Raw genomic sequence first — 114,585 nt, 5'->3', positions numbered from 1 at the left:
TCCAGCGTCTCGCCGGATTGGGCGAGCCGCGGTGGCTCGCCTGGGCGCGCGAGGGCGGACAGTTGAACATCGCCATCGTGTACAAGCCCTGACGTGACGTCGTTCTCGACCGATCAGGACACCCCGCCCGCGTCGGACCGCGGCTGGGGTGCCCTGACACTGGTCGCGTCGTCGATCGCCACACTTGTCATCGTCGGGGCAGTGGCGTTCTACCTCCTCCCGGTCGGACTTGCGCTCTCCGGGACGACGCTCGTCTGCGCCCAGGTGGTGACGATGCTGCTCGGCGCCGCGCTCGTCGCGTGGTCGACTCTGTCCATCCGCCGGCACCGGCGTCGGCGCACCGCTCTCGCAGAGATCGCAGCGACGCTGGGCTGGAAGTATCGCGCAGACATCGGCGACCGCCCGTGGGGAGGCTCCATCGACGAGCAGGTGGATCGCGGCGACCGCACCGCACAAGACCACCTGGACGCGCGCCACGGCGCCATCCCCTTCGACAGCGTCGAACGCACCTTCGTGGTCGGCGATCGCGAGGGCGCGACGATGCATACGGTGCGCGCTGTCCGTATCCCGCTGCCGTCCGAGGCCCCGAGGATCACGCTCCGGTCGCGGCGCGGTGGCGGGGTGCTCAGCGTGCTTCCTCGACGTCCGACCGGCCGAGCGCGGATCCGACTCGAGGGGGACTTCAGCGACGTGTTCGACGTGTCAGTACCGACGGGGTACGAGACGGATGCGCTCTACGTGCTCACCCCCGATCTCATGGCCATCCTCGTCGACGAGAGCGCCGACCTCGACCTGGAGATCGTGGACAGCACCTTGCACGTGTACTTTCCCGCCATCGATCTGACTGAGGGAGCGGAACTACGGCGCTTCCTCACCGTGATCGCGGCACTCCATGACCGCTTCGGGCGACGCACTCTGCTGTACCGCGACGACGCCGCCGCGCCTCTCGACGCAGAGACCTATCGCCGTGACGGTGACACTCTCGCTGATCGTGCACGCCGCGTCGACACGCGCACCCGGTGGTGGCCGGTGATCGCAGCCGTGGCCACACCCCTCGTGCCGATGCTCATCGCCGTCGTCTGGCTCCGGATCGCCGGGTGACCTTCCGCGAGATCTCCGGGCCACCGAGGAGCCTCCGAATGGCGGTCTCCGGGGTCACCGAGAGGTCGAGCGTCCGCCCACGTCCGTACTGGCTGAAGACCCGGGGATCGATGTAGCTCGCCCGTGCCACCGCGGTCGTGTTGCCGAGCGCGGTCGCCGCCGCCTGCACCGCGAGGCGCTCGGCCTGACTCCGGTGGTTGCGGCTGTCGAGTTCGCCGATCCGGGCGAGTGCGTCGGCGGCGATGATGGTGCCGTGCAGTGTGCGGAAGTCCTTCGCCGTGAAGGAGTCCCCCGTCACCTCCCGGAGATAGGCGTTGACCTCTGCGGGCGTGAGACGCACGCGCCGCCGTCCTCGGCGATACGCGAGCAGGAACGCGCCCGACTTCCCTGCAGCGAAGTCGGTCAGGGCGTCGGCCAGAGATTCATCCGTGATCTCGATCGAGGCCGTGCGACCGCTCTTGGCGGGGAACGACAGGGCGAGCTCACTTCCCGCCACGCGCACGTCGCGTCGTCGAAGCGTGGTCAGCCCGCGGCTGCCGTGTCGAACCAGATAACGCTCGGACCCGATGCGAAGCGCCGCGTCGTCGAGAAGGCGGAAGGCGATCGCAAGGGCGCGCTCTTTCGTCTGTCCCTCCTGGGCGAGCGCCCGGGTGACCTGCGCTCTCGCGCGCGGCAGAGCGGCCGCCAGATCGAGAGCTCGCACGAACTTCTTGCGGTCTCGGCTCACGCGCCACAGCGGGTGGTAGAGATACTGCTTACGGCCGGCATCGTCCACGCCCACCGCCTGGATGTGCGCGAGGGGGTCGGCGGCGATCCACACATCCCGCCACGCGGGCGGGATCACGAGGTCGTGGATCCGCTCCCGGTCGGCTTCGGGCGCCGTGTCCCCGGCAGGATCGACGTACCGGAATCCCGATCCCGACCGTACACGCCGGAATCCCGGATCCTGCCCCGGGACAACCCTGATGAGTTTCGCCATCGTGCGCCCTTCCTCGACTGCCTGCGATCGAGGATCCCCCGCGACGTCCATCCGCGGAAGGGAGTGGCGCCGAACCGTGCGCCCGTGCTATCCGCTCTCCGCTTCGGTGCGCGGCGCCGCGAAGGCGCTGCGCATGTGGTCGCTGGTGAGGAAGTCGGCGATGCCGATCATGATCAAGCTGAAGACGATCTGCTCCGACACCATCCACAGCGGGTAGAGCCCCGGAATCGCCGCCATCACGAGCGTGATGACGGGGAAGATCTGTGCGAACAGACGCAGGCGCTGGTACGCCCACCGCCAGCCGCGCCGCGCGCGCCAGGCGAAGTAGAACAGGGTCGCCGTCATCGCGAGCACCACGAGCGTGCGCATCCAGACGGCGAACGAGACCGACTCGCCGCCGCTGGCCAGGACCAATGCGACGACGACGGCGCCGATACCGATGACGAGTTCGACGACGAGGAGCCAGATGATCCACGCGAACGCGCGTACCGTCTTGGGGTGCGTGCGGTCGGTCTCGCTGATCGCGACGCCGGCCTGTCGCCCACCGGCGATCCGGTCGAGTCGGAGGAAGAGGGACTCCAGAGCCATGATCGGAGCCTATTGCCTCGGGACCTGGTCCGCCTCGTCCGTTCGATGGATGCCGGAGACTCCGTTCGCGCTCGGGGAGACGACCCGCTCGAGGACGACGGCCAGCACGCCGACCGCGAGACTTCCCGCGATCATGACGCCGATGAATCCGGCATCGAGTCCGCCTCCGAGCATCACACCCGCCACGAACGGCCCGAGAATAGCTCCGCCTTGGAACGCGGCGGAGTTGATGGCGTTGTACCGACCACGCGTGCGATCAGAGGCGAGGTCGTTGTAGATCGCAGGGACAGTCGGCTGCAGCATCGTCTCGCCGAAAGCGAAGACACCCATGTAGGCGATCACGCCGATCGCCGCGGCGAGGGTCCCCGGCAGGAATCCGGTCGCCCCGAGCAGCACCCACGACAGCGCCCAGATGAGTGCCATCACCTGCATCACCCGCGTGCGGCGCTTGCCGGAGATGAGTCTGAGCACGGCGAACTGCAGCAGCACGATCACGGCCGTGTTCACGGCGAACGAGATGCCGACGACCTGCGTCGAGACCTCCGACACCTGCCGGGCGAACGCGGGGAAGCCTGCCTCCATCTGCCCGTATCCGATGAACACGGAGAGGAACGTGAGCAGCGTCAACCACAGCACGGCGGGTCGACGCAGGATCTCGCGATAGCCGCCGACGGGGACCGCATCTTCTGCCGCCTCGTGCTGAGTCCGCACACGTCGGAGCGGACCGAGCAGCAGGGCGAGCGGGATCAGACTGCTCGCGGCATCGACCAGGAAGATCGTCGTGAACGTCGCAGGGTCGCTGACGTCGACGAAGAAGCCTCCGATCACTCCGCCGACCCCGATGCCGAGGTTGACCAGAGCGAAGTTGACGCCGAAGTACTGCTGGCGCACCTCGCCCTCCACCACGGACGCGATCAGAGCGTTGAAGCCCGGCCAGGAGACGCCGAAGTTCACGCCGATGAGCATGACGGCGACCGCGGCGACGAGGGGATGCGTGGCGAATGCGAGAAGCGCACACCCGGCGATCATCGACAACAGCCCGACGATCAGCACCCGACGGGCACCGAACCGATCGATGAGCGTTCCGCCCGGGCCCGTCACCACGAGGCCGGTGATCGCGATGAGACTCATGAGTGCGCCGGAGACTCCGAGGTCGAACCCGCGGACCTCGTGGAAGTAGATGATCGTGAACGGGAGCGTCATGCCGCGTCCGAGCGTCTGGATCGCCACCGTCGACAGCAGCCACCGCCCCTCTGTTGGCAGGGTGTTCCAGAAGCTCCTCATACCGATCACCTCGACATTCTTCCGGATGCCGGGGACATCGCGATCCGCGAGCGGATTGTCGGCCGAGCGTGGTTTCTGCCATCATCGCCAACATGGCGCTGTCTCTCGACGAATTCCGTAGCTCCCTGCAGGACCCCGGTTCCCGACAGGGACTGGGCCTCGCTCTCACGGATGCGCAGGCGCAGCAGGTGGCCGCCGACCCGGAGGCGTCCAGGAGCTGGTACGAGTACTGGCTCGCCGTGACAGCGCAGGCCGCCCCGCAGCCGGCGCCGCATCAGGAGGGAGGAGCGTTCGCCGCTGCTCCCCCTGCGGCACAGACTCCGCCGCTCGGTGGCCATGACTTCGCGCACACGGCTGCCTTCGCGGCGGCTCCCCCGGCTTATGGCGGCACTCCCCCTGCGGCGACGTATGTCGCGCCCGGAGCCGAGTCGGAGAAGAAGAGTCGCGTCGGGTTGTGGGTGACACTCTCGGTCATCGGGGCGCTCGTGCTCATCGCCCTCATCGTCGTGGTCGTCGCTTTCACCACCGCCCGGCACTGGACGAAGGTCGACTCGCCGGAGAAGCCCGAGACCTTCCACAGCGAGGAGTACGAGACGGGGCTCTACCTCGTGGCGGACGACGGTGTGAGCCCGTGTGCCGTCGACCAGGACTGGACCGACTGCATCAACGCGATGGAGGCCCAGTACGCCGGTGCCTGCACCGGGGTCGAGCTGGTCCCCTCAGCAGCCACCCTCTGCGGTGAGCATCGGGCCGAGATCGACCGCATGCGCGCCGAGGACTCGGAGGGCTCGGTCGTGGCCTCGCTCGGCGACTTCGGCCACCTGACGCGCACCCCGCAGATCGCCACGCGCCAGGTCTCGAACGACGACTACGAGGCAGCCGTCACCCACGAGGCCGTGTGCTACCTCGGTTTCCTCGGCGAGTGCGAGTAACAGCGCGACGAGTCCCGCTCCGCACGGTCGCCGCTCACACTGCCGCGTCCGGCAGACCCACCTTCGCCTTCGCCCAGGAGCGCCCGCGGGTGTCCTTGAGGATGTCGTACTCGACGTCGACATGCGGCTCGATCGCACTGTACTTGTCGTTGGGTGCGCCGATGACGAGCTGGAAGCCGAGTCCACGCCATGCACCGATCGCGCGCTTCGTGAAGTGGGCGTCGGCCTTGATGAGCGCCTCATCCATGAAGACGGGGGCGTAGCGCGGCCGGGTGGCGCCCGCGTCGCCGAGCTGGTAGCGCAACGCGGCTCCGACGATGAACGCGACGAGCTCCTGCGACTCGCCTCCGGACTTCTCGCCGATGTGGTCGTAGAGCGCGACGTGCTCGCGGGTCTCCGCGGTGACACGCTCCGCACTGACACGCACGTGGTTGCGCACGTCGATGAGTTCCGCGTAGTCGGGGGCCGTACGCCGCATGCGCCCGATGAGACGGCTCATCTTGCGGTAGACGGCCTCACGCTCCCCATCGGTCTCCGCGGCGTCGATCAGTCCCCGCACCTCACGGAGCTCCCGGCGGAACCGCTTACGCGCCTCGCTCTGATTCTCGCGCGGGGTGATCTGGAGACGATGGTCGTCGTCGTAGAACGGCAGCTCCGCCATGATGCGGTTGATCGGGTCGATGCGATCCTTGATCTCGCGCAGCGACCGGCTGAGGGTCGAGTCGAGACTGGTGAGGTCGTTCCCGGAGAGCTTCAGCAGACTGTCGCGCCACTCGGTCTCCAGCTCATGGAGTCCGTTGGTCTGCAAGGCCTCAAGGATGCTCTCGAACTCGCGCACCGACTCGTCAGGGTCCGGGAGGATCGTGAGGTTGTCCCACCGCTCGAGGAAACCCGTCATCAATCGCCGCATGCTCTCGCGCTGCTGCTCGTGGGCTTCCGCGGCCTCGCGGCGGTCCTCGTGCAGTCTCTGGGCGGCGGTCCGGAGCGCGGTGTCCAGGTGCGCGAGCCGCTCCGACGCGGTCAGGGTGGCGCCCGTCTCCGCGTGCAGGAACCGACCGTCGAGGAACGACGCATGCGTCTCGCCGAGCGACACGTCGGAGGCCGCCGCCGAGTCGATCACCGTCTGACAGGCATCCACGTCGTCGGTGACCTGTCCCCAGTGCTCCTGCGTCTGAGCGAGTTCGTTGCTGAGACGCGCCTCTTCATCCCGGAGCGTGCTCGCGCGAGACCGCAGATCCTCCGCCTGACGCTTGAGCTGTGCGATCTCGGGGCTGGCGGTCGTGACCTCCGCTTCGACGGCGAGCCAACGCTCCCTTTCAGCCTCGACTGCTGCGACATCGATCTGCTCCCACGTGAGGTCCTCGATCTTCGCGAACGCGGTCGACCGCGCTTCGATGCGGTCGAGCGCGGACTCGGCCTCCTGGGCGGCGGATGCGTGACCCTCGTAGCGCGAGGTCAGCGTCTGCAGCTGCTCGTCGATCTCGCGGAGCCGACGGTCGTTGGTGAAGCCGAGCACGTTGGCACGTCCCTGACCGCCATGGGCTCCCCTGCTCCCCTGCGACACCTGGCCGTTGATCGTGAGAGCCTTCTGATGCGCATCCAGCTGAGACGACGAATCCACGCACACATATCCGAAACGGTCCTGGAGTCGCTGCTGGAGCCAACCTGCGAAGGGGCTCGGCAGGTAGTCGAGTCTGCCGGGAAGGGTCTTCGGGTCGGCGCTGCGCACCTCGAGGAGTCCGGTCGGGACGCCTTCGTAGGTCAACCGTTCCGGAGTGCGCACGGCGTTGATCGCCGAGCGGAACTGCTCCAGCTTCTCTGCATCGACCAAGAGCGTCCTGGCGAAACCGCCGAGGGCGAGATTGAACGCCTCGCGCCACGGTTCGAACTCGGTCCGCACCTCGATGAGCTCGCCGACGAAAGGCAGCTCCGACGGGTCGAGACCGGCCGCCTCTGCGAGCAGGACGCGTGACTCGTCGAGGTGCGCAGGGATGCTTCCGCGCACCCGGCCGGTGCGCTCGCGCTCCTCGCGCAGCCGCGTGATCTCGAGTTCGGCCGTCCTGCGCGCCGTCTCGGCATCGGCGAAGGCCGCGCGCGCTTCCCGCATCCCCGCCTGGGGGGACGAGCCCCGGGTGCCCGCGACGAAGGCCTCGAACTGAGCGGGGTTCTCGACCTCTGCGCCGAGCTCCCGAACGATGATGTCGAACTTCGCTCGTTCCCGCCGCACGTCGTCCAGGCGGCGCTCGGCGACCCGAAGCTCCCGTTGTGCTGTCTCGAGACGGTCCCCGCCGGACTGGCGGAGGACGTCGAGGAGACCCTCCCGTTCCACATCCGCGGCGTCGACGAGGGCACGCTTCTCCCTCACGGCGAGGCTGAGGGCCCGCGAGCGGTCGCCCAGCTCGACCTCGACCTCGCGCAGCAGATCCAGGCGGCGCTGCGCGTTCCAGAGCGCGGCGAGAGACGACGGATCGGTGAAGACTCCGACCTCGTCGATGACCCGCACCCGTTCGGCTGATGCCGCGATGCGCTCCTTGATTCCGCGGATGGGCTCGAGTGCGCTGACCTGCTGCTTCGCGGTCAGCATCCTGGTGCGCGTGCTCTCCAACTCGTCGAAGTGCGCCACGACGGCATCGGCGGTGGCCATCGTCTCGGGCTCTTCCAGCACGAGCTTCTTGTACAGATCGTCGACCGTCGTGATCTGCTGTCCCGCCTGGATCCTGGCCAGCAGACTGATGGCCTTCGCACCGGACCCGGCCGCCCCGATCCCGAGCACGGCCTGCAGTCGGGCCGAGAACTCACGATCGGTCGCGAGTGTCTCCAGGCCGGCCGCCCGCACCGACGCGTCGGACAGCCGCTGCGTCGCGGCCTTCTCCAGCCGTGCCAGATCGAACGCCCCGTTCACGGTCGCGCGGACACGGGTGGTGTCCTCCAGCACGCGCGCATCCGCCGGGATGTACCAGGCGCGCACCGCCGTGAACCGCGAGCCGTCGTGGTCGAGCCAGGTCGTGGCGATGGCGCTCCACGTGTCCTCGCCGTCGCCACGGAGCACACGCAGCTTGGTGCCGTCCTCTGTACGGGATTCGTCGATCTTCCCTCGCCCGTAGGAGAGGATGTTCCGCTGCTCCTCGCCGCGCGGTCGGCCGGTGACCCCGCCATTCGACGCGCCGTTGAACGGCGTGGTGTGCGGCATCATGAGCGCGATGTACGCGTCCATGAGCGTCGACTTGCCGGAGCCAGAGCCACCGCACAACAGCGTGGCGTTCGGTGAGAAGCGCACCCGATGCGGGCCGCCGTCGTATCCACCCCAGTTGATCAGCTGCAGCTCGTCCGCGATCCACTGTTGTCCCCGCGAACCGGCAGGGATGAGGCCGAAGAGAGTGTCGACCATCGTCATCGTTGCACCGCTTCCTGCGACCGCAGCCAGTCGCGGAGTTCCTTCAGGGTCTCTGCGCTCAGCACGACCTCGACGAGTGCCGTGATCCGGTAGCGCCCGCTGGTCTCCTCCTGCACGATGCCCTCGCGATCCAATCGATCCATCGCATTCCTGATCGCCTTCTGCTGACGCGCCGTGCCACCGTCGACGTCTGTGAAGTAGCTCAGCACGGTCTGCTCGAGATCCTCGATGTCGATGCGCACCGATGACTCGCCGGCGGCGGACTCGCGCTGGTAGACGGTGCGCAGATGAACGAGCACGAGTGTCTCGGCGCGCGTGTACGGCGAATCCTTGAGGAGCACCGGCATGTCGATCTCATCCGAGCGCAGCTGCTGCTTGTACGCGAAGCCTCGAGCGTGGTCGACGACCAGGCGGAGGTACAGATCGTTCAGGCGCGACTCGATCACCTGCTGATGATCGAGCAGAAGAGTCCACTCCTTGCGGTTGCGTTCCGCGGCGATGAAGCGCCGCTGAAGGATGTGGGCGAGCAGACGACGGATCTCCGGGTCGAGCGTGCCGCGGTCTCCCGCGAAGTGCTCCTCGATGTCGTCTTCCATGGGGACGGGCGCGATGAACGGGTCTTCGATGGTCGCCTCCGTCGCGGGGCTCTCTTCAGGCATGTGCGTCTTCCTTGGGGTTGCGCGCCGTGACGGCTCCGAACGCGAATCGTCGCGTCGATCCGTCGGGGCGCAGAGCTTCGACCACCGACACCGTGTCGCTCTCCGTCATGCCGTTGCGGTGGGCGATCTCGAGCAGCCCGACGAGGTCGACGGGGCGTCGGGTGTCGTCATCGCCCTCGGCGAATGCGGCCGCGAGATCGAACTCCGGTCCGAGCCCGGCGACATACTCTTCGAGCTCCGCGTACCTCGGTCCGCCCCACGCGCGGGAGTCGACGTCGGCGAACTCGACATCGCCCGCATCGGTCAGAGGGGCGGGGACCGCAGGCGGACGGATGCTGCTCACGGTCTGCCTGAGGTGCCCCAGGTCGGCGAGCGGGAGACTGCGCACCGGCGCGTCGCTCGCCCCCGCCCCGTCCCACACGTGCAGCGCGGCGATGACATCGCGCAGCAGGTCGTCGATCTGGCGGTCGCGCAGCGGATCGTGCGTCTTCACCTGGCCGGTGATGACGTGCGAGGCTCGACGTTGCGCGGCCAGGACCTCCTCGACCCCGAGTTCCACACGGCGTCCGATCGCGTCCAGCTCGGCGCGTTGCGAGCTGTCGAGCATCCGGGCGAACGGCTGCCGGAGCAGACCGTGCAGTTGGTCAGTGAGGGCGTCGATGCGCTCCGGATCGCCGATCAGCTTCAGCGCGCCGGCGAAGGCGCGTCCTTCCGGCGTCGAGTTCATGACATCCTGTGCGCGCTGCAGGTACTCGCGCAGCACCTCACCCGTCGGGCGCTCATCACGGCGCAGATGGGCGACGACGTCACGCTGCATGAGCTTGAGGGATTCGGCGACCCGGGTGAAGTCGGCGGGGAGCTCGCGTGCCAGATGCAGCACGTTCTCGGCTTCCTCGAAGAGCTCCTCGTCGTCGAGCGGGTCAGCCCTGCCCGATTCCTCGATCCGGTCGATCTCGGCGTCGAGCGCGGCGCGCTCCTCTCGGAGACGGGCGAGACGACGAACAGGGTCGGCCTCGGCACTGTCGGCCAGGTGCTCCACGGCCTCGAGGAGCGTGCGCACTCGGGAGTTGGAGACGCGCGTGCGCCCGCCGCCGGTGCGCCCCGCGATCTCCAGTGCCTCCACGGCATGCGCGGAAAGCCGATACACCTCGACGTCTTCGTCGATCTGCTGCACCAACCACCCGAGGCGGACCCAGTTCCTGGCGACGTCACGGCCGGTGCCCGCAGGGACCCGGCGATCGTCGTCATCATCGCCCGCATCTCTGAGCTCATCGAGGATCTCTGCGAGCTCAGCCTGGGCGTCGGCGATCGGGATGGAGGCCCTGTCCGCCGTGAACAGAAGAGACAACGAGGCCACGACGAACGGCGCGAAGCGTCCGTGCAGGAGGTCGAGGGTCGGAGTGCTGAATGCGGTGACAGCGCGGGAGAATGCCGCTTCCACTCGAGTGCCTGTCACACCTTCCAGAATAGTCGGCGCCCTCGTCGTCCCTCGACGCGACGCGTTGGTCTCGGAAACGAAGAAACCCCCGCCTGAGCGGGGGTTTTCATCTTGCTGGGGTACCTGGACTCGAACCAAGAATAACGGAACCAGAAACCGTCGTGTTGCCAATTACACCATACCCCAAGGGCGAAACCAGGGCCTCGCACCGAGAGTCAAGCCTACCCGAGCGGCGGCGGAACACCAAAACCGGTGAGCCGTGAACCGCCGCCCGGGCGCGTCGCGACTCAGTCGGCCAGGAATGCCGAGAGCGAGCGGAGCCGACGCAGCGACTCCTCCTTGCCCAGCAGCTCCATCGACTCGAACAACGGCGGCGACACCCGCCGGCCGGTGATGGCGACACGGGGCGGGCCGTAGGCGATGCGCGGCTTGAGCTCGAGCCTCTCGACGAGCTCTGCGGCGAGGGCCTCCTGGATCTTCTCCGGAGTGAAGTCGTCGAGGGGTTCGAGAGCCACGACGCACGCATCGAGCACTTCGGCAGCATTCGCCGGAAGGCCCTTGAGAGCGTCCTCCGCGTACGAGACCTCGTCGGTGAACAGGAAGCCCACCATGCCGGGCACCTCGCCGAGCAGCTGCACCCGCTCCTGAACGAGCGGCGCGACGCGGAACGCCGTCACCAGCTGATCGTGCGTCGGCTCGTCGAAGAGACCTGCCGCCGCGAGATACGGGATCGTCCGCTCGGCGAAGTCCTTCTCGCCCAGCATCCGGATGTGGTCGCCGTTGATCGACTCGGCCTTCTTCTGATCGAAGCGCGCCGGGTTCGGGTTGACGTTGACGATGTCGAACGCGGCCGTGAACTCGTCGAGGGAGAACACGTCGCGGTCGGGTCCGATCGACCAGCCGAGGAGCGCGAGATAGTTCAGCAGCCCCTCCGGGATGAAGCCGCGGTCGCGGTGCAGGAAGAGGTCGGCCTGAGGGTCGCGCTTGGAGAGCTTCTTGTTGCCAGTCTCGCCCAGCACCAGCGGCATGTGCGCGAAGCGCGGCACGAACGTCGTGACACCCGCCTCGATCAGGGCTGCGTACAGCGAGAGCTGACGCGCGGTCGACGGCATCAGGTCTTCTCCACGCAACACGTGCGTGATCCCCATGAGCGCGTCGTCGACCGGGTTGACGAACGTGTAGAGCGGTACGCCGTTCGGGCGCACGACCACGAAGTCGGGGAACGAGCCCGCCGGGAAGGTCACCTCGCCGCGGATGAGGTCCACGTAGGTCAGGTCCTCATCCGGCACCCGGAGACGCAGCGCGGGCTGACGGCCTTCGGCGCGGAACGCCTCCTTCTGCTCATCCGTGAGGTTGCGGTCGTAGTTGTCGTAGCCGAGCTGCTTGGCGCGGCCGGCGGCCTCGTTGCGCGCGTCGATCTCCTCGGCCGTGGAGTAGCTCTCGTAGAGGGCGCCCGTGGCGACGAGCTTGTCGATCACCTCACGGTAGATGTCATGGCGCTCGGACTGTCGGTACGGAGCGTGGGGTCCACCGACCTCGACGCCCTCATCCCAGTCGATCTTGAGCCAGGTGAGCGCGTCGACCAGCTGGCGGAAGCTCTCCTCGCTGTCGCGGGCGGCATCGGTGTCCTCGATGCGGAACACCATCTTCCCGCCGTTGTGGCGGGCGTATGCCCAGTTGTACAGGGCCGTGCGGACCATGCCGACGTGCGGCAGTCCGGTCGGCGAGGGGCAGAAGCGGACGCGGACGTCGGCACCACTGACAGTCGTGGTGAGGGGATGAGGGGTAGCCATAGCCCTTCGATTCTACGGGGACCGCACGTGCGCCCGCGGGCCGAACGCACGTGCTCAGCCTCCGGGGCAGTCGCAGTCCTTCATCGTGCGCTGGAGCGGGCGAGCGGGGACAGCGCCACGATCGCGATGACCAGGACGGACGCCGCCACACCGAGCCCCGCGTACTGGAAGTTCGCCAGCACCACGCCCGCCAGCACCGATCCCGCCGCCGCGCACAAGCTCATCAGAGAATCGCTGCGACCCTGCCTCCGTGTGCGGAGCTCGGGTGCTGAGGCCTCCGTGAGAAGCGCGGCACCGGCCACCGTCGCCGCGCTCCATCCCAGTCCGAGCAGGATGAGCGCGACCATCACGCCCCACGCCTCCGTGCCCGTGAACACCGCGAACGCCAGAGCGCCGGCGAGCAGCACTTGTCCGAGCAGCACCACCCTGAGCCTGCCCCAGCGGTCGGCCAGCACGCCGAAAACGGGCGAGAGAGCGTACATGCCGCCCACGTGCAGGGCGATCGTGATCCCCACGAGCGCCGAGACATCGGCCGGAGTCGCTGCCATGCCCCCGGCGCCGTGCGCCATATGCGACAGATGCACGGGCGTCATGGCCATGACCGAGGCCATCACCACGTGGGAACCGGCGACCGCGAAGATCGCATACCGGGCGACGCGCGGACGATCCACGGGCACCACCCCGTCCGTCCCGGCCGCGGACTTCGCGAGACGTTGCGCCGCGAGCAGCGGGTCCGGACGCAGAGCGACGACGTAGAGCACGAGCGCCGCGCACTGCGCGACGAACGAGAAGAGATACGAGCCCGTCTGCGGCGGCATGCCCACCGCCTGGCCGACGATCTCCCCCGGCCCGAGAAGCAGCGGACCCGCGACCCCGCCGATCGTGGTCGACCACACGACGATGGACAGGTCTCTGCCGCGGTGCTGTGGCGCGGCGAGGTCGGTCGCCGCGAACCGTGACTGCAGGTTCCCCGCGTTGCCGGCCCCGATCATCAGGATGCCGACGAGAAGTAGCGGGAAGATCCGAAGAGCCGCCGCGAGGATGACCACCGCGATGCCCACCAGGGCGAACAGGTTGCCGAGCGTGAGTGCACGACGACGCCCGAGTCGAGCGGCGAGACGGGCGAGCGGGATGGCGCACGCCGCCGCGCCCAGTGTCACGGAAGCGGTCGCCAGACCGGAGAGCGCGTCGCTCCCCGAGATGTCGGCCGCCAGAAGCGCACCGAGCGAGACAGTGGCTCCGAAGGCGATGCCGCCGAGCACCTGCCCGAAGGACAGCACCAGGACGGTACGCCGCTGGACCACCGCCTGCTGCGTCGCCGTGAGGGCGACGTCGGTCACGACGCGGAAACGGCGTCGCGCACGGTGTTGCGCAGAATTCCCAGACCAGAGATCTCCACCTCGACGACGTCTCCCGCCACGAAGGTGCCGACACCGGCCGGAGTACCCGTCATGATGACATCGCCGGGGAGCAGGGTGAACACCGCCGAGGCGTACTCGATGATCGCGGGCACCGAGTGGATCATGTCGGTGAGGGGCGCCTGCTGTCGCACCTCGCCATTCACCCGCGTCTCGATCGAGGCGTTCGCCGGGTCGAAGTCGGTCTCGATGACAGGGCCGAGCGGGCAGAAGGTGTCGAAGCCCTTGGCCCGGGACCACTGACCGTCCTTGCGCTGGAGGTCACGCGCGGTGACGTCGTTGCCGATCGTGTAACCGAGCACGTAGTCGAGTGCGTTCTCGGCTTTCACGTTCTTCGCGATCTTGCCGATCACCACCACGAGCTCTCCCTCGTACTCCGTGCGCTCCGAGAGCGACGGACGCACGATCGCGTCTCCCGGCCCGATCACCGCGGTGTTCGGCTTGAGGAACAGCAGCGGCTCCTCGGGGGCCTCTCCCCCCATCTCGGCCGCGTGATCGTGGTAGTTCTTGCCGACGCAGACGACCTTCGATCGTGGGATCACCGGAGCGAGCAGAGCCGCATCCGCGAGCGGCACCCGGGCGCCCGTGGTCTCGTACCCCGTGAACATCGGGTCACCGGCGAGCACCACGAGCTCACGCTCGTCGATGATCCCGTACATGATGGCTTCGTCGTGGCTGAACCGGGCGATCTTCATGGGATCAGCCTATCGAGCGCCTCACCTGTCCTGGAGCCTCGGCGCCCGCCGAGACCCACCGCTCGCGACGAGACCCACGGCCCCGGGCGGACGACAGCGTGGGTGTCGGCGGGGGACGTGGGTCTCGGCAGCAGGAAACTCAGGCGTCGAGGCGGAGGAGCCAGCCGTGCCTGTCCTCGCGGCGCCCGTACTGGATGTCGGTGAGCTCTTCGCGGAGGGACAGCGCGAGCTCGCCCAGCGGCTGCGGCTCGTCGAAGCCCTCGCCCACGAGCGCGCCGATCGGGGTCACGACCGCGGCCGTGCCACAGGCGAACACTTCGACGATGTCACCGGAGGCCACACCCTCGCGCCACTCATCGATCGAGATCGGACGCTTCTCGACCGTGTAGCCGCGGTCCTCGGCCAGCTGCAGCAGCGAGTCGCGCGTGATGCCCTCGAGGATGCTGTCGGACTCCGGCGTGACGACACGGCCGTCCTTGAACACGAACACGACGTTCATGCCGCCGAGCTCCTCCACGTCGCGATTCTCGTTGAGGAACACGACCTGGTCGCAGCCCTTCGCACTGGCCTCAGCCTGCGGCAGGAGGCTGGAGGCGTAGTTGCCCCCCGTCTTCGCCTTGCCGGTGCCACCGCGACCCGCGCGGGCGTAGTCCTCGGAGAGCCAGATGCGCACGGGCTTCACGCCCCCGGTGAAGTAGGCGCCCGCGGGGCTCGCGATCACGTAGTACGCGACCTTCTGCGCCGCGCGCACACCGAGGAAGGCCTCCTTGGCGAACATGAACGGACGCAGGTACAGGCTCTGGTCGGCACCGGAGGGCACCCACCGACCGTCGACGGCGATGAGCTCGCGCAGCGACTGGATGAAGTACTCGGTCGGCAGCTCCGGCAGCGCAAGGCGGCGGGCGCTCGCCTGCAGTCGCGCGGCATTGCGGTCGGGACGGAAGGTGTGGATCGAGCCGTCCGCGTGCCGGTAGGCCTTGATGCCCTCGAAGATCTCCTGTGCGTAGTGCAGCACGGACGCCGCGGGATCGAGCGGGATCGGACCGTAGGGCTGCACGCGCGGACGGTGCCAGCCGCCCTTGGCCGACCAGCAGATGTCGACCATGTGGTCCGTGAAGACGACCCCGAACCCGGGGTTCTCCAGCACCTCGGCGACGCGTGCCGGAGAGGCCGCGGTCAGGTTCTTCGTCACGGCGAACTCCAGGGGAGCCACGCTCGTCTCGGCGTCGATCGTCGTCATGTCACATCATCCAATCCTCGTGGGGCGGGCGCATCCTCGCGCCCTGTCAGCCTACGCCCGCTGTTCAGAGACGGGCAGTGATCGCGGAGCCGATCTCCGCAGTGGTACGGGCGCCGCTTCGATCAGCGATGTCCGCCTCGACCGCGGCGCTCACCCGCGTCGACTCGGCCGTCAGGCCGAGGTGGTCGAGCAGCAGCGCGATCGAGAGGATCGCGGCGGTCGGATCGGCCTTCTGCTGACCCGCGATGTCCGGCGCCGAGCCGTGCACGGGCTCGAACATCGACGGGAAGGAGCCATCGGGGTTGATGTTCCCCGATGCGGCGAGGCCGATGCCGCCCGTGACGGCGCCGGCGAGGTCGGTGAGGATGTCACCGAAGAGGTTGTCGGTCACGATCACGTCGAAGCGCGAAGGATCGGTGACCAGGAAGATGGTGGCGGCGTCGACGTGCAGATAGTCGACGGCGACGTCGGGGTGCTCGTAGGCGACCTCGTTCACGATGCGCTGCCAGATGGCGCCCGCGTGCACGAGGACGTTCGTCTTGTGCACCAGGGTGAGCTTCTTGCGGCGACGCTCCGCGAGCTCGAACGCGTAGCGGACGACGCGCTCGACGCCGAAGGCGGTGTTCACGGAGGTCTCGTTCGCCACCTCGTGGGGAGTCCCCTTGCGGATCGCTCCGCCGTTGCCGACGTAGGGACCCTCGGTGCCCTCACGGACGACGACGAAGTCGATCTCCCCCGGGTTCGCCAGCGGACCGGATGCGCCGGAGAAGAGCTTCGAGGGGCGGAGGTTCACATAGTGGTCGAGCGTGAACCGAAGCTTGAGCAGCAGTCCACGCTCGATGTTCGCATCCTTGAGACGCGGATCTCCCGGCGTGCCGCCGACGGCGCCGAGGAGGATCGCGTCGTGTGCGGCGATCGCGGCGAGGTCGTCGTCCGTGAGCGTGTCGCCGGTCTCGAGGTACCGACCGGCGCCGAGCGAGAAGCGGGTCTTGTCGAACGTCACGTCGCTGTCGGCGGTGACGGCGTCGAGCACCTTCTCCGCCTCGGCGATGACCTCGGGACCGATGCCGTCACCCGGGATGACGGCCAGCTTCACGACACGCGACATGAGACTCCTTGCGCACTGCACGGGGGTGGACCGACTCGTTCCCGCCCGAGAGCAGGTGAGCCGGTCCTCCCAGCGTACTGGTCAGTGCGTGGGTGCCTTGCGCAGTGTGACGGCCGCGATCACTCCGGCGACGACCACGAGGCCGGCGCCGATGAGCGAGGTGACGGTGACGCCGGAGCCGAACGCGTCCGACGCCGCCTGCCACAGCGCATCGCCGAGCTGCGTCGGCAGCGCCTGTGCAGCGGTGTACGCACCGGCCAGCGTCTCCCCCGCAGCATGCGCGACATCTGCGGGCAGCCCCGCGGGAAGCACGAGCGCTCCCCGGTAGAAAGCCGTGATGATGCCACCCAGCACGGCCGTTCCCAGCACTGCGCCGAGCTCGTACGCCGTCTCGGACACGGCACTGGCCGCTCCCGCCTTGGCTGCAGGGGCACTCGACAGGATCAGCTCGTTCGAGATCGTCTCAGCCGCGCCGATCCCGATACCCAGCACCACGAATGCGAGCACCAGCGGAAGGACCCCGTGCTCGTGTGTCGTGAGCGCCACGATCAGGTACCCGGCCACCGAGAACGCGAGTCCGGCCGGGATCACGATGTGCGGCGGGATTCTGCGCGAGATGGGCACGACCGACAGCCCCGCCACGATCATCGCCACCATGCCCGGCACGAGGGCGAGTCCCGCATTCATCGGTGACAGTCCGAGGACGAGCTGCAGATGCTGTGACACGAAGTAGAGGAATCCGACCAGAGCGACGACGCTGAGCAGGTTGACCAGGATCGCCCCGGAGAACGAACCGCGCTTGAACAGCGCCATGTCGAGCATCGGCGTCTTGGCCCGCAGCTGACGACGCACGAACAGGAAGCCCATCACGAGACCGAGGAGTGCCCAGGCCGCGGCCTTGAGACTCGGACCATCGACAGCCAGCGACTTGATCGCGTAGACCACCGGGATCATCGTGGCCATCGACAAGACGATGCTGAGCAGGTCGATGCGACCGGGGTGGGGGTCACGGCTCTCTGGTACCAGCAACGGTGCGGCGATGAGCAGAGGGATCAGCACCGGCACTGCGATGAGGAACACGGAGCCCCAGGAGAAGTGCTCGAGGAGGAATCCACCGACGATCGGACCCATCGCCGAACCGGCGGAGAAGGCCGACGCCCACACCGCGATCGCCATGCGGCGCTGGTCGCGGTTCTGGAAGATCGAGCGCAGAAGAGACAGGGTCGACGGCATCAGCATCGCCCCGAAGAAACCGAGCAGCGCCCGGGCCGCGATCAGCAGGCCGGCCGTGGGTGCGAAGGCGGCGAGGGCGGAGACCGCCGCGAATCCGGTGGCACCGATCAGCAGCATCTTGCGACGCCCGAACCGGTCGCCCAGGGTGCCCATGGTGACGAGCAGACCCGCGAGCACCAACGGGTACACGTCGATGATCCACAGCTGCTCGGCCCCCGTGGGCGCGAGCGCGATGGAGATCTCGGGGAGCGCGAAGCTCAGCACCGTGTTGTCCACCGACACCAGAAGCACCGGCAGCATGAGGACGACCAGCGCCGCCCAGCCGCGGGCCCCGGCGCGGGGAGCATCCGTCTCTGTCGTCGGGATCGACGCAGTACGGGTCATGACACACCTCTCAGGATCTTGATCGAACGATAAGTGAACCGTCCGGATGGTATAGTAACAGAAGTCCCGTCCCCGATTTCGCAGAGGACCCACGATGCCCCGACCTCCGCTCGCTCGCGAGAAGGTGCTCGACGCCTTCGAAGCGATCCTCATCGAAGACGGCGAACGGGCCGCGACGCTCGACGCCACGGCGAAAGCGGCCGGAGTGTCGAAGGGCGGTCTCCTCTATCACTTCGGTTCCAAGGACGAGCTCGAGGCCGGACTGGTGGAGCGGCTGGATCGCCTCACCACCATGGACCTCGAACGGATGACCGCGGCGGAGGAGGGTCCCGTCGCCTACTATGTGCGCACTTCGGTAATGGAGGACGACGCACTCGATCGTGTGCTGATCGCGACGACGCGCCTCGCCCAGGGCGGATCGGTCGCGGCCGCCGACATGCTCCGCGACACGCGGCGCCGTTGGGCGGAGACCATCCGCCCCCACGTGCGCGACAACGCGAGCCTCGATCTCGTGATGCTGGTGAGCGACGGCCTCTACTTCAACAACTCGCTCGACGTGCACGGCCCCGAGCGACTCGTCCCCCGCAGCGATGAACTCGCGGAGCTGATCACCCTCGTCCTGAAGGCGACCGCCTGAGGATCAACGCAGGAACGAGAGAGGGCGGGAGCTTCACGCTCCCGCCCTCTCTGCTGCGTCTGCCGATCAGATCTCGGTGATCTCGATCTGACGGAACAGGTCGGCGTCGATCGCACCGCGCACGTCGTCGAGCAGCTCGTCCGAGACGGGCGAGTCGAGCGTCAGCACACTGAGCGCCTGGGCGCCTGCCGCCTGACGCGCGATCTGCATTCCGGCGATGTTGATGCCGGCCTCACCGAACTTTTGGCCGTACACGGCGACGATGCCAGGGCGGTCGGTGTAGAGCATCACGACGTGGTGCTTCTCGATCGGCAGCTCGAGCCGGTGGTCGTTGATGCCGACGAGCTTCTCCGTCTGCTTCGGACCGGTGAGCGTGCCGGACACCGAGAGCTGGGTGCCATCGGACAGTGCGCCGCTGAGGGTGATGACGTTGCGGTACTCGTCGCTCACATCGTCCTTGAGCAGCCGCACCGCGATCCCACGCTGGTCGGCGAGGAGCGGGGCGTTCACGTAGGACACCGTCTCACTGACGATGTTGGTGAACACGCCCTTGAGCGCGGCGAGCTTGAGCACGCTCACGTCATAGTCGTTCAGCTCGCCGTGCACCTCGACGTCGAGGCTGGTCAGCGGCGACGTCGCGAGCGCGGCGAAGATCTGGCCGAGCTTCTCGACGAGCGAGATGCCGGGACGCACGTAGGGGTCGATGACGCCGCCGGCCACGTTCACCGCGTCCGGGACGAGGTCACCGCCCAGGGCGAGGCGCACGGAACGAGCGACCGAGACGCCTGCCTTCTCCTGCGCCTCCTCGGTGCTCGCGCCGAGGTGGGGCGTGACGACCACGTTCGGGAGGTCGAGCAGCGGACGAGCCGTGCCGCCCTCGGCGGGTGGCTCCGAGGTGAAGACGTCGAGACCGGCACCCGCGATCTCCCCGGCGACGAGCGCCGCGTGCAGTGCCTCTTCGTCGATGAGGCCGCCACGGGCGACATTCACCACGAACGCGGTCGGCTTCATCGCCGCGAACTGCTCGGCGCCGATCATGCCCGTCGTCTCCGGTGTCTTGGGCATGTGGATGGTCAGGAAGTCCGACTCGGCGACGAGTTCGTCGAGGGAGAGCAGCTGCACGCCGAGCTGCTGGGCGCGTGCCGAGGTGACGTAGGGGTCGTAGGCGACGACACGCATGTCGAACGCCGCGAGACGTGCGGCGACGAGCGCGCCGATACGACCGAGGCCGACGATCCCGACCGTCTTCTCGAAGAGCTCGGCTCCCGTGAAGGAACTGCGCTTCCACGCGCCGGAAGCGAGCGACGCGTGTGCGGCGGGGATGCGGCGGGCGAGGCTCAGGATGTGGCCGACCGTGAGCTCCGCGGCGGACACGATGTTCGAGGTCGGGGCGTTGACGACCATGACTCCGGCAGCCGTCGCCGCCTTGATGTCGACGTTGTCGAGTCCGACTCCGGCGCGAGCGACGACCTTGAGCTTGGGTGCGTGGCCGAGTGCTTCCTCGTCGATGCGCGTCGCGGAGCGCACGAGCACGGCGTCGGCGTCGGCGAGTGCGGCGAACAGCGCCTCGCGATCGGTGCCGTCGACATCCCGGACGTCGAAGTCGGGACCGAGAGCGTCGATCGTGGCGGGAGAGAGTACTTCGGCGATGAGCACGACAGGCTTCGGCACAGTGGATCCTTCGGGGCAGCGCGGCAGGGGCCGATGCGCCGCACACCATGGGGGCGCGATCGCGACAACTCTACCGGAGCGCCGAGAGCGCTCCGTGCCGTGTGACGCGTCTCGACGCGCGGCTCAGGCGCTCGGCATCGTGAGGCTCAGGGCGATCAGACTCATCCAGAACACGGCGACCACGCCGAGCCCGGCGAGGAAGACGAGGGCCAGCTCGCCCACCCTGCGCCGTCGTCCGATCACGTATGCGAAGGCGAACACGATCGCGGGGAAGACGACACCGAACAGCAGGGTCGCCCAGCCTCCGCCGGTCAGCCCGGTCTGGGCCATCGTGATCAGGTGCGCCGCGGCGTTCCAGACGGCGTAGGCGTAGAAGAGACCTGCCAGTCCGATCACGAGCCCGACGAGCCAGCGGGGAGAACCCGCGGACACCGGCGCTCCGGTCGAGGAAGCCATCATGATCCGATCACCCCCACGGTGACGAAGGGCCAGGGAACGAGCAGGACGACTCCGGCGAGCAGCACGGCGACGCGGATCCAGCCCGCCTTCCCCCGGGTGAGCACCCAGCTCGCCAGGAACCACAGTGTGGGAGCGGCGATCGCGAGGAAGAACCACGGCAGGAACATCGCATCGGAGACGAGGAACGACGCCAGCGGCTGAAGCCGCAGTCCGCCGACGACCCAGCCGATCGTGTAGAGCAGGTAGACGCCGCCGACCACGCCCACGAGCAGCAGCATCGGCGTGCTCAGTCCCCCCGGCTCCTCCACGAGAACCGGCTCCTCGTCTGGCGACGGCTCCCCGAGGTGCGCGTGTTCGACGGTGCGGTCGTCCTCGATCTTCCTCACCTTGTCGCTCCCCCGGCCGACGGCGTTCCAGCCGCGGGGAAGAGCGCGATCCTTGGAGGTCGAGGCCTCGTCGCCGTCCCAGCTGAGGGCGTCGTCGGAATCGGAAGTCATGTCCCCAGCGTAGGACACGCGGTCCACTAGGATCGGGGTTGCCTCGAGCCGGAACGGCGGGCATCGGACGTGATGGGGGAACACCGTGGCCGACAGCGACAAGACGGATGCCAGCAGCGGATCGACGCCCGCAGGCTCGACACCCGCCACCTCCACTCCCGAGCCACCCGCCGGCTGGGTCCCGACTCCGGAAGCGAAGGCGAAGGCCACGCGTTTCCGTTGGATCGCCGGCATCCTCTGGGCGGTCGCGATCATCGGAGAGGGCGTCGGCATCTTCTGGCTCCTGCGTCAGCGGGTCTTCGTCGGCGAGGACGGCACTCTGGTGCGCGACCCCGACACGGGGTTGCTGGAGGAGCAGGGCGTCACGGCGACCTTCCCGCAGTGGGCGTTCATCACACTCCTCGTGCTGCTCGTCGTGATCGCCGCCCTGTCCATCACGGGTTCCGTGCTCTGGAAGAAGGCCAATCGCCTCGACCCGGCCCGTAGAGCGGACAAGACACGGTTCTTCGTGCAGAACCAGCTCGGCGCCATCATCGCTGTCGTCGCCTTCCTCCCGCTCGTCATCCTGATCTTCCTCAACAAGGACATGGACAAAGGCCAGAAGGCCACAGCCGGGATCGTCGGCGTCGTGCTCGCCGCCCTCGCGGTGTTCATCGGCGCCGACTTCAACCCGCCGTCCGTCGAGCAGTACACGGCAGACCAGTCGGCCGTGATCCAGCTCCTCGGCAAGGACGAGGTCGTCTGGGTCGACGGTGGCAAGGTGTACCACGTCTGCGATGAGGTGCCCGCGATCCAGACCGGAAGCGCGATCCGCACCGGTACGACCGCTCAGGCCGTCGAGGCGGGAAAGATCCGTCTCACCCTGCAGTTCGGCTCCGAGCTGCGCGCCTGCGGCCTCCCGGTGCCGGAGAACGACGAGGAGATCACCGAGGCTCTGCGCGCGATCCAGGCAGGCCAGGTCGACACGGTCCTCCCCGCGCCGGTCTGGGCCGACCCCGCGGAGGCACCCATCGTCGTCGAGGAAGCACCGGCGCAGTGACCGCGGCCCGACGCTAGTCCGCGTCGAGCGCCTCCACCAGTCGCTCCTCCGCAGACGACAGGTGGGCTTCGAGCAGCGCGGCCGCCCGTTCCCCATCCCCTGAGGCGACGGCTTCGAGGATGTCGGCGTGTTGTGCGGAGATGTCCGCGGCATCGAGCAGACGGCGCCCCTGCACCTGCGCCATGCAGAGCCGCACCTCGTCGAGGACGCTGCGGTACATGCGGCCGGTGCGCTCGCTGTCGAGTGCGTCGATGAGTGCCGTGTGGAACCGGAGGTCGGGATCGACGGTCGCCGGGTCGGGACCTTCCGGCATCGCCAGGATCTCCGCGTTCGCCGCGAGCGCCGCAGCGGGCACCGTCCTCGTCGTCGCCAGCTCACGCAGCGCCGCGCTCTCCAGACGTGTCCTGGTGCGATACACGTCACGCACGGTCACGGAGTCGATGTCGACGACGCGCGCGCTCCGGTGCGCGGTGCGCACGAGTAGGCCGCTGGCGACGAGCTGCTCGATCGCCGCTTTCGCGCTCGGACGGGCCACACCGAAGGTCTGCGACACCGCGGCCTCGGTGATCGGGGCGCCGGAGCGGATCTCACCGCTCAGGATGCGACCGCGCAGCTGCACAGTCACGGCATCGACGACGCCGACCACTCCGAGCGGCGCTTCCGGAAGGGTGGTCATCCGGTCAGCCTATCGAAGCATCGCACAGTCGGTACACTTGTCTGACAATATTCCGACGGAGCAGAGGAGCACCGTGACGACCACCCTCGCCGAGCCGCTGGATCCCGCGCTGCTGGGACCGACGACGCAGGTCCACTCGCGCTCGATCGATCGCTTCGCTCGTGCCCACGACGCATCCCACTACCTGCTGATCCCGGATGCCGTCCTCTCCCCCGCCGATGCGGATGGCGTCGCCCGTGCCTTCGGGGCGGTCAGAGCCGCCGGACGCACCATGACGTTCCGCTCGGGCGGCACGAGCCTCTCAGGTCAGAGCGTCAGCGGGGACATCCTGGTCGACACCCGCAGCGGCTTCCGCGACATCCGTGTCGAGGACGAGGGCGCGTCGGTCCGTGTCGGGCCAGGGGCGACGGTGCGCCAGGTCAACACCAGACTCGCGAGGTACCGCCGCAAGCTCGGCCCCGACCCGGCGAGCGAGATCGCGTGCACGATCGGCGGGGTCGTCGCGAACAACTCCAGCGGCATGGCGTGCGGGATCACGGAGAACTCGTACCGGACGATCGCGTCGATGACGATCGTGCTTCCCAGCGGCACGATCCTCGACACCGGCCGCCCGGATGCGACCGAGGTGCTCCGCGTGGCGGAACCTGCGATCACCGAAGGGCTGCTCTCCCTGCGGGAGCGTCTGCTGGCCTCCCCCGAGCACGTCGCCTTCCTCCGTCAGCAGTTCTCGATGAAGAACACGATGGGCTACGGGCTCAACGCACTTCTCGACTTCGACGACCCGGTGCGCATCCTGGAGCACCTCGTCATCGGCTCCGAGGGAACCCTCGCTTTCGTGGCGGAGGCGCGCTTCCGGACGATCGAGGTGCGCCCGGCGATCGCGACCGGCCTGCTGGTCTTCGAGACGCTGTCCGCCGCTATGACGGCGCTTCCTGATCTCACGCGACTGGGTCTCGCCACGATCGAGCTGATGGATGCGGCCTCGCTGCGAGTGGCGCAGGGGTTGAGCGACGTGCCGGCTGCCATCGCCGAGATCGAGGTGCAGGGACACGCCGCTCTGCTGGTCGAGGTGCACGCACCGGACGCAGATGCCCTCGCCACGTCGAGCGCCACCGCCCAAGCTCACTTCGAGGCCCTGCCCCTCGCCGTCGCCCCTCGCCTCACCACGGACGCGGCTGAGCGCGCGGCGCTGTGGCACGTGCGCAAGGGTCTGTACACGGCGGTCGCGGGCGCCCGACCTTCCGGGACCACCGCGCTGTTGGAAGACATCGTGGTCCCCGTCCCTCGTCTCCTGCACACCTGCGAGCGCCTCATCGAGCTGTTCTCCGAGCACGGCTACGAGGGCTCGGTCATCTTCGGGCACGCCAAGGACGGCAATGTCCACTTCCTCCTCAACGAGCGCTTCGACGATGCGGACAGCGTCGCGCGGTATCGGCGCTTCACCGACGACCTCGTCGAGCTCGTGCTCTCACAGCAGGGGTCGCTGAAGGCGGAGCATGGCACCGGTCGCATCATGGCGCCGTTCGTGCGCCGGCAGTACGGCGACGAGCTCACCGACATGATGTGGGACATCAAGAAGCTCCTCGACCCGGACGGCATCCTGAACCCGGGCGTGGTGCTCTCCGATGACCCCGACTCCTACCTGCACGACCTCAAGCGGGTGCCGACGGTGGAGAAGGAAGTCGACCGCTGCGTCGAATGCGGCTACTGCGAGCCGACCTGTCCCAGCAAGAGCATCACGCTCACGCCTCGACAGCGCATCGTGATCCGCCGCGACATGGCATGGGCCGAGGAGCAGGGCGACACCGAACTGCTGCGCGACCTGCAGAAGGACTACGACTACGACGGAGTGCAGACCTGTGCGGTCGACGGCATGTGCGGCGTGGCCTGCCCGGTGGACATCAACACAGGCGACCTGGTGCGTCGGCTTCGGGCCGAGCAGTCGAACGCGGTCGAGGGCGCGGTGTGGAGCACCGCCGCTAAGCACTGGAGCACGGTCACCCGCGCCGGCGGCGTCGCACTCACCGTTGCGGATGCCCTCCCCGCCCCTCTGGTCCGCGGGGTCACGCACCTCGGCCGCGCGGTTCTCGGGGCCGACACCGTGCCGCTCTACGACGGCGGCCTCCCTCACGGCGGTTCGAAGCCGCCGCGCCCCGCGGCCCCTGCCGATGCGCAGGCCGTCTTCTTCGGCGCCTGCATCGGCACCATGTTCGGTGCGGAGGGAGACGGTGCGGGTTCACGCGACGCGCTGCGCGCACTCCTGGACCGCGCGGACATCCCCGTCGTGATCCCGGAGGAGAACGGCGGCCTCTGCTGCGGCACGCCCTGGAAGTCGAAGGGGCATCTGGACGGCTATGCCCTGATGTCGGACCGGGTGCTCGATTCGCTGTGGGAGGCCAGCCGCGGAGGCGAGCTTCCCGTGGTGTGCGACGCAGCCTCCTGCACCGAGGGTCTGGACGTGATGCTCGCACAGGCCGTCGCGAAGAATCCCCGATACACCGGGCTTCGCATCGAGGACGCGACGACCTTCGTGGCGCGCGAGGTGCTGCCGAAGCTGAGCGTGCCCGCGAAGCTGCCCACCGTCGCCGTGCATCCGACGTGCTCCACGACGGCTCTCGGAGCCACGGGAGCGCTGACCGCGATCGCCGAAGCCGTCGCGGAAGACGTGTTCGTTCCCGAGGGCTGGGGTTGCTGCGCCTTCGCGGGCGACCGCGGCATGCTGCACCCGGAGCTCACCGCCAGTGCGACGGCTCAGGAGTCTGCGGAGATCGCCGCCGCCGAGCACGCACAGGGCGCTTTCGATGCGTTCGTGTCCGCCAACCGCACCTGCGAGATCGGCATGACCCGCGCCACCGGCCGGCCGTACCGTCACGTGATCGAGGTGCTCGAGGAACTCACGCGGGGCTGACTCCGTATGGATACGGCGAGGGCCCCTCCGAAGCAGGTCGGAGGGGCCCTCGCCTCGTCGCGATCCGTCCGTCTCAGCCTGCGGACAGCACCGCGACGGCCTCTTCGCGCAGACGCGCGGGAATCACCACGACCTCAGACGCACCGTCGACCTTCTCGACCGCACTGCCGTCGGTCCACCGGAGGTCGGACTGCACGAGCTCGTCAGGCAGGTCGAGGGTCCCGACGCTGGGGTCGAGGGCATGCACGTGCACGGTCGACCCGGTGGTCGTGTATCGACGGGGAGCGCCGGTGCGCTCCCCCATCCGGATCCACGGCCGCGTGCCGTAGATCGCATCTCCGTTCGTCTGCAGCCAGGTGCCGAGCTCACGCATCGCACGGCGCTGCAGTTCCGGGATGGAACCGTCGGCCGCGGGCCCCACGTTGATCAGCAGGTTGCCGTTCTTCGCCACCACATCGATGAGCAGACGGATCAGCGCCGCACCCGAAAGGGAGTGGCGTTCGTCCTCGGCCTGGTTGAACCCGAAGGAGTAGCCGAGTCCACGCGTCGACTCCCATGGCTCAGGGATGATCTCGGGGATGTCCGTGTACTCGCGGGTGAGGAAGCCGTGATACGGAACGCCCCAGCGGTCGTTGACGACGCCGTCGGGCACCGCAGCGAAGTATCGCTCCAGGAGGGCGGCGACCGCATACTCGTCGTGCCCCTTGCCACCGTCGGGCCACTCGATGTCGTTCCACAGCACGTCCGGCGAGAAGCGGGACACGAGCTCTTCGAGCTGGGCGGCCGAGTAGCGGGCGAAGTGCGCATCGTTGCGACGGAAGCGGAACAGGTCGGTGTCGGACTCGATCGGCGGGAAGTCGCTCACGTGCCAGTCGAGCGCGCCGGAGTAGTACACGCCGAACTTCGCCCCCGCGCGGCGGGTGGCGTCGTGGAACTCCGAGATCAGGTCACGGCGCGGGCCGCGTGCGACCGCGTTGAAACCGGTGGTCGCCGTGTCCCAGAGGCAGAAACCCTCGTGGTGCTTGGTCGTGGGGACGATGTACTTGGCCCCGGCACCGACCAGCTCGCCCACGAAGGCATCCGCGTCGAATGCCGAGGCGTCCCACCGATCGGCCAGGTCCTCGTACGAGGTGCCGGGGCCGAACAGCTGCTGGTGACGTTCCCAGGTGGGGCTGCCCGCGATCCGCACGGTGTTGCCGTACCACTCGGCGTACTGATGCCAGGCGTACGCGTCCTCGGTGGGGATGTTCACGCCGTCGCCGTGCTGCACCGCCCAGGCCGGCACCGAGTACAGCCCCCAGTGGACGAAGAATCCGAGCTTCGCGTCCCGATACCAGTCGGGCACACCCTGAGTCGGGTACACCGGGGCGTCAGCGCCGAAGTCGGGGCCTGTCCGCTTCTCGAAGTTCATCATGCGTTCTGCTCCTCTGCGGTTCCGCGGCGGACGACGGTGGCGGTCAGGTCCGGATCGCCGTCGGCGTCGAACGGGTAGACACCCGGCTGCAGGCGGTGGTGGCCCAGACGCAGCAGGTCCTGGTCGACGCCACCAGGGGTCAACGCGAGCGTCCACCCTTCGGCGAGTTCGTAGAGCTCGGGTTCGAGGTAGCCGATCTTCACCACGACGATGTCCGCGGTGGTGGGCTCGAGACCCAGCATCCGGAAGTCCGAGAGATGGTGGAACGGCTTGCGGCGCTCGGTGATGATCGCGTGCAGACCACCCACAGCGATGACGACCTGCGTGCCCGCATCCGGGTCGCCGTCCGTGATGGAGAACACGCTCCCGGTGATCGTGACAGGACCATGGGGACCGGAATCCACGCGGGCTCCGGCATCGAGCGACACCGTGGCTCCGACGCCGGCCGCGACGGCCCGTGCGACGGCTCCAGGGTCGAAGATCGAGGCGACCAGAGTGGTGTGGCTGCCGTCGGTGAGCTCGGGGCGTTCCAGCAGATGTGCGAGCGTCCAAGTCACGTCCCCGGCTCCGCCGGCTGTCGGGTTGTCCCCCGAGTCCGAGATCAGATACGGCCGCGGTGCTCCCGGAGCGAGGGCCCTGTCGAGAGCCTCGTCGAGCGAGCCGGTCTCGGCCACGAAGACGAAGTCCGCGCGCGCGTCCCAGAACGTCCGCGCGACACGCTCGGCTTCCCGGGCGATCAGCTCTTCGTCGTCCCCGGTGACCACCACATAGGCCTGACACCGCGGCTCGTCCGCCCAGGCGTAGCCGATCCAGACCGAGGCGTCGACCACTCCGGGGAGGGCTTCGATCTCGGGCAGCTGGGCGTAGATGCTGCGCGCCGGCTCCAGCCGCGTGCTGGTCTTCTCCCCCGGCAGGAGCACGGGTACGGGAACCCAGGCGGAGAAGGGGCGCCGGCGCAGCGGGTCGGAGCCATGCGGCCCCCGCAGCCGGGCGAGCAGGTTCCACACCGCGCGCTCCTTGGTGTTCATCCAGTCCTCGTGGGGCGCCATGCGGTAGCACGTCAGCAGGTCGACCGCGTCGCGCAGCACCTCCGAGATGTTGCCGTGCAGATCCATCGAGGTCGAGACCAGCGTGTCGGGGCCGAGGGCAGCGCGCACCGCGAGCGCGAGGTCGCCCTCTGCATCGTCCATGCCGACCACGCTCATGGCGCCATGGATGTCGAAGAAGAACCCGTCGAAGGGACCCTGTTCGCGGATGCCCGCGATGATCGCATCCTTCATCCGTCGATAGGTCTCCGGCGCGACGGCGCCACCGGGGAGGGATCGCCCGTGGGTCAGCGGCACCCAGTCCGCGGCGGAGGCGAGTTCGCGCCCGTCGTCGAGGAACGGGTAGTACCCCCGCAATGCCTCGCCGGTGCGGACCGTGAACGCCTCGTCACCGGAGATGTGGGGCGAGAAGGTGCTCGATTCGATGGATATCCCCGCGATGCCGATTCGAGGCAGGGCGAGGCCGCCGTCGAGGACGGGGGGAAGCGGGCCCATCCAGATCTCGTGGGCTTCAGGACGTGAGGTCACGTGGGGTGCTCCTTGCGTTGCGATGTTCGTACGAGGGGATCGGCCCTCAGCGTGTGCCCGCGGGGACCAGCGCGCGACGGGCCGTCTCGATCGCACCGAGAGCGACCGCATCCGAGCCGAGGACGGCGGGGATGATGCGCAGCGGGATGCCCGACACCGGAGAGTCGGTGGCGAGTGTGCGCTCGATGGCCGGTTCGAGGAGGTCCCATGCAGCGGTGACGCCACCGCCGACGATCGCACAGGGCAGGTCGAGGATCGTGGCCGCGCTCGCGCAGGCGAGGGCGAGTGCCCGACCCGCGGAGTCGAACGCCGCGAGCGCCTCCGTGTCGCCCCGGCGGGCACGATCCGCGACATCGCGCGCATCACGCACCGAGGCGCCGGTGCTCTCCTGGTAGCGCAGCGCGATCGAGGTGCCGGATGCCAGCGTCTCGAGGTGACCGACCTGGCCGCAGGTGCAGATGAAGTTGCTGTACCCGGGCGTGTGTCCGATCTCGCCGGCCGCACCGTGCGGTCCGTGGTGCAGCTCGCCGTCGATGAGGAGCGCTCCCCCCACGCCTGTGCCGAGCATGACGCCGAGCACATCGCGATCCGTGCGGCCGTCCGCCGCGGCCTCGCCGAGCAGGAAGGCGTTGACGTCGTTCTCGACCCGCACGGGGACGCCGAGGCGTGCCTCCAGCTCATCGCCGAGCGGAAAGCCTGTCCAGCCGACGAAGGTCGCCGACGCCGCACGGATCGTCCCCGTCTCGTGGTCGATGACTCCGGCCGCCCCGACCCCGGCTGCGGCCAGAGAGACTCCCGCCTCCGCTGCGAGCGACATGGCGAGGGTCGCTGCCGCATCCGCCATCGCGACACCGCCGAGCGCGGCCGGTGCGGCGACGCTCCCCCGGGCGAGGACGATGCCGTCACCGTCCACCAGAAGGGCGGCGATCTTGGTGCCGCCGATATCGATCCCCACGAGAGCCGCATCGGATGCGGCGGCGTCGCCGACGAGTGTATCGGCCCCCTGCTCCTGACCGATCATGCTCAGCGACCACCCAATCCGGCCATCGCGATGCCCTTGACGAGGTGCTTCTGCAGCACGATCACGAGGATCGTGGTCGGCACCATCGAGATGATGGCGGCAGCCATCTGCAGGTCCCACCGCGTGCCGGTGAGTCCGGCGAAGCTCGCGAGTCCGACCGGAAGCGTGCCGTGCGCGTTGTAGTCGACCGTCACGATCAGCGGCCACAGGTAGCTGTTCCAGAACGAGAGGAAGGTGAACACCGCGAGCACCGCCACCGCCGACTTCGACAGCGGAAGGATGATCTGCAGGAACGACCGCACGGGGCCGGCGCCGTCGACACGGGCCGCTTCCTCCAGCTCGTAGGGGATGCCGCGGAAGAACTGCCGCATCAGGAACGTCCCGAAGGCGCCGAACGCGAAGGGAAGGATGAGCGCCTGATACGTGTCGACCCAGTTGAACCACTGCATGACCTGGAACATGGGGATGACGAGCACCTCGGCGGGAACCATCAGAGTGGCGAGGAAGAGCACGAACACCGCGTCCCGCCCCTTCCACCGCAGGCGCCCGAAGGCGTATCCGGCCGTGGTCGAGACGATCAGCACGACGAGGGTTCCCCCGATCGCCACGATGAAGGAGTTCATGATGTACGTCAGGAACGGCCCATAGGCGAACACGTCGACGAAGTTGCTCCACCGCAGTTCGGAGCCCACCAGGGTCGGCGGCATCGAGAACATCTCCGCGTTCGGCTTGAGGGCCGAGAAGAACGCATAGATCAACGGCGAGATGAAGATCAGCGCAGCCACGTAGATCGCCACGTGCGCGAGGATCAGGCGGGCACGGGCACCGGGGGTCGTCGCCGCACCGCGTGCGCGCTCGCGTTCACGGTCGGCGCGGCCGGTGCGTCCGGTGGGCCGGACGAGGGTCTCAGTGCTCATAGTGCACCCACTTCTTCTGTGCGGCGAACTGGAGCCCGGTGATCGCGATGATGATCGCGAACAGGATCCACGCGGCTGCGGCGGCGAGGCCGAGATCGCCGAAGGTGAATCCCTGCTCCCAGATATACATGACGAGCGGCTTCGTGGCATTGCCCGGACCGCCGCCGGTGAGCATCTGCGGCTGCACGAATACCTGAAGCGAGGTGATCATCGTCATGATGGTGGCGAAGAAGATCGATGGCGAGATCATCGGGACGATGATGCTCCACACCCGCCGGATCCCCTGTGCGCCGTCGATGCTCGCTGCCTCCAGCACGCTCTCGGGGAGCTGCTCGAGGGCGGCCGAGAAGATCAGCATGTTGTAGCCGAGTCCCTGCCAGACGCTCATCACGACGACCATGATCATGGCCCACGAAGGATCGGCGAGGAAGTTGGGCAGCTCGATGCCGAACCAGGTCTGCGAGAGACCGTTGAAGAGCCCCTGCGGCTGGAGCATCATCTTCCAGACCAGCACGTTCGCGACCATCGGCGTCACGACGGGGATGAAGAAGAGCACCCGCAGCGCTCCGCGACCGCGGATCCGGGAGTTCAGCCCGAGCGCGAGCACGAGCGAGAGAGCGACGCTCAACGGCACGTACAGCAGGGTGTACACCGCCGAGTTGCGCAGCGCCGGCCAGAAGTCGGGGCTGCTGGTGAACAGCTTGACGTAGTTGTCCACGCCGTTGAAGGTCCGCTCGCCGAAGGTCGGCCAGTCGAAGACGCTCATCACGATCGAGAGCCCCACGGGCACGATCGTGAACAGGGCGAGCCCGATCAGGGCTGGGCTTGCGAATCCCAGCGCCTGACCGGCCTCCACCTTGGCGAGCGATCGTCGACGTCTCGTCGTGATCGTCATCTCAGTTTCTTCCTCTGTTACTGCATTGCTGCTGTGGTGGCCGAGGCCCGATCACTCGCCGAACTGCGCCTGAGCGTTCGACAGCAGCTCTTCCATCGTCATCTGGCCGTTGTAGACGCTGACGAGGTTGGGCTGGATGTAGCTGTCGAGCTTCTGCCAGTTCTTCGTCATGTACAGCGGCACCGTGTCGCCGAACGCAGCCTCGAAGACGGACTTCACCTGGTCGCGGTACTTCTCATCGATGGAGTCGAAGTACAGCGGCTGCGAGGACGTGCGTGCCGGGTAGGAGCGACCGGACGACGCGATGTAGTCCTGTGCGTCCTCGCCGAGCAGCGAGCCCATGACCTTGAGCGCGGCCTCGGGGTTCTTGCAGTTCGCGGAGATGCCGTAGCCGGAGCCGAGGATCGGGCCGGGGTTGCCGTCCGCACCCGCGGGCAGCGGAACCATGCCTGCGGCGAAGCCCGACTCATTGTCGAGGTAGCTCACCGCGTTCCAGGTGCCGTCGACGGCCATGGCCGCGTTGGCGCCGGTGTACTGGTTCTCTCCCCAGCCGGTGTCGGAAGCGGAGGCCACGGGCGCGGCGACCTTCTTCTCGGTGACGAGCTCGGCGTACCAGGTCGACGCGTCGACGAAGGCCTTCTCATCGATGTGCAGGGTGCCGTCCTCGGAGGCCGGCTGCGTCGCCGAATAGGCGATCGGCATCGACATCCACTGGTAGCCGCCCATCCCCATGCCGAATCCGTACTTGCCGTCCTTCGTCGCGGCGGCGGCGATCGTGTCGAAGTCGTCGAATGTCCAGCCGATCTCCGGAGTCGGAGCGCCGGCCGCGGTGAGCAGGTCCTGGTTGTAGTAGACGAGCATGGTGGCGACGTCGAACGGCACACCGTAGGTCTTGCCCTCGAAGCTGAGGATGCCGTCGGCGCTCGGGTTGAAGTCGGCCCAGTCGATTCCGGCCGTCTTCAGGTCGGCATCGCTCAGCTCGCGGAAGCCACCGGTGTAGCCACCGAGCTGTGCGCCGCTCATGCCGGTGACGCAGGCCATGTTGCCGCTGGCCATGTTGGTGGTCAGCTTCGTGAAGAAGTCGCTCCACGGCGACGTCTGCAGCTTGATCTTGATGTCAGGGTTCTGCTCCTGCGCGAACGCGACCTGCGCCTCGAGGGCGTCGACGTCCGACTCGCTCCCGGCCCACATGTCCACCACGATGGTGTCGCCATCCGCCGAACCACCCGTACCGCTGCCGCTCGCGCAGCCGGTCATCGCGACCGCGACGCCGGCGACGGCGACGACAGCCCCTACACGCAACTTCTTCATTGAATGCCTCCTGGAAAGGGAACTGGTTAATTCGCGGGTCGAAGTAACCTAGTAGGATTTCGTATGAAGTTACCGTTTCATACTTCGCAAGTGGCCGCAAGCCGAACATCCGATGTTTATCGGAGCTTGATAATTCGTAACTCCCGGGAAACACGACGATCCCCCGATACGCTGACGATGCTCCGACAGGAAAGTGCTCTCATGACGAACTCCGCTGACACCGCCGTCGACGATCCGCACACGCGGCGCATCCTCGACCTCATCGCCCGCGGCGAGGCGCGATCACGCTCGGAGCTCGCCGCCTCGCTCGGCGTGGCCGCGTCGACGGTCGGTCTCCGCGTGCAGTCGCTGCTCGATGCCGGTGTGCTCAGAGAAGCCGGAGACGGCACGTCACGCGGTGGGCGGCGCCCACGTGTCCTCCAGATCGCCGCAGACGGCTTCGTCCTGTCCGCAGACCTCGGCGGCGGACATGCCCGCATCGGCAGGCACTCCCTCAGCGGTTCCCTCCTCGACAGCGAATCCATCGCCGTCGATGTGACGGAAGGGCCGGAAGCCACCCTCGACCGGCTTGCCGGGGTGTTCGACCGCCTCCTGGCCACGGGCAGGGTCCATGCGATCGGGATCAGCCTCCCCGGTCCGGTCGACATCGCCACGGGATCCGTCGATCAACCCTCGCGCATGCCGGGTTGGCCGGGCTTCCGCGTCGGCGAACACCTCTCCGCCCGCTACGGAGTACCCGTGGCGGTCGACAACGACGCCAACCTCGCGGCCCTCGGCGAGCACAGGGAACGTTTCGGGCACACCGGCCACAGCATCACCGTGAAGGCCGGGACAGCCATCGGCAGCGGCATCATCGTGGACGGGCACGTGCACCGTGGCGCCACGTCGGCCGCGGGCGACATCACCCACACGCGCATCGACGGCAGCGGAGACGTCCCCTGCTCCTGCGGAAACACCGGATGCCTGGAGACAGTGGCCAGCGGGGCGAGCCTGGTCCGACAGATGCGCGAGCGCGGGAACGACGCCGTCCGCTCGACGACGGACGTGCTCAGCCTGGCGCGCGATGCCGATCCCCTCGCCACGACCCTGGTCCGCACCGCCGGCACCCACCTGGGCCAGGCTCTCTCCGGGGTCGTGAACTTCTTCAATCCCCACGCCGTGTTCCTCACCGGCAGCATGAGCGCATCCGGACCGTTCATCGCGGCCGTCCGCAGCCGGGTCTACGAGGCCTGCCACCCGCTGGCCACCCAGCGACTGCGGATCGAGTCCGCGGCGACGGGCGCCGATGCCATCCTGCACGGGGCGGCCCGACTCGCGCTCGAGGGCATGGACATCCCGGCGGCGACCACCTGAGCCGCCTGCGCGGGCCGGATCACCCCTCGATCAGAGTCAACTCGATCACCGGCACGAGCACATCGGGTCGTCGCACCGGGAGATGCACGGTCAGTGTCCCCTCGGCTTCACCGGCCGGTGTCATGAGGTCCGCCTCGCGGTCGGGGTCGGAGACGCTCGTCTGAAGCCACGATCCGTCGTCGAGCAGCCGGGCGTAGGAGACCTTGCCGGCGAGCCCCGGGAGATGCACGAAGCCCATGGGCCAACTGAACAGGCTCAGGTAGAGGCGATCTCCCCTGCGCGTGTACACCCCCTCGCGCGGCGGGGTGAGGGCGGCGTGTCCCGCGCCGACCACTGCGTCCTGGTGCAGACGCATCCACTCGCCGATCTCCCCCAGCGTCCGCGCGTCCCGCGGAGCGATCGCCCCACGCCCGTTCGGCCCGATGTTCAGCAGCATGTTGCCGTCCATCGATACCGAGTCGACGAGCATCTGCACGAGCAGCGTGGCCGACTTCTGGTCGGTGTTGTCGCGGTGATACCCCCACGAGCCGTTCAGCGTCTGGCAGGCCTCCCACACGAGCGGCACACCGTCGCGCACGATCGGGGCTGTCGGCTGGTACTGCTCCGGCGTGACGAAGTCGGCGGGGATCCCGAGGCGGTCGTTCACCAGCATGTCCGGCTGCAGCTCACGACACAGGGCGAGGAGCGCCGGCGCATCCCAGTCGTCGGGACCCTTGCCCGCCCAGCCGTCCTTCTCCTCCGGGTAGGTGAAGTCGAAGAAGAGATAGTCGATGTCGCCGTACTCCGTGAGGAGTTCCCGCACCTGGCCGTGGAGGTAGGCGCGGTATGCGGCCATGTCGCGCCCGACGTTCAGCTCATGCGCGTTCTCATCGTCGCGACGCGGATGGTTCCAGTCGATCGTGAAGTCGGGGTGATGCCAGTCGATGACCGAGTGGTACAGGCCGACTTTCAGTCCTTCCGCCCGCAGCGCGTCGACGTACTCGCGCACCAGATCGCGTCCGGTGTTCGCGACAGACGTGAAGTCGGTCAGCTTCGAATCCCAGAGGCAGAAGCCGTCGTGGTGCTTCGTCGTGAGCACGACGTAGCCCATGCCCGTCGCCTTCGCCGTGCGCGCGAGTGCTGCGGCATCGAAGAGATCCGGATCGAAGTGCTCGAAGTACGGACAGTACTCCTCGTCCGTGAGGCGTTCGTAGTTCTGGACCCACTCGTGTCGGGCGGCGGTGCTGTACAGACCGAAGTGCACGAACATGCCGAACCGAGCGCGGTCAAACCATTCCTTTCGCATACGTCCATCCTGGCACAGACATCCGATGTTTAATGCGGATTGGGCCTCCCGAACGCAGAACGGGCGCCCCGAAAAGGGCGCCCGTTCCTTCGACCATCGAATCAGCGCGCGGCGCTGCCGTCGATGTAGTCCTCGTCCTGCTGCTTCCACGCGAAGAGGGAGCGCAGCTCCTTGCCGGTGACCTCGATCGGGTGCTGCTCTTCCTTCGCACGAAGCGCCAGGAACTCCTCGGCGCCGTTGTCCTGGTCGTCGATGAAGCGCTTCGCGAAGGCGCCGGACTGGATGTCTGCCAGCACGCCCTTCATGCTCTCCTTGACGCGCTCGTCGATGACGCGCGGGCCCGAGACGTAGTCGCCGAACTCGGCGGTGTCGGAGATCGACCAGCGCTGCTTGGCGATGCCGCCCTCCCACATCAGGTCGACGATGAGCTTGAGCTCGTGCAGCACCTCGAAGTACGCGATCTGAGGCTGGTAGCCCGCCTCGGTGAGCGTCTCGAAGCCGGCCTGCACGAGGTGGCTCACGCCACCGCACAGCACGGCCTGCTCGCCGAACAGATCGGTCTCGGTCTCCTCGGTGAACGTCGTCTTGATGACACCGGCGCGCGTGCCGCCGATGGCCTTCGCGTACGAGAGCGCGAGGTCCCACGCCTTGCCCGATGCGTCGCGCTCGACGGCGATGATGTCCGGGATGCCTCGACCGGCGACGAACTCGCGACGCACGGTGTGGCCGGGAGCCTTCGGAGCGACCAGGATCACGTCGACGCCTTCCGGCGCGTCGATGTAGCCGAAGCGGATGTTGAAGCCGTGCGCGAAGGCGAGGGTCTTGCCGGCCGTCAGGTTCGGCGCGATGGACTCGCTGTAGATCGTGCGCTGGTGCTGGTCCGGCGCGAGGATCATGATGACGTCGGCCCACTCGGTGGCCTCGGCGACGGTCTTGACCGGGAAGCCGGCCTCCTCGGCCTTGGCTGCCGACTTCGAGCCCTCCTTGAGGGCGATCGCGACCTCGACACCCGAGTCGCGAAGGTTCTGCGCATGGGCGTGGCCCTGCGAGCCGTAGCCGACGATCGCGACCTTCTTGCCCTGGATCAGGGACAGGTCTGCATCGGCGTCATAGAGGATCTCGGTGCTCACTTTGTGTTTCTCCTTGATTGTGGTTCGTGTAGGTAGAGGGGGCGCGTCAACCGCGCAGCACGCGTTCCGTGATGCTCTTGCCACCGCGGCCGATGGCGAGGAGACCCGACTGCGCGATCTCCTTGATGCCGAAGGGCTCGAGCGCACGGAGCATGGCATCGACCTTGCCCTTGTCGCCGGTGACCTCGATCACGAGGGCATCGGAGGCGTAGTCGACCACGGAAGCACGGAAGAGGTTGACGACCTCGATGACGTTCGAGCGGGTGGCGTTGTCGGTGCGCACCTTCACGAGCATGTGCTCGCGCTGCACCGACGTGGCGAAGTCGAGCTCGACGATCTTGATCACGTTGATCAGCTTGTTCAGCTGCTTGGTGACCTGCTCGAGCGGGAGCTCATCGACGTCGACGACCACGGTGATCCGGGAGATGCCCGGCACCTCCGTCACGCCGACGGCGAGGGAGTCGATGTTGAAGCCGCGACGGGCGAAGAGGCCCGCGACACGGGTCAAAAGGCCGGGGGTGTTCTCCACCAGCAGGCTCAGCACGTGAGTCGACATGGATCAGTCCTCCTCGTCGAATGCGGGCGCGTGCTCGCGGGCGTACTGGACATAGCTGTTGCTGACGCCCTGGGGAACCATCGGCCACACCATGGAATCGGCACTCACGACGAAGTCGATCACCACGGGGCGGTCGTTCGTCTCGAGCGCGAGCTTGATCGCGGCGTCGACCTCGTCCTCCTTCTCCACGCGGATCGCGAGGCAGCCGTAGGCTTCAGCGAGCTTCACGAAGTCGGGGATGCGGATCGTGCCGTGGCCGGTGTTGAGGTCGGTGTTCGAGTGGCGGCCGTCGTAGAACAGCGTCTGCCACTGCCGCACCATGCCCAACGAGGAGTTGTTGATGATCGCGACCTTGATCGGGATGTTGTTGATGGTGCAGGTCGCGAGCTCCTGATTGGTCATCTGGAAGCAGCCGTCGCCGTCGATCGCCCACACCGGACGCTCGGGCTCGGCGACCTTGGCGCCCATGGCCGCCGGCACCGAGTAGCCCATCGTGCCGGCACCACCGGAGTTCAGCCAGGCGTTCGGCCGCTCGTACTTGATGAACTGCGCAGCCCACATCTGGTGCTGGCCGACTCCGGAGGCGAAGATGCCCTCGGGCCCCGTGAGCTCACCGATGCGCTGGATCACGTGCTGCGGAGCGAGCAGGCCGTCGGTCGTCGGTGCATAGCCGAGCGGGAACTCGGTGCGCAGTCCGTCGAGGTACGACCACCACTCCTCGATGTCGGGCTTCGTGTCGGCCGCGGCGCCACGGAACGCGGCGTCGAGGTCGGTGAGCACATCGCGCACATCGCCCACGATCGGCACATCGGCCGTGCGGATCTTGGAGATCTCCGCCGGATCGATGTCGACGTGGACCACCTTCGCGTTCGGGGCGAACAGCGCCGCCTTGCCCGTGACGCGGTCGTCGAAGCGGGCGCCGAGCGACACGAGGAGGTCTGCCTCCTGGAGCGCCAGCACGGCGGGAACGGTTCCGTGCATGCCCGGCATGCCGAGGTGCTGGGGGTGCGAGTCGGGGAAGGCACCACGAGCCATCAGCGTCGTGACGACCGGGGCGCCCGTGGACTCGGCGAGTTCGAGGAGCTCCGCAGACGCCTTGCCGCGGATCACGCCGCCACCCACGTAAAGCACAGGCTTCTTGGCCTCGGCGAGAAGGGTCGCTGCGGCCTGGATCTGCTTGCCGTGTGCCTTCGTCACCGGCCGGTAGCCGGGGAGATCGATCTTGGGCGGCCACACGAACGGCGCCGTCGCCTGCTGCGCGTCCTTGGTGATGTCGACCAGCACGGGGCCGGGACGACCGGTACCTGCGATCTCGTAGGCCGCCGCGATCGCGCCGGGGATGTCCGCGGCGTCCTTCACGAGGAACGAGTGTTTGGTGATCGGCATCGTGATGCCCACGATGTCGGCCTCCTGGAACGCATCTGTCCCCATGAGGGTCGAGAACACCTGTCCCGTGATCGCGAGCATCGGGACGGAGTCCATGTAGGCGTCGGCGATCGCGGTCACGAGGTTCGTCGCGCCGGGGCCTGAGGTCGCGATGCACACGCCCACCTTGCCGGATGCCGACGCGTAGCCCTCGGCCGCGTGACCGGCACCCTGCTCGTGGCGGACGAGGATGTGGCGGAGCTCGGAGGCGTCCATCAACGGGTCGTAGACGGGGAGGATCGCCCCACCCGGCAGTCCGAACACGTCGGTGACGCCGAGCAGCTCGAGCGAGCGGACCACGGCCTCCGCGCCGGTGATCTCCGGCGCAGCGGGTTGGCGGGCGGGCGGCCTCGGCACGGCCGGGGCGGAATCAGCAGTCATGACTTTCCTTCTGATGATCTGTGGAGGACGCCGGACGTCGGAGTGTCCGGGTCAGCCGGTGGTCGCTCCCTCGGCGGCGGACCGCACGAGGCGCGAGTACTTGGCAAGAACGCCTCGGGTGTAGCGCGGGGGAAGCGGCTCCCAGCCAGAACGGCGGGAGGCGAGCTCTGCCTCGTCGACGAGTAGATCGAGAGAGCGAGCTGCGATATCGACCCGTATCAGATCACCATCGCGCACGAAGGCGATAGGACCTGAGTCCACCGCTTCGGGTGCTATGTGGCCGATGCACAGGCCGGTTGTGCCGCCTGAGAATCGTCCGTCCGTCAAGAGTAGTACATCTTTTCCGAGTCCTGCGCCCTTGATGGCCGCGGTGATGGCGAGCATCTCCCGCATGCCCGGCCCGCCCTTGGGACCTTCGTAGCGGATGACGATCACCGTGCCGGGTTCGATCTCGCCCTCGGCGACGGCGTCCATGGCCGCGCGCTCGCGCTCGAACACGCGGGCAGGGCCTTCGAACACGGCCGCGTCGAAGCCCGCGGTCTTGACGACGGCGCCCTCGGGGGCGAGCGAGCCGTGCAGGATCGTGAGACCGCCCGTGGCGTGGATCGGGTTGTCGAACGTGTGGATGACCTCCCCGTCGATCGGCTGCGGGTCGAGCTCCGCGAGGTTCTCCGCGAGCGTCTTGCCCGTGACGGTGAGCGCGTCTCCGTGCAGCAGACCCTCATCGAGCATGGCCTTCATGATCACGGGGATGCCGCCGTGACGGTCGACGTCGTTCATGACGTACTTGCCGAAGGGCTTCATGTCCGCGACGTGCGGGACCTTGTCGCCGATGCGGTTGAAGTCGTGCAGGCTCAGCTCGACGTCGGCTTCGCGGGCGATCGCGAGGAGGTGCAGCACGACGTTGGTCGAGCCGCCGAGTGCCATCGCGAGCGCGATCGCGTTCTCGAACGCTTCCTTGGTGAGGATGTCGCGGGTCGTGATGCCCTGACGGAGCAGGTTCACGACGGCCTCGCCGGAGCGGTGGGCGTAGTAGTCACGGCGCCGGTCGGCCGCGGGCGGGGCGGCAGAGCCCGGCAGGCTGAGCCCGAGCGCCTCTGCGACGGAGGCCATGGTGTTGGCCGTGTACATTCCGCCGCACGCACCCTCGCCCGGAGCGATGGCGCACTCGATGCGCTTGAGGTCCTCCTCGCTCATGAGGCCGGCGCGGCAGGCGCCGACCGCCTCGAACGAGTCGATGATCGTGACGTCCTTCTCGGTGCCGTCGGAGAGCTTGACCCAGCCGGGTGCGATCGATCCGGCGTACAGGAACACGCTGGACAGGTCGAGGCGCGCGCTGGCCATGAGCATGCCGGGGATCGACTTGTCACAGCCCGCGAGCAGCACGGAGCCGTCCAGGCGCTCGGCCATCATCACGGTCTCGACCGAGTCGGCGATGACCTCGCGGGAGACGAGCGAGAAGTGCATCCCCTCGTGCCCCATCGAGATGCCGTCCGAGACCGAGATCGTGCCGAACTGCAGCGGGTAGCCGCCACCGGAGTGCACGCCTTCCTTGGCACCCTGCGCGAGCCGGTCGAGGCTCAGGTTGCAGGGCGTGATCTCGTTCCAGCTGGAGGCGATGCCGATCTGCGGCTTGTCCCAGTCCGCGTCTCCCATGCCGACGGCACGGAGCATGCCTCGGGAGGTCGTGGCCTCGATGCCGTCGGTGACGACGCGACTGCGGGGCTTGATGTCGATGGGCGCGCTGGTGGAGGGATCATGCGAGGACATGACGGAAGTCTATTGCCGCCGAGAGGCGCGTTCGTCCGCCAACGCCTCCAGAAGCTCGGCGATCTGTTGTGGAGAGTCCACACGAAGGGTCGCGGCGCTCTCCCCCGGTCCGACACGCACACCGAGATCACCGGGCTGGAGCACTCGCATCGCATCCTCGTCCGTCACATCGTCGCCCGCGAAGAGGATTCCGGTGGCATCGAACCGCTCACGCAGCGCTGTCATCGCGGCGTCCTTGCCCTCGGTTCGCGAGGAGAACTCGAGCACCCGGTGTCCTGAACGCCGCCTCCAGTGCGGGAAGCGTTCCGCGACGAGGGCGTCGATCTCGGCGAAGACGCGCTCCTCGGTCTCGCGGTCGGCGCGACGTGTATGCACACCCATGCCGAAGGTCTTGGGTTCGAACTCGGCGCCTTCGTAGCGGTCGATGATCGGCTTCGCTGCCGCCCAGAGCTCTTCACGAGCTCCCTCCTCGGTGGCCTCACCCGGAGCATCGGCGTCGCCCTCACCCGGGAACCAGTACTGGGCGCCGTGCGAACCGGCCAGAGCGATCGCGGAATCATCGGTGTGCTCGGTGATCTCCCGGAGGTCGTGCATGCTGCGACCGGAGACGTACGCGACGACCGTGTCCGGCAGCGCGGCGAGGCGCTCGACCTGAGCAGCGACCTCGGGAAGCGCTCTGGCCGCCATCGGGTCGGCCACCAGCGGCGAAGCCGTACCGTCGAAGTCGAGAGCGACCACCAGCCGTGCAGTGCCGGCGAGAGCACTCAGGTCGTCATCGGCCGTGCCGGGAGTCCAAGGGCGCGTCACAGTTTCTCCAATCGAAGGGGACGTTCCCAGTATCGCGGCCGCTCGAGGGGCTCAGCGACCACGCACCTCCGCCAACGCGGCGAGGAAGGACGATGACCAGGCCGTCACGTCGTTGTCGAGCACCCGGCGCCGCAGCGAGCGCATCCGACGCGACTGCTCGCCCGCCGGCATGTCGACGGCTGTCATGATCGCGTCCTTGAGGCCTTCGATGTCGTGCGGGTTGACGCGCACCGCCTGGCGCAGTTCATCCGCCGCCCCGGTGAACTCGCTCAGCACGAGGACGCCTCGGTTGTCGGCCCGAGTCGCGACGTACTCCTTGGCCACGAGGTTCATGCCGTCACGGAGTGCGGTCACGAGCATGACGTCGGCGGCCAGGTAGAGCGCGACCATCTCCTCGCGCGGATAGCCCTGATGGAGGTATCGGATGGCGGAGTGGCCCATGGTGTCGTTGTCGCCGTTGATGCGGCTCACCGCGAGCTCGATCTCGTCGCGCAGGTGCACGTAGGCGTCGACGCGCTCGCGGCTCGGGCTCGCGACCTGCACCAGCGTGACGTCCTCGACGTTCAGGCGTCCCTCGTCGAGCAGTTCGCCATAGGCCTTGATGCGGTGCCGGATGCCCTTGGTGTAGTCGAGCCGGTCGACGCCGAGCAGGATCCGCTTCGGGTTGCCGAGGCTGGCCCGGATCTCGGCCGCCCTGGCCTGGATGTCCTCCCGTGCCGCGAGCTCGAGGTACGGTTCCGTGTCGATCGAGATCGGGAACGCTCTCGCGACCGCAGTCCTCGTGTGCTCCCCCTCCGGCACCGCGACGTTCGACCCCTTGACCTCGTAACGCAGTCGACGGCGCACGGCGGTCAGGAAGTACGTGGCATCCTGAGCGCGCTGGAAGCCGATGACGTCGGCGCCGAGCAGTCCGCGCAGCACCTGGTCACGCCAGGGCAGCTGCGCGTACAGGCCGTGAGCGGGGAACGGGATGTGGTGGAAGTAGCCGATCGTGACATCGGGGCGCAGCTCCCGCACCATCTGCGGAACGAGCTGGAGCTGGTAGTCGTGGACCCAGACGGTGCCGTCCTTCGCGACCGCGGCGGCAGCAGCCTCGGCGAAGCGGCGGTTCACCGTCACGTACGCCTCCCACCACTCACGGTGGTACTGCGGCGGCGCGATCACATCGTGATAGAGCGGCCAGATGGTGTCGTTCGCGAAGCCCTCGTAGTACTCGGCGACCTCCTGAGCGCTGAGCGCCACCGGGATGAGGTCGATGCCGTCAGCCTCGAACGGCTCCAGCTCGACGTCGGCCTGGCCCGGCCAGCCCACCCAGGCGCCGTGCACGCTGCGCATCATCGGCTCGAGCGCGGCGACGAGACCGCCGGGGGACGTGCGCCAGGTCTCCTCGCCATCGGGTCCCACCACCCGATCGACGGGCAGGCGGTTGGCGACGACGACGAAATCTGCTGCGGCCACGAGGGCTCCTCCCGGGGTTTCCTCCAGGCTATCGAGGAACGTCGATCTCCGCGGATCGAGGGGCAGGGGTTGACGCGGGGCTCGTGTGCCCCCTACCGCTGAGGAACCAGTTCGCCACGCCCGCGACGAAGGCGATCAGCGCGGCGACCACGGGCAGCAGCAGCGCGGCGGGCGTGCCGACGTTCTCGGCGATCTCCCCCGCGAAAGCGGCGCCGATCGACTGTCCGACGATGACGCCGGAACCGAGCATCGTCATGACGGTGGCGGAGCGGCCGCGCGGGCTGCGTGCCGCACCGAAGCTGTACTGCGTCACGAGTGTGGGGCCGATGCCGATGCCCATGATCGCGAGCGCCAGCATCATGGTGCCTGGGGTGTCGACGAAGCCGAGCAACAGCGTGCCCGCCAGCAGGATCCCGGAGAACACGAGCCACCGCGCGCGCAGGGAGAACCGTGCGGGAAGCCATGCGACGCCGAGGGCGAGGATGGCGGATCCCACGCCCATGACCCCGTAGAGGAGGCCCGCCTGTTCCGGCGCCCCGCGGTCGGCCATGAACGACGTCAGCGACGTGAGCATCGTGCCGAAGAAGATCCCGACGCCGAGGATGCCGACCACCACGATCAGCAGCTGGGGCCGGAACAGCTCGGAGACGGCCGACGGCGCCTTTCCGTCGGCGTCGCGGTCCTGCGACACGTGTCGACCGCTGGGGTGCAGGGCGAACGCACCCACGAAGACCACGGTGAGGACGGCAGCGCCGACCAGTGGAGCCCACGGCGCGATCGCCGAGGCGAGGATGCCGACCAGGAAAGGACCGAACACGAACACCGTCTCGTCCGCAGCCGACTCGTACGCCATCGTGCCCGACACGGTCTTCGCACGGCGCGATTCCGCCATCCGTTCGCTGATGATCGTCACCAGCCGCGACCGAGACAGCGGCGCGACCTGCGGGGCGGTCGCACCGATACCGACGGCGGCGAGGAGCACGAATCCGTCCGGCGCCGTTCCGTAGACCACGACGGTGAACAGCAGCAGCATCGCCGCGTTGGCGAGGGCGAGCACCATCAGCACCACCCGCTGTCCGAAGCGGTCGGCCGCCGCACCCAGGAGGGGCCCGAAGCACGCGGTGCCGAGGCCGACAGCCGCGGAGGTGAGACCGCCGAGCGAGAGGGAGCCGCGGGCGGAGACGACGACCGTCAGAACGCCGACGACCATCATCGCGAACGGCAGCCGGGCGATGAAGGCGATGAGGAAGTAGGGAAGGCCGGCGAGTCGGAGAAGAGTCGGCTCGGCCAGTTGGGGCGATGTTGTTGCGCGTGTCATGGCTCTCGCGCGTCGCGGACGCGATGTCGGGTGCCGCCGCTGTCCGCCGGAGTGCCGACGGCCGGTAGATACACGGTTGTGCGGCCGCGGGCGAGCCGCGACCAGGCCATGATAGCGGGTGCGCCCGAGTGTCGTCCGGGAGCTCCTGCCCTGCCCGATCCAGACAGGCTTGTCAAGGCTCGGTGCGACCGGGGGGACGGGAAGGTAGCGTGGAGGAATGCGCTACCTCTTCAGCACCGGACTTGTCGCTGCGATCTCCGCCGGAGTCTCCCTGCTGCGCGGCACCCGCGAACAGCCCATCACCTGGCGCGCCGTGCTCTCGTGGGTGAGCTGGGGGATCACCATGGCCCTCGCCGTCGGTGCCGTGATCGACATGAACCGCGAGCGTCGCGGGGTTCTGGTGGATGCCGACTCCCCGCAGTCGGTCAAGAAGGCGAAGAAGGCGCAGCGACTGCAGTTCCGGTCGCAGAAGGCGCTCGCCGACACACAGGACCACGCCAAGGACGCGCGTCCCTGAACGGACGCGAGACGCGTCGCTGAGGCCTCGTCCGTTCGAGTTCGTCACCCGGTCGGGGTCGCCATCATCGGGTGAGGATGAGCGCCTCCCCCTGACCTCCGCCACCGCACAGCCCGACTGCTGCGGTCCCCGCACCCCGACGCGCGAGCTCATGGGCGAGGTGCACCACCAGCCTGTTGCCGGAGGCGCCGATCGGATGACCGATCGCGATGCCGCCGCCATGGATGTTGACGATGCTCTCGTCGAGTCCCAGTTCGTCCTGTGAACGCGCAACGACGGCGCCGAAGGCCTCGTTGATCTCGACCAGATCGAGATCGGAGGGTGCGATGCCCTGTTTGGCGCACGCACGCTCGATCGCACGCGCCGGCTGCGCCTGGAGCGAGTTGTCGGGTCCTGCGGTCTGTCCGCTCGCACCCACGGTCGCCAACACCGGCCAGCCCCTGTCCGACGCGAGGCCGCGCGTCGTCAGCACGACCGCAGAGGCACCGTCGGAGATCGGCGACGAGTTGCCCGCCGTGATCGAGCCCCCTTCAGCGAAAGCCGCCCTGAGCCCGGCAAGCCTCTCCACGGTGGTGTCTGGACGCACGCCCTCGTCCTTCGTCACGCGCACCGGCTCGCCCCGTCGCTGCGGGACGTCCACGGGAACAATCTCGGCGTCGAACACGCCCGCTTCCTGCGCGGCCGTCGCGCGCTGGTGAGAGAGCGCTGCGACCTGATCCTGCGCCTGCCTGGTGAGCCCGAACCGCGCGTTGTGCCGTTCGGTCGATGCGCCCATGCTCTCCTGGTCGTAGGCATCGGTGAGACCGTCGTAGGCCATGTGATCCAGCACCTCGACGCTTCCGTATGCCCAGCCGTCGCGGGAGCCCATCAGCAGATGCGGAGCGCGCGTCATCGACTCCATGCCCGCGGCGACCACCACTTCCGCATCGCCCGTACGGATCATGCGGGCCGCGTCGATGATCGCCGTCAGGCCGGACAGGCAGACCTTGTTCACCGAGTGCGCCGGCACGTCCCAGCCGATGCCCGCGCCGATCGCCGCCTGACGAGCCGCATTCTGTCCCGACCCGGCTGCCAGCACCTGGCCGACGATGACGGCATCGACGACGGCGGGGTCGATCGTCGCCTGCTCGAGCGCGCCCCGGATCGCGAGTGAGCCGAGCTGGGGCGCGGTGAATGCCGAGAGCTGCCCTTTGAGGCGCCCCTGCGGGGTGCGAGCAGCGGCGACGATGACGACGTCATTCTCAGTCATGGTCGGTGGTCCTTCCGTTGTGCAGTCTGTGCGAGACGATGAGGGGTGGCTCCGTCGCGGCGGTGATGTCGTCGACCGTGACGCCGGGCGCGGTCTCGACGAGCACCAGCCCCTCCGACGTCACGTCGATCACGGCGAGGTCGGTGATGATCCGGTCGACCACACCTCGACCCGTCAAGGGCAGCGAGCACTCGTCGACGATCTTCGCGGAGCCGTCCTTCGCCACGTGTTCCATGAGCACGATGACCCGCCCGGCGCCGTGCACCAGATCCATGGCGCCGCCCGGACCCTTGACCATCTTGCCCGGGATCATCCAGTTCGCGAGGTTACCGGTCGAGGAGACCTGCATCGCCCCGAGGATCGCGGCATCGATCTTGCCGCCTCGGATCATGCCGAAACTGGTCGCGGAGTCGAAGAAAGCGGCCCCGGGAAGCGTCGTGACCGTCTCCTTGCCCGCGTTGATCAGGTCGGGGTCGACCGCGTCCTCCGCCGGGTAGGGGCCGACGCCCAAGATGCCGTTCTCCGATTGCAGCACCACGGTGACACCGGGCGGCACGTGGTTGGGCACGAGGGTGGGAAGGCCGATGCCGAGGTTCACATAGGCGCCGTCTTGGAGCTCGGCCGCCGCGCGGGCCGCCATCTGTTCGCGGGTCAGCGCCATGTCACGCTCCTTCCACGGCGACGGTGCGCCGTTCGATGCGCTTGGGGATGTCGGAGCCGACCTCGACGACGCGGTGCACGAAGACGCCGGGAAGGTGGATGCCATCGGGGTCGAGCTCCCCCGGTTCCACCAGCTGCTCGACCTGAGCGATGCACACCCGTCCGGCCATCGCCGCCAGCGGGTTGAAGTTTCGCGCCGCCTTGTTGAACACGAGGTTGCCGTGCCGATCCCCGCGCGCGGCGTGCACGAGCGCGAAGTCGGTGGTGATCGCCTCCTCGAGGACGAACTCCCGCGGTTCCCCGTCGACCTCGAAGGTGCGCACGTCCTTCGCGGGCGAGGCGACGGCGATCGTGCCGTCGACGTTGTATCTGCGCGGGAGCCCGCCCTCCGCGACCTGTGTGCCGACCCCGGTCTGGGTGAAGAACGCGGCGATCCCCGAGCCACCGGCGCGGAGCTTCTCGGCCAGGGTTCCCTGCGGTGTGAGCTCGAGCTCGAGCTCACCGCTCAGGAACTGACGCTCGAACTCCTTGTTCTCTCCGACATACGACGAGGTCATCTTCCGGATCCGCCGCGCCCCCAACAGCACCCCGAGCCCCCAGTCGTCGACCCCGCAGTTGTTGCTCACGATGCTCAGGTCCGTGGTCCCCTGCGCGAGAAGTGCTTCGATGAGTGCGATCGGGTTACCGGAGAGTCCGAATCCGCCGACGGCCAGTGACGCCCCGTCCTCGATGTCGGAGACAGCCGCCTCGGCGGACTCCCAATGCTTGTCGATCACGTCGGCTCCTTCGATCCCGTGCTCTCTCCAGCATCCGTCCAGGGCGCCTGCGGACGGAAGCCGGATCTTGCGATGTGGCAGAACGCAGAGGTAGCGTCCACATCATGGAACCCCCTGCCTCGGTACCCGGTGCTCAGGCGATCGCCAGAGCCGCACGTCTGCTGCGCTTGGTGACGGCCGCAGGCGCGGACGGCGCCTCGCTGCAGGAGCTGGCCGTCGGCGCAGACCTCTCGCGCTCGACGGCGCATCGACTGCTCAGCGCACTCCGGGCCGAGGGTCTCGTCGACCGGGAGGGAGAGAGCACCCGGTGGATGCCGGGCCCGGAGCTCTTCCTCATGGGATCCGTCGCAGCCGCTCGGTACGACGTGACAGCTCTCGCCCGCGACGTGGTCCGCTCACTCGCCGTCAAGACCGAGGAGAGTGCGTTCCTCTCGGTACGTCGAGCGGACGAGACGGTGTGCCTCCTCCGCGAAGAAGGCTCGTTCCCCATCCGTTCCTTCGTGCTGAGCGAGGGCGTCCGGTTCCCCTTGGGCGTCGCGAGCGCCGGCCTCGCCATTCTCGCCTTCCTGCCCGACCACGATGTGGATGCCTACCTCGACCGCCACCCCGATCTCGAGAGTGCGTGGGGACGAGCCCACGGCACGCGCCCCCTTCGCACGCGTCTCGCGGAGACCAAGGAGCGGGGATACGCCGTGAACCCCGGCTTGATCGTCGAAGGCAGCTGGGGCCTCGGCGCCGCAGTGTTCGATCGCTCGGGGCGCCCGGAGTGGGCACTGAGCCTCACCGGCGTGGAGTTCCGCTTCGGCCCCGAACGGATCGCCGAGCTCGGCCGCACCCTTCTGGCACACGCGCACCAGCTCTCCGCGCGCATCGCCACCGCGCGACGGTGAGCGCTATTCATACCAGCAGGTATATACTTGCTGGTATGAATCGCGTGGACGTCATCCCCTCCCTGGTGCTGTCTGGCTATGCGCTCGGCCGTATCGCTGCACAGGACGCCGGGAACGACGCTCCGGCAGCACAGTGGCGGGTGCTGAGCCTCCTCGAGCAGGCAGGCTCCCGGCGGGTAGGTGAACTCGCCACGGCCGCACGCACCACCCAGCCCGGCATGACCCGTCTCCTCGGAGGCCTGGAGCGCGAGGGGCTCATCCTCCGCTCCCCCGACCCTGACGACTCCCGTGCGACCGTCGTCGACATCACCGGTCAGGGGACCACGGCGCTCGCCGCGTGGCGGGCCGAGTTCCGAGACACGCTCGCCCCGCGTTTCGCCGGTCTGACCGACGAGGAGTGGGCCGCCCTCACACGTGCCGCGGAGATCCTCGCCGCGCACACCGCCACTGATCGAACAGGAGAATCTCGGTGAACACCCCCACCACCCCCTCGGTGTGGAGACAGCCGGCCCAGGTCTGGGCTGTCGCCTTCGCGTGCGTCGTCGCCTTCATGGGCATCGGACTCGTCGACCCGATCCTGCCCGCGATCGCGGAGTCGCTCCAGGCATCCCCGGTCGAGACCGAGCTGCTCTTCACCAGCTACCTCCTGGTGACCGGGCTCGCGATGCTCGTGACGAGTTGGATCTCCAGCCGCATCGGGGCGAAGGCCACGCTGCTCATCGGACTGGCGCTGATCGTGGTGTTCGCCTTGCTCTGCGCCCTGAGCGGCAGCGTCGACGCCGTCATCGGCTTCCGTGCCGGCTGGGGCCTGGGCAACGCCCTCTTCATCTCGACGGCCCTCGCCACCATCGTCGGGGCCGCGTCTGGCGGCAGCAGTGCGGCGATCGTGCTCTACGAGGCCGCGCTCGGGCTGGGTATCGCTGTCGGCCCGCTCCTCGGTGGCATCCTCGGCGAGCAGAGTTGGCGTGGACCGTTCTTCGGCGTCGTCGCCTTGATGGCGATCGCTTTCGTCGCCGTGCTGGTCCTGCTGCGTGGCCCTGCGGAGAAGCGGGTTCCCGTGAAGTTCTCCGCGCCGTTCGCTGCCCTGCGTCGGCCGGCACTCGCGGTGCTCGCCGTCACGGCCCTGTTCTACAACATCGGCTTCTTCGTGCTGCTCGCGTTCTCCCCGTTCCCGCTCGGCTTCGGAGCGATGGGCATCGGCTTCACGTTCTTCGGCTGGGGCGTCGCTCTCGCCGTCACGAGCGTCTGGGTCGCGCCTCTGCTCATGCGCCGCATGCCCAGGACACGCATCATCCTTGTCGTCCTGCCGCTGTTGGCGGTCGATCTGATCGCCGCGGGACTCGTCGTGGAGAACGCCGCAGCCCTCGTCGCCTGCATCGTGGTGGGCGGGCTCCTTCTCGGGGTGATGAACACCGTGCTCACCGAAGCGGTGATGGAGGCGACCGACCTTCCGCGCTCCGTGGCGTCGTCGGCATACTCCGCCGTCCGCTTCCTCGGCGGCGCCATGGCTCCGCCGCTCGCCGCTCTGCTGTGGCACGCATTCAACGCGACGGTTCCCTACCTGTTCGCCGCCGTCTCGGTCCTGCTGGCCGCGCTCACCGTCTTCCTCGGACGGCGCGTGCTCGCCCACATCGACGACGAGCCCAGCGACACGGTGACGGAGGATGCAGCCGCCATCCTCGTGGGAGACGCCGGCTGAAAGGCTCCTGGCGTCGGAGCAGCCGTCGAAGTCCGCTCCGGCGCCATGGCACACGCGTTGGATATCGTGGATCGATGACCGACACCCCCGCACTCCCGGAACGCAGTCTTCGCGTTCACCAGCACCTGCTGGACGCAGGCGTCGATGTCCCGATCCGTGTACTTCCCGACTCGGCACGCACCGCAGCCCAAGCGGCCGCTGCCATCGGCTGCGACGTCGCGGCGATCGCCAACAGTCTGATCTTCGTCGCCGACGACGTGCCGGTGCTGGTCATGACGAGCGGCGGACACCGGGTGGACCTCGCCTCGCTGAAGGCGAGCATCGGCGCGGAGGAGGTGACGATGGCTCCGCCCGCCGTCGTCCGCTCGGCGACCGGCCAGGTCATCGGCGGTGTCGCACCCGTCGGTCACCCGGCGCCGCTTCGCACCTACATCGACGAGGCGTTGCAGGTTCACGACGAGCTGTGGGCGGCGGCAGGCCATCCGCACACCGTCATGCCTCTCACCTTCGAGCAGCTCACCACCCTGACCGAGGGAACGGTGATCGCCGTCGCGTGACGTCTCGCCGAGCCAGACGTCGTGCCCATGCGGCGCCTCGGCACGACGGCGTTCGGTGCCGCGGAGCACAGAGCTCTGCGGCACCGGCTGCGTCTCGACGATCAGCTCTGAGCTGCTCGTCTCCGAGCACGAGCGGCACCGAGCGCCGTCAGTGCGACGCCGAGCAGGAGCGCCGACCCTCCGGCCCACAGCAGCCCGCCTGGGACACCGCCACCCGTCGTCGCCAGCGATGATCCACCCGTGAGCGGCAGCTCCTTCGGCGGGGTGACCACCGTCGGTGGAGTCGTCGGCGGAGTGGTCGGCGGGACGACAGGTGGCGTCGTGGTCGCAGTGTTGGTGAGCGTCACCGAGACGGTCGCACCCGCACCGACGGTGATCTCCGCTCCGCCGTCGGGACGCGCCTGGACCCCGGCTCCGGAGAAGACGGGGATGCTCCAGTCGATGCCTTCGATGGCCGGAGGGGTCAGCTCGACGAGGGTGACGACCGTGCCTGCAGGCAGCTGGATCAGTGGCGCGGTGGCCCCGGCGGTGACGGCGACGGTGCGCTCGACGACAGGGTCGCCGTAGCTGTATCTCACTGTGTACACGGAGCCGGCGGGCACAGCCGACGCGCCGGATCCGGAGACGGCCTTGGTCACGGTGAATGATCCGGTGGCGTCGCCGTCGCCGGTCCCCCCGCCCGTGACGTTCCACACTTCCTTGTCCTCGAGCTTGATCCCGTTCACGTCGGCGGTGTTGGCGAACGTCGCACCGTCTGCATGCGTGCTCGGCACGGTGAAGTACTTGACGAAGTACATCCGCGTCGGATCGATCGGGCCGGGGATGTCCAGGTGGAAGGCGGTGCCCTCGGCGTTCCACTCCCCCGTCCAGTTCGTGATCGTCTGGGAATCCTGATCCTGCATGGTGGCACTGCGGACCGCGAGCTGTCCGTCCTCGTTGTGGTGCTCCGCGAGCCCGTCGCCCGCACCGACGAGGGTGTCGTCGATCACGATCGACTCCGCTCCTGCGAAGCTCGCCCCTGGCAGTGCCAGTTCCCACGCGATCCTGCCGTCGTCCGTCTGCCACGACCACTTCTGCGGCTCGGTGGGCAGCGGCGCAGACGGTCCGATCCCCCCACCGGGGACGTCGACGGGCGTGATCGTGCCGTCGACCGTGAACTCGATCGTCGACTGCGTCGTCTGCTCGTCTGCGGTCGCGACGAACCACAGCGAGCCGGTGACCCCGGTGCGGCCGTTCACGTAATCGGTCAGGGTGCACGTCACGACGGGTGCCGCATCCGTGCTCACGGTGCACTGGGCGATCGGCACGCTCGGGTCCTCAGCCGATGGCACCGAGAAGGATGTGCCCGCGCGAGCGAACTCCTTCGGGAGCGTGAACCCGAAGGTCTGACCGCCGACGGCCCCGTCCGGCACCGCCCAGTCGGCGTCGACTCGCACCTGGTCCCACTGTGAGACTCCACCGCCGCCGTTGACGGTCGTCACGGTGATCGACGCAGGATCGATGGCCGCGGGGTAGTCGTACTCCGCCGCCGATGCACCTCCGGCACCGGCGAGCGTGATCACGGCGGTGAGTGCCGCGGCGGCCGCAGCGATGATCGCGGTTGTCTTTCGGCGCGCGACGGCGCCACCATTTCTCTCGTACAAGATCTTCCCCAGTTCTTGATGAAACCTCTCCTCGACCGTCGCTGTGAAGCGGAGCGGCCGGAGCACGAGGCGTATGTCCCCATGTGAGAGATGAGGTCAGGGACGATCTATTACGCGATAACGCGGACTCTTCTGAACAGGACGCGATCGGAGCCGGACTCGACGGAGTGCGCGAACAGGCTCAGGAAACAGAAAAGCCTCGGTAGATGGCGAGATCTACTGAGGCTGTTCCGTGCACCCCCTGGGACTTGAACCCAGAACCCACTGATTAAGAGTCAGTTTCGTGCAACGTTGCACGATCCGCAGAAACACGCTCTTGAGCACTGACATATTGGGCCTTGTGGACTGGGAACCCACTGATTAGACTCACAGAAAACATCACATGACAGCACAGTTGGTTGCATGTTGGTTGCACGACCGAGAGGGGCCGCACAGTGGCAAAGCAATGGGGGGCGATACGAAAGCTCCCAAGCGGTCGGGTCCAAGCGTCTTACGTCGGGCCGGATAGCGTGCGCTACACAGCCCCACACACGTTCTCCGATGACCCACCCTCCCCCGCAGGCGTCAAGGGCCGCACAGGGCGCGCCAAGGCCGAAGCGTGGCTACGTGCAGTGCGCTCCGACATTGAGCGTGGCGCTTGGGTTTCCCCCACACAGGCCGCAGAGGCGGCACAGGACGAAGAGAAGCGAGCCGCCGCGGAGCGTTTCGGCCTCTACGCCGCAACATGGATCGCCCAGCGAAAGTCGAACAAGGGCGTACCCCTCAGGCCAAAGACTCGAGCCGAGTATGAGCGGCAGCTAGCCGCGGGCCTGTCGACGTTCGCGAACGACCGCCTCACCGCCATCACCCCCGCACGCGTCCGAGCATGGCACGACGAACGAACGAAGCGCGGCGCAACCCAAGCGGGGGCTGAGGCGCGACTACTCCGCGCCATCCTGAACACGGCACTAGTCGACGGCATCATTCCAACCAACCCTGTCCCCCCGAACCTCACACGGACCAGCACGGGCAAGGCCCATCGCCCGCCGACCGCCGAAGAACTCGCCGTGCTACTCGAAGAGGTCGGGCCATTCTGCCGATTGGGTGTGCTGCTAGGCGCATACGGCGGTCTGAGACTGAGCGAATGGCGCGCGCTGCGACGGAAAGACGTACAGATTGCATCCGGGCGCACTCTCATCTCAGTAGATCGTCAAGCTTTGTTCATCCCCAAGACGGGTTGGGTAGTCGGCGCACCGAAGAGCGAAGAGGGCGTGCGCGTTGTCCCCCTCCCGCTCGGGCTGACACCCGACGTCGAAACGCACCTACGCGAGTTTGTGGGGCCATTCCCCGATGACCTCCTATTCCCGCCGGTCGGGACTAGCGAGTTCATGCACGATCGCCAGTTCAACAAGCATTGGAACCGAGCCCGCGACGCGGCAGGGGTGAGACACGTTGTGCGCGAGCACGACCTACGCGCGTTCGCTGGTACGGCCCTCGCACAGTCGGGGGCAACACTTCGGGAAACGATGTCCTTTTTGGGCCACTCCACCACAACCGCGGCGATGGCCTATCAGGCAACAACGGGCCGTGAAGCCGAGCTTGTAGACCGGATGCCGCTACCCACCGCGCCCCGCAAGGTGACCAAGTTGCACGAATAGAGACTTGGGCGGACCCCCGCCGAAGAAAGATGCCCCCACCGTTGGCTAGAACGGTGAGGGCGATACCCATCAGGAGATGACCCAAATGAGTACAACCAGTATGTCAGATACCGTATCCATGTCCCCGTGGATGAGCGACTACGCGACCGCACACGAGCTGCGAGCACAGGCCGCTCGCGGTGTGAAGATCCAGACGGCAGAAGAGTACTTCGAGGGTGAACCCGGCCCGCACGGAGCGCGCTTTCTGCGACTGTCGTTTCCCACGGAATGCGATGTCGCGCTGTGGTACGACGACACGCGAGGCATGTGGCGGCTCGAGGTCGACACGCTCGAAAGCCGCCCCGTCGACGCAACCGCACAGGTCGCACAGGCCGCGAGTATCGCTGAGGCCGCGCGGATCTGCCGCGACTTCAACACCCGCATCGTCCGCAGGGACAGGCGCGATGGAAACGCGGCGCTCACTAATGAAATCGCGGCAATGCTCGCAGACCGAGCGGTATCCCCATTCACCCTCGCGCTCGCTATGAACCTGACCCCCGGCGTTGTCGCGGCCAAGCTCGCTGGGCGTAGCGGATGGACGGCAGGCGACCTGCTACGGATTGCCAACGTGATCGACGCGGACAACCCCGGCGAGTTGTTCCAGCGGTTGGCCAGGATCGCAGCGTAAGCGCTGAAACGAAGGGGCGGGTTCAATACACTCGCCCCTTTCGTGCGCGCGCGACACGCCGACGCCAAACCTCGAGGCCAACCTCTAGGGAAACTCCCAGCTTTCGTTCTCGGAGAAATCTAGATGAGTTCTAAGTGAACCTACGTAAATGCAATCGAATGACATGTTACCGCATTCGCTTTCCCTCTCCTGATGCCCCCTGCGGATCAGTGCAGACGAGTGAGTCACAATGTAAATATGCCGGGTTTCAATTAACCGGAGTTATGAACACAGACGCGCCCATAGAAAGGCTGGGGAAGCATAATGAGCACGCTAATTCACAACGGTTGGGGAACCCTCGACGATGCCGCCGAAGTTCTCGGCGTAAGCACGCAGACCATCCGACGCAGAATCGCGGACGGTTCTATCCGAGCGCTCCGGTTTGGGCCGCGACTGCTGCGAGTGGACATGCAGAGCCTTGAGCAGTCTGGTACTCCGATCGCCTGGACCGGCACCGCGGCGTGACACTGCGCGGCACTGCGCCCGCGGATGACGGCACGATCGAGACCACAATCCGCTATGCGGCATGGTTCTACAACGAAGTTGGCCTGCCTTTCCCCCGCTCGCGGATGCTCAAACTCATCCGCCGCGCTTTCCGGGACCACGGCCCCGAAGGCATCAGGCAGGCCGTAGACGCCCATCTAAGAGGCGAAGACGCCCTTTCGTGGCGGGGATACCAGCCACGAACTCACGTCGGCTACAAAGACGTTACAGGCGCTCTCGCGGCACGTCGCGTGGACTACGCCCGAAACCTCCCCGACGACAACGACCCCAGAGAGGGGGCAACATGACCAATGCGCGCGGCGTCAAATCAGACGGATGGGTTCGACTCCCAAACTGGCTGATCGATGACGCAGACCTGACCTTGCACGAGATGGCCGTATATGTCGTTCTTCTGCGATTTCGTGACCACAAAACAGGTCGGTGCTTCCCAGGCATGACAACGATCGCCGACTGTGCCCGTGTCTCTCGCGACACCGTAAAGCGGACGATCCCCCTCTTGGAAGCGAAGGGGCTAATCCGGGTAACGAAGCGCCGGGAAGGAACAAGGAACCTTCCCAACATCTATGACGTGGCACTTGCGGCTGAGACTCCTGAATTCATCTGGGCGACAAGTCGGCGCGGTCAACGTATCCCCAAACGTAGGCGCTCCGAGCACCTACCCAATAACGCGGATGACGAAAGTGGGTGCTCCGAGCTTGATGGTGGGTGCTCCGAGCATACGAACCTGGGTGCTCCGAGCACCTCTAACAAGACCTACTTGAACAAGACACATGAACAAACTGTGACACCCGCTTTCGTCGAAAGCGCGTCCGAGGCATTTTCATTCGACTCCCCCGAAGAGGACACAGCAACAGAAGGGCAAGTCGCCTACCTCAAAGACCTCGCTATCCACCTGGGCTACGCATCAGGCGGCGGCATCCCAAATGACGTGCAACTCGAACGATGGCGAAAGCTCACCCGCGTCGACGCAACTAAACAGATACGGGGATACCTCAAAGCGCTCGGAAGGCCGGATGACATCTACTACCCACAACTCGGTGACCCCGAGTACGCAGCCCTCAGCGACGCTGGTAAAGAGTTCGCCGAATCGGCAGGTGACCCATCAAGCGTCTGGGATTACATGCAACCAAGACAGGAGGAAAACGCATGAGCACGCCCGCACCACTCAACCTGACCGCGATGGCATCCGCCTGGGACGCCCCAATCGCATTCGCTCGAGAACTCGCCAACTATTACGCCCAACTCGAAGCATCAGGCCACAGGTTGCCCACGCATGACTGGACCGAAAAGAGAGAACGCGAATGAGCAAGGTCATAGCCGAAGAATGGCCAGTGGAATACGCCGGACCACGCGACGTACTCGGAAACGGATACATCCCCTGGGCAGGAAGACCCCGCCTCCTCGAAAACGATGCAGGCGAATGGCTGTGGCTCTGCACACCAAACTTCCTCAACGACGACGCACTCACCGACATTCAACGACTCCGCGAGCACGGATGGGCAGTCAACATCGGAGTCGCCACCAACTGGCTCCGCGTCCGCATCACAGAGAAGGAGGCCACATGATCAAACCCGCGTTGCTCTGTGACACATGCCCAAACGTATTCATCACAGAACGCAACCACGCAAGCAACTCATACCTCACCCGCGCCGCAATTGCAGCCGGATGGACCATCACCAAATCCGAAAACGGATGGTGGCTAAACGAATGCGACGAATGCAGGACCACCGACAGGAAAGACACGACGACATGACAGACGACGAACCGCAGCCCATCATCCGCGAAGACCTCAAGACCATGACCACAGACCAGATCATGACCCACTACAGAGCAGGCGACCTCGACGTCCTCCTCGGACGCAAAACCGCCCCGACAACCCAGAACACCGACAACCAGGAGTAACTACACATGGAAATCAACCTCTTTCACATCGCCGAGGCGATGCCCGCAAACCGAATCCCCAAGACGGTGCAGGAAGCGACAAAGTTCGCAGAGTACGCCGCAACCGTGGCCGCTCGCCTTGCAGAACGCCCAACCATCGACACCAGCACCATCACCACCAGCAAGGATCTCGACGCCGCACTCGAAGCAGCACAAACCCTCCCCGCACACGACGAACAAGCAGCCATCGCACGACAGGTCGCAGCACAAGCAGAAGCCGGTATCGACCACGCCTGGTTCATCTCACTCGCCACCGATGTTGACCCCGCGTTCGCGGAACTCTTCAACGCCGCAGCAGAACGATTCACCACAGCGGCAACAGCAGCCGGTGACCAGGCAGACCACTACCTCGAGAACCACTACGACCCAGCCGGCGCCGCGCTTCGACAGTCCATCAACGAACTTGACGTGCTCCGCGAACACCGCGACCGACTCGCATCGCTCAACGGCCAGGCACGCATTGACGTCTGGACCACGCGATACACGCCCCACAGCCGCGTGCTCTGGGTCAAGGACCGCGACCAGTGGCAGGACTACATCGCTCGCGTCACCAACGGCGAACCGTGGCAGCTCGCAGCACACCGAGCAGGAGTCACCATCAAGTGGCAGACACTCGAGGAGCAGAAGGCACAGCCGATCCCCGCAGCGATCGCCAAGGCTAAGGCTCTGACAACGAACGCATAAACACACAAGCCACACGGGACCAGTCGACATCAACTCGGCTGGTCCCTTGGCATGTCCAGGGGTACGAAGCACACCCCCAGGGGGGACACCCACCAAGGCCATCCACCCCGGAACCGCCGGAGAGGGCAAAAAAGCGTCTGGCGGGTTCAAAACTTTTCGAAGTTCAGTTTTCAGGTGATTGAGGTGCCAAGAAGTGGATAAGCACGAAGAGGTTTCGGCGGTCGCAGATCGGTTGATTGACGTTTTTGCGACGCGCGCCGGGTCAGAAGACGCACGAAAGATTCTCGGCGCATATGCCGACAAAGAGGCTGATGGCGACGGGCAGGTTATTGCCCTTGCGCGGCTGGTTTTCAAGTTAGCGGAACGGGCCGCAGATGCTTCCACGGCCTACGACATTTGGGACCCAGAAAGACCGATTGTTCCGGACAAGATCAATCGGCTTACCGCGCAGGTTGTCGAGGCGGGAATTCGGTGGGGCGAGCAATTGAAGAAGCATTAGGGGGCAAAAGATGGGTGAACGAATTACGAAAGTCGTTCTTCAAGCGGAGATCGATCAGTTCGACCGGAACATGAAGCAGGCGACGGGTTCGGTCAAGACGCTGGCGGCTGAGGGTAAGAAGCTTGAGGAAACGCATCGAGCGATGACGATGATCGGCACGGGGATGCTTGCTGCTGGTGCTGCTATTGCGGCTGGTGTGGGTGTGGCGATCGCGAAGTATGCCGAGTTCGATCAGGCGATGTCGCATGTTGCGGCTACTGGTGATGATGCCCGGCAGAACATGGACGCCCTGCGTGATGCGGCGTTGGATGCTGGCGCGAAGACGGTGTTTTCGGCCACGGAGTCTGCGAACGCGATTGAGGAGCTGGCGAAGGCTGGCCTGTCCGCGAAGGACATCCTTGGTGGCGGGTTGAAGGGTTCCCTGGACCTTGCTGCGGCGGGTGGTCTTGAGGTTGCGGATGCTGCGGGTATCGCTGCGACCGCGTTGAAGGTGTTCAACCTGCGTGGTGAGGACATGTCTCACGTGGCTGATCTGCTGGCTGCGGGTGCTGGTAAGGCGATGGGTGATGTGTCGGATCTGTCTGCGGCGTTGCAGCAGGGTGGGCAGGTTGCGGCGGCTACTGGTTTGACGATTGAGGAGACGACGGCGACTCTTGCCGCGTTTGCTTCTCAGGGTTTGCTTGGGTCGGATGCGGGTACGTCGTTCAAGACGATGTTGCAGCGTCTTACCCCGCAGTCTGCTGAGGCTGCGGCGAAGATGAAGGAACTGGGGATCAGCGCGTATGACGCTTCCGGGAACTTCGTTGGTATGGAGAAGTTCGCGGGGAACCTGCAAACGGCTCTCAAGGATCTGACTCCGGAGCAGCGTAACGCGGCCTTGTCGATCATGTTTGGTTCGGATGCTGTGCGTGCGGCGAACGTGATTTACAAGGAGGGTGAGTCGGGTATCCGTAACTGGATTTCCGCGGTTGACGATCAGGGGTATGCGGCTGAGGTTGCCGCGACTCGTCTTGACAACCTGTTGGGTGATTGGGAGCAGTTCACGGGCGCCCTGGACACCGCGTTTATCTCTATGGGTGAGGGTGCGAACGGGCCTCTGCGGGATCTTGTGCAGGGTCTTACTGGTCTGGTGGATGGTTTCAATGGGCTTCCCGAGGGCGGCAAGCAGGCCGTCTTGTGGGTGGGTCTGATTACTGCTGGTGTTGGCCTGCTGGGTGGTGCGGCGTTGGTCGCGATCCCGAAGCTTGCTGCGCTCAAGATCGCGATGGAAACGCTTGGTGTTTCTGGGGCGACGACGCGCGCGGGTCTTGTCCGGTTCGCTTCGTTCATGACCGGCCCTTGGGGTATCGCACTGGTGGCGGCCACGGCTGTCATCACGACGATCAAGGTTGAGCTGGACAAGCTCAAGACGTCGACTGAGGTCTTCCAGAACGTGATCAAGAACGCGAAGTCTGCGGATGAACTGTTCGCGGCGTCCGATTCGGCGCTCCCGTTCTTGTCGCGCATCAAGGAGGCCACGGCTTCGGTTGAGGTGTTCCAGGAGAAGTTGGACATCATCAACAACAACAAGTTCCTGTTGGGGCTTGATGGTGCGGCGTCGACGTTGCAGAAGAACTTGCAGGACATTGGGCATGAGCTGTCGACGATGGCTGATACTGATGCGCCGGCTGCTGCTCAGTCGTTCCGCATGTTGACGGATCAGATGACGGATTCGAAGCAGGGTCAGATTGACCTTCTGAACACGATGTCTGAGTACCGGGATGCTCTGGTGAAGCAGGCGACCGCGCAGGGCGTCGATGTGATCACCAACGGCAAGCAGATCGACATGAATGCTCTGCTTGCGTTCGCCCTATCGGATACTGCCGATGCAACAGGTCAGGCCACGCAGGCTACGTCTGAGCTGGAAGCCGCAACGCAGGAGGCCGTGGGCGAGCTGGATGACATGAAGCGCGCACTGGATGAGGTTGCCGGTAAGGCAATGGATATGGCGGCGGCGCATGATGATGCGTTGGGGTCTATCAACGCTCTTGCCGATGCTGCTGCTGCCGAGGGCGTTACTTTTGGTGGGACGAATGATGCTTCGATTCGTTTCCGTGACTCGATCCGTGAGGTTGAGCAGGCGCACCGTGATTCTGCCGAGGCTATCCTCGCGAACGGCGGGACGTTGCAGGACGCTCAAGCGGAGTGGGAGAGCGGCAGGCAGAAGGTGATTGAGATGATCGCCGCTAAGACGGGCGACATCGAGGCCGCGAAAGCGTGGGCGGATCAGAACCTTGGGTCTTCGGCTCAGGTGGTCGGTGCGTTGGGGAACGTTTCTAACGCGATCAACAACATCCCGAAGCCTAAGCCGATCATTCTCACGGTGGATACGTCGCCGGCGATGCGGGGGATTGACCAGTTCATTACTCAGCAGAGCAACCGGGTTATCCGGGTGCGTGTTGCAGCTGATGGCGGGTCGATCCAGATGGGTTCGTTCAACGTGTCTCCGAACGAGAACGGCAACCTGTACACGTACAGGCAGTTCGCAAACGGTGGCATGAGTTCGGGTATCTATCCGGGCGGTGCGGAGATCCACAAGTTCGCTGAGCGGACGTTGCCGTGGGAAGCGTACATCTCGCCGAAGTCGGATCAGCGTCAGCAGAACTATGGGACGTGGCTTGAGGTGGGTAACCGGCTCGGGTTCTCTCAACCTCAGGCCGCTCCCGTTGCCGCGGGTAACTCGTACCAGTTCGGCGACATCTACGGCCTTGACGAAGGTCTGATCGTGGATGCGATCGACAAGAAGGTGCGCCGCGCTAATCAGGTTGCGGGCGTGCGGAGAACGGTGGGTGACTAACCAGGGTGTAATACACCTCAAGGCCCGTCCTAGCTCCGGCTGGGGCGGGCCTTTTGCGCCTAGAGGGCAGGCCTCTATCGGATTGCCTTGGTCACCATCGTCAGCAACTGCTGCAGGACGGTAACAGGCACAGCATCTGCGTCGTTCGCCTCAGCCTGCGGCGCGTACGCCTGGCCGAACGTGCGGTTCACGAGATCAAGGCGTGCTTGGTCGACGCTCTCCGAGTCCTCAACGGTGCTCAAGAACGGGCCCATCGTCCGCAACTCCATCGCCAATCGCTTGTAGTCGTCCGATCGCTTGTGGAACCCCGCGCCCATCCGCACGGCAACCGTTGCCGCACCAACGCAGACCGCAGATACACCGGCGCGAGCAGCGATTGATGTCCAATCGACCTCCCCGTGTTGCCAACCAAGAACGACCGCCAACAACGGCAGTGCGGCAGACAAGAGAATCGCGCCGCCGATCACTGTCAGAATCCAACCTGACTTCCGTGCAGACCTCGACTCAACCTCGTAGTGCTTCGCCAACCGGTCCGCTGAGTCGGCTTGGACCACCGCTTGATAGTCGCTGGTCGTCTTCTTGAGTTCTTCGAATCGCTCACGCGACTGGGCCAGGAGTGCACGCTCTTTGGCCCGCAGGTCCTCCATCTTTGCTTCGAAGCCCGTCGTGAGTTCCGTCCGCCAAGTCTCCAACGAAGTTTGGAGTTCCGCTTCGAAGCCCGCAATAGTCTTCTGGCCATCGTCGATAACAGTTGCTATTCGAGCCTTCTCCGCTTCTACCGCTCGTTTCGCTTCTTCTGCTGCCGCAGTGACGCCTGCCTCTGACTTCGCCGCCGCAGCCTGGGCCGCCACGATCTGGTCTGAGACTGCCCGAGCCGAATCATCGAGCTGTTTGATGCGGGTTTGGATATGAGCGTCAACTTCTGCGTTTCGGCGCTGCAGCTCTTCTACCACGGCAATCTCAGCTCGTTCTTCCCCGACGGTCGGAGTGGCAGTGGCCCATGCCGCGATGATGCCGAATGCTTGTTGCATGTACTGCTGGCCCTGCTGAATGTACTGCGTACGTGTGGGATCAGCGTTCGCGAGAGCGGTCGTAATCGATCCGTGAAGAGCCTGGAGATTACTTTCGAGCGAGTCCAGCTGGGTCGGGAAAACCGACGGAGCAAGCCGCTTGCGAGCCTTGTACCGGCTACGCAGGTAGGCAACCTGAACTTCGAGATCTTGGATCGCATCGATATTCGTGCCCAGATCCGCCGCGCGCAGCCGGCTGATCGTTTCGGCAACGGCGCCAAGGGTTGCCCATGCCTGGTGGGCTTCGAACTGGGTGAGCTTCATTGCTGGTCCTTCGAGCGGTAGATGTTCAGTTGATCCTGGCAGAAGTCATTGGTTCGATGCACGGCTCGCACCATGTCAGTGCGTGTTGCGGTCCAGGTATGCCTGTATCGCTTCGGGCGTGTAGAAGATGAGGCGACCACGCTTCACGAACTCAGGGCCAGCGCCGGGTGTCATCCTCCACGCGGCGAGGGTGTTCTTCTTAGCCCGGAGGATGTCTGCTGCCTCATCAGGCGTGAGCAGTCGACCAGGGTGCCCCGCCCGACTTGCAGCACCCGCAGGAGGAGCGCTGAGCTCGTCCAACTTCCTGATCACCTCGTCTGCGACGATGCTTGCGAACTCAGCCATGAACTTGTCTCCGATAGATGCCATGCCCACAGTCTCCGACGCAACTTGAGTTGCACGTTGGTTGCACGAATGGTTGCACGGGGCATCCTGGAGGAAGTGGACGTCTAGCGTCTGCGCCATGCCCGAAAAGCAGAAAAGCCCTGTTCAGACTGGCGAGAGTCTAGACAAGGCTGATCCGTGCACCCCCTGGGACTTGAACCCAGAACCCACTGATTAAGAGTCAGTTGCTCTGCCGATTGAGCTAGAGGTGCGTGGCCCGGGATAACCCCGACCGAGGAATTACATTACCAGCCGACCGGGTCCATGTGAAATCGGCGTCGGCTCCCGGGCGCGCCGCGACGATGAGAGACGGCAGACGTGGTCATTCGACCCTCGGACGCCGCTGAGCCGACGACTATTCTTAGACCGTGAACACCTCTCCACACGCCGATGCCCTGCGCGATGACCTCGAGCTCGCGCTCCGCCTGGCCGACGCCGCGGACGACCAGTCGCTCGCCCGATTCGACGCGTCGGATCTCGAGATCTCGACCAAGGCGGACAACTCGCATGTGACGGACGCCGACCTCGCCACGGAACGCGCGATCCGCAGCATCCTCGAGATCGAGCGCCCGGATGACGGCATCTTCGGCGAGGAGTTCGGCGCCCAGGGCAGCACCCAGCGCCAGTGGATCATCGATCCGATCGACGGAACCGCCAACTTCCTCCGCGGGGTCCCGCTGTGGGGAACGATGATCGCCCTCGCGGTGGACGGCGTGCCCCAGGTCGGCGTCGTCAGCATGCCCGCGCTCGGTCGACGCTGGTGGGCGGCGACCGGTGGTGGTGCCTGGACGGACGGCGAGAACGGACCGCGCCGGATCCAGGCGTCCTCGGTCTCCTCCCTCGACGACGCGAGCGTGAGCTTCCAGAGCATCGCGCAGTGGTCGGAGGCCGGGCGCCTCGACACGCTCCTGGCGGTCACCGCACGGGTGTGGAGGGACAGGGCATACGGCGACGTGTACTCCTACATGCTTCTCGCCGAGGGGCGCATCGACATGGTGGCGGAGTTCGGCGTCAAGGAGTACGACATCGCAGCGGCCGTGCCGATCGTTCGCGAGGCGGGTGGCCGGATGACGGCGGCCGACGGCACCGAGACGATCAGCGCGCGCTCGACACTGGCAACCAACGGAAACCTGCACGATGGCTTCCTGAACCTGATGCAGAGCTGACGGCTTGCAGCCCTGACGAGAACGACGAGGCCCCGCGATGAATCCCCGCATCCTGTCCGCCGGCGCGGGCATCCTGCTGCTCGTCGCAGCGCTCACTGCCTGCGCCGCGCCTGACCCCGGCCCCTCGTCGACGCCTGAAGCCGTCGATCCGGGCCCGTCGCAGTCTCCCGCACCGGCCTCGTCGCCGACGCCGACGCCGCGGCCCGCCGGAGAGGAGCTCACCTGCGAGTCGATGATCTCCGATGGCACCGTCACCGCCCTCGCTGATGCCGGTTGGACCGCCGAGACGAAGGAGTTCGTCGCCGGCGGCGTCGAGCTGACCGAAGGACTGCTCTGCTTCTGGGCCGACTACTCCGTCGGTTCGGATCACGGACAGCTCTACGGCTGGTCGGCGATCGACGATGCGGACGCCGCGACGGCCCAGGCCGCTCTGCTCGCCGAGGGGTGGAAGCGAGAAGACGGCCCCGACGGCGTCTACTTCACAGAGGATGCGCAGTACGCGATGGGTACCGACGAAGACGGCTACGGGATGACGTACCTGTTCGGGGACGGTTGGGTTCGGCTCGCCGACACTCGGCAGGGACTCATCCTCATCGAATGGCCGCGCTGAAGACGCTTCAGCGAACCGGCGACCCCATCGAGCTCTCGAGAACACGGCCGAACGTCCGCGAGACGGGCGGCGTCCACAGGAGCACGATGATGCCGGTAGCGACCACTGCAGTGAGTGCGGCGCCCCAGTCCCAGCGGTCTCCCCACACGAGCACCACGCTGCTGAGCGCGACGGCGAGGCCGAGGAAGATCGTGAGCATGAGGCGGGAGAGTCCGCTTCCTCGGCGGACGCCGGCGGCGACGGCCAGGATGAGCAAGCCGAACAGCGCTATCGCGGCTCCGGTGAGCGAGAAGGCGGAGGTGCTCGCATCCGGGTCGTAACGCCCCAGGAACACGAGGATGCCAAGGGCCGTCGCCAGCAGCCCGGAGCCGTAGGCGAGGACGGCGACCACCGTCGTGATCACGGTTGCGACGCCGGAAGGAGCGGTATCGGACGACGAGGGTGCATGCATCGCCGCACCGAGGGTGGAACTCGACGCCGGGGACAGCACGAGACGACGATGCAGCAACCGGACCGCCTCGATCGCCAACACCATCGTGATCGTGATCCCGGTGAGCGCGACCGCGAGCTCCGCGCCGGGATCGACGAGCACGAAGAACTGTCGGGCGAGCGGAATCGTGAAGACCGCGACGAGCAGGACGAACATCGCACCCACGACAGCCACCTTGAACCGGTTGAGCGGACGTGAGAGGACGGCCAGCACCCAGATGCCGACGACGGCGAGGATCACAGTGGCTCCGGTGCGCAATTGCTCCTCGTGCGCCCCGAGCCCGCGGGCGACGAACGTGTACCAGGTCAGTCCCAGCGCGACGACGACGCCTGAGGGTATCGCGAAGCTCAGCGAACGTCGGAGGAAGCCCGGCTGGTAGCGGGCAGCGTTCGGCATGAGCGCGAGGAAGAAGGCGGGAATGCCGATCGTGAGACCGTCGGTGATGGAGAGCTGGCGCGGCAGGAACGGGAACTCGAGGACGAACACTCCGAAGATGATCGCGAGCAGCGTCGCGTACACGGTCTTGTTCAGGAACAGCATCGACACGCGCTCGATGTTCGCGATGACCTGACGTCCTTCGGCGACGACATCCGGCAGGTGCGAGAACTGCCCGTCGAGCAGCACCAGTCTCGCCACGGCCTTCGTCGCCGGTGACCCCGAGTTCATCGCGATTCCGATGTCGGCGGCTTTGATCGCCAGAGCGTCGTTGACGCCGTCACCGGTCATCGCGACGGTGTGTCCGTGGCTCTGCAGCGCGACGACCATCCGCTTCTTCTGTTCCGGTGTGACGCGGCCGAAGACCGTATGCCGGTCGAGCACGTCGGCGAGCTCCGTGTCGTCCTCGGGCAGCTCCCTGGCGTCGAACCCGTCGGCCACATCGAGACCGACTTCGCGGGCGATGGCGGCGACCGTGCGGGGATTGTCGCCCGAGATGATGCGGATGCCGACCTGTTGGCGTCCGAAGTACTCGAGGGTCTGTGCGGCATCGGGGCGAACCTGTTCACTGAAGGTGAGCACCATGGCGGGCCGGAGTCCGCCGGGGAGCTGCTCGGAGTCGATGTCGGCCGACGAGAGCGCCGAGTCCGCGTGGCCGAGCACCAGCGTGCGCCGCCCTGTCTCCGCGAGGCCGGTCACCATGCGCCCGAGCTCTGTGCGCGGTGACGTGACCTCGTCGCCGAACACCATCTCCGGCGCTCCCATCACCCAGGTGCCTGAGATGCCGTCGAACGACACGGCGCTCCACTTCCGCGCGGACGAGAAAGGGATGTACCCCGAGACCGCGAGCGGTGACGCGACCGGATAGGCCACCCGCATCGACCGCGCCGTCGCGTTGGCGTCGGGAGACGCCGCATACCAGGCCAAGGCAGCCGCCGCGTCGTCGGTCAGCTCCGCCGCGGCATCGCCGAGAGAATGCGCCGCATCGAAGCCGATCTCCCCCACCGTGAGTGTGCCCGTCTTGTCGAGGCAGACGACATCCACGCGCGCGAGACCCTCCACCGCCGGCAGCTCGTTCACGAGCACCTGCCTGCGCGCCAGTCTCGACGCGCCGACGGCGAAGGCGATGCTCGTCATGAGCACGAGGCCGAGCGGGATCATCGCCGTCAGGGAGGCGATCGTGTTGACGACGGCCTGCACCCAGGCATCGGTCGAGAACACCCTCGAATACCCACCGAGGACGAGGATCTGGGCGTTCAGTACCAGCAGGCCGACGGGGCCGATGATCCAACTCACCCATTTCAGGACCCGATTGACCGACGTGCGAAGCTCGCTGGAGACCAGGGAGAATCTCTTGGCCTCTCCGGCGAAGTGATTCGCATACGAGTCAGCGCCCACCCGCGTGGCGATGGCCGTCCCCTCCCCGGCGACGACCACGGCGCCGGACAGCGCATCGTCGCCGGGCTGCTTCTCCACGGGGTCCGATTCGCCGGTGAGCATCGACTCGTCGATCTGCAGGCCGCGCGAGGTGAAGACCCGCGCGTCGGCCGGGACCTGCTCGCCCGCTCTGAGCACGAGCACGTCGTCGAGCACCACCTCTCCCGGTGCGATCTCCCGCTCGTCGTCGTCGCGCAGGACCAGTGCGCGCGGAGCGTTCATCAGGGCCAGACGATCCAGAGCCGACTTCGCTCGGAACTCCTGGACGCAGCCGATGATCGCGTTCGCGAAGGCCGCCAGACCGAAGAGAGCGTCCTGCCACCTTCCGACCAGGAACAGCACGAAGAAGCAGGCGAACACGATGCCGTTGAAGAGGGTGAAGACGTTCGCGCGCACGATGCTCCACGCGCTGCGACTGGTGTCCGCGACGAACGCGTTCGTCTTGCCCGCGGCCACCCGCTCCGCGACCTCGGTTTCGGAAAGGCCGGCCGGGCGTGCAGAAGCAGTGGTGTCCACAGACCTCAATATAGACGCGAAGAGGCCCACCTCCCCTTGTTTCCAAGGGGAGGCGGGCCTCATTCCTGTGACAGCGACCTGGTGGAGCTGGGGGGAATCGAACCCCCGTCCAACGCTGAGTCTCCACGCCTTCTCCGGGCGCAGTCTGTGAAGACGTTCTGCTCGGCTCCGACCTTTGTCACAGACACCTAAGTCGACGAGCCCAGCCTGGGAAGAGTCCCACGTGACGTCCAGACGCCATCACGCAGCAAGATTCCTAGATGACGCCAGGATCCGTATCGGAATCACATACGGCCTGACGGACTATCGGGCTCGCTTATGCAGCGAGGGCGAAGTCGTTGCGCTTGGTTTCGGCAACTATTTTTTTGCAGAGAGCGTTTACGAGATAACTCTGCATCCTCGGCCCGCTTCTCGTGGATTCACAGGCGCTGTCGAAACCGATCAGCCCCGTGGTCCTTCTCTCGAAGGAGCCGCTGTCACACTGTGGAATTACCATCTCGGGCGGCGACCACCCGAGCATCACAGACTACAACGTTCTCCGCCGCTGCGCCATTCCCCTGTGGCACCGAGGGCTGGCGTAGAGTCGCCCCATGAGCAGCGAAGTCACCGTCACCGTCCGCGGCGAGCACGAGGCGCGAGTGGCGCCCGAGCGCGCCACCGTCAACGTGAGCGTTCGCACCGACGGCTCCGAACGAACCGACGTCGTCGAGAGCGCACTGCGGCTCGCAGACCCTGTGCGCCGCAGCATCAGCGATCGATCGGATGCCGGCACCGTGGTCGACTGGTCGAGCAAGCGCATCTCCGTTCGGGCCGAACGTCCCTGGAGCAGCGAGGGCACAAGGCTCGATCCCGTGTACTACGCGAGCATCGACTTCACGGCGACGTTCGCCGAGGCCTCGGAGCTCTCCCTCTGGGTCTCCGACGTGTCAGCCTGGGACGGCGTCGAGGTCGGCTGGGTGGACTGGCATCTGACCCCGGAGACGCGCACGCAGGTGGAACGTGATGTCGCCGCATCGGCCGTCGGCGTGGCTGTCACCCGCGCCGAGGCCTACGCCGGAGCGCTCGGCCTGGATGAGGTCACCCCGCTGGAGATCGCTGACGTCGGTCTCATCTCCAGCGGGCAACCCGCGCCCGGTGCTCCGATGCTCAGGGCCCGAGGAGCCGCGGCCTTCGCCGCCGACTCCGCACCCGCCATGGAGTATGAGCCGGAGGAGATCGTGATCTCCGCCACCGTCGAGGCCAGATTCCTCGCCCGCTGACCGATCAGATCTGTGCGACGAAGGGCGCGAGCTCCGCAGCCAAGCGCTCCGAGACACGCGCATGCACGGCCGTGCCGTCCTCGCGGTGCTCCACGGAGAGCAGCATGCCCGACTCGTGGATCGATGCGACGAGGTCGCCACGATCGTACGGAATCACCGCTTCCACCTCGACCGCGGGCTTCGGCAACGCTGCTTCGACCGCTGCCCGCAACTCTGCGATCCCCTCGCCCGACCTCGACGACACGAAGTGAGCGTGAGGTTGCAGGCCACGGAGGACGAGACGTTCATCCTCCGTGATCAGGTCGGCCTTGTTGAAGACGACGATCTCCGGCAGGTCTCTGACGCCCACGTCGCCGAGGACGTCACGCACCGTCTGCAGCTGCCCCGCAGGATCGGGGTGCGAGCCGTCGACCACGTGGAGCACGACGTCGGCCTCGCCGACCTCCTCCAGAGTCGAGCGGAACGCTTCGACGAGCTGATGGGGGAGATTGCGGACGAACCCGACCGTATCGGTCAGCGTGTAGACACGGCCGTCTTCGGTCTCCGTCCTGCGGACGGTGGCGTCCAGCGTCGCGAACAGCGCGTTCTCGACCAGGACGCCGGCGCTCGTGAGAGCGTTGAGGAGACTGGACTTGCCGGCGTTCGTGTATCCGGCGATGGCGACGGACGGAATGGTATTGCGCTTGCGCTCGGCGCGCTTGGCATCCCTGGCGGGACCGAAGTCACGGATCTGTCGTCTGAGCAGCGCCATCTTGGTGCGGATGCGTCGACGATCGAGCTCGATCTTCGTCTCACCAGGACCGCGTGAGCCCATACCGGCACCGCCCGCGCCCACCTGGCCGCCGGCCTGACGGCTCATCGAGTCGCCCCACCCACGCAGGCGTGGGAGCAGGTACTCGAGCTGAGCGAGCTCGACCTGAGCCTTGCCCTCACGGCTCTTCGCGTGCTGGCTGAAGATGTCGAGGATCACCGTCGTGCGGTCGATCACCTTGACCTTCACGACGTCTTCGAGCGCACGCCGCTGACTGGGCGCGAGTTCGGTGTCGGCGATGACCGTGTCGGCTCCGACCGCGGCGACGATGTCCTTGAGCTCCTGCGCCTTGCCCCTACCGAGATAGGTTGCGGCATCAGGGTGCGGACGACGCTGCAGCACGCCGTCGAGCACGACGGCGCCGGCCGTCTCGGCGAGGGCGGCGAGTTCTCGAAGGGAGTTCTCCGCGTCCTCCTGGGCTCCCTGGGGGTAGACACCCACGAGGACGACGTTCTCGAGCCGCAACTGCCGGTACTCGACCTCGGTGACGTCCTCGAGTTCCGTCGAGAGGCCTCCGACGCGCCGAAGCGCGTGACGATCCTCCAGATCCCACTGAGCGCCATCCGTGCTCCCGTGCGATGCGGTCGATTCATCCTGCAGCGCCTGCGCGGCGCCGAACCTGCGGACGTCCGAGCGCTTCTCTGCGTTCGCGAGCACACGATCGACCGTCTGGTCGTCGGTGGAGGGGGTGGTGGTCTCCGTCATCCGTTCCTTGTCTCTGGGTTTCGTTGCGAGCCTTAACCTTAGCCCGCGCTGTCCGGTACGCTCACCGTATGGGGTCAGATCACTACTTCACTGCGGCCCCGGCAAGCCCCGAGAACCTTCGGCGGATCCGCGTCTCGCTCGCGGGTCGAGAGCTGGAGGTCACCACCGCCGGTGGTGTGTTCAGTCCAGACCGTCTCGACGCCGGCACTGCAGTGCTCCTCGCCAACATGCCCCCGGTTCCGCCGGGCGGCGATCTTCTCGACCTCGGCAGCGGCTGGGGTCCGGTGACGCTGTCGATGGCGCTGTCAGCTCCCCACGCGACGGTCTGGGCCGTCGACGTCAATGAGCGGGCCCTCGACCTCGTGCGTCGCAACGCGGCAGCTCTCGGGCTCACCAATGTCAACGCATCACTCCCCGAGGATGTTCCCGAGCACGTGTCGTTCCGCACGATTCGCTCGAATCCTCCGATCCGCGTCGGCAAGAACGAGCTCCATGGGCTTCTCGAGCGGTGGATCCCGCGCCTCGACGAGCGCAGCGATGCCTGGCTCGTGGTGCAGCGCAACCTCGGCGCCGATTCCCTGCAGCGCTGGATCGGATCGACCTTCCACCCCGGCTACAGCGTGTTCCGAACCGCCACGGGCAAGGGCTACCGCATCCTCAAGGTGCGAAAGCACGGAAACCCGCCGACGGAGCCGATTCTCCTCAGCTGAGCAGACCGGGCTGAGCGGAGCGATACCCACGCCATCCGCTCGAGCTGCCGATCGACCGCTCAGACGAGGTCGACCTCACCCTGGAACACGAGTTGCGCCGGACCCGACAGGGCGACGTGCTCGCCGTCCTCCGCGGGGAACATGCGTACCCCCAGCGTGCCTCCCGGCACCTCGACCTGCCAGTTGCTCGGAGCGTTCGCTCCTGCCCAGTGTCGAACCGCGAGTGCTGTCGCGGCGACGCCCGTGCCACAGCTGAGGGTCTCCCCCACGCCACGCTCGAAGACCCGCATGCTCACGTGCCCGATCCCGTCGCGAACGAGCGGCTCGCCGGGAACCACGAACTCGATGTTCGCGCCCTCGGGGAGCAGCGGGTCGAGGCCGGGAGCCCTGTGCAGCTCGAGCGACGCGAGCTCAGCCTCGGACGCGAGGGCTACTACGACATGCGGGTTGCCGACATCGATGCCGAGTCCCGGCCGAGTGACGGACAGGCCGTCGACACGCACCAGCGGGTCATCCCCGGAGAGCTTCCAGCGCCCGAGATCGACCTGGTAGCCGGTCGCGCTGCGTGTGACGTCGCGCACACCCGCCCGTGTTCCGATCGGCAGTGTGGAGCCGGGTTCGATCGTCGCGAGGCCCGAGCGCACGAGGTAGTGCGCGAAGACGCGAACGCCGTTCCCGCACATCTCGGCGATCGATCCGTCTGCATTGCGGTAGTCCATGAACCACTCCGCCTGCGGCTCCTCCTCGAGCGCCGCCGCGCCCTCGGAGATGGCCGAGGACTTCACGACGCGAAGGATTCCATCCGCGCCGATACCGAAGTGCCGGTCGCACAGCACAGCGACCTGCTCGACGGTGAGGTCAAGCTCGGCATCCGGATCGGCGATGATGATGAAATCGTTGCCCGTGCCGTGCCCCTTGGTGAATGCGACCATAGTCCCAGTCTAGGGATCGTGAGACGCAGCCCCGTCACGCCTGTCCGTCGCGAGCGACCCGATAGCGCCCGCAGAGGAAGTTGCGATTGCGCGCCACCTCCAGCAGCTCGAGGTCGAGCCTGCGCGGAAGCAAGGGAGCTCCGGAACCGAGCGTGACGGGGGCATACTGCACCCAGACCTCGTCGAGCACCCCGGCGTCGGCGAACTGGCCGGCCAGGTCTCCCCCGCCCACGACCCAGAGGTCCTTGCCGCCTGCAGCCTCCACCATCCGGGAATGCACGGTCCGGACGTCGTCCTGAGTCAGCCGCACATCGGCACCCGCGGGAAGATCGAGTTCACGGTGCGTGAACACCCACGTGGGCTGGGTGTACCCCCAGCGCCCCTCTTCGTGGCGCATCACCCATTCATACGTCGACGAGCCCATGGCCAGCGCCCCGATGTTCCGCTCGAAACCCGTGTAGGCCATCGGTCCGTCTTGGTCGACGTCCTGCGTGAGCAGCCAGTCCAGCGAATGCTCGTCGGTGGCGATGAATCCGTCGAGGCTGGATGAGGTGTAGAAGTGAGTCGTCATCCATCGAGCGTCCCAGGGACCACCGACATCCGGGATCGCCGATGTCGACGGCCACCGACATGGCGGGTCAGGAGACGAGGACCGCAGCGGCCTCGGCGGGTGCATCCCACCATTCGAGCTCGGGGTACCGCTTGAACCAGGACACCTGACGACGAGCGTAGCGTCGCGTGAGCGCCTGGGTGTGCGCGATGGCTTCGTCTTGGGTGAGGCGTCCGTCGAGCTGAGACAGTGCCTGCGCGTAGCCGATGGCACGCGGCGCTGTTCCTCCACGTTCGAGCCCACGGGAACGGAGCTCGGCGACCTCGTCCAGCAGGCCGTCAGCCCACATGCGCTCGACCCTGGCGTCGAGGCGCTCCACCAGTGCGGGGCGATCGACGCGCAACCCGATCAGGCGCGACTGCGGGTGCCAGAGCACGGGTGCGTCGGGGAGCGCAGCACCGTGGGTGGCGCTCCCCTGCTCGAGCACCTCAAGAGCGCGGATGACGCGACGCGGATTGCGCGGATCGACGCGGTCGGCCGCTTCGGGGTCCAGGCCGCGAAGCCGCTCGAGCATGGTCGCGGCCCCCAGCGTCTCGAACTCCTGTTCCAGGCGCTCGCGCAGCGCGGCGTCTCGCGGCGGGAAGCGGAAGTCGTAGACGACGCTCGACACGTACAGGCCGGAACCTCCGACGAGGATCGCGTCTCCTCCGCGCCGGTGTATGTCCTCGACCACGGCGCGCGCCCGGGGCTGGTACCAGGCGACGGCCGCATCCTCATCGACATCCAGAACGTCGAAGAGGTGATGCGGAATTCCGCGTCGTTCCGCCGACGACACCTTCGCGGTGCCGATGTCCATCCCGCGGTAGAGCTGCATGGCGTCGGCGTTCACGATCTCGGCCTGATTCCCTCTGGCCCGCAGTGCTTCAGCCAGCTCTATCGCGAGGTCGCTCTTCCCGGTGCCCGTCGCGCCGACGATCGCCCAGAGGCGTGGTCCGGTCACACTCCGACGCGCAGTGTCGGCAAGCCGAGCGACACGGCCTTCTTCTCACCGCTGGCGCTCGGTGCAGGAACCGCGCACGACTCGGACTGCGACCGATCCCACGCGTCACCGCCGCGGGTGCGACGGATCTTGAGAGGCGCTCCCGTCGGATCGTCCGCCAGGAGGTGGAACGGGGCTCCATGCGTCACCGTCACGGTGACGACATCTCCTGGACGAGGAAGGTCGGACCCCGGCGTCACCTCGAAGTGGACAAGCCTGTTGTCCTCCGCGCGGCCCGTGAGCCGGTGGGTCTCGGTGTCCTTCTTGCCCTCTCCTGTGGAGACGAGAACCTCGATCTCCCGACCCACCTGCTTCTGGTTCTCCTCCAGCGAGATGCGCTCCTGAAGGGCGATCAGACGGTTGTAACGCGCCTGGACGATCTCCTTGGGGACCTGGTCCTCCATGGTCGCTGCGGGTGTGCCCTCGCGGATCGAGTACTGGAAGGTGAAGGCGCTGGAGAAACGAGCCTGCTCGACCACACGCATGGTGTCTTCGAAGTCCTCCTCGGTCTCCCCGGGGAAGCCGACGATGATGTCGGTGGTGATCGCGGCGTTCGGGATGCGAGCACGAACTCGATCGAGGATTCCGAGGAACCGCTCGCTGCGGTAGGAACGCCGCATCGCCTTGAGGATGCGGTCGCTCCCCGACTGCAGCGGCATGTGCAGCTGCGGCATCACATTCGACGTTTCGGCCATGGCGTCGATCACATCGTCCGTGAAGGCTGCGGGGTGCGGGCTCGTGAACCGGATGCGCTCGAGACCTTCGATCTCACCGGCCGCGCGCAGCAGCTTGCCGAAAGCCTGTCGATCACCGAACTCCACACCGTAGGAGTTCACGTTCTGCCCGAGGAGCGTCACCTCGATCGCACCGTCGTCGACCAGAAGACGGATCTCGTTCAGGATGTCGCCGGGACGGCGATCCTTCTCCTTGCCCCGCAGACTCGGCACGATGCAGAACGTGCAGGTGTTATTGCAGCCGACCGAGATCGACACCCAACCGCTGTGAGCCGAGTCTCGCTTCGTGGGCAACGTGGAGGGGAACACTTCGAGCGACTCGAGGATCTCGAGTTCAGCGTCACCGTTGTGGCGCGCGCGCTCGAGCAATCCGGGAAGGGAGCCCATGTTGTGAGTGCCGAACACGACGTCCACCCACGGCGCCTTGTCGAGCACAGCCTGCTTGTCCATCTGCGCGAGGCAGCCGCCGACGGCGATCTGCATCCCGTCCTTACGCCGCTTGACGGATGCGAGGTGTCCGAGCGTGCCGTAGAGCTTGCCCGCGGCGTTGTCGCGGACCGCGCAGGTGTTGATGATCACCACGTCGGCTTCTGCACCGTCGAGTGCTCGGACATAGCCGGCGCTCTCCAAGGAACCCGAGAGTCTCTCGGAGTCGTGCACGTTCATCTGGCACCCGAAGGTGCGCACTTCATACGATCGCTGTCGTCCGTCGGCGTCGACGGCTGCCGACGACGCGCCGATGATCGTCGGTTCGCTGCGCGGGATAGTCATGATCACCCCATTGTACGAGCCGTTTCCTGGCCGAAGCGGCGTCGTCGGCTCAGTCGGAATCGACGAACCGCACCCCCGAGGTCGCCCCGCCGAAGGAGGCCTCACGGAGAGCGGCTTTCGCTGCCTTCATCGAGACAGCTCCGTTATATCCACGACGCGAGAGCTGACCCACCAGACGGCGAAGTGCTGCGTCGGGATCGAGCCGACTCATCGACCGCGCCTTGGTCCGAGCGAACTCCAACGCGCGTTCATCATCGTCGTCCGGAAGCTCGTCGAGCGCAGTCTCGATGACGTCACGGGGAATCCCGCGCTGCGAGAGTGAGCGAGACAGGGCGACTCTCCCCTGCCCCTTCCGCTCCACCCCCGATCGCACGAGCACGCCGGCGAGAGCGGCATCGTCGAGGTAGCCACGACGGCAGAAATCTTCGATCACATCGCTGATCGTCTCGCTGTCGAGTCCGACCCCCCTCAACACCTGCCGGGCTTCCGCGATCGACAACGACCGTGCTCGCAGCTTCCTTACGAGCGACTCCTCCGCCGTGGCGCGGGTCTCCTCGGGCGACGGCTCGTCCTGAGAGGAGCCCTCTCCCTCCGTCGCGTCGATCGCGCGGAGACGCGGAGCGGACTGCGAGGGGTGAGCGTGTGAGTCGCCGGAGCGATTCCTGCGCCCACGAGCCGGGTGACGGTTGCTGGGAGTTCCCGCGTCGGCGTCGACGACCGACGCACGTCCAGCGGGCGGATGATCCCAGGTCGTCCGCCAGGTAGCCGCGCCGTCACCGCTCGGCGACGTTGTACTGCCATCCTCCGAGGCCTGTGAGGAAGGCGTCTGGCGAGAACTCTTCGACGATCCGCCGAAGAGGGGGATGATGGGGGCGATCCGGTCCGGATCGCCCCCACGCGAGTCGTTCATCAGGCCGGACGACGCTCAGCGAGCTCGTCGGCTGCTGCCGGGACACCAGCCGGACCGCCGATGCCGAGCTTCTGCTTGATCTGCGTCTCGATCGCCAGGGCGATGTCGGGGTTGTTGAGCAGGAACGTGCGAGCGTTCTCCTTGCCCTGACCCAGCTGATCACCGTCATAGGTGTACCAGGAACCCGACTTCTTGACGATCGCATGCTCGACGCCGAAATCGATCAGGCTTCCCTCACGGGAGATGCCGACACCGTAGAGGATGTCGAACTCCGCCTGCTTGAACGGCGGCGCCATCTTGTTCTTCACGACCTTGACCCTGGTGCGGTTACCCACGGCGTCGGTTCCGTCCTTCAGCGTCTCGATACGGCGGATGTCCATGCGGACCGAGGCGTAGAACTTCAGAGCCTTACCACCAGCGGTGGTCTCGGGGGAACCGAAGAAGACACCGATCTTCTCGCGCAGCTGGTTGATGAAGATCATGGTGGTGTTGGTCTGGTTCAGACCACCGGTGAGCTTACGAAGGGCCTGCGACATGAGTCGCGCCTGCAGACCCACGTGCGAATCGCCCATCTCGCCCTCGATCTCGGCACGCGGGACGAGCGCTGCAACGGAGTCGATCACGATGAGGTCGATCGCTCCCGAGCGCACCAGCATGTCGGCGATCTCGAGCGCCTGCTCTCCGGTGTCGGGCTGCGACACCAGCAGCGCATCGATGTCGACGCCCAGCTTGGCGGCATAGTCGGGGTCGAGCGCGTGCTCCGCGTCGATGAAGGCCGCGATGCCGCCAGCGCGCTGGGCGTTGGCGATCGCGTGCAGGGTGAGAGTCGTCTTACCCGAGGATTCCGGTCCGTAGATCTCTACGATTCGACCACGCGGCAGTCCTCCGACGCCGAGGGCGACATCGAGGGCGATGGAGCCGGTGGGAATGACGGCCACGGGTGCCCGCTCATCGCTGCCCAGTCGCATAACCGAGCCCTTTCCGAACTGGCGGTCGATCTGGGCGAGGGCGGTCTCGAGGGACTTCTCGCGGTCGGCGGGTGATGGCATGATGTGCTCCTTCTGCGCGCGTGATGCCGCCTGTAGGCTGTCGCGGCGCTCCCGGTTGGGAGCAACTCTCCGACAAGGCGTAATGGCTCTTCGGCTTGTTCTCCACCGTAGGAGAGACCACCGACATCAGTGCGACGGTCTCACATACGGTGCAGAACAGATTCTCTGAACCACTTGTGCAGAAGACTACGCCCACTTCGAACGGATCTTCGACGACACGCCGAAATCCACGGGCCCGTTTCCGTACTTCCCAGAGATCATCTCGCCGGTCAGCGCCCTCGTGGCTCCTGGCGTCCGACCCCGTGACGTCGTTCCTCGGGAACATCCATCTCCGCGCACAACGCCAACCAGATATCGCGCGGCGGGGTTCCGTCTGCCAGCGCCTCGACCGCCGTGCGGCCACCGACTCCGCTCAGACCGAGATCGTTCACCAGGGACGAAGCCCGCGCCTGGAACTCTGTGTCCACCGCGCGAAGAAACTCGCTACGACGCATCGCCACCCCGCTCGGGGATCAGTGCAGCGAGAGCTGGGGCTCGACCGAGGCCACCAGATCGTCGGGGACGACATCCGGGAAGACCTGGATGCCTTCGAGCACCGAGATACGGTCGCCCACCTCGCGCATGATCGTCGAGATCGGAACATCGAGAGCGTCCGCGACAGAGGCGAGGATCTCACTCGAAGCCTCTTTCTGGCCGCGCTCCACCTCGCTGAGGTAGCCGAGGGCGACAGAGGCCTTACTGGCAACCTGCCGGAGCGTACGCCCCTTCTGCAGGCGGAAGTCCCTCAGCACATCGCCGATTTCCTGTCGTACAAGAATCATCGGAACCTCCTCCCCATGTGTTCGCTCGAGGTTGCCCCCGATGAGACAGCCAGTCTAGTACCCCTGGCGTGCACAGAATCTACTCCTGCACTCTGTGGTTTACGTGTGAGCACATCAGACATAACCAGCCGGGGGCTGCAGCTATTCCGCGAGCAGGAAGTGCAGCTCTTCCAGTGCGGCGGCCACGGTCTGCGCACGGATCGATTCCCGATCCCCGGCGAAGTGGAAGGCCGTGGTGCGAGATGCTGCGGGTGTCACCACCCCGATGTGCACGGTGCCGACGGGCTGCCCGTCCGGGGACTCCGGTCCGGCGATCCCGGTCGTGGACACCCCGACGTCGGCAGCCTCGCCGTCGACACCGACGACGCTCCTGACGCCGTCCGCCATCTCCAGGGCGACCTGAGGATGCACCGGCCCGTGTCTCGCCAGCAGCTCCTCGTCGACGCCCAGCACGGATGCCTTGACCGGCGTCGCGTACGCCACCACTCCTCCGAGCAGCGCAGCGGACGCCCCGGGGACCGCCACGATCTCAGCGCACAGAGCTCCACCTGTCAACGACTCGGCCACTCCGAGCTTCCACCCGCGTCGCCCCAGCGCCGAGAGTACCTCGGCAGCCACACGACTCATGGCTTCCGGCGCGACCCGCGCACCTGCGCCACGATGTAGTCGATGCCGCTCGCGACCGTCAGCACCAGCACGATGAGCATGAGGATGAACGTGATCAGCGTCCAGGCATCGAGACCGATGACGTAATGCAACGGGAGAAGAGCCCATCCGAGCGCGACACCTTGGAAGGCGGTCTTGATCTTGCCCATCCACGCCGCGGCCACGACATGCTCGCTGGCCACCATGAGCCGGTGGATGGTGATGCCCCACTCGCGCACGAGGATGATCGCGACGATCCACCAGCTGACCTCATCCAGAATGGCGAGTCCGATGAACCCCGCGCCGGTGAGCATCTTGTCGGCGATGGGATCCCAGAGCTTGCCGAAGTCGCTGACGATGTCGTACTTGCGTGCGAGGTAGCCGTCGACCCAGTCCGTCGAGATCCCGACGATGAAGATCACTCCCGCAGCCCACCGGAGACCCGGGTCGGAGAGCCCGTAGGTACCGCCCAGCAGAAGCAGGACGAAGAACACGACGGCCAGCGGGATGCGAGCGACCGTGATGGCGTTGGGGAGCTGCCGTGGGATCGCCATCAGTCGCGCCCCGTCAGGCCCCAGGCGTCTTCGTCGCCCTCGGCCTCCACCTCGGGAAGACCCTCGTACTGAGCCGCGATCGGATCGTGAGCCTGCGGCAACGGCGGTACCGGCGGAGCCGCAGGAGCGGCCGACGCCGCAGGGGCCGCCGGGACGTCCTCGCCGCGCAGCTTGGCCATCACCTGCGGGAGCTGCTCGGCGGTGGCGAGCACGTCACGCGCCTTCGACCCCTCGGAGGGGCCGACGATCTCGCGCGACTCGAGGAGATCCATGAGACGACCGGCCTTCGCGAACCCGACACGGAGCTTGCGCTGGAGCATCGACGTCGATCCGAACTGCGAGGAGACGATGAGCTCGGCGGCCGCGAGCAGCAGCTCCAGGTCATCTCCGATGTCCTCGTCGACCTCCTTCTTCTTCGACGGCTCCATCGCCTCCTGTACGTCCGGACGGTAGTCAGGGCGAGCCTGACGGGTCACGTGCTTGACGACCGCGTCGATCTCCTTCTCATCGACCCACGCACCCTGCAGGCGGAAAGGCTTCGATGAGCCCATCGGCGAGAAGAGCGCGTCACCCTGACCGATGAGCTTGTCAGCGCCGGGACTGTCGAGGATGACACGGCTGTCCGTGACGCTCGTGACGGCGAAGGCCAGTCGCGAAGGGACGTTGGCCTTGATCAGACCCGTCACGACGTCGACGCTCGGACGCTGCGTGGCGAGCACCAGGTGGATGCCGGACGCACGTGCGAGCTGGGTGATCCGGACGATCGAGTCCTCCACGTCGCGAGGAGCGACCATCATGAGGTCGGCGAGCTCGTCGACGACGACCAGCAGATACGGGTAGGGCTTCAGCACGCGCTCGCTGCCCGGGGGCAACTCGACCTCGCCCGCGCGGACGGCCCGGTTGAAGTCGTCGATGTGCCGGAAGCCGAACGATGCGAGATCGTCGTACCGCATGTCCATCTCCTTCACGACCCACTGCAGCGCTTCAGCCGCCTTCTTCGGGTTCGTGATGATGGGCGTGATCAGATGCGGGACGCCGGCATAGCTGGTGAGCTCCACACGCTTCGGGTCGATCAGCACCATGCGCACGTCGGCCGGACGAGCACGCATCAGCAGGCTCGTGATCATGGAGTTCACGAAGCTCGACTTACCGGAGCCCGTGGATCCGGCCACGAGGAGGTGGGGCATCTTGGCGAGGTTCGCGATGACGATGTTGCCCCCGACGTCTTTTCCGACGCCGATCGTCATGGGGTGCGTGCTCTTCTGCGCAGCGGGCGAGCGCAGCACATCGCCGAGTGCCACCATCTCCTTGTCGGCGTTCGGGATCTCGATGCCGATCGCGCTCTTGCCCGGGATCGGCGAGAGGATGCGCACATCGTTCGACGCCACCGCATAGGCGAAGTTGTTGCTCAGCTGCAGGATCTTCTCGACCTTGACGCCGTGGCCCACCTCGACCTCGTACTGCGTGACCGTCGGGCCACGCGAGAACCCGGTCACCTTGGCGTCGACCTTGAACTGCGACAGCACGCTGGTGATCTGCTCGATCACCTTGTCGGTCGCCTCGGAGCGCATGACCGGCGGCGGGCCTTCGACCAGGAGCCCGGGAGAGGGCAGGATGTAGGGCGTGACCGGCGCCTGCGGACCGCGGTCACCAGGACCATCGGTGCCGAAGCCGTCGAGACCGGGGAGTTCCGGCACCTCTCCTGTCTCGGACGAGTCGTCGAGCAGGGCCGTGGTCTGCTGCTCGGCGAGGGAATCGGCGACCGACCTGACCTCGGACAGCACCTCGGTAGCGGCGTCGTAGGGGTTCTCGACGACGACGGCCTGGTCATAGGCCGGCGTGGGTTCGGATGTCGTCAGCAGCGCGGTGATGTCGTCGGAGTCGAGCGTGCCCTCATCGGGGTCTTCTTCGCGGCCGGTCTTGTTACGGCGCCACCACGGCAGCACGTCGGGGTCATCGGTCTTGTCCGCGTCGTCGATCTCCGCGGCGTCCTTCGCCGGCTTCTCCGGGCGTTCCGCGTCGAACATCCACGCGTAAAGGTCGCCGAGACGGGCGCCGACGCGATTCGGCGGCGTCTTCGTGAGGATCAGGATGCTGAGCGCCGCGAGCAGCGAGAGCACGATGTACGCCGGGATGTCGGTGAGATACGTGAGCGGCTGTCCTACCAGCCAGCCCAGCAGACCGCCCGACTCGCTGAGCGCCGGCATCCCCTGGTTCGGATGCGGGCGGGGCCCCGCGACATGGAACATCCCCGCGAGCGCGAGGACGAACATGCCGAAGCCGATCCCGATGCGACCGTTGTCATGGACCGAGGACGGGTGCCGGAACAGCCACCCCGCGAGCAGCAAGAGCAGCACGGGCATGATGAACGCCACGCGCCCGACGAAGAGGCCCACCGAGTACGCGCTGATGTTCGCCGCGACCTCGTTGCCGATGAAGAACCACTCGTTGACCGCACCGAGCACGGCGAGGAGCACGAGGAACAGGGGAAAGCCGTCGCGACGGTCGTCCTTTTCGAGCGTCTCAGGGCCGAAGGCGCGGAAGAGTCCACCGACGCCGTGCGCCAGCCCGACCCAGGCGCGGACGGCGATAGGAGGCTTGTCGGCCTCGTCGATGTACTTCTTGGGAGCCGGCTGGGCCTTGCGTGCGGGCGGGGCCTTGGGAGCCGTCTGCCGCTTGGGGCGCGACGGTGCGCTGGTCGACGCGCGCTCTGTCTTCGTGGTACTCCTGGCCATGCTCTCACGTTACGTCCAACAAGCGACATCGCCCCGTAATGACGCGGCTTTCCACGGATCGGAGAGAGCCTTGCCTACGCCGTTCTCCGCGCCATCGTGTCTCGTGTCGCCCCCTCACCCACTACGGTGAACCCTTCCGCCCGATACAGATTGCGTGCGAAGTTGTCCCGCTCCACGCTCAGGCTGATCCTGGCATGACCCCGCGAACCGGCGAGCTGCACGACGCCACGCAGCAACGAGCGCCCGACGCCCCGCGCACGCCAGAGCGGATGCACTCCGATGATCAGCTCGGGGACGGCCACACCGACGAAGCCGAACCCCGGCTCGTTCTGCGGAAGCACGCGATACCAGGCGGCACCGACCGGAACCGCATCGTCACCCATCGCGATGAGGCCGTCGTCGGACATCCGCATCCACCCTGCGAGGTAACGCCGATGGTCGGGTGAGGTCAGCACCTCGTGCCTCGGACGCACTCCCCCGGCCCGCCAGTTCGCCGCCTCGACGAGCATGTCGCCGAGGAACACCGCGTCCGTCTGCGATGCCCTGCGAAGCGAGAGGCCCCTGTGCATGTCGCGAGCATAGGCCGACGGTGTTACGTCGGCGTGACGGCTACCCGTGAGTGAGGGACGACCCCACCGAGGTCACGCCTCGATCACGAGCGGCACGATCATGGGGCGGCGACGCAGCCGCTGGTTCACCCAGCGACCGATGGTGCGCCGCACCACCTGCGACAGCGCGTGGGTGTCGCGGACACCGTTGCCCGACGCTTCCTTGAGCGCAGCCACGATCTTGGGCGTGACGTCGTCGAACACGGAGTCATCCTCGGCGACGCCGCGCGCGTGGATCTCCGGGCCCGAGATGATGCGGCCGGTCGTCGCGTCCACCACGACGATGACCGAGATGAAGCCCTCTTCGCCGAGGATTCGACGGTCCTTGAGATCGGCATCGGTGATCTCGCCCACCGTGGACCCGTCGACGTAGACGAAGCCGAGATCGAGCTGCCCCGCGACAGTCGCGACGCCGTCCTTGAGGTCGATCACGGTGCCGTTCGAGGCGATGATCGTGTTGTCCTCCGGCACCCCGGTGTCCTGCGCGAGCTTCGCGTTGGCGATGAGATGACGGTACTCGCCATGGACAGGAAGCACGTTCTTCGGCTTCAGGATGTTGTAGCAGTAGATGAGCTCGCCGGCGGCGGCGTGTCCGGACACGTGCACCTTGGCGTTCGCCTTGTGCACGACGTTGGCGCCCAGCTTGGTCAAGCCGTCGATCACGCGGTACACGGCGTTCTCGTTGCCCGGGATGAGGCTGGACGCGAGGATGACGGTGTCGCCCTCGCTGATCTCGATCGCGTGGTCCATGTTCGCCATCCGGCTGAGCACGGCCATCGGCTCACCCTGCGAGCCCGTCGACATGTAGACGATCTGCTCGTCGGGGAGGTCGCGCGCCTTCTTGAAATCGATGAGGACGCCGTCCGGCACCTTCAAGTAGCCGAGCTGCTCCGCGATCGTCATGTTGCGCACCATGCTGCGACCGAGGAACGCGACACGACGCCCGTTGGCGTGTGCGGCATCGATCACCTGCTGCACACGGTGGACATGGCTGGAGAAGCTGGCCACTATCACTCGACGCGGTGCCTTCGCGATCACCTGATCGAGCACGGGGCCGATGGAGCGTTCCGTCGGAGTGAAGCCGGGGACGTCTGCGTTGGTCGAGTCGACGAGGAACAGGTCCACACCCTCTTCACCGAGGCGGGCGAACGCGCGCAGGTCGGTGATCCGGCCGTCGAGCGGCAGCTGGTCCATCTTGAAGTCGCCCGTCGCGAGAACCATGCCGGCGGGGGTGCGGATGGCCACGGCCAGTGCGTCGGGGATGGAGTGGTTGACCGCGACGAACTCCAGGTCGAACGGACCGACCCGCTCCTCCTGGCCCTCCTTCACCGTGAGGGTGAAGGCCTTGATGCGATGCTCCTTGAGCTTCGCCTCGACGAGCGCAAGGGTGAGCCCGGAACCGATCAGGGGGATGTCGCTCTTCAGACGCAGGAGGTAGGGCACCGCGCCGATGTGATCCTCATGACCGTGCGTGAGCACCACGCCGACGATGTCGTCGAGGCGGTCGCGGATCGGCTCGAAGTCCGGGAGGATCAGGTCGACGCCCGGCTGGTGCTCCTCGGGGAAGAGCACGCCGCAGTCGACGATCAGGATCTTCCCGTCGTACTCGAACATGGTCATGTTGCGACCGATCTCGCCGAGCCCGCCGATCGGGATGACCCGCAGCGTCCCTTCGTCGAGAGCGGTCGGTTCTACCAGGGGAATGGACATGCTGTCTCCTCAGTCGGACACTCCGCGCGTCCGTTCGTTCATGGCGACGCGGCTCAGCGCGTCGTGCCGTGCACCTTCGGCAGGGCGCCGCCCGCAGCCGCATTGCGGTCGGGACGGAAGTTCGAGAAGTCGGCACCGGGGACGTTCTGGACGAGGTCCAGCTCATCCTCGATGAGCGCGGCCTCCCATTCCTCGGGACCGACCAGGGGAAGCCGCACGCGCGGGCTCGAGATACGACCGAGACCGTGCAGGATGTACTTGGCTGCCACGGTCCCGGGGACGTGCGTCATGACAGCGCGGACGAGCGGCTCGAGGCGCTTGTGCTCCGCTGTGGCCGTGGCGAGGTCTCCCGCGTTCACCGCGTCGATGATCGTCCGGTACGGAGCGGCGGCCACGTTGGCGGTTACGCCGATGAGGCCGGTCGCACCGATCGCGAGGTGCGGCAGCACGTTCGCGTCGTCGCCGGAGAAATACATCAGGTCTGTCTGGTTCAGCACCCGGCTCACCTCGGAGAAGTCGCCCTTGGCATCCTTCACGGCGAGGATGTTCGGGTGCTTCGCGAGGCGCAGGATCGTCTCGTACTTGATCGGCACACCGGTGCGTCCGGGGATGTCGTAGAGGATCACCGGGAGGTCGGTCGCGTCGGCGACCAGCCGGAAATGGGTCAGGATGCCCGCCTGCGTCGGCTTGTTGTAGTACGGCGTGACGATCATGATGCCGTCGGCGCCGGCCTTCTCGCTGGCCTTGTAGAGCTCGATCACGTGGGCGGTCTCGTTGGAGCCGCCGCCCGTGATGATCTTGGCCCGCCCCGCGGAGACGGACTTCCCGACCTCGACGAGCTTGAGCTTCTCGGGGTCCGTCAGGGTCGAGGTCTCGCCGGTCGTTCCCGTCACGACGATGCCGTCCGCTCCCGCGGTGATCACGTCATCGATGTGCTTCTCGACAGCGGGCCAGTCGACTTCACCGTCGGCCGTCATCGGAGTGACGAGCGCGACGAGAACCTGTCCGAAGGGGTTGCCCGAGTGCGTCATGCGTCCAGCGTATCGGTTCGACCACTGCTCATGCGGACGGGAGGGCGCGGGCGACATCGGGTCGCCGTGGGTGATGACCGGCGGAGTCCGCCGTACGCTCGAGGGATGGGATGGGTGACACGCGGCACGGAGACCAAGTACGAGAACGCCTGGATCCGTGTACGAGAGGACCGGATCACGGGGCCCTCGGGCGACGAGGGCATCTACGGCGTCGTCTCCATGCAGCATCCGGCTGTGTTCATCGTCGCGATGGACGAAGACGACCGCGTGTGTCTCGTCACGATAGACAGGTACACCGTCGGCATGACCATCGAGGTGCCGGCAGGCGGCAGCGACGGCGAAGATCTGCTCGCGGCGGCCCAGCGTGAGCTCCGCGAGGAGACCGGATTCGAAGCGGCCGACTGGACTTCCCTCGGCGGCATGCAGGCACTGAACGGCATCGCCGAAGCCCCCGAGCACGTCTTCCTCGCCCGCGATCTCCGTCCGATCGGGGGCCCGGACAGCTCGCGGGGCGACTCTGCCGACGCCCAAGCGGAGGAAGGCATCCATGCCGTCTCCTGGGTGCCGTTCGGAGACGTGATCCGGATGATCGCGGACGGAACGATCACGGACGGCGAGACCATCGCCGCCCTCGCGCTGGCAGGGATCCGGCTCGGGAGATTCCGCTGACCCTGCGGGGGGAAGCCTGCCGGCTGCGGGCTCAGACCCGGCCGCGTCGCGCCACGCCGGAGGTGAGCGAGCTGGGCAGGACGCGCGCCACAGCGACGATCACCTTGTAACGCAGCGACGGCACCGACACCGACTTGCCGAGAGCGGCATCGCGAAGACCGATCCGCACGACATCGCGTGCGTTCAGCCACATGATGCCGGGGACGCCCTCCTCGCCGACGGGCAGGCCCATGCGCTCATGGAATGTCGTATGAGTGAAGCCGGGGCACAACGCCGTCACGGTGACGCCGTCACGCCTGTACTCGGCGTTCGCCCAGCGGCTGAAGGCGATGAGCCATGCCTTGCACGCGGAGTAGGTCGACCGCGAGATGAATCCCGCCACCGAGGCGACGTTGATGATACGGCCGCCGCGACCGCGCATCGATTGCAGCGCCGCATGCATGAGACGCATCGACGCCTCAACGTGCAGCCGCAGATGACGGACCTCATCGTCGATGTCGTTGTCGGCGAACTGCAGTGGCAAGCCGAAGCCGGCGTTGTTCACGAGCAGATCGACCGGGTCGGCGTCGTCGCGCAGCCTCTCCGCGACCTTCTCGACTCCGGCCTCTTCCGCCAGGTCGGCGGAGACGATCTCGACCGCCACCCCGTACTCGCTCCGCAGTTCCTCTGCCAGCTTCTCGAGAGCGTCCTCCGACCGCGCGACCAGGATGAGATCGGCCCGACGTCGCGCGAGCTGACGGGCGAACTCGGCACCCAGACCTGCGCTGGCTCCGGTGATCAGTGCGGTGGGCATCAGCGCTCGTATCCGAGGAAGCGATAGCGGACGCCGGTGCGTGAGGTGTGCCACTCCCCCTCGTCGACCAGGCGCCAGCCCGTCTTGTCCGGAGCGTACGCGTCACCGGCGACGTCGAGGTCGAGCTCGGTGACCTCCAGGTGATCGGCATCGCCGATCACCTGTCGGAAGATCTCCGCGCCGCCGATGATCCAGGCCCGGTCGAGTCCGCGGACAGCCTCGGCGACGGTCGCCGCGCGCCGCGCGCCCTCTTCGGACCAGTCCTGCTGCCGGGTCACCACGATGTTGTCGCGACCGGCGAGCGGGCGGAAACGCTCAGGGAGAGAGTCCCAGGTCTTGCGGCCCATCACCACCGGCGCACCGAGGGTGACCTCCTTGAAGTGGGCCATGTCTTCGGGCACATGCCACGGCATCCCGCCCTCGGCGCCGATCACGCCGCCGTGTGCTTCGGCCCAGATCAACCCCACCCACGTCATACCGCGACCGCCGCCCTGATCGGTGCGTGGTGATGGTAGTCCTCCACGATGAAGTCCTCGTACCGGTAGTCGAGGATCGAGTCGGGTTTCCGAGCGAAGCGCAACGTCGGGTACGCATAGGGCTCGCGACTGAGCTGCTCCCGCACCTGCTCGACGTGGTTGTCGTACACGTGGCAGTCGCCTCCCGTCCAGACGAAGTCGCCCGGCTCGAGGCCCACCTGCTGAGCGATCATCAACGTGAGGAGCGCGTAGGAGGCGATGTTGAACGGCACTCCGAGGAACATGTCCGCACTGCGCTGGTACAGCTGGCAGGAGAGCTTGCCGTCGGCGACGTAGAACTGGAACAGAGCGTGGCACGGGGCGAGAGCCATGTCGGGGATGTCGGCGGGGTTCCATGCCGACACGATCAGCCGTCGCGAGTCGGGCGAGCGGCGGATCTGCTCGATCACCTCGGAGAGCTGATCGATGCTTCCTCCGTCGGGCGTCGGCCATGAACGCCACTGCACGCCGTAGACGGGGCCCAGATCGCCGGATTCGTCGGCCCACTCATCCCAGATCGTGACACCGTTCTCCCGAAGCCACCCCACGTTCGAGTCGCCCTGCAGGAACCAGAGCAGCTCGTATGCGATGGACTTGAAGTGCACGCGCTTGGTGGTGATGAGCGGGAAGCCCTTCGACAGGTCGAAGCGGATCTGTCGTCCGAAGACGCTCGTCGTGCCGGTGCCGGTGCGATCGGACTTGTGCGTGCCGCTCTCCAAGACGTCTCGGAGCAGATCTTCATAAGGAGTCGGGACGGCTGCGCTCATGACAGCCACGATACCGCCACCCTCACCTGGACGGGCGGATGAGCTCTGTCAGAGCGTCGCCGTCATCCTCGGAAACATCGGCCCGTGCGTGCCACGGCGAGGCATATCCTCGACGCATGTCACCCGCGCTCGCCCTCGGCGTCGCCGCTGCACTGCTCGTGCTCGCGACCCTGATCGGCGTCGTGCTGCGCGGCCGCGACGGCCGACGACGCGACGGCGGTGCGCTCCGCTTCGATCCGGCGGACGCCGACTCCGCCGAACTCGGTCCCCGCGCCACGCTCGTGCAGTTCAGCACCGAGATGTGCGCGCGATGCCCGCAGGTGCGGAGGATGCTCGACGCATATGCGGCTGAGCACGATGGCCTGCATCACGTGGAGGTGGATCTGACTCACCGGCCCGACCTCTCGGCCCGCTACAAGGTGCTCCAGACACCGACGACCTTCGTCGTGGACGGGTCCGGAGCCGTGCGTGCGCGATTCCATGGCGTCCCCCAGCGGCACGCCCTCACCGAAGCCCTCGCAGCTGTCTAGCCGAAGAACCGGAGCCATCCATGAGCAACCCCGCCGGCATCGACCCTCGAGGCCCTCGCTTCGCCGCAGCGATCACCGCGGTGCTGCTGCTGGTCGCGACCTTCCTCGCCCTGACCGGGATATCCACGGCGCAAGCCGGCTCCGCGTCGTTCGGCTGGTTCGCCTACCAGCCCCTCGCAGATGCCACCGTCGCGCCGACGGGGTGGATGATCTCTTCGGCATCCGTGGCACAGCGCGCCCTCGACCCCGGCTTCCTCCTCACTGTCGCCATCGCCGCACTGTTCCTGTGGGGTGCGGTGTCACCGCGGACGGCCCCCTGGGGCGCGCTCTTCCGCGCGGCGGTGCGACCCCGCCTCTCGCCGCCCACCGAGCTCGAGGACCCGCGTCCACCGAGGTTCTCGCAGGGAGTCGGACTCTTCGTCGTCGGCGTCGGCCTCGTCCTGCACCTCCTCGGTGTTCCGTGGGCGCTGCCGATCGCGACGGCTGCCGCTTTCCTGGCAGCCTTCCTCAACGCGGCATTCGCCTTCTGCCTGGGATGCCAGCTCTACCTCCTCCTGCAGCGAGCGGGACTGATCGGCAGGGCCGCCACCGCGTGAGGTCTGTTCCCCACCGCTCCCCCGCTCGGTAGGCTGGCGACGAGTCGACGCTGCGCCCGCAGTGCCAGAACCGGAGGAATCATGCCTGTGACCAGCGAAGCCGCCACCACCTGGACCGGATCGCTCATGGAAGGGTCCGGCACGGTCGCGTTCTCGTCGTCCAACCTCGGAACGTTCCCGATCAACTGGAAGGCGCGCAGCGAAGGCAGCGACACGACCACGACGCCCGAGGAGCTCATCGCCGCCGCGCACGCGTCGTGCTTCAGCATGGCGCTCTCGCACGCCCTCTCGGAGAACGGCACCCCGCCGGAGCGCGTCAACACCACCGCCTCGGTCACGTTCAAGCCGGGTGTCGGAATCACCGGCAGCCACCTCAACGTCAATGCGACCGTGCCGAACCTGACACCGGAGGCTTTCCAGGAGATCGCGAACGGGGCCAAGACCGGGTGCCCCGTGTCTCAGGCGCTCTCCGGGATCGACATCACTCTGGAGGCGACACTCGCCTGATCACGGCGGAGGGTCGCTCCACGGCACCAGGGTCAGCTTCGCGAGAGCCGGATAGCCTCGCGGATGCTGGCCCTGGCCTCTTTCCGACGGCCCGCCGCGTCCTGCACCACTCCCAGTCGATAGCGCGCCCGCCAGTCGTCATCCGCCGCATCTGCTTCCGCGGTATACCGCTCGATGAGCGGATCGGCGTCTGCGCGAGCGATCCGCCCGCTGGGGGTCAACTCCGTCTCGACCGGAGGCATCCCGCCCTCCGCATCCAGAAGACGTCCCAGCCTGTCGGCGCCGAAGCCGAACATCATCTCCCTGACCAGCGCCCATGCCCCGATCGGTGCCAGCACGAGCAGGGTGACGCCCATGCCGATGGAGATCCCGGTGCCGACCGAGATGAACATCACCGCGAGCCAAATCGCCACAGCGAGATAGACGAGGAGCGCCGCGGCCATCAGCGCGACGCCGATACGCGACATCACGAGCGGATGCCGATGTCGATCATGTGCTCGAGACCGACGAACACTCCGCTGGCGTTCAGCGCGAAAGGCACGGCGAGCCGGATTCCGGGAGCATAGGCGAGCGCGGAGTCCACCGTGTCATGCGTGAAGGTGAGAGACTCGCCCGGGCCGGAGAGGATGACCTCCTGTTTGGCGACGACACCGGGGCGACGCAGCGAGTGGATCGGAACGCTGCCGACCTGCTGCCCCCTTGCCCGCTGATCGGCATGCGGTGCACTGACGGGCCCCTGCTCGGCGCGCGCAGTCGCGATCAGCTCTGCTGTGCGCACGGCCGTTCCGCTCGGAGAGTCGATCTTGGTCTCGCGGTGCGCCTCGACGATCTCCGCCGAGCTGAAGAAGGGTGCGGCGGCCGCGGCCAATGCAGAGCCGAGGACCGAGCCCAGCGAGAAGTTGGGGATGAAGACGGCGCCCGTGCCGGCAGCTTCGACGAGAGGGCGTACGAGCGCGATCCGCTCGGCGGACCAGCCGGAGGTCGCGACCAGCACGTTGATGCCGCGTTCGACGGCTGCGCGCACCACCTCGATGCTCACCTGCGGCGTCGATGCGTCGACCACGAGGTCAGCACCGTCCATCTCTGCGAGATCGCTGGAAGAGGTCAGCACACGGCTCACCTCGAACCCGTCGAGCTCGTCGATCACCGCACCGATGATCGTGCCGAGCTTCCCGGTTCCGCCGACGAGTGCTACCTGCGTGGTCATGCGTCCAGTCTATTTCGCGGCCGGCGGAGCACGGTCAGGGGCGCGCGGGCCGGTATCTCGGAATCCGTGGCGCCACCGAGGGCTCGTCGGGTCTGTGTGCTCAGACCAGCAGCGCGTCGGGGATCCCCGTGCGAAGCTCCACGGGAAGGTGGCCCGTGTCGTTGTGCGTGAGCAGCGTCCACGGCCGTCCCTGCTTCTGCGCGATGACCGTCAGCCCGCAGTGGGACTGATTCAGCGTCATCCACCGCCACTCGGGTGCGGCGAGGACCTCACGCACGAACCAGGAGATCACGAAGTTGTGCGTGATGAGCACCTCGTGCACGTCGCCGGTCTTGCGCACGAGGAACTCGTTCACGGCGTCGGACATCTGCGCCCGCCCCGCCTCGATCTCGGCCTCGGTGACGGAACCGAAGAACGGCTCGAACACGGACGGGGTCTCGTCGGTCATCCCGGTCGGGACACAGTCGAACAGCAGCGCTGTGGGCTCGGGATCGACCGACGGCAGGCGGGCCGCGACCGCACGCGCCGTCTCGTTCGCACGCAACAACGGCGAATGCCACACGGCGTCGAGAGGAAGCCCGGACAGCCGATCCGCGATCAGCTCCGCCTGACGCTGTCCCCTCGGCGAGAGGGGTCCGTCGGCGAGACCGTACTCGGCATCCTGATGTTCACCGTGTCTGACCAGATATATGTAGTGCGTCACAAATCGCTCGCTTCATCGCCAGCATCCGCCGGACCTCTCTTCCACCCTATGTCACGGGTAGGTGGAAGCTCAGTTGCCCGCCCGGGTGAGATCGGAGACCTGGCTGCGGGAGAGGGATACTCCCGCTCCCTGCATGAGCTCATCGACATGATCGCTCGCGAACGCGTTCACGATGGGTGCCGCGACCGTCCGCTGGGCGAGCAACCAGGCGATGGAGACCGCCGCGACGGGAGCGCTCACCTCTTCCGCGACCTGATCGAGAGCCCGCAGGATCTTGATCCCCCTGCGGTTCAGATGACCACGCAGCTGCTCGCCCCGCACACCGCGCGAGGTGAGGGCCTTGCTGCGATGCCGGCCGGAGAGGAATCCGTGCTCGAGCGCGTGCGACGGCGTGACGGCGAGGTTCTGGGCGCCGGCCACGAGCCGCAGGTCGCCCTCGAACGGCTGACGACGGACGAGGTTGTACGGGGTGTCGATCACCTGGATGCGGGGGTACCCGGCCGCGGCCAGGATGCGCGCCTCCACGAGCCGCTCCGGGGCGAAGCCGAATGCACCGACCGCACCGATCTTGCCGGCATCCGTCATCCACTCGACGGTGGCCAAGGTGTCTTCGAGGTTGGTCGTCGCGTCGAGAGTGGCATCGAGATAGAGCACGTCGATGCGATCGACGCCGAGCCTGGTCAACGACCCTTCGACGGCACGGACGAGATTGACCGAGCCGAGGCCGGGGTTGTCGGCATGAGCGCCGATGCGGACGCTCAGGACGCTGCGTTCGCGCTGGCCGCGCGACCGGAGCCACTGTCCGATGATGTGCTCGCTGCGTCCACCCGAGAAGCCGTCAGCGGTGTGGATGGCGTTCCCGCCGAACTCCACGTAGCGATCGAGGATGCCGTGGCTGGTCTCGAGGTCGACGTTCCACCCGAACTCGGCCGCTCCGAGCATCAACGGGAAAGTCGTGAAACCGGTCTCGCCGAGGGCGACGCGGATGGACTCTCCTATGCCTGGTCCGACGATCGGGATGGGCGCGGACGGATGCTCGACAGCGCCCTGCTGGGCGCTTTCCTCAGACGCTCCTGCGCCTACGCTGAACAACCGCATTCTCTCTCACCCCCGCGTCGATCGGTGCGTGCCGACCTGCGTACCTGCTGGATCTGCACCCCCCGGTGCGTACTTCGAGAGTAAGCGACTTCGCCGAACGTCCTGACCAATCCGGGGAACGGCGCGGAAACACCCGATAACGATTTGGTCACACCCTTGGACGAAGGAACCCGGGCCTCCTCTGCGGGAAGAGGCCCGGGTTCCGTTCGAACGCTGTGCTTACTCGGCGGCGGCGTCCTCCGCGGGCGCAGCCTCCGCAGCCGGAGCGTCGTCGAGCACGGGCTCGAGCGAGAGCTTGCCACGGTCGTCGATCTTCGTGATCTTCACGAGGATCTTCTGGCCGACCGAGAGCACGTCGTCGACGTTCTCGACGCGCTTGCCACCGGCGAGCTTGCGCACCTCGGTGACGTGCAGGAGGCCGTCCTTGCCCGGCAGCAGCGAGACGAACGCACCGAAGGTGGCGATCTTCACGACGGTGCCGAGGAACTGCTCGCCGACCTCCGGGTTGGTGGGGTTGGCGATCGCGTTGACCTGGGCACGGGCGGCCTCGGCCGAGGGGCCGTCGGTCGCGCCGATGTAGACGGTGCCGTCCTCCTCGATGGAGATCTGCGCGCCGGTCTCGTCCTGGATCGCGTTGATCGTCTTGCCCTTCGGGCCGATCAGCTCGCCGATCTTGTCCACCGGGATCTGGACGCTGATGACGCGCGGCGCGGTCGGCGCCATCTCGTCAGGAGCATCGATCGCGGCGTTCAGCACGTTGAGGATGGTCAGACGGGCATCCTTGGCCTGGGTCAGCGCACCCGCGAGCACCGACGACGGGATGCCGTCGAGCTTCGTGTCGAGCTGGATCGCGGTGACGAACTCGCTCGTGCCTGCGACCTTGAAGTCCATGTCGCCGAGAGCATCCTCCGCGCCCAGGATGTCGGTCAGCGCCGCGTAGCGGGTCTCACCGTTGACCTCGTCCGAGACGAGACCCATGGCGATACCGGCGACGGGAGCGCGCAGCGGCACACCCGCGTTCAGCAGCGACAGGGTCGACGCGCAGACGGAGCCCATCGAGGTCGAGCCGTTGGAGCTGAGCGCCTCGGAGACCTGACGGATCGCGTACGGGAACTCCTCGCGGCTCGGCAGCACCGGCACGAGGGCGCGTTCGGCGAGGAAGCCGTGCCCGATCTCGCGACGCTTCGGCGAACCCACACGGCCGGTCTCACCGGTCGAGTAGGGCGGGAAGTTGTAGTGGTGCATGTAGCGCTTGCTCGTCGTGGGCGACAGCGAGTCGATCTGCTGCTCCATCTTGAGCATGTTCAGCGTGGTGACGCCCAGGATCTGGGTCTCGCCGCGCTGGAAGATCGCGGAACCGTGCACGCGCGGGATGACCTGCACCTCGGCGTCGAGCGGGCGGATGTCCGCCAGCCCACGACCGTCGATGCGGGCGCCCTCGGTGAGGATACGTCCACGGACGATCTTCTTGGTGACGGCCTTGTACGCCGCAGAGAACTCGAGCGGAGCCGCAGCCGGGAGCGATCCCGCCTCGGTGGCCTCGATGAGCTCGGCCTTGACGCGGTCCTTGATCGCGTCGTCAGCGGTCTGACGCTCGACCTTGTCGGCGATCTGGTAGACATCGCTGAGCTCGGCGAAGGCGCGCTCCGAGACGAAGCTGTGCACCTCATCGCTGTAGGCCGGGAAGACCGGGTAGACGCCCGGTTCCTTCGACGCGGTGGCGGCGAGCTCGGCCTGAGCCTTGACGAGCTGGGCGATGAAGGGCTTGGAGGCCTCGAGGCCCTGGGCCACGACGTCCTCGTTCGGCTTGGTGGCGCCGGCCTTGATCAGGTTCCAGCTGTGCTCGGTGGCCTCGGCCTCGACCATCATGATCGCGACGTCTTCGCTGCCGTCCGCCTTGGTGACGACGCGACCGGCGACGATCAGGTCGAACACGGCCTCGGAGACCTGCTCAGCGGTCGGGAACGCGACCCACTGGTCGGCGTGCTCGCCCTGGCCGGGGATGAACGCGAGGCGCACGCCGGCGACGGGGCCCGAGAAGGGCAGACCGGAGATCTGCGTCGACGCGGACGCCGCGTTGATGGCGAGAGCGTCGTAGAACTCGCCCGGCGCGATCGAGAGGACCGTGATGACGATCTGGACCTCGTTGCGCAGTCCGTCGACGAACGACGGGCGCAGCGGACGGTCGATGAGACGGCAGACGAGGATCGCCTCGGTGGAGGGACGACCCTCACGACGGAAGAACGAGCCAGGGATCTTGCCGGCGGCGTACGAACGCTCCTCGACGTCGACCGTCAGCGGGAAGAAGTCGAAGCCCTCGCGCGGGTGCTTGCCTGCGCTGGTGGCCGAGAGGAGCATGGTCTCGCCGTCGAGGTAGGCGGCGACTGCGCCCTGAGCCTGCTGCGCGAGGCGGCCGGTCTCGAAGCGGATGGTGCGGGTGCCGAAGCGGCCGTTGTCGAGAACGGCCTCGGTGGCGGTGATTTCAGGACCTTCCAAGAGGTCTCTCCTTCTTTGTTTAGACTCGCGAATCCGTGTGACGCGCGAGCGTGTTCAAAGGAGCGGAACGGAAGGGTTCGGGCGCGCGGGCATTCCCGCGAATCTCGCCTGCGCTGGCCACCAGTAGAAAGCCACCCGACGTGCGCCGAGGAACCCACCACAGGGGACCAGCTTCTCCGCCGATCGCTCCATGAGTCGATATGAGGTTGTGCGGTTGACAGACATCAACCTCATCCACTCTAACAGCGAGTTCCTCGATTCCCGCGAGGCGGTGCTGGACCGGAGAAAGGACATCGACCGGCCACGACGCGTTCACCGCGTGGACTCCGATGCGAGATGAGCATCCGCTGTGGTGGAGTCCATGCGCTTGTCAGTCATCGGCTGCGGATACCTCGGTGCCGTCCATGCCGCCGCCATGGCCTCCCTCGGACACGACGTCGTGGGCATCGACGTCGACCGGCAGAAGGTCGCCTCGCTCTCGTCGGGCGCTGCGCCGTTCTTCGAACCACGGCTCTCGCAACTCCTCGCGGATGGCCTGTCGTCGGGACGGCTCCGCTTCAGCGATCGGATGGTCGACGCCGCAGGCGCAGATGTCCACTTCCTCGCGGTCGGCACACCGCAGACCCCGGGGGCGAACACCGCAGACCTCCGCTACGTCGACGCGGCCGTCGACGGTCTGCTCCCTCACCTGCGCGCGGGAGTCGTGGTGGCCGGCAAATCCACCGTCCCCGTCGGGACCGCAGCGGGGATCGCTGAGCGCATCTCCGCCACCGGCGCGACGCTCGTCTGGAATCCGGAGTTCCTCCGCGAGGGCTGGGCCGTGCACGACACGCTGACACCGGACCGTCTCGTCGTCGGCGCGGAACCGGGGATCCGCGGTGAGCGGGCCGTCGAAGCCCTGCGAGGGGTGTACCGAGCTGCTGTCGACGGCGGGACACCGTTCCTGGTGACCGACCTCGCGACGGCGGAGCTGGTCAAGGGCGCAGCGAACGCCTTCGTCGCCACGAAGATCTCCTTCATCAACGCCATGGCGGAGATCGCGGAGGCGTCCGGTGCGGATGTCGCTCTGCTCGCCGACGCGCTGGGCCATGACAGCCGGATCGGTCCACGGTATCTCGGCGCAGGCATCGGCTTCGGCGGCGGTTGCCTGCCCAAGGACATCAGGGCATTCGCGGCACGTGCCGAAGAGCTGGGCCGCGGCGAGGCCGTCGGCTTCCTGCGCGAGGTCGACACGATCAATCTCCGACGCCGCGACCGCGCGGTGCAGATCGTGGTGGACGCGCTGGGCGGCCTGGTGTTCGGCCGCAGGATCGCCGTGCTGGGAGCGGCGTTCAAACCCTTCAGCGATGACATCAGGGACTCGCCGGCCCTCGACGTGGCCGTGCGTCTTCGCGGCCTGGGTGCTGATGTCGTCGTCACCGACCCCGCCGCGGTCGACAAGGCTGCCGCGGCGCACCCGCAACTCGGCTATGCCCGCGATCGCGACGAGGCTCTGCGCGAGGCGGACGCCGTCGTGGTCGTCACCGAGTGGGACGAGTATCGACGGGAGCTCTCACCGGAGCACGCGGGGGCACTCGTCCGCGGCCGGATCATCATCGACGGTCGCAACTGCCTCGACTCGACAGCCTGGCGCGCCGCCGGCTGGCAGTACCACGGCATGGGCCGGCGCTGACGGAGGCGGATCTCAGGGCACGACCGAAGCGAATGCCGCAGAAGGCCGACCGAGATACACGTAGTCCTCGTGTTTCGCGATCCTCCCGTCTCCTGCCGCCCGACCGTTGAGGCGACGCCAGACCCACGGCAGCGCATACTGTCGCCACCAGGCACCGACGCCGATGGCCTCATGCTCGTGCATCGCCGCATCGAGCACTCCGAGCGCATCCGCGTCCGGTACACCCAGCACCTCGGCAGCACGGTAAGCGAGGAACCGGTGTCCACGACTGCTCAGGTGGACCAGGTCCTCTCCCCAGTTCGGACGCTCGGCCAGCGCGGGATGAAGGTCCGTGTCTATCAGGACGGCGCCGGTGCGCAGGGCGATCCCGCTCAACGCGGTGGCGAAGGCGGAGAACCTCCGCGTATAGATCGACGCAGCGCGTCGGCCGGGAAGGAAGGGGGTGACGAGGAGCACGTCGGCCCCGATCGCCCTCACACGGCGCACGGCATCCTCGAGCTCTGCGGCGAGCGCCGTGACATCCACGCGGGGTTTCACGAGGTCGTTGGCACCGATCAGGATCGACACGAGGTCAGGCCGGAGCTCGAGCGCTCTGTCCAGCTGCGCCCCGGAGACGTCGCGCACGCGCTTGGACCGGATGGCCAGGTTCGCGTAGTGCAGGCCGCCCTTGGCCGCGAGCAGGAGGGCGAGACGGTCAGCCCATCCCCGCAGCGCGCCATCAGGGGCCGGATCGCAGAGCCCTTCCGTGAGCGAGTCCCCGAGGGCGACGTATCGCTGCCACCGACGGGGGACGACGGCTGCGGGTGGCTCGGGGCGGACGAGGCGACGAGCTCGAGCCCGGGTATCCGCCGCATGCAGCGTCCTCGCCTCGTCGAAGTGGTCGAGGAGCTGGTCGCACACCGTCTCCCAGCTGCGCTCCTGCACGGCTTCGCGGCCCGCCCGACCGAACGCCCGTCTCTTACGCGCGTCGCCGGTGAGGTCCGCCACCCTGCTGCGCAGATCGTCGAAGTCCCCCGGTCGGTAGAGCCAGCCGTCGATCCCCATGCGCACGAGACCCAGTGGACCGCCTCGGCCCGTCGCGATCACGGGAACACCGCTCGCGTGGGCTTCCTGCAGGGTCTGACCGAACGTCTCGCTCTCCCCCGGGTGCACGAACAGGTCGAAGGATGCCATCGCCGCGGCGAGCGCCTCTCCGTCGAGGTGGCCGAGGAAGATTGCATCGGGCAGCAGTCCCTGCAACTTCGCTCTGCTGGGTCCGTCGCCCACGATCACCAGGCGCGTGGCGGGGATGCCGCGGAGTGCGACGAGGTCTTCGACCTGCTTCTCGGGCGCGAGGCGTCCGACGTAGCCGATGACGACATCAGCATCCCAGGCTGCTCGGAGCGCGTCGTCGCGTCGTGACGGCTGGAACCGCTCGGCGTCGACACCCCTCCCCCAACGCCGCACGCGATCGATGCCGAGGGCGGCGAGCTGCCCGGCCGAGTCGACGGAGGGGGCGAGGGTGAGGGTGGCTCGTCGATGCAGGCGGGCGATGTGGGCCTGCGCGATGCCGGTTGTCGCGGCGACCCGATAGCGCGCGGTGTACGCGGCCACGTCGGTCTGATAGGCGGCGACCGTCGGCAGGCTCAGGCGCTGCGCCGCCAGCACCCCACTCCATCCCAGGGCGAACGGCGACGCGAGGTGCACGACGTCGGGCTGGAAGCGAGCGAGCGAGACGGCGACGCGGTGGGCGCTCGATGTCCCCACCCGCACGTGCCGGTACCCCGGGAGCGCGAGGCTCGGGATGTGTTCGATGCGGGCGCCGCTGAGCTCCGTCGGTGCACCGACGGCGTCGGGGGCGATGACATGAGCCTCGTGTCCCCGCCGTTCGAGGTGTCGCAGGATCTGCAGCACCGAGCCGGTGACGCCGTTCATGTGCGGAAGGAAGGACTCCGTGACGATCGCTACTCTCACAGCCTCAGGATGACGCCCCACGGGACCAGGAAGGACCTCAGACGCCCCTCTGCACCGGATGTTCATCGGATGCTGGAGAACGGGTCACCGGCTATCCGCTCTTTGGTTCCCGTTCACCCGCCGCGGGCACAGTGGACGACGTGCCGACGGATCTGCTCACCGCCTTGCTGGCGAGCCCCTGGAGCCTGGGCGTGATGAGTCTGCTCGTCATCGGGGATGCCTTCTTCGTGGTGGTGCCCGGCGAGATCGCGGTGACCGCTCTGGGCGCGATCGCGGTCACGACGGGCTCGCCACCGCTGTGGGCCGTCGTCCTGTGCGCCGCCGTCGCCGCTGCCATCGGTGACGCCTGCTGCTACCTCATCGGCAGGTCGGTGGGTACGCAACGCTGGAGATGGATGAGGACACCACGCGTGCAGCAGGCACTCGGATGGGCGCGACACCGCCTGGACGGTGGGATGGCGACGGTGCTGTTCACCGCGCGATTCGTCCCGTTCGCGAGACTCGCGATCAACCTGGTCGCCGGAGCGTCGCATGTCCATCCGCCGCGCTACCTCGCGCTCGTGAGCCTCGCAGCGACCGGATGGGCGCTGTACCAGGCGGCGGTCGGTGCTGCTGTCGCGACGCTCCTCCCCGGTGGCCCTCTCGTCGCGGTGCCGGTCTCGATCGTGCTCGCGATCGGGCTCGGGGCACTGATCGATCTCTGGGTGCGTCGTTCCCGAGGGTGACCCGCCTCATCGTGTGCCCTAGGCTCGGGGCATGAGCACCGAAGAAGGCGCCTCCTCGTCTGAGGAGATGAAGCGCAAGTTCAAGGAAGCGCTCGAGAAGAAGAACGCGCACCACCGGCAGGGCGAGGCACACCTCGACGGCGATTCCGCCGTGCACAGTGCGAACGCCCCGCAGACCCGGCGCGAGTTCCGACGCAAGAGCGGTTGACCGCGCGGATGCGGGAGCCGGCTCGGCCGGGCTCCCGCATCCCCCACTTCCGTCTCAGCGGCGGTCGGCGCGGAGCCGGGCCCGCTCCTCCTTCGCCGCCATCTCGGAGACAGCTGCTTCGCGGAGCTCCTGCATGTCCGCGGCCTGAGCGCTGCCCGCGGGCTCGTGCGCATCGACGCCGTCGAGCAGGGACTCGTCGAAGGGCAGCTCCCCGCTGAGCACGCGTCGCACACGGTCTCGGTCGACCTGCCTCGTCCACGTGCCGATCAACAGGGTCGCGACCGCATTGCCGGTGAAGTTGGTGAGCGCTCGCCCCTCCGACATGAATCGGTCGATGCCCACGATGACCCCGACGCCGTCCACCAGATCGGGACGGTACGCCTGGAGACCGCCGGCGAGAGTGGCGAGGCCAGCCCCGGTGACTCCTGCGGCTCCCTTGCTGGCGATGATCATGAACACGAGCAGCCCGATCTGCTCGCCGATCGTCATCGGCTGGCCCATGCCGGTGGCGATGAAGAGCGAGGCCATGGTCAGGTAGATGGCCGTGCCGTCGAGGTTGAACGAGTATCCGGTGGGAACGGTGATGCCGACGACCGGCTTGGAGACGCCGACGAACTCCATCTTCGCGATCAGCCGGGGAAGTGCCGACTCGGAGGATGACGTTCCGACGATGAGCAGGTACTCCCTGGAGAGGTACTTCATGAGCGCGAAGATGTTCACCCGCGTGACGGTCCACAGCAGCACCCCGAGGATGACGACGATGAACAGGATACAGGTGATGTAGAAAGCGACCATCAGGGTGCCCAGGCTCCAGATCGCGGCGACACCGGTCTTGCCGACCACGGCGGCGATCGCACCGAAGGCACCGAGCGGAGCCAGCCACAGGATCATGCCGAGGATGCGGAAGACGAGCTTCTGGAGCTGCTTGACGGCCTCCATGATCGGGGCGCCGCGGTCTCCGAGCCCCTGCAGCGCGAAACCGACGAGGAGCGCGATGAACAGCACCTGCAGCACGCTCTCGCCCGTGAACGCCGAGAAGAACGTGGTCGGGATGATGCCGAGGATGAACTCCTGTGTGGTCTTGGCCTCCGCCTCGACCGCGTCGTACGTCGATGAGGCCATGTCGAGTCCGGCACCCGGGTGGATGATGTTCCCCACCACGAGGCCGATCGCCAGGGCGAAGGTCGACATCACCATGAAGTACAGCAGCGCGAGCCCGCCGATCTTGCCGACGGTAGCCGCCTTGGCGATCGACCCCACGCCGACCACGATCGTGCAGAAGATGATCGGGGCGATCATCATCTTGATGAGGGCGACGAAGCCCTTGCCCAGAGGCTCGAACGCCTGGCCGACCTCAGGCCAGACGAGGCCGATGACGGCGCCGAGCACGACCGCCAGGAGCACCGACACATACAGCCAGGTATGCCGGTCCCACGATTGCTTCCCTCGCCGCCAGTTGAACTTCGGCAGTGAGAATCCTGTTGTGAGCGCCATCGCGTCCTCCTCGATCATCGACGTCATCGTCCGGTGGGCGGCTGCTTCGCCGCCGATCAGAGTTCACGGTCGTCGACTTCCCGCATCGAGGCGAGTTGTGGTCGTATTGGTCTCGGCACCTGAGCAGCGACGATCGGAGGAAGCGATGGCGCGCCCCTCCCGCACCCGCAGCACCGCCTCCCGTGTGTTCGCAGTGCTGCTGGCCGCCGCCGTCGTCATCGGCATCCTCGTCGCGGGCTTCCTGGTGCTGGAGGCGCAACGATCGATCCGCGCCGAGGCGGAACGGGTCACGGCCGCCACTGCCGTCTCGCTCGCTGCCTCCCCGGATGTCATCGACGGTCTGAGCTCGGACGACCGGGAGGCAGCCACCCGGGTCCTCGAGCCCTACTCGCTGACCGTGGTCGCCGGTGCGAGGCTCGACTTCATCACGGTGATGACGTCTGACGGCACGCGGATCACCCACCCGGACGCCGACCAGATCGGCGGAACCTACCTCGGCACGATCCCCGCGTCACCGCAGACGCTCACGGAGGAGTTCACCGGCACCCTCGGCCCGTCGGTACGGACCATCGTGCCGGTCATGGCGCCAGATGGCGAACTGCTCGGATGGGTCGCCGCAGGAGTGACGACCGAGTCCATCAGCGACACGCTCGTCCGCCGCCTTCCTCTCACGCTCGGCATCACGATCGGCCTCGTCGCGCTCGGCGCCGGTGGAGCAGCCATCGCCCGTCGCGTGACCCGCCGTATCGCCGGCGACCTCCCACCCGGACAGCTCCGCGACGCCGTGTCGTCGTACGAGTCGATCCGCACTCTGGGGGAAGCACTGCGGGCACAGACGCACGAACACGGGAACCGGATGCACGCCGCCGTGGCTCTGCTCGAGCTCGGACGCCGTGACGAGGCGATCGAGATCCTCACGGAGACGTCCCGTCAGAGCCAATCCCTCGTCGATCAGGTGACCGCGCGACGCCACGGCGATCCGGCCGTCGGAGCGCTCCTCCTCGGCAAGGCCTCCCAGGCCAACGAACGCGGCATCGACTGGCGGGTGCACATCGAGCCGGACACTCCGCCTACTCCCCTGTCGACGGTGGACGCCGTATCGGTGCTCGGCAACCTGGTGGACAACGCCATGGATGCCGCGGCCGAATCGGACGACCGCTGGGTGAAGGTGTCCCTCCGTCCGCACAATGGCCGCGGAATCGTGCTGGAGGTCTCCGACAGCGGTCCGGGGATGGCGCCGACCGTGCGCGAGCGGATGTTCGAGCAGGGCTTCTCCACGAAGCCCGCCGATGCGCAGGGGCGTGGCATCGGCCTGGCGCTCGTGCGCTCGGTGGTGAGCGGGGCTGGCGGCTCGGTATCGGTGAGCGACGACCCGACCACCTTCCGTGTCGTCCTTCCCGCGGCAGGAGAACGGCAGGGGCGACGGCGACCATGATCCGCACACTCATCGTCGACGACGACGCACTCACGCTCGAGCTGCACCGCGACTACCTGGCTCGTCTCGACGGGTTCGAGGTCGCGGGCGAGTGCACGGGCGCCCGCGCCGCGATGACGGCTGTGCTCGATCGACCGGGCGCATTCGATCTCGTCCTGCTGGACATCACGATGCCGGACGGGTCGGGCATCGACGTGCTTCGTGCCCTCCGGGGACGCTCCGCCGCCTTGGATGTGATCGCGATCACCAGTGTGCGCGACGCAGAGTCGGTGCGGCAGATGGCGGCTCTCGGCGTGTTTCAGTACCTCGTCAAGCCGTTCCCGTTCGCCGTGTTCCGCGAGCGCATGGAGCAGTACCGCGCATACCGGGAGCAGGCGCGATCTACCGAGGGCGAGGCCACGCAAGCGGAGATCGATGCGCTGCTCGGACGCTCCACGGGCACGATCGCGCTGCCCAAGGGGCTCTCGACGATCTCCTTGGAACGAATCGCCGCAGAGTTGCGAGCCGGCGGACCGCTCTCTGCACGGGAAGCAGCCGAACGACTGGGCATGTCACGAGTCGCAGCGCGCCGATATCTGGAGCATCTGGTCGCCGAGGGCGTGCTGACGAAGTCCGCGCGGTACGGCACGCGCGGGCGACCCGAGACCGAGTACGGCTGGAAACGCCCTGGACCTCCTCCCCCGTAGGTCAGCGCGGCAGACGACCTTCCTCGAGCAGGCCATCGGGGTCGACACGCGAACGCACGCCGCGCAGCCGGGCGACATCCTCGGCAGAGCCGCAACGGTCGAGAGACTGATCCGGGCCGAGGAAGGTCGTCACCGTCTGCGCGGCTTCGCTCGGCGCCAGCAGTTCTCGGAATGCCACGAGGCTCGCGTCCCCCGGTTCGACAGGCACACCGGGGATGACCGGGACGAGAGCGTGCAGAAGCCAGCTGGCGGACTCCAGCGACGCGAAGCCCGGACGGCGCGGAGCATCGAGAGCACCGCCGAGCATGCGGAGCTCGATGCCCATGAGCGGCCAGTGCTCCGGCAGCTCCCGGAACTCGAGGAGGGCATCGATCGTCTCATCGTCGAGGACGCTTAGAGCCATCGACGCGCCACGGCCAGGGGTCGGCTCCGTGGGCTCGTTCGAGGCGGCGGCGAGTGCAGCGGGCGACGTCGGACCGGTGATCTCCCTGCGCACCTCCCCTGCTCTGCGCACGGTGTCGACCAGTTCGTCTTCCGGCCCATCGGTCGACAGCACCTGCACGGTGAGGAAGCTGCGTCCCCTGATCTGCTCCGGCAGCTCCGGCGCATCCGGCATGCGCATCGAGTTGACGAACACGTTGAGCGACGCGGGCGCTGACTCGGCGAGATCGCGGACCGCACGGACGACCGCGGGAGCGTCGGCGACGTCGAACGTGAGATTCGCACCCCAGACGTCCGGTGCGTGCACGAGCTCGATCTCGAGCGCGGTCACGATCCCCACGAGGCCCCCGGCTCCGCGCAATGCCCACATGAGGTCGCGGTCGGTGTCATCGTCGACGCGCTCATGCGTGCCGTCGGGGCGGAGCACCCACGCCGCGCGCAGGTTGTCGGAGCCGAGACCACCCGTGCGGCTGAACCAGGAGTGCCCGCCGCCCAGCGTGTACCCGGCGACGCTGACGACCGGGCTGGTGCCGGCCGGCGCAACCCATCCGGTCCCTTCCAGCGCCGCGACGATCGCTCCCCAGCGCACCCCGGCGCCGACCGTCGCGACTCCGCTCTCGAGGTCGAGGGACAGCTCGTCGAACGCGCTCATGCGCACGACGACCGCACCGTTCAGGGCACCGGACGCTCCGTGCCCGCTCGGCTGGACGGCCAGGGTCATGCCCGATTCCTGAGCCGCACGCAGCAGCGCACGGAGGTCATCGACGTCGGCGGGTGTCGCCACCGCCACCGGATGCTGCTCGATCGCGAGATTCCACGGTTGCCGTGCAGCTTCGTACCCGGGATCCTCGGGAAGAAGCAGGGCTCCGGTCAGCCGATCCTGGAGCGCGGTGAGAGCGGGGTGCGTTGGCATGACGCCACCGTACGACATCCCTCGGACATCGTCGATGGCGTCATGCGCGACTCACTCGCCGGCGAGACCGCCGAGCATGTGGCCGAACGAGCGACCCTCTCCCAGGTACGTGGCAGGGTCGTAGGGATCGATCGTCTCGGAGGCTCCGCGACGTGCGATCGCCTCCGCGAGCTCCTTCGCCCCCTTCTCCACACGCTTGGCGAGCGGAGCGACATCGTCGCCCGCGCCGCCCCAATCGCTCGATGCCGCGAACACTCCTGTCGAGACGGCCTCGGCGTGGAGGTACGCGAAGAGCGGGCGGATCGCGTAGTCGATCGCCAGCGAGTGCCTGGCAGTACCCGCGTTCGCCCCGATGAGCACGGGCTTGCCGGTGAGGGCGTCCGGGTCGAGCACGTCGATGAACGACTTGAACAGCCCGGAGTAGCTCGTCGAGAAGATCGGCGTCACGGCGATCAACGCATCCGCGGAGACCACCGTGTTGATCGCCGTCTCGAGCGCCGGTGGCGCGAAGCCGGTGAGCATGTTGTTCGTGATGTCGTGCGCGTAGTCACGCAGCTCGATTACGTCGACGCTCGCCTCGATGTCGTGTGCGGCGAGGGCTTTCACGGTCTCGGCCGCGAGTCGGTCCGCGAGCATCCTGGTGGACGACGGGTTGGAGAGCCCTGCCGAGACGACGGCGATACGGCGCGTGGTCATGTCAGGCCTCCTTCCGACCGATTCCGAACGACGCACCGGCAGGTGCCGGAGTGTCCTGATAGGGCGAGTCGCCGGTGAGGTTGTCACCACGGTTCGCGCCGGGGCGTGCCTGACGGGTCGGCCCGTCACCGAACTCGGCCTTGACGCGCGCCGCGTGGGTCGGGGCGTCCGGCACGGATGCCGGGCGGTCCTTCGCCAGTTCCTTGCGCAGCACGGGGACGACCTCGGAACCGAGGATGTCGAGCTGCTCGAGGACCGTCTTCAACGGCAGACCCGCGTGGTCGATGAGGAACAGCTGGCGCTGGTAGTCACCGTAGTGCTCGCGCATGCCGGCGTAGCGATCGATCACCTGCTGCGGCGAGCCGACCGTCAGCGGAGTCATCTCGGTGAAGTCCTCCATGCTCGGACCGTGACCGTAGACGGGCGCATTGTCGAAGTACGGGCGGAACTGGTTCACCGCATCCTGCGACTTCGCGGCCATGAACACCTGACCGCCGAGCCCCACGATCGCCTGCTCGCGCGTGCCGTGGCCGTAGTGCTCGAAGCGCTGACGGTACAGCTCGATGAGGCGCTGGTAGTGCTCCTTCGGCCAGAAGATGTTGTTCGCGAAGAACCCGTCTCCGTAATAGGCGGCCTGCTCGGCGATCTCCGGCGTGCGGATGGAACCGTGCCACACGAACGGAGCGATGCCGTCGAGCGGCCGGGGTGTCGAGGTGAAGCCCTGCAGCGGGGTGCGGAACTTGCCCTCCCAATCGACGACGTCCTCACGCCAGAGCTTGTGCAGCAGGGCGTAGTTCTCGATCGCGAGCGGCAGACCCTGCCGGATGTCCTGGCCGAACCAGGGGTACACCGGGCCGGTGTTGCCGCGACCGAGCATGAGGTCCATGCGTCCGTCGGACACGTGCTGCAGCATCGCGTACTCCTCGGCGATGCGCACCGGGTCGTTCGTGGTGATGAGCGTCGTCGACGTGGAGACGATCAGGCGCTCGGTCTGCGCGGCCAGTGCCGCCAGGAAGGTCGTGGGGCTGGAGGACCAGAACGGCGGGTTGTGGTGCTCGCCGATCGCGAAGACGTCGAGCCCGACCTCTTCCGCGTGCACGGCGATCGCCGTCGTCGCTTTGATGCGCTCCTGCTCGCTGGGGGTGATACCCGTGGTGGGATCGCGGGTGATGTCGCTGACCGACATGATGCCGAACTGCATCGCCTGCGCGCCTGACTGCTCGCTCATGATTGCTCCGTGTCTCCGAACCGGACGACTCGCATCCCGTTCTATTCATTTGAATGTATCTGTGTCAACGCGCTCAGATCAACTTTATTCCCGGCCTGTAGCCTCGAACGATGAGCAGTGCCGGCGCCGACGTCTCAGGGCCCACCACAGGATCCGTTCCCCGCAGACGGCGGCGAGTGCCGTTCTGGGACAACGCGCGATACGTCTGCATCGTGCTCGTCGTCCTCGGCCACGCGATCCAGCGTCTGACGTACGACTCCGACATCGCGTTCGCGTTCTACCTGGCGCTGTACGCGTTCCACATGCCGGCGTTCGCCATCATCTCCGGCTACTTCTCGAAGTCCGGCTCCCCCACCAAGACCCAGATGGCGAGGGTGATCACGGACATCCTGCTCCCCTACGTCATCTTCGAGACGCTGTGGACCCTCACCAAGTGGCTGGTGGAAGGCCAGGTCGATCCGAACATCACGAAGCCGAGCTGGACGCTGTGGTTCCTCCTCGCGCTCGGGATCTTCCGGCTCGTGCTCCCCTACCTCGCGCTGCTTCGCTGGCCGCTGCTATGGACCGTCGTGATCTCGGTCGGCGTGGGATACCTGCCGAACGTCGACAGCACGTTCTCGCTGTCCCGCACCCTGGGGCTCCTGCCGTTCTTCACTCTGGGCTGGTGGCTGCGCGAGCACGACATCGTCGAGCGGTTCCGTCTCCTCGACTTCCGCCCGTGGTGGATCCGCGGCGGTGCCATCGGCATCTTCGCGCTGACCGGCTGGGCCGCCTGGAACTGGCTTCCCCTGTGGCAGGCGGCCGACCTGCGGCACTGGCTCTTCTACGAGGACTCCTACGCCGACCTGGGCGGGGAGCAGTGGTGGGCAGGTGGCGTGCGTATCGTCCTGATGATGCTCGCCGTCGTGCTCAGTGCAGCCTTCTTCGCCCTCATCCCGCGGGGCGCCCACTGGTGGACGACGTTCGGCCAGTACACGATGTACGTGTTCCTGCTGCATTCGTTCGTGCTGTACCCGTTCCGCGAGAGCGGGATCCTGCAGAACCTCGAGCCGACCTGGATCTGGCTCCCCCTCGTGACCATCTTCTCGGTGCTGATCGCCCTCGTCCTGGCGACGAAGCCGGTCAGGTGGGTCTTCCGTCCGCTGGTGGAACCTCGCCCCAGCTGGCTGTTCGCCGACCCGGCGCTCGCCTCCAAGGAGGGGCGCCGGAGCGACCCGACCGGCTCGCGACGTCCGCGCCAGCCAGGACGATAGCCTCGAAGGCGTGAGCCGCGCGCAAACCGTCCGAGACCGCATCGTCGAACGCATCGAGGAGACGGGTTTCGGCGCTCACGGGCTGCACGTCCGCGTCGCAGCCGAGACCGCTGACCACCGCTGGACCGACGACGTGCGGGAGGACGTCCACTCCGTCGCGAAAGGCGTCTGCGTCCTGGCCGCGGGGCTGGCCGCCGACGAGGGTGCGGTGTCGTTCGACGTGCCCGTCGGCACGTACCTCCCCGACTTCGAGCTGGGCGAAGGCGTCGAGAACGTCACGCTGCGGGATCTGCTCTCGATGACCAGCGGGATCGATCTGCCCTGGTCGGAGACCATGATGACCGTCTGGCCCGACCTCGCCCGAGAATTCCTGCGCCGCCCGTCGAACGGGACATCGTTCCAGTACTCCAACGCGAGCACATACACCGCGATGGCCGCGCTCGCCTCGCGCGTCGGAGACGTGGGCGACTATCTCGATGCTCGCCTGTTCCGTCCGCTCGGCATCGAAGACGTGGAATGGGAGCGCAGCCCCCAGGGCCGCATCGTGGCCGGAGGAGGCCTGCCGTTGCGCACCGATGAGCTGGCGCGCCTCGGCCTGCTGATCAGGGAGCGTGGCGCGTGGGAGGGTCGACAACTGATCGCTCCCGAATGGGTCGATGCGATGCACACGGAATGGCGGGTCGCCGGCGAGAACCCGAGCTACGACCGGTACGCCCTCGCCGGATGGGGTGGACCCGGACGGGCCTGGCGACTGCACGGCGCCCACGGCCAGTTGCTCATCTTCCTCGACGACGCCGTGGTCACCATCACCGCCGAGGACCACTTCGGTGCCGACGACATCGCCGCGTTCGCCGTGGAGACGCTCGAAGCCGCGCGGCAGCGATGACCGGTCAGGCGAAGAGCCCCGCGCCTACGTAGGAGCCCGGCTTCGCGCCGGGCGGCACCGCCCAGATACCCGCCCCGACATGGCGGATGTACTCGTTCATGAGGTCGGTCGACAGCCGCCGCTGCAGCGTGATGAACTGCGCGGGATCGCGCTGATACGAGAGGAAGAACAGCCCGGCGTCGAGCCGACCGAGCTCGTTGTTGCCGTCGACGTAGTTGTAGCCGCGGCGGAGGATGCGGATGCCGTCGTTGCGCTCCGGATGCGCGAGACTCACGTGACTGTTGGCATCGATCGCCTTGCTGTGGAAATCCGGAGCGGTGAACTCGTCACCGCCCGAGAGCGGTGCGCCCTGGCCCTTGTCGCGACCGATGATGGTGTCCTGCTCGGAGAGCCGCACCCGGTCCCAGGTCTCGATGAGCATGGCGATCTTCCTGGCCACGAGATAGGAACCGCCGGCCAGCCACGCCGGATCGTCCTTCGCGGCCACCCAGACGTGATCGCTCAGTGCCTCGGTGTCGTCGGCGAGGATGTTCGCGGTGCCGTCCTTGAACCCGAAGAGGTTGCGCGGCGTCGCCTGCGTCGCCGTGGTGCGCGACGTCTTGCCGAAGCCGAGCTGCGACCAGCGCAGGCGCGCGCGGCCGAAGGCTATGCGGCTCAGGTTGCGGATGGCGTGCACGGCCACCTGGGGATCGTCGGCGCAGGCCTGGATGCAGAGATCACCATACGAGGTCTGCGGATCGAGGTCGTCACCGAGGAAGGCCGGCAGCCGCTCCAGACCGGGCGGACGCTGCGCCGCGATGCCGTAACGGTCGCCGTCTTCGTTCTCGAAGAGCCCTGGCCCGAAGCCGAAAGTGATCGTGAGCCCGGCGGCAGGCAGACCCAGCGCCTCCCCTGTGTCATCCGGAGGCGCCTCGGCCGGCCCGCCGACTGCTCCGGTCGCGCTGACCTCCAGGCCCTGGGCCATGCGGGAGGCCGCATAGGACCAGTCCTGCAGCAGGGAGATCAGGTCTTCGCGATCGGTGCGCGGCATCATGTCGAAGCTGGCGAAGTGCAGATGATCCTGCACCGGAGTGGTGATACCTGCCTGGTGCTCTCCGAAGAACTCGTAGGCGGAGTGCGCGTCGTCGGCGGCACGCGCACGCCCCAGTGCCACACCACTGGCGAGACCCGCGCCGGCCCCGACGGCGAGGCCCGCGACGCCTCCGCCGATGGCCAGCCCGAGCAGGCCACGCCTGCTCAGTCCGGTCGGGGCGGATGCCGCGCCCGACGCCTGTTCTCCCTGCGCGGCGTCCGCTTCTGACTCGTTCACGTCCGTGATGGTCTCCCGTATGTCGTCTTGACGACGATCAATCGAGGACCGTGCTGGTGAGCTGCGACAGCGGCTCGGCCAGGGCGTTGATCAGATCGGTGAGCTCGCGCTTGTCGGCGTCGGTCAACTCCGAGTAGTCCACGAAGCCCGCGTCGAGCGAACCGTGCGCCGCGAGCGAATCCTGGAGCGCGGTGTAACCCGACTCGATGTCGGTCACCAGGGCCTTGCCCTGATCACCCTGCGCCACGGCGAAGTCCTGCACGAGCGAGAACGCCATCTTCGAGCCTTCCACGTTCGCCGCGAAGTCGTAGAGGTCTGTGCCGGACCACCAGTCCTCCTCGCCGGAGATCTTGCCGGTCGCGACCTCGTCGAGCAGCGCGATCGCTCCGTTGGAGATACCGCCGATCCCCTGATCGTCGAGCGCAGTCGTGAAGTCGTCGGAGTGCACGTAGTCGTAGAGCTCCTGCACGTCGGCGAGCAGCAGGTCGCCGTAGTCGGCGCGCTCGTCGGGTGTCGACGGTGCCCAGTCCTGCCACGCAGGGGTCTCGCCATCGGCGTTCAGCGCGTCCTGCGCAGGCACCCACAGGTCCTTCTCGATGCGGTGGAAACCCGTCCAATCGAGCTTCTCGGCGACGGCGTCGACTTCACGGTAGTCGATCCGCGGGTCCAGGTCACCCAGCGCCTCCGCGACGGGTTCGATGCGCTCGTAGAAGGCGCGTGTCTGCGGGAACAGCGTGCGCGCGGTCTCGTCGTCGCCGGACTCGTAGGCGGCGACGAAGTCCTCGACGGCGGGGACGAGCTGACCCACCTGGTCCTTGACGAATGCCCCGTAGAGGTCGACCGCCTTCTGCTTCTGTTCCGCGTCGGGCCCTTCGACCGCGACTCGGTCTCCAGTGACCGTGAACGCCGTCTTGCCGACGCCGTCGCCGATCATCCCCGGCTTGCAGAGCGTGTAGTAGTCGCCGGGCTGCACGACCACGGTCAACGTGCGCGACGCTGCCGGGGCGATGTTCTCGACCTCGCCGACGATGCGAAGGCCGTCCTCGGCCAGCAGATAGAACTCCGTCACCTGATCGGTGTCGTTCTTGACGTCGAAGGAGAGAGTTCCGCTTTTCGCCGTCGCTGCTGACACGGCGCAGGCGCTGTCCGTGGACGAGACGTCGAACGCCGCCGTGGCCTGCGCATCGCTCTTCGCGACGCAGCCGCTCAGGACGAGCGCGGCGGCACCCGTGGCGGCCAGCACCCCCAGGATCCGGTGCGAGGTGGTCATGCTGCTCCTTGTGGTGAGAGGGAGGGAGATGTCGACGATGGCTCCGTCGGGCTCTGCGGAGTCGCAGGGCGCTTCGCGCGGAGGCCGCGGATGTAGAGCCATCCGACGATCGAGATGTAGAGGATCCAGGCGACGACCTGCAACCAGGTCATCGCCGGCATGAATCCCACGGTCGCCTGCAGGATCGAAGCCAGCGGACCACCAGGGGCGATCGTCGCCGAGACGTCGAATGCCCAGCCGAACGGGAATGCGGCCCATCCGACGGCGACTCCTCCGCTGACGGCATCGATCGGGGCAAGGGCGGTGAAGGGGCCAGGAAGCGCTCCGGCTTCCTGCAGGTCCATCAGCGCGTAAGCGAGGACACCGGCCGCGACGATCACGAGGAACCCTCCCGTCCACGCGAAGAAGCGGCGCAGATCGAGTCGCAGCGCGCCGCGGGAGATCAGCCAGCCGATGACCACCGCCGCGATCAGGCCGAGCAGCGCGCCCAGCAGCGCCGAGGGTGCGTCGCCGAAGGACTGGATCATCGACCACAGCAGCAGCGTGGTCTCGATGCCTTCGCGCGCGACCGACACGAAGCCGATGGCGATGAGTGCCCACAGACCACCGGCGGTGAGAGCGCGGTCGATGCCGCCCTCGAGCGTGGCCTTCATGCTGCGACCGGCGCGCTGCATCCAGAAGATCATCCAGGTCACCATCGCCACGGCGAGCAGCGACAGTCCGCCGCCGATCAGCTCCTGCGCCTGGAACGTCAGCTCATACGCACCGAAGGTGAGGACGGCGCCGATGCCGAGCGCGAGCACGATCGCGAGACCGACCCCTGCCCACATCTTCGGGAGCACGTCCTTCCGACCGAGACGACGGAGATAGGCGACGAGGATGCCGACGACGAGTGCGGCTTCAAGACCCTCGCGGAGCCCGATGAGAAAAGTGGCGAGCACGGAAGAACACTCTCTTGCAGTGACTGAGGTAAGGCGGCCCTTACCGAAGGTCGACTCTAGCACCGCGATCGACCTGCTCTAAACACGGCCGACGGAAAGTAATGGAGTGCAACACAGGGTCCCCTCCCCGTCCAGCCGACGTAGCCTCGGTCCATGGCTGAACTCTCGCTTCCCATCCTCGATCTCTCCCAGCTCGACGAAGGCCCCGACGCCGCCGCACGATTCCGTGAGGACCTCAGGGCCGCGACACACGATGTCGGTTTCTTCTACCTCACCGGCACCGGAATCTCCCCTGAGCTCGAGGCGCGGCTCCACCGAGCTGCACTCGACTTCTTCGCCCTGCCCGAGGAGGACAAGCTCGCGATCGAGAACGTGAACAGCCCGCACTTCCGCGGGTACACGCGCATCGGCGGCGAACGGACACAGGGGAAGGTCGACTGGCGCGAGCAGATCGACATCGGCCCGGAGCGGGAACCGGTCGAGGGCGGCCCGGCCTTCAACCGTCTCACGGGCCCCAACCTCTGGCCCGCAGCACAGCCGGAGCTGAAGGCGGTCGTGACGGAGTGGCACGACACCCTGACAGAGATCGCCCGCAAGCTTCTGCGCGCCTGGGCTCTCACTCTCGGGGCGGAGGAGACCTACTTCGACGAGCCGTTCCGCGATCCGTCGACCCTGATCAAGATCGTGCGCTACCCGGGAACGGACGAGCCGGAACCGCAGCAGGGTGTCGGAGCGCACAAGGACTCCGGCGTGCTGACGCTGCTGTGGGTCGAACCCGGCAAGGGCGGACTCCAAGTCGAGCGTGACGGCGAGTGGGTGTCGGCTCCCCCGGTGCCCGGCGCCTTCGTCGTCAACATCGGCGAGCTGCTGGAGTACGCCACCGGCGGATACCTCAAGGCCACGAACCACCGTGTGATCTCACCACGGGCACCGGAGGAGCGCATCTCGATCCCGTTCTTCTTCAACCCCGCGCTCGACCAGCAGCTGCCCCTCCTCGAACTCCCCGCTGACCTCGCTGCTCAAGCGACCGGAGTCACCGAGGACCCTGGCAACCCGATCCATGCGACCTACGGCGAGAACGCGCTCAAGTCTCGGCTTCGTGCGCACCCCGATGTCGCGGCCATCCACCACCCCGACCTCGTGAGCGCCTCAGCCTGAGCGGGAGCCACAGTCCCGGACATGACGAAGGCCGCCCCACACCGTGGGGCGGCCTTCTCAAGAATGTTCTGCGCGATTGAACGCAGGGTCGCGGTGCCTCAGCGGCGGAGTCCGAGACGCTCGATCAGCGAGCGGTAGCGCGCGATGTCGATGTCCTGGAGGTAGCCGAGCAGACGACGGCGCTGACCCACGAGCAGGAACAGACCACGACGCGAGTGGTGGTCGTGCTTGTGCTCCTTCAGGTGCTCGGTGAGGTCCTTGATGCGCTGCGTCAGCATCGCGACCTGCACCTCGGGGGATCCGGTGTCACCGGGGTGCGTCGCGTACTCTTCGATGATCGCCTTCTTGACGTCTGCTTCCAGTGCCATAGATTCGATCCCCTTTCAGCTTGTTGCGCGGCGCCCGACGCCTGATGCGTGGGCTCTCTTTATCCGCGGCCGATCAAACGGCAACCTGACGAGTCTACCAGTCGTCGCACCCGTCGGATGACACCGGCGACCGAGGGGCTCGGCCGCAGTCAACTAGGCTCGGATCGTGCAGAAGCAGTTCGAAGCGTGAGCCCCCGACGCGGTCATCTGATAGACCTCTCCCCTCTCGCTTCCAGCCCGGCGTTCGCTCGGATGTGGATCGGCTCGACGCTGGCCGGCATCGGCGGCCAGCTCACCATCGTCACGGTGATGCTGCACGTGTTCGAGTTGACGCAGAACACCTTCGCCGTCTCCATGATCGCGGTGGCAGGGCTCGTGCCCATGATCCTCGCCGGCCTGTACGGCGGCATGCTCGCCGACGCATTCGACCGGCGCCGGGTGGCCCTGATCGCCGCGACCATCACCTTCGCCTCCACGGCTCTGCTGGCCGCGCTCACCTGGACGGGCACGGAGACGATCTGGTGGCTGTATGCCCTGAGCATGATCAACTCCGCCGCCAACTCCGTGGGCATGGCG

108 protein-coding genes, 2 tRNA genes and 1 other RNA gene (2 of these 111 cut by a window edge) are annotated in these 114,585 nt (G+C 67.1%); 39 read left to right on the top strand and 72 right to left on the bottom strand.

Annotated elements, in window-relative coordinates; genetic code table 11:
• On the top strand, nt 1–92 hold the 3' portion of the coding sequence (locus RN51_RS16725) for a hypothetical protein (RefSeq protein ID WP_045265163.1). It extends 406 nt beyond the left edge of the window; the window shows 92 of its 498 coding nt (coding positions 407–498); its start codon lies beyond the left edge, outside the window; the stop codon is at nt 90–92.
• A gap of 1 nt (nt 93) precedes the next feature.
• Entirely contained in the window at nt 94–1,101 is a 1,008-nt protein-coding gene (locus RN51_RS16720; protein ID WP_231579333.1) for a DUF3137 domain-containing protein, read from the top strand.
• Here the strand turns inward: RN51_RS16720 and RN51_RS16715 are convergent.
• The 3 genes from RN51_RS16715 to RN51_RS16705 all read right to left on the bottom strand — a co-directional run bounded on the left by RN51_RS16715 (nt 1,067) and on the right by RN51_RS16705 (nt 3,952).
• A complete protein-coding gene (locus tag RN51_RS16715) occupies nt 1,067–2,080 on the bottom strand; it encodes a DNA topoisomerase IB (RefSeq protein ID WP_045265162.1) in 1,014 nt (337 codons plus the stop codon). The two genes, RN51_RS16720 and RN51_RS16715, sit on opposite strands and share 35 nt — an antisense overlap.
• Nucleotides 2,081–2,167: 87 nt before the next feature.
• Nucleotides 2,168–2,668, bottom strand: coding sequence for a hypothetical protein (locus RN51_RS16710; protein WP_045265161.1), 501 nt, complete (start codon nt 2,666–2,668; stop codon nt 2,168–2,170).
• Between the two features lie 9 nt (nt 2,669–2,677).
• Nucleotides 2,678–3,952, bottom strand: a complete 1,275-nt coding sequence (locus tag RN51_RS16705; RefSeq protein WP_045265160.1) for an MFS transporter — start codon at nt 3,950–3,952, stop codon at nt 2,678–2,680.
• 92 nt (nt 3,953–4,044) lie between these two features.
• Here RN51_RS16705 and RN51_RS16700 point away from each other — a divergent pair, with 92 nt between their 5' ends.
• The gene (locus RN51_RS16700) at nt 4,045–4,884 is read left to right on the top strand and encodes a hypothetical protein (protein WP_156149215.1); all 840 of its coding nucleotides are present in this window, start codon (nt 4,045–4,047) and stop codon (nt 4,882–4,884) included.
• A 34-nt stretch (nt 4,885–4,918) separates the two neighbouring features.
• Here the strand turns inward: RN51_RS16700 and RN51_RS16695 are convergent, their stop codons facing one another.
• The 10 genes from RN51_RS16695 to RN51_RS16650 all read right to left on the bottom strand — a co-directional run bounded on the left by RN51_RS16695 (nt 4,919) and on the right by RN51_RS16650 (nt 18,246).
• Nucleotides 4,919–8,278: an ATP-binding protein gene (locus RN51_RS16695; RefSeq protein WP_045265158.1), complete on the bottom strand. Its 3,360-nt coding sequence runs from the start codon at nt 8,276–8,278 to the stop codon at nt 4,919–4,921.
• Nucleotides 8,275–8,937, bottom strand: a complete 663-nt coding sequence (locus RN51_RS16690) for a DUF4194 domain-containing protein (RefSeq protein ID WP_045265157.1) — start codon at nt 8,935–8,937, stop codon at nt 8,275–8,277. Before RN51_RS16690 ends, RN51_RS16695 begins: the two co-directional genes overlap by 4 nt.
• Nucleotides 8,930–10,393 carry a DUF3375 domain-containing protein gene (locus tag RN51_RS16685; protein WP_045265156.1) on the bottom strand — a complete coding sequence of 488 codons (1,464 nt, stop codon included), beginning with the start codon at nt 10,391–10,393 and terminating at the stop codon, nt 8,930–8,932. The genes RN51_RS16690 and RN51_RS16685 overlap by 8 nt, the downstream gene beginning before the upstream one ends.
• Nucleotides 10,394–10,489: 96 nt before the next feature.
• Nucleotides 10,490–10,561: transfer RNA gene (locus RN51_RS16680), tRNA-Gln, on the bottom strand.
• Nucleotides 10,562–10,662: 101 nt separating this feature from the next.
• The gene (gene gltX, locus RN51_RS16675) at nt 10,663–12,168 is read right to left on the bottom strand and encodes a glutamate--tRNA ligase (protein WP_045265155.1); all 1,506 of its coding nucleotides are present in this window, start codon (nt 12,166–12,168) and stop codon (nt 10,663–10,665) included.
• Nucleotides 12,169–12,248: 80 nt separating this feature from the next.
• Nucleotides 12,249–13,508 carry an MFS transporter gene (locus tag RN51_RS16670; RefSeq protein WP_045265154.1) on the bottom strand — a complete coding sequence of 420 codons (1,260 nt, stop codon included), beginning with the start codon at nt 13,506–13,508 and terminating at the stop codon, nt 12,249–12,251.
• Nucleotides 13,505–14,281: a fumarylacetoacetate hydrolase family protein gene (locus tag RN51_RS16665; protein WP_045265153.1), complete on the bottom strand. Its 777-nt coding sequence runs from the start codon at nt 14,279–14,281 to the stop codon at nt 13,505–13,507. Before RN51_RS16665 ends, RN51_RS16670 begins: the two co-directional genes overlap by 4 nt.
• A 139-nt stretch (nt 14,282–14,420) precedes the next feature.
• Nucleotides 14,421–15,521, bottom strand: coding sequence for a branched-chain amino acid aminotransferase (locus RN51_RS16660; RefSeq protein ID WP_045265152.1), 1,101 nt, complete (start codon nt 15,519–15,521; stop codon nt 14,421–14,423).
• A gap of 64 nt (nt 15,522–15,585) precedes the next feature.
• On the bottom strand, nt 15,586–16,629 hold the full coding sequence (locus RN51_RS16655; RefSeq protein ID WP_045265151.1) for a 3-isopropylmalate dehydrogenase: 1,044 nt from the start codon (nt 16,627–16,629) through the stop codon (nt 15,586–15,588).
• Between the two features lie 81 nt (nt 16,630–16,710).
• Nucleotides 16,711–18,246, bottom strand: coding sequence for an MFS transporter (locus tag RN51_RS16650; RefSeq protein ID WP_045265150.1), 1,536 nt, complete (start codon nt 18,244–18,246; stop codon nt 16,711–16,713).
• A gap of 94 nt (nt 18,247–18,340) precedes the next feature.
• On the opposite strand from RN51_RS16650, the gene RN51_RS16645 reads away from it, so the two are divergent.
• Nucleotides 18,341–18,883 carry a TetR/AcrR family transcriptional regulator gene (locus tag RN51_RS16645; protein ID WP_045265149.1) on the top strand — a complete coding sequence of 181 codons (543 nt, stop codon included), beginning with the start codon at nt 18,341–18,343 and terminating at the stop codon, nt 18,881–18,883.
• 66 nt (nt 18,884–18,949) lie between these two features.
• On the opposite strand, the gene serA is transcribed toward RN51_RS16645, so the two are convergent.
• The 3 genes from serA to RN51_RS16630 form a co-directional block, all read right to left on the bottom strand.
• Nucleotides 18,950–20,554, bottom strand: a complete 1,605-nt coding sequence (gene serA, locus RN51_RS16640) for a phosphoglycerate dehydrogenase (protein ID WP_045265148.1) — start codon at nt 20,552–20,554, stop codon at nt 18,950–18,952.
• Between the two features lie 123 nt (nt 20,555–20,677).
• The gene (locus RN51_RS16635) at nt 20,678–21,013 is read right to left on the bottom strand and encodes a hypothetical protein (RefSeq protein WP_045265147.1); all 336 of its coding nucleotides are present in this window, start codon (nt 21,011–21,013) and stop codon (nt 20,678–20,680) included.
• Nucleotides 21,010–21,510 carry a hypothetical protein gene (locus tag RN51_RS16630; protein ID WP_045265377.1) on the bottom strand — a complete coding sequence of 167 codons (501 nt, stop codon included), beginning with the start codon at nt 21,508–21,510 and terminating at the stop codon, nt 21,010–21,012. Before RN51_RS16630 ends, RN51_RS16635 begins: the two co-directional genes overlap by 4 nt.
• A gap of 85 nt (nt 21,511–21,595) precedes the next feature.
• Here RN51_RS16630 and RN51_RS16625 point away from each other — a divergent pair, with 85 nt between their 5' ends.
• Entirely contained in the window at nt 21,596–22,549 is a 954-nt protein-coding gene (locus tag RN51_RS16625) for a hypothetical protein (RefSeq protein WP_045265146.1), read from the top strand.
• Nucleotides 22,550–22,562: 13 nt separating this feature from the next.
• Here the strand turns inward: RN51_RS16625 and RN51_RS16620 are convergent, their stop codons facing one another.
• Nucleotides 22,563–23,225: a GntR family transcriptional regulator gene (locus RN51_RS16620; RefSeq protein WP_045265145.1), complete on the bottom strand. Its 663-nt coding sequence runs from the start codon at nt 23,223–23,225 to the stop codon at nt 22,563–22,565.
• Between the two features lie 73 nt (nt 23,226–23,298).
• Between RN51_RS16620 and RN51_RS16615 the strand changes: the two genes are divergently transcribed.
• Entirely contained in the window at nt 23,299–26,133 is a 2,835-nt protein-coding gene (locus RN51_RS16615) for an FAD-binding and (Fe-S)-binding domain-containing protein (RefSeq protein WP_045265144.1), read from the top strand.
• A gap of 73 nt (nt 26,134–26,206) precedes the next feature.
• Here the strand turns inward: RN51_RS16615 and RN51_RS16610 are convergent, their stop codons facing one another.
• The 6 genes from RN51_RS16610 to RN51_RS16585 form a co-directional block, all read right to left on the bottom strand.
• The gene (locus RN51_RS16610; RefSeq protein ID WP_045265143.1) at nt 26,207–27,547 is read right to left on the bottom strand and encodes an alpha-L-fucosidase; all 1,341 of its coding nucleotides are present in this window, start codon (nt 27,545–27,547) and stop codon (nt 26,207–26,209) included.
• The gene (locus tag RN51_RS16605) at nt 27,544–29,088 is read right to left on the bottom strand and encodes a M81 family metallopeptidase (RefSeq protein WP_331454254.1); all 1,545 of its coding nucleotides are present in this window, start codon (nt 29,086–29,088) and stop codon (nt 27,544–27,546) included. The genes RN51_RS16610 and RN51_RS16605 overlap by 4 nt, the downstream gene beginning before the upstream one ends.
• 79 nt (nt 29,089–29,167) lie before the next feature.
• Nucleotides 29,168–30,142 carry an ROK family protein gene (locus tag RN51_RS16600; protein WP_082066636.1) on the bottom strand — a complete coding sequence of 325 codons (975 nt, stop codon included), beginning with the start codon at nt 30,140–30,142 and terminating at the stop codon, nt 29,168–29,170.
• 2 nt (nt 30,143–30,144) lie between these two features.
• On the bottom strand, nt 30,145–31,059 hold the full coding sequence (locus tag RN51_RS16595; protein ID WP_045265141.1) for a carbohydrate ABC transporter permease: 915 nt from the start codon (nt 31,057–31,059) through the stop codon (nt 30,145–30,147).
• The gene (locus tag RN51_RS16590; protein WP_045265140.1) at nt 31,049–31,954 is read right to left on the bottom strand and encodes a carbohydrate ABC transporter permease; all 906 of its coding nucleotides are present in this window, start codon (nt 31,952–31,954) and stop codon (nt 31,049–31,051) included. Before RN51_RS16590 ends, RN51_RS16595 begins: the two co-directional genes overlap by 11 nt.
• Before the next feature lie 51 nt (nt 31,955–32,005).
• Nucleotides 32,006–33,265, bottom strand: a complete 1,260-nt coding sequence (locus RN51_RS16585; protein ID WP_045265139.1) for an ABC transporter substrate-binding protein — start codon at nt 33,263–33,265, stop codon at nt 32,006–32,008.
• A 201-nt stretch (nt 33,266–33,466) separates the two neighbouring features.
• On the opposite strand from RN51_RS16585, the gene RN51_RS16580 reads away from it, so the two are divergent.
• Complete coding sequence (locus RN51_RS16580; RefSeq protein ID WP_045265138.1) at nt 33,467–34,618, top strand: ROK family transcriptional regulator; 1,152 nt, start codon at nt 33,467–33,469, stop codon at nt 34,616–34,618.
• A 19-nt stretch (nt 34,619–34,637) separates the two neighbouring features.
• On the opposite strand, the gene RN51_RS16575 is transcribed toward RN51_RS16580, so the two are convergent.
• From RN51_RS16575 to RN51_RS16540, 8 genes are all read right to left on the bottom strand, one after another.
• Entirely contained in the window at nt 34,638–35,867 is a 1,230-nt protein-coding gene (locus tag RN51_RS16575) for an alpha-L-fucosidase (RefSeq protein WP_231579336.1), read from the bottom strand.
• A 137-nt stretch (nt 35,868–36,004) separates the two neighbouring features.
• Entirely contained in the window at nt 36,005–37,033 is a 1,029-nt protein-coding gene (gene ilvC, locus RN51_RS16570; protein ID WP_045265136.1) for a ketol-acid reductoisomerase, read from the bottom strand.
• A 46-nt stretch (nt 37,034–37,079) separates the two neighbouring features.
• Nucleotides 37,080–37,589, bottom strand: a complete 510-nt coding sequence (ilvN, locus tag RN51_RS16565; protein ID WP_017830816.1) for an acetolactate synthase small subunit — start codon at nt 37,587–37,589, stop codon at nt 37,080–37,082.
• A gap of 3 nt (nt 37,590–37,592) precedes the next feature.
• Nucleotides 37,593–39,395: an acetolactate synthase large subunit gene (locus tag RN51_RS16560; protein WP_045265135.1), complete on the bottom strand. Its 1,803-nt coding sequence runs from the start codon at nt 39,393–39,395 to the stop codon at nt 37,593–37,595.
• A 51-nt stretch (nt 39,396–39,446) separates the two neighbouring features.
• A complete protein-coding gene (gene ilvD, locus RN51_RS16555; protein ID WP_045265134.1) occupies nt 39,447–41,165 on the bottom strand; it encodes a dihydroxy-acid dehydratase in 1,719 nt (572 codons plus the stop codon).
• Nucleotides 41,166–41,174: 9 nt separating this feature from the next.
• A complete protein-coding gene (otsB, locus tag RN51_RS16550) occupies nt 41,175–41,972 on the bottom strand; it encodes a trehalose-phosphatase (RefSeq protein WP_045265133.1) in 798 nt (265 codons plus the stop codon).
• A 51-nt stretch (nt 41,973–42,023) separates the two neighbouring features.
• Entirely contained in the window at nt 42,024–43,430 is a 1,407-nt protein-coding gene (locus tag RN51_RS16545; RefSeq protein WP_045265132.1) for an alpha,alpha-trehalose-phosphate synthase (UDP-forming), read from the bottom strand.
• Between the two features lie 28 nt (nt 43,431–43,458).
• Entirely contained in the window at nt 43,459–44,748 is a 1,290-nt protein-coding gene (locus RN51_RS16540; protein ID WP_045265131.1) for an MFS transporter, read from the bottom strand.
• Between the two features lie 217 nt (nt 44,749–44,965).
• Between RN51_RS16540 and RN51_RS16535 the strand changes: the two genes are divergently transcribed.
• Nucleotides 44,966–45,265, top strand: a complete 300-nt coding sequence (locus tag RN51_RS16535) for a hypothetical protein (RefSeq protein ID WP_045265130.1) — start codon at nt 44,966–44,968, stop codon at nt 45,263–45,265.
• A 64-nt stretch (nt 45,266–45,329) separates the two neighbouring features.
• On the opposite strand, the gene RN51_RS16530 is transcribed toward RN51_RS16535, so the two are convergent.
• From RN51_RS16530 to RN51_RS16520, 3 genes are read right to left on the bottom strand one after another with little or no spacing between them, the layout of a single operon-like run.
• Entirely contained in the window at nt 45,330–46,514 is a 1,185-nt protein-coding gene (locus RN51_RS16530; RefSeq protein ID WP_045265129.1) for an acetyl-CoA C-acetyltransferase, read from the bottom strand.
• Complete coding sequence (locus RN51_RS16525) at nt 46,507–47,175, bottom strand: CoA transferase subunit B (RefSeq protein WP_197073280.1); 669 nt, start codon at nt 47,173–47,175, stop codon at nt 46,507–46,509. Before RN51_RS16525 ends, RN51_RS16530 begins: the two co-directional genes overlap by 8 nt.
• Nucleotide 47,176: 1 nt before the next feature.
• Nucleotides 47,177–47,950, bottom strand: a complete 774-nt coding sequence (locus RN51_RS16520) for a CoA transferase subunit A (RefSeq protein WP_045265128.1) — start codon at nt 47,948–47,950, stop codon at nt 47,177–47,179.
• 104 nt (nt 47,951–48,054) lie between these two features.
• Between RN51_RS16520 and RN51_RS16515 the strand changes: the two genes are divergently transcribed.
• From RN51_RS16515 to RN51_RS16500, 4 genes are all read left to right on the top strand, one after another.
• Nucleotides 48,055–48,840: an IclR family transcriptional regulator gene (locus RN51_RS16515; RefSeq protein ID WP_045265127.1), complete on the top strand. Its 786-nt coding sequence runs from the start codon at nt 48,055–48,057 to the stop codon at nt 48,838–48,840.
• 35 nt (nt 48,841–48,875) lie between these two features.
• The gene (locus tag RN51_RS16510; protein WP_045265126.1) at nt 48,876–49,313 is read left to right on the top strand and encodes a MarR family winged helix-turn-helix transcriptional regulator; all 438 of its coding nucleotides are present in this window, start codon (nt 48,876–48,878) and stop codon (nt 49,311–49,313) included.
• Entirely contained in the window at nt 49,304–50,539 is a 1,236-nt protein-coding gene (locus RN51_RS16505) for an MFS transporter (protein ID WP_045265125.1), read from the top strand. Before RN51_RS16510 ends, RN51_RS16505 begins: the two co-directional genes overlap by 10 nt.
• A gap of 74 nt (nt 50,540–50,613) precedes the next feature.
• Nucleotides 50,614–51,096 carry a YbaK/EbsC family protein gene (locus tag RN51_RS16500; RefSeq protein ID WP_045265124.1) on the top strand — a complete coding sequence of 161 codons (483 nt, stop codon included), beginning with the start codon at nt 50,614–50,616 and terminating at the stop codon, nt 51,094–51,096.
• A gap of 101 nt (nt 51,097–51,197) precedes the next feature.
• On the opposite strand, the gene RN51_RS16495 is transcribed toward RN51_RS16500, so the two are convergent.
• Entirely contained in the window at nt 51,198–52,739 is a 1,542-nt protein-coding gene (locus RN51_RS16495) for an Ig-like domain-containing protein (protein ID WP_156149214.1), read from the bottom strand.
• 611 nt (nt 52,740–53,350) lie between these two features.
• On the opposite strand from RN51_RS16495, the gene RN51_RS16490 reads away from it, so the two are divergent.
• The 10 genes from RN51_RS16490 (at nt 53,351) to RN51_RS18075 (ending at nt 61,546) form a co-directional block, all read left to right on the top strand.
• Nucleotides 53,351–54,376, top strand: coding sequence for a tyrosine-type recombinase/integrase (locus RN51_RS16490; protein WP_045265122.1), 1,026 nt, complete (start codon nt 53,351–53,353; stop codon nt 54,374–54,376).
• A gap of 130 nt (nt 54,377–54,506) precedes the next feature.
• Nucleotides 54,507–55,043, top strand: a complete 537-nt coding sequence (locus tag RN51_RS16485; protein WP_156149213.1) for a hypothetical protein — start codon at nt 54,507–54,509, stop codon at nt 55,041–55,043.
• Between the two features lie 303 nt (nt 55,044–55,346).
• On the top strand, nt 55,347–55,547 hold the full coding sequence (locus RN51_RS16480; RefSeq protein ID WP_045265120.1) for a helix-turn-helix domain-containing protein: 201 nt from the start codon (nt 55,347–55,349) through the stop codon (nt 55,545–55,547).
• 322 nt (nt 55,548–55,869) lie between these two features.
• Entirely contained in the window at nt 55,870–56,736 is an 867-nt protein-coding gene (locus RN51_RS18295) for a helix-turn-helix domain-containing protein (protein WP_197073278.1), read from the top strand.
• A complete protein-coding gene (locus tag RN51_RS18480) occupies nt 56,733–56,891 on the top strand; it encodes a hypothetical protein (protein ID WP_156149212.1) in 159 nt (52 codons plus the stop codon). The genes RN51_RS18295 and RN51_RS18480 overlap by 4 nt, the downstream gene beginning before the upstream one ends.
• A complete protein-coding gene (locus RN51_RS16475; RefSeq protein ID WP_156149211.1) occupies nt 56,888–57,151 on the top strand; it encodes a hypothetical protein in 264 nt (87 codons plus the stop codon). The genes RN51_RS18480 and RN51_RS16475 overlap by 4 nt, the downstream gene beginning before the upstream one ends.
• A gap of 184 nt (nt 57,152–57,335) precedes the next feature.
• A complete protein-coding gene (locus RN51_RS18475; RefSeq protein ID WP_156149210.1) occupies nt 57,336–57,488 on the top strand; it encodes a hypothetical protein in 153 nt (50 codons plus the stop codon).
• Nucleotides 57,489–57,494: 6 nt separating this feature from the next.
• A complete protein-coding gene (locus RN51_RS16470; RefSeq protein ID WP_045265118.1) occupies nt 57,495–58,211 on the top strand; it encodes a hypothetical protein in 717 nt (238 codons plus the stop codon).
• 193 nt (nt 58,212–58,404) lie between these two features.
• Nucleotides 58,405–58,710 carry a hypothetical protein gene (locus RN51_RS16465; protein ID WP_045265117.1) on the top strand — a complete coding sequence of 102 codons (306 nt, stop codon included), beginning with the start codon at nt 58,405–58,407 and terminating at the stop codon, nt 58,708–58,710.
• Between the two features lie 10 nt (nt 58,711–58,720).
• A complete protein-coding gene (locus RN51_RS18075; RefSeq protein WP_052674758.1) occupies nt 58,721–61,546 on the top strand; it encodes a phage tail tape measure protein in 2,826 nt (941 codons plus the stop codon).
• 74 nt (nt 61,547–61,620) lie between these two features.
• On the opposite strand, the gene RN51_RS18070 is transcribed toward RN51_RS18075, so the two are convergent.
• The 3 genes from RN51_RS18070 to RN51_RS16440 all read right to left on the bottom strand — a co-directional run bounded on the left by RN51_RS18070 (nt 61,621) and on the right by RN51_RS16440 (nt 63,476).
• Nucleotides 61,621–62,880 carry a hypothetical protein gene (locus tag RN51_RS18070; RefSeq protein ID WP_052674757.1) on the bottom strand — a complete coding sequence of 420 codons (1,260 nt, stop codon included), beginning with the start codon at nt 62,878–62,880 and terminating at the stop codon, nt 61,621–61,623.
• A 75-nt stretch (nt 62,881–62,955) separates the two neighbouring features.
• Nucleotides 62,956–63,249: a helix-turn-helix domain-containing protein gene (locus RN51_RS16445; protein ID WP_045265114.1), complete on the bottom strand. Its 294-nt coding sequence runs from the start codon at nt 63,247–63,249 to the stop codon at nt 62,956–62,958.
• A 154-nt stretch (nt 63,250–63,403) separates the two neighbouring features.
• Nucleotides 63,404–63,476 (bottom strand) — tRNA-Lys (locus RN51_RS16440).
• Between the two features lie 156 nt (nt 63,477–63,632).
• On the opposite strand from RN51_RS16440, the gene RN51_RS16435 reads away from it, so the two are divergent.
• Both RN51_RS16435 and RN51_RS16430 read left to right on the top strand, forming a co-directional pair.
• On the top strand, nt 63,633–64,430 hold the full coding sequence (locus tag RN51_RS16435) for an inositol monophosphatase family protein (RefSeq protein WP_045265113.1): 798 nt from the start codon (nt 63,633–63,635) through the stop codon (nt 64,428–64,430).
• Nucleotides 64,431–64,467: 37 nt separating this feature from the next.
• On the top strand, nt 64,468–65,040 hold the full coding sequence (locus RN51_RS16430) for a hypothetical protein (protein ID WP_045265112.1): 573 nt from the start codon (nt 64,468–64,470) through the stop codon (nt 65,038–65,040).
• A gap of 7 nt (nt 65,041–65,047) precedes the next feature.
• On the opposite strand, the gene RN51_RS16425 is transcribed toward RN51_RS16430, so the two are convergent.
• Together RN51_RS16425 and ssrA are read right to left on the bottom strand one after the other, a co-directional pair.
• Nucleotides 65,048–67,918, bottom strand: a complete 2,871-nt coding sequence (locus tag RN51_RS16425; protein WP_231579332.1) for an HAD-IC family P-type ATPase — start codon at nt 67,916–67,918, stop codon at nt 65,048–65,050.
• A gap of 79 nt (nt 67,919–67,997) precedes the next feature.
• Nucleotides 67,998–68,367: a transfer-messenger RNA gene (gene ssrA / locus RN51_RS18290) on the bottom strand.
• A 141-nt stretch (nt 68,368–68,508) separates the two neighbouring features.
• On the opposite strand from ssrA, the gene RN51_RS16420 reads away from it, so the two are divergent.
• A complete protein-coding gene (locus RN51_RS16420) occupies nt 68,509–69,177 on the top strand; it encodes an SIMPL domain-containing protein (RefSeq protein ID WP_045265111.1) in 669 nt (222 codons plus the stop codon).
• Nucleotides 69,178–69,181: 4 nt separating this feature from the next.
• Here the strand turns inward: RN51_RS16420 and hflX are convergent, their stop codons facing one another.
• A complete protein-coding gene (hflX, locus tag RN51_RS16415; RefSeq protein ID WP_045265110.1) occupies nt 69,182–70,693 on the bottom strand; it encodes a GTPase HflX in 1,512 nt (503 codons plus the stop codon).
• A gap of 68 nt (nt 70,694–70,761) precedes the next feature.
• Here hflX and RN51_RS16410 point away from each other — a divergent pair, with 68 nt between their 5' ends.
• Nucleotides 70,762–71,403, top strand: coding sequence for a class I SAM-dependent methyltransferase (locus RN51_RS16410; protein ID WP_045265109.1), 642 nt, complete (start codon nt 70,762–70,764; stop codon nt 71,401–71,403).
• 59 nt (nt 71,404–71,462) lie between these two features.
• Here RN51_RS16410 and dapF read toward each other — a convergent pair whose 3' ends face one another.
• The 14 genes from dapF to dapA form a co-directional block, all read right to left on the bottom strand.
• Nucleotides 71,463–72,335 carry a diaminopimelate epimerase gene (gene dapF / locus RN51_RS16405; RefSeq protein WP_045265108.1) on the bottom strand — a complete coding sequence of 291 codons (873 nt, stop codon included), beginning with the start codon at nt 72,333–72,335 and terminating at the stop codon, nt 71,463–71,465.
• A gap of 34 nt (nt 72,336–72,369) precedes the next feature.
• The gene (locus RN51_RS16400) at nt 72,370–72,906 is read right to left on the bottom strand and encodes a dihydrofolate reductase family protein (protein ID WP_045265107.1); all 537 of its coding nucleotides are present in this window, start codon (nt 72,904–72,906) and stop codon (nt 72,370–72,372) included.
• 67 nt (nt 72,907–72,973) lie between these two features.
• Nucleotides 72,974–73,885 carry a tRNA (adenosine(37)-N6)-dimethylallyltransferase MiaA gene (gene miaA, locus RN51_RS16395; protein WP_045265106.1) on the bottom strand — a complete coding sequence of 304 codons (912 nt, stop codon included), beginning with the start codon at nt 73,883–73,885 and terminating at the stop codon, nt 72,974–72,976.
• Complete coding sequence (miaB, locus tag RN51_RS16390; RefSeq protein ID WP_045265372.1) at nt 73,882–75,429, bottom strand: tRNA (N6-isopentenyl adenosine(37)-C2)-methylthiotransferase MiaB; 1,548 nt, start codon at nt 75,427–75,429, stop codon at nt 73,882–73,884. The genes miaA and miaB overlap by 4 nt, the downstream gene beginning before the upstream one ends.
• 49 nt (nt 75,430–75,478) lie before the next feature.
• Entirely contained in the window at nt 75,479–76,339 is an 861-nt protein-coding gene (locus tag RN51_RS16385; RefSeq protein WP_045265105.1) for a regulatory protein RecX, read from the bottom strand.
• On the bottom strand, nt 76,339–77,388 hold the full coding sequence (gene recA, locus RN51_RS16380) for a recombinase RecA (RefSeq protein WP_045265104.1): 1,050 nt from the start codon (nt 77,386–77,388) through the stop codon (nt 76,339–76,341). Before recA ends, RN51_RS16385 begins: the two co-directional genes overlap by 1 nt.
• A gap of 269 nt (nt 77,389–77,657) precedes the next feature.
• The gene (locus tag RN51_RS18285) at nt 77,658–77,882 is read right to left on the bottom strand and encodes a DUF3046 domain-containing protein (protein ID WP_082066632.1); all 225 of its coding nucleotides are present in this window, start codon (nt 77,880–77,882) and stop codon (nt 77,658–77,660) included.
• A gap of 18 nt (nt 77,883–77,900) precedes the next feature.
• Nucleotides 77,901–78,209 carry a helix-turn-helix domain-containing protein gene (locus tag RN51_RS16375; protein ID WP_026049981.1) on the bottom strand — a complete coding sequence of 103 codons (309 nt, stop codon included), beginning with the start codon at nt 78,207–78,209 and terminating at the stop codon, nt 77,901–77,903.
• A 141-nt stretch (nt 78,210–78,350) separates the two neighbouring features.
• On the bottom strand, nt 78,351–78,836 hold the full coding sequence (locus RN51_RS16370; RefSeq protein ID WP_045265103.1) for a CinA family protein: 486 nt from the start codon (nt 78,834–78,836) through the stop codon (nt 78,351–78,353).
• Nucleotides 78,833–79,408: a CDP-diacylglycerol--glycerol-3-phosphate 3-phosphatidyltransferase gene (gene pgsA, locus RN51_RS16365; protein ID WP_045265102.1), complete on the bottom strand. Its 576-nt coding sequence runs from the start codon at nt 79,406–79,408 to the stop codon at nt 78,833–78,835. Before pgsA ends, RN51_RS16370 begins: the two co-directional genes overlap by 4 nt.
• Entirely contained in the window at nt 79,408–82,143 is a 2,736-nt protein-coding gene (locus RN51_RS16360; protein WP_045265101.1) for an FtsK/SpoIIIE family DNA translocase, read from the bottom strand. Before RN51_RS16360 ends, pgsA begins: the two co-directional genes overlap by 1 nt.
• Before the next feature lie 74 nt (nt 82,144–82,217).
• The gene (locus tag RN51_RS16355) at nt 82,218–82,712 is read right to left on the bottom strand and encodes a GNAT family N-acetyltransferase (protein WP_045265100.1); all 495 of its coding nucleotides are present in this window, start codon (nt 82,710–82,712) and stop codon (nt 82,218–82,220) included.
• A gap of 72 nt (nt 82,713–82,784) precedes the next feature.
• Entirely contained in the window at nt 82,785–84,461 is a 1,677-nt protein-coding gene (locus RN51_RS16350) for a ribonuclease J (RefSeq protein WP_045265099.1), read from the bottom strand.
• 53 nt (nt 84,462–84,514) lie between these two features.
• Nucleotides 84,515–85,492 carry a 4-hydroxy-tetrahydrodipicolinate synthase gene (gene dapA, locus RN51_RS16345; RefSeq protein WP_045265098.1) on the bottom strand — a complete coding sequence of 326 codons (978 nt, stop codon included), beginning with the start codon at nt 85,490–85,492 and terminating at the stop codon, nt 84,515–84,517.
• Nucleotides 85,493–85,597: 105 nt separating this feature from the next.
• On the opposite strand from dapA, the gene RN51_RS16340 reads away from it, so the two are divergent.
• Nucleotides 85,598–86,161: an NUDIX domain-containing protein gene (locus tag RN51_RS16340; protein ID WP_045265097.1), complete on the top strand. Its 564-nt coding sequence runs from the start codon at nt 85,598–85,600 to the stop codon at nt 86,159–86,161.
• A gap of 31 nt (nt 86,162–86,192) precedes the next feature.
• On the opposite strand, the gene RN51_RS16335 is transcribed toward RN51_RS16340, so the two are convergent.
• From RN51_RS16335 to RN51_RS16325, 3 genes are read right to left on the bottom strand one after another with little or no spacing between them, the layout of a single operon-like run.
• Entirely contained in the window at nt 86,193–86,954 is a 762-nt protein-coding gene (locus tag RN51_RS16335) for an SDR family NAD(P)-dependent oxidoreductase (protein WP_045265096.1), read from the bottom strand.
• Nucleotides 86,954–87,430 carry a dihydrofolate reductase gene (locus tag RN51_RS16330; RefSeq protein WP_045265095.1) on the bottom strand — a complete coding sequence of 159 codons (477 nt, stop codon included), beginning with the start codon at nt 87,428–87,430 and terminating at the stop codon, nt 86,954–86,956. The genes RN51_RS16335 and RN51_RS16330 overlap by 1 nt, the downstream gene beginning before the upstream one ends.
• A complete protein-coding gene (locus tag RN51_RS16325; protein ID WP_045265094.1) occupies nt 87,427–88,236 on the bottom strand; it encodes a thymidylate synthase in 810 nt (269 codons plus the stop codon). The genes RN51_RS16330 and RN51_RS16325 overlap by 4 nt, the downstream gene beginning before the upstream one ends.
• 116 nt (nt 88,237–88,352) lie before the next feature.
• Here RN51_RS16325 and RN51_RS16320 point away from each other — a divergent pair, with 116 nt between their 5' ends.
• From RN51_RS16320 to RN51_RS16310, 3 genes are all read left to right on the top strand, one after another.
• Nucleotides 88,353–88,766 (top strand): thioredoxin family protein, encoded by a 414-nt coding sequence (locus RN51_RS16320; protein ID WP_045265093.1) that lies wholly within the window; start codon nt 88,353–88,355, stop codon nt 88,764–88,766.
• A gap of 20 nt (nt 88,767–88,786) precedes the next feature.
• Nucleotides 88,787–89,362: a DUF4395 family protein gene (locus RN51_RS16315; RefSeq protein WP_045265092.1), complete on the top strand. Its 576-nt coding sequence runs from the start codon at nt 88,787–88,789 to the stop codon at nt 89,360–89,362.
• Nucleotides 89,363–89,443: 81 nt separating this feature from the next.
• Entirely contained in the window at nt 89,444–89,869 is a 426-nt protein-coding gene (locus RN51_RS16310; RefSeq protein ID WP_045265091.1) for an OsmC family peroxiredoxin, read from the top strand.
• A 32-nt stretch (nt 89,870–89,901) separates the two neighbouring features.
• Here the strand turns inward: RN51_RS16310 and RN51_RS16305 are convergent, their stop codons facing one another.
• From RN51_RS16305 to RN51_RS16285, 5 genes are all read right to left on the bottom strand, one after another.
• A complete protein-coding gene (locus RN51_RS16305; protein ID WP_045265090.1) occupies nt 89,902–90,336 on the bottom strand; it encodes a hypothetical protein in 435 nt (144 codons plus the stop codon).
• A complete protein-coding gene (dapB, locus tag RN51_RS16300; protein WP_045265089.1) occupies nt 90,336–91,076 on the bottom strand; it encodes a 4-hydroxy-tetrahydrodipicolinate reductase in 741 nt (246 codons plus the stop codon). The genes RN51_RS16305 and dapB overlap by 1 nt, the downstream gene beginning before the upstream one ends.
• 100 nt (nt 91,077–91,176) lie before the next feature.
• Entirely contained in the window at nt 91,177–91,779 is a 603-nt protein-coding gene (locus RN51_RS16295; protein ID WP_045265088.1) for a histidine phosphatase family protein, read from the bottom strand.
• 69 nt (nt 91,780–91,848) lie between these two features.
• Nucleotides 91,849–92,877, bottom strand: coding sequence for an aldo/keto reductase (locus RN51_RS16290; RefSeq protein WP_045265087.1), 1,029 nt, complete (start codon nt 92,875–92,877; stop codon nt 91,849–91,851).
• A gap of 219 nt (nt 92,878–93,096) precedes the next feature.
• Entirely contained in the window at nt 93,097–95,373 is a 2,277-nt protein-coding gene (locus RN51_RS16285) for a polyribonucleotide nucleotidyltransferase (protein WP_045265086.1), read from the bottom strand.
• Between the two features lie 361 nt (nt 95,374–95,734).
• Between RN51_RS16285 and RN51_RS16280 the strand changes: the two genes are divergently transcribed.
• Nucleotides 95,735–97,045, top strand: a complete 1,311-nt coding sequence (locus RN51_RS16280; protein ID WP_045265085.1) for a UDP-glucose dehydrogenase family protein — start codon at nt 95,735–95,737, stop codon at nt 97,043–97,045.
• Nucleotides 97,046–97,057: 12 nt separating this feature from the next.
• On the opposite strand, the gene RN51_RS16275 is transcribed toward RN51_RS16280, so the two are convergent.
• A complete protein-coding gene (locus RN51_RS16275; RefSeq protein WP_045265084.1) occupies nt 97,058–98,998 on the bottom strand; it encodes a GDSL-type esterase/lipase family protein in 1,941 nt (646 codons plus the stop codon).
• Between the two features lie 140 nt (nt 98,999–99,138).
• Here RN51_RS16275 and RN51_RS16270 point away from each other — a divergent pair, with 140 nt between their 5' ends.
• Entirely contained in the window at nt 99,139–99,723 is a 585-nt protein-coding gene (locus RN51_RS16270; RefSeq protein WP_156149209.1) for a DedA family protein, read from the top strand.
• Nucleotides 99,724–99,754: 31 nt separating this feature from the next.
• Entirely contained in the window at nt 99,755–99,931 is a 177-nt protein-coding gene (locus tag RN51_RS18610) for a DUF5302 domain-containing protein (RefSeq protein ID WP_017830923.1), read from the top strand.
• A 54-nt stretch (nt 99,932–99,985) separates the two neighbouring features.
• Here RN51_RS18610 and RN51_RS16265 read toward each other — a convergent pair whose 3' ends face one another.
• Nucleotides 99,986–101,425: a cation:dicarboxylate symporter family transporter gene (locus RN51_RS16265; protein ID WP_045265370.1), complete on the bottom strand. Its 1,440-nt coding sequence runs from the start codon at nt 101,423–101,425 to the stop codon at nt 99,986–99,988.
• A 145-nt stretch (nt 101,426–101,570) separates the two neighbouring features.
• On the opposite strand from RN51_RS16265, the gene RN51_RS16260 reads away from it, so the two are divergent.
• Entirely contained in the window at nt 101,571–102,860 is a 1,290-nt protein-coding gene (locus RN51_RS16260; RefSeq protein WP_045265083.1) for an ATP-binding protein, read from the top strand.
• Nucleotides 102,857–103,546 (top strand): response regulator, encoded by a 690-nt coding sequence (locus tag RN51_RS16255; RefSeq protein ID WP_045265082.1) that lies wholly within the window; start codon nt 102,857–102,859, stop codon nt 103,544–103,546. The genes RN51_RS16260 and RN51_RS16255 overlap by 4 nt, the downstream gene beginning before the upstream one ends.
• 1 nt (nt 103,547) lies before the next feature.
• Here the strand turns inward: RN51_RS16255 and RN51_RS16250 are convergent, their stop codons facing one another.
• From RN51_RS16250 to RN51_RS16240, 3 genes are read right to left on the bottom strand one after another with little or no spacing between them, the layout of a single operon-like run.
• Nucleotides 103,548–104,900 carry an FAD-binding oxidoreductase gene (locus RN51_RS16250; protein WP_197073277.1) on the bottom strand — a complete coding sequence of 451 codons (1,353 nt, stop codon included), beginning with the start codon at nt 104,898–104,900 and terminating at the stop codon, nt 103,548–103,550.
• A gap of 51 nt (nt 104,901–104,951) precedes the next feature.
• A complete protein-coding gene (locus RN51_RS16245) occupies nt 104,952–105,596 on the bottom strand; it encodes an FMN reductase (RefSeq protein ID WP_045265081.1) in 645 nt (214 codons plus the stop codon).
• Nucleotide 105,597: 1 nt separating this feature from the next.
• Nucleotides 105,598–106,824, bottom strand: a complete 1,227-nt coding sequence (locus RN51_RS16240; RefSeq protein ID WP_045265080.1) for an LLM class flavin-dependent oxidoreductase — start codon at nt 106,822–106,824, stop codon at nt 105,598–105,600.
• Nucleotides 106,825–106,934: 110 nt separating this feature from the next.
• On the opposite strand from RN51_RS16240, the gene RN51_RS16235 reads away from it, so the two are divergent.
• On the top strand, nt 106,935–108,077 hold the full coding sequence (locus RN51_RS16235) for an acyltransferase family protein (RefSeq protein WP_045265079.1): 1,143 nt from the start codon (nt 106,935–106,937) through the stop codon (nt 108,075–108,077).
• A 10-nt stretch (nt 108,078–108,087) separates the two neighbouring features.
• Nucleotides 108,088–108,963, top strand: coding sequence for a serine hydrolase domain-containing protein (locus RN51_RS16230; RefSeq protein ID WP_045265078.1), 876 nt, complete (start codon nt 108,088–108,090; stop codon nt 108,961–108,963).
• Between the two features lie 4 nt (nt 108,964–108,967).
• Here RN51_RS16230 and efeB read toward each other — a convergent pair whose 3' ends face one another.
• From efeB to efeU, 3 genes are read right to left on the bottom strand one after another with little or no spacing between them, the layout of a single operon-like run.
• A complete protein-coding gene (gene efeB, locus RN51_RS16225) occupies nt 108,968–110,272 on the bottom strand; it encodes an iron uptake transporter deferrochelatase/peroxidase subunit (protein ID WP_197073276.1) in 1,305 nt (434 codons plus the stop codon).
• 37 nt (nt 110,273–110,309) lie between these two features.
• The gene (gene efeO, locus RN51_RS16220) at nt 110,310–111,542 is read right to left on the bottom strand and encodes an iron uptake system protein EfeO (RefSeq protein WP_045265076.1); all 1,233 of its coding nucleotides are present in this window, start codon (nt 111,540–111,542) and stop codon (nt 110,310–110,312) included.
• Complete coding sequence (gene efeU / locus RN51_RS16215) at nt 111,539–112,483, bottom strand: iron uptake transporter permease EfeU (RefSeq protein WP_045265075.1); 945 nt, start codon at nt 112,481–112,483, stop codon at nt 111,539–111,541. The genes efeO and efeU overlap by 4 nt, the downstream gene beginning before the upstream one ends.
• Before the next feature lie 153 nt (nt 112,484–112,636).
• Between efeU and RN51_RS16210 the strand changes: the two genes are divergently transcribed.
• Entirely contained in the window at nt 112,637–113,641 is a 1,005-nt protein-coding gene (locus tag RN51_RS16210) for an isopenicillin N synthase family dioxygenase (RefSeq protein ID WP_045265074.1), read from the top strand.
• 98 nt (nt 113,642–113,739) lie between these two features.
• Here RN51_RS16210 and rpsO read toward each other — a convergent pair whose 3' ends face one another.
• A complete protein-coding gene (gene rpsO, locus RN51_RS16205; protein WP_017830938.1) occupies nt 113,740–114,009 on the bottom strand; it encodes a 30S ribosomal protein S15 in 270 nt (89 codons plus the stop codon).
• A gap of 186 nt (nt 114,010–114,195) precedes the next feature.
• Between rpsO and RN51_RS16200 the strand changes: the two genes are divergently transcribed.
• Nucleotides 114,196–114,585, top strand: the 5' end (the start) of a protein-coding gene (locus RN51_RS16200; RefSeq protein WP_082066631.1) for an MFS transporter. The gene runs 903 nt beyond the window's last position; the window shows 390 of its 1,293 coding nt (coding positions 1–390); its start codon is at nt 114,196–114,198; its stop codon lies beyond the right edge, outside the window.

Origin of the sequence: Microbacterium oxydans, from assembly GCF_000956405.1 — a bacterium.
GTDB classification, from domain to species: Bacteria; Actinomycetota; Actinomycetes; order Actinomycetales; family Microbacteriaceae; genus Microbacterium; species Microbacterium oxydans_C.
The sequence above is the reverse complement of the archived record's forward strand: the minus strand, read 5'-3'. Positions and strand labels throughout refer to the sequence as shown.

Coding starts and splice junctions, on each gene's coding strand:
- RN51_RS16280 (WP_045265085.1), top strand. CDS start 95,735: ATGCGCTTGTCAGTCATCGGCTGCGGATACCTCGGTGCCGTCCATGCC.
- dapA (WP_045265098.1), bottom strand. CDS start 85,492: ATGACGCACTCGGGCAACCCCTTCGGACAGGTTCTCGTCGCGCTCGTC.
- RN51_RS16325 (WP_045265094.1), bottom strand. CDS start 88,236: ATGAGCGCAGCCGTCCCGACTCCTTATGAAGATCTGCTCCGAGACGTC.
- RN51_RS16705 (WP_045265160.1), bottom strand. CDS start 3,952: ATGAGGAGCTTCTGGAACACCCTGCCAACAGAGGGGCGGTGGCTGCTG.
- RN51_RS16665 (WP_045265153.1), bottom strand. CDS start 14,281: ATGAAGATCGCCCGGTTCAGCCACGACGAAGCCATCATGTACGGGATC.
- RN51_RS16330 (WP_045265095.1), bottom strand. CDS start 87,430: ATGACGTGGGTGGGGTTGATCTGGGCCGAAGCACACGGCGGCGTGATC.
- RN51_RS16340 (WP_045265097.1), top strand. CDS start 85,598: ATGGGATGGGTGACACGCGGCACGGAGACCAAGTACGAGAACGCCTGG.
- dapF (WP_045265108.1), bottom strand. CDS start 72,335: ATGGTCGCATTCACCAAGGGGCACGGCACGGGCAACGATTTCATCATC.
- RN51_RS16660 (WP_045265152.1), bottom strand. CDS start 15,521: ATGACGACGATCGACGCCGAGACGAGCGTGGCTCCCCTGGAGTTCGCC.
- gltX (WP_045265155.1), bottom strand. CDS start 12,168: ATGGCTACCCCTCATCCCCTCACCACGACTGTCAGTGGTGCCGACGTC.
- RN51_RS16470 (WP_045265118.1), top strand. CDS start 57,495: ATGGAAATCAACCTCTTTCACATCGCCGAGGCGATGCCCGCAAACCGA.
- RN51_RS16620 (WP_045265145.1), bottom strand. CDS start 23,225: ATGACCACCCTTCCGGAAGCGCCGCTCGGAGTGGTCGGCGTCGTCGAT.
- RN51_RS16575 (WP_231579336.1), bottom strand. CDS start 35,867: ATGTTCGTGCACTTCGGTCTGTACAGCACCGCCGCCCGACACGAGTGG.
- RN51_RS18285 (WP_082066632.1), bottom strand. CDS start 77,882: ATGCGTCGTAGCGAGTTTCTTCGCGCGGTGGACACAGAGTTCCAGGCG.
- RN51_RS16250 (WP_197073277.1), bottom strand. CDS start 104,900: ATGCCAACGCACCCCGCTCTCACCGCGCTCCAGGATCGGCTGACCGGA.
- RN51_RS16210 (WP_045265074.1), top strand. CDS start 112,637: ATGGCTGAACTCTCGCTTCCCATCCTCGATCTCTCCCAGCTCGACGAA.
- RN51_RS16310 (WP_045265091.1), top strand. CDS start 89,444: ATGCCTGTGACCAGCGAAGCCGCCACCACCTGGACCGGATCGCTCATG.
- hflX (WP_045265110.1), bottom strand. CDS start 70,693: ATGACGGAGACCACCACCCCCTCCACCGACGACCAGACGGTCGATCGT.
- RN51_RS16560 (WP_045265135.1), bottom strand. CDS start 39,395: ATGACTGCTGATTCCGCCCCGGCCGTGCCGAGGCCGCCCGCCCGCCAA.
- ilvN (WP_017830816.1), bottom strand. CDS start 37,589: ATGTCGACTCACGTGCTGAGCCTGCTGGTGGAGAACACCCCCGGCCTT.
- RN51_RS16485 (WP_156149213.1), top strand. CDS start 54,507: ATGAGCGACTACGCGACCGCACACGAGCTGCGAGCACAGGCCGCTCGC.
- RN51_RS16355 (WP_045265100.1), bottom strand. CDS start 82,712: ATGCACAGGGGCCTCTCGCTTCGCAGGGCATCGCAGACGGACGCGGTG.
- RN51_RS16350 (WP_045265099.1), bottom strand. CDS start 84,461: ATGTCCATTCCCCTGGTAGAACCGACCGCTCTCGACGAAGGGACGCTG.
- RN51_RS18610 (WP_017830923.1), top strand. CDS start 99,755: ATGAGCACCGAAGAAGGCGCCTCCTCGTCTGAGGAGATGAAGCGCAAG.
- RN51_RS16510 (WP_045265126.1), top strand. CDS start 48,876: ATGAATCGCGTGGACGTCATCCCCTCCCTGGTGCTGTCTGGCTATGCG.
- RN51_RS16585 (WP_045265139.1), bottom strand. CDS start 33,265: ATGAAGAAGTTGCGTGTAGGGGCTGTCGTCGCCGTCGCCGGCGTCGCG.
- RN51_RS16535 (WP_045265130.1), top strand. CDS start 44,966: ATGCGCTACCTCTTCAGCACCGGACTTGTCGCTGCGATCTCCGCCGGA.
- RN51_RS16255 (WP_045265082.1), top strand. CDS start 102,857: ATGATCCGCACACTCATCGTCGACGACGACGCACTCACGCTCGAGCTG.
- RN51_RS16630 (WP_045265377.1), bottom strand. CDS start 21,510: ATGACTTCCGATTCCGACGACGCCCTCAGCTGGGACGGCGACGAGGCC.
- RN51_RS16700 (WP_156149215.1), top strand. CDS start 4,045: ATGGCGCTGTCTCTCGACGAATTCCGTAGCTCCCTGCAGGACCCCGGT.
- RN51_RS16515 (WP_045265127.1), top strand. CDS start 48,055: ATGGAACCCCCTGCCTCGGTACCCGGTGCTCAGGCGATCGCCAGAGCC.
- RN51_RS18475 (WP_156149210.1), top strand. CDS start 57,336: ATGACAGACGACGAACCGCAGCCCATCATCCGCGAAGACCTCAAGACC.
- pgsA (WP_045265102.1), bottom strand. CDS start 79,408: ATGGCGATCCCACGGCAGCTCCCCAACGCCATCACGGTCGCTCGCATC.
- RN51_RS16600 (WP_082066636.1), bottom strand. CDS start 30,142: ATGATCGGTCAGGAGCAGGGGGCCGATACACTCGTCGGCGACGCCGCC.
- RN51_RS16695 (WP_045265158.1), bottom strand. CDS start 8,278: ATGACGATGGTCGACACTCTCTTCGGCCTCATCCCTGCCGGTTCGCGG.
- RN51_RS16305 (WP_045265090.1), bottom strand. CDS start 90,336: ATGTCGCGTATCGGCGTCGCGCTGATGGCCGCGGCGCTCCTCGTCTAT.
- RN51_RS16475 (WP_156149211.1), top strand. CDS start 56,888: ATGAGCAAGGTCATAGCCGAAGAATGGCCAGTGGAATACGCCGGACCA.
- RN51_RS16710 (WP_045265161.1), bottom strand. CDS start 2,668: ATGGCTCTGGAGTCCCTCTTCCTCCGACTCGACCGGATCGCCGGTGGG.
- RN51_RS16385 (WP_045265105.1), bottom strand. CDS start 76,339: ATGAACGACTCGCGTGGGGGCGATCCGGACCGGATCGCCCCCATCATC.
- RN51_RS16530 (WP_045265129.1), bottom strand. CDS start 46,514: ATGACTGAGAATGACGTCGTCATCGTCGCCGCTGCTCGCACCCCGCAG.
- RN51_RS16400 (WP_045265107.1), bottom strand. CDS start 72,906: ATGACGACTCACTTCTACACCTCATCCAGCCTCGACGGATTCATCGCC.
- RN51_RS16655 (WP_045265151.1), bottom strand. CDS start 16,629: ATGTCGCGTGTCGTGAAGCTGGCCGTCATCCCGGGTGACGGCATCGGT.
- RN51_RS16590 (WP_045265140.1), bottom strand. CDS start 31,954: ATGACGATCACGACGAGACGTCGACGATCGCTCGCCAAGGTGGAGGCC.
- RN51_RS16715 (WP_045265162.1), bottom strand. CDS start 2,080: ATGGCGAAACTCATCAGGGTTGTCCCGGGGCAGGATCCGGGATTCCGG.
- RN51_RS16360 (WP_045265101.1), bottom strand. CDS start 82,143: ATGGCCAGGAGTACCACGAAGACAGAGCGCGCGTCGACCAGCGCACCG.
- RN51_RS16335 (WP_045265096.1), bottom strand. CDS start 86,954: ATGCCCACCGCACTGATCACCGGAGCCAGCGCAGGTCTGGGTGCCGAG.
- RN51_RS16260 (WP_045265083.1), top strand. CDS start 101,571: ATGGCGCGCCCCTCCCGCACCCGCAGCACCGCCTCCCGTGTGTTCGCA.
- RN51_RS16240 (WP_045265080.1), bottom strand. CDS start 106,824: ATGAGCGAGCAGTCAGGCGCGCAGGCGATGCAGTTCGGCATCATGTCG.
- RN51_RS16580 (WP_045265138.1), top strand. CDS start 33,467: ATGACGAACTCCGCTGACACCGCCGTCGACGATCCGCACACGCGGCGC.
- RN51_RS16650 (WP_045265150.1), bottom strand. CDS start 18,246: ATGACCCGTACTGCGTCGATCCCGACGACAGAGACGGATGCTCCCCGC.
- RN51_RS16540 (WP_045265131.1), bottom strand. CDS start 44,748: ATGACACGCGCAACAACATCGCCCCAACTGGCCGAGCCGACTCTTCTC.
- RN51_RS18295 (WP_197073278.1), top strand. CDS start 55,870: ATGACCAATGCGCGCGGCGTCAAATCAGACGGATGGGTTCGACTCCCA.
- RN51_RS16420 (WP_045265111.1), top strand. CDS start 68,509: ATGAGCAGCGAAGTCACCGTCACCGTCCGCGGCGAGCACGAGGCGCGA.
- RN51_RS16610 (WP_045265143.1), bottom strand. CDS start 27,547: ATGATGAACTTCGAGAAGCGGACAGGCCCCGACTTCGGCGCTGACGCC.
- RN51_RS16265 (WP_045265370.1), bottom strand. CDS start 101,425: ATGGCGCTCACAACAGGATTCTCACTGCCGAAGTTCAACTGGCGGCGA.
- RN51_RS16525 (WP_197073280.1), bottom strand. CDS start 47,175: ATGGCGCTGACCCGCGAACAGATGGCGGCCCGCGCGGCGGCCGAGCTC.
- RN51_RS16245 (WP_045265081.1), bottom strand. CDS start 105,596: ATGACCACGCGCCGTATCGCCGTCGTCTCGGCAGGGCTCTCCAACCCG.
- RN51_RS16370 (WP_045265103.1), bottom strand. CDS start 78,836: ATGAGTCGTGTGGCTGCCGAGGTACTCTCGGCGCTGGGGCGACGCGGG.
- RN51_RS16235 (WP_045265079.1), top strand. CDS start 106,935: ATGAGCAGTGCCGGCGCCGACGTCTCAGGGCCCACCACAGGATCCGTT.
- RN51_RS16690 (WP_045265157.1), bottom strand. CDS start 8,937: ATGCCTGAAGAGAGCCCCGCGACGGAGGCGACCATCGAAGACCCGTTC.
- RN51_RS16320 (WP_045265093.1), top strand. CDS start 88,353: ATGTCACCCGCGCTCGCCCTCGGCGTCGCCGCTGCACTGCTCGTGCTC.
- RN51_RS16635 (WP_045265147.1), bottom strand. CDS start 21,013: ATGATGGCTTCCTCGACCGGAGCGCCGGTGTCCGCGGGTTCTCCCCGC.
- rpsO (WP_017830938.1), bottom strand. CDS start 114,009: ATGGCACTGGAAGCAGACGTCAAGAAGGCGATCATCGAAGAGTACGCG.
- miaB (WP_045265372.1), bottom strand. CDS start 75,429: ATGACTATCCCGCGCAGCGAACCGACGATCATCGGCGCGTCGTCGGCA.
- RN51_RS16605 (WP_331454254.1), bottom strand. CDS start 29,088: ATGGGCCCGCTTCCCCCCGTCCTCGACGGCGGCCTCGCCCTGCCTCGA.
- RN51_RS16375 (WP_026049981.1), bottom strand. CDS start 78,209: ATGATTCTTGTACGACAGGAAATCGGCGATGTGCTGAGGGACTTCCGC.
- recA (WP_045265104.1), bottom strand. CDS start 77,388: ATGCCATCACCCGCCGACCGCGAGAAGTCCCTCGAGACCGCCCTCGCC.
- RN51_RS16500 (WP_045265124.1), top strand. CDS start 50,614: ATGACCGACACCCCCGCACTCCCGGAACGCAGTCTTCGCGTTCACCAG.
- RN51_RS16445 (WP_045265114.1), bottom strand. CDS start 63,249: ATGGCATCTATCGGAGACAAGTTCATGGCTGAGTTCGCAAGCATCGTC.
- RN51_RS18075 (WP_052674758.1), top strand. CDS start 58,721: ATGGGTGAACGAATTACGAAAGTCGTTCTTCAAGCGGAGATCGATCAG.
- RN51_RS16290 (WP_045265087.1), bottom strand. CDS start 92,877: ATGCGGTTGTTCAGCGTAGGCGCAGGAGCGTCTGAGGAAAGCGCCCAG.
- RN51_RS16410 (WP_045265109.1), top strand. CDS start 70,762: ATGGGGTCAGATCACTACTTCACTGCGGCCCCGGCAAGCCCCGAGAAC.
- efeO (WP_045265076.1), bottom strand. CDS start 111,542: ATGACCACCTCGCACCGGATCCTGGGGGTGCTGGCCGCCACGGGTGCC.
- RN51_RS16430 (WP_045265112.1), top strand. CDS start 64,468: ATGAATCCCCGCATCCTGTCCGCCGGCGCGGGCATCCTGCTGCTCGTC.
- dapB (WP_045265089.1), bottom strand. CDS start 91,076: ATGACCACGCAGGTAGCACTCGTCGGCGGAACCGGGAAGCTCGGCACG.
- RN51_RS16595 (WP_045265141.1), bottom strand. CDS start 31,059: ATGAGCACTGAGACCCTCGTCCGGCCCACCGGACGCACCGGCCGCGCC.
- ilvD (WP_045265134.1), bottom strand. CDS start 41,165: ATGTCCTCGCATGATCCCTCCACCAGCGCGCCCATCGACATCAAGCCC.
- RN51_RS16480 (WP_045265120.1), top strand. CDS start 55,347: ATGAGCACGCTAATTCACAACGGTTGGGGAACCCTCGACGATGCCGCC.
- RN51_RS18480 (WP_156149212.1), top strand. CDS start 56,733: ATGAGCACGCCCGCACCACTCAACCTGACCGCGATGGCATCCGCCTGG.
- RN51_RS16645 (WP_045265149.1), top strand. CDS start 18,341: ATGCCCCGACCTCCGCTCGCTCGCGAGAAGGTGCTCGACGCCTTCGAA.
- RN51_RS16315 (WP_045265092.1), top strand. CDS start 88,787: ATGAGCAACCCCGCCGGCATCGACCCTCGAGGCCCTCGCTTCGCCGCA.
- RN51_RS18070 (WP_052674757.1), bottom strand. CDS start 62,880: ATGAAGCTCACCCAGTTCGAAGCCCACCAGGCATGGGCAACCCTTGGC.